Here is a 112,778-nt window from a genome sequence, read left to right as displayed (position 1 = left end):
CATGGCCAGCGCGCCCAGCATGGTGTTGCGGATCAGCGGACGGCGGCCGATGGCCGACTCGCTCGCGCCGTCGGCGAAGTCCTGCAGGACCTTGGCCTTGACCTCCGGCGGCGCCGCGATGGCGTGGCGCTCGTCGGCGACCTCCACGTCGGACATCAGGGTGCGGGCCCAGTGGACCGCGCCCGCGCCGATGCAGAAGAGGGCCGTGCCCAGGGTCAGACCGAGGGCGAAGTTCAGGCCGCTCACCCTCCCGATCGGGAAGATGTACACGAACTTGTCGACGGGGATCGTCACGTACGCGGCGATGAAGCCGATCGTGGCGAGCATCGACAGCGTGAACAGCATCGCCACCGTGCGCTCGGACCGCCTGGCGGCCCGCTCGTCGATGTCCTGGATGCGCGGCTTGTGGACCGGCAGGCCCGGGTCGGCGAACGGGTCGTCCGCGACTGCTACGCCACCGTGGTGCGCGTCGCCCTGCTCGCTCGGCAGGTGCTTCTCTTCGGGAATGTCTTGGCTACTCATGACTTCTTGGCCTTAGCGGTGTGGGCCGCGACCCAGACGGCGACAGCGATCAGCGCACCCAGAGCGAAGATCCAGCCGAACAGACCCTCGGAGACGGGGCCGAGGCCACCGAGCTTCAGGCCGCCAGGGCTGACCGACTTGTCGCCGTTCACGTTCTGGAGGTACGCGATGATGTCCTTCTTCTGCTTCTCCGGCATCGTGCTGTCGGGGAAGGAGGGCATGTTCTGCGGGCCGGTGAGCATGGCCTCGTAGATGTGCTTCGGCGAGACGTCCGCAAGGTTGGGGGCGTACTTGCCGTGCGTCAGGGCGCCGCCCTCGCCGGTGAAGTTGTGGCACTGCGCGCAGTTGTTGCGGAACAGTTCGCCACCCTTGGCGATGTCGGCACCCGCCGGGTCCACCTGCTTCTGGGTGGGCACGGCCGGGCCGGCTCCCAGCGAGGCGACGTACGCGGCGAGCTGGTCGATCTGGGCCTGCGTGTAGATCACGGGCTTGGCCGGGATCTGCGCGCCGGGCTGCTGGGCGGGCATGCGGCCCGTACCCACCTGGAAGTCGACGGCCGCGGAGCCGACGCCGACCAGGCTGGGGCCGTCAGAGGAACCCTGACCGCCGGTTCCGTGGCAGCTTGCGCAGCCGACGGCGTAGAGCTTCTTGCCCTCCTCGATGGCGAGGGACTGGGCGGTGTCATCGGCCTGCGCCTTGCCCGCGGGGGCGAAGGCGGCGTAAAGCCCCCCAGTGGCCGCCAGCGCGAGGAGTAGAACGACGACCGCCGCCAGCGGATGGCGTCGTCGTGCGGAGAGCTTTTTCACGGATTACCCCGGTGTCAGGATCTTCTGCGTCGGTGATTCTGGATGGATTGCCGGGCGTGCCCGGCGACGTGTTCGCTACTTGATCAGGTAGATCGTCGCGAAGAGGCCGATCCAGACGACATCGACGAAGTGCCAGTAGTAGGACACGACGATGGCCGACGTGGCCTGTTCGTGGGTGAACCTCTTGGCCGCGTACGTCCGGCCGAGGACCAGCAGGAAGGCGATGAGACCGCCCGTCACGTGCAGACCGTGGAAGCCGGTGGTCAGGTAGAACACCGACCCGTACGGTCCGGACTTGAGGGACATGCCCTCGTGCTTGACCAGCTCGGTGTACTCGAACACCTGGCCGCCAATGAAGATCGCACCCATGACGAACGTGATGATGAACCACGTCCGGAGCTTCTTCACGTCACCGCGCTCGGCGGCGAATACGCCGAGCTGGCAGGTGAGGGAGGAGAGCACCAGGATCGTGGTGTTCGTCGCCGAGAAGGGCAGATTCAAGGCCGAAGCCTGCTCTGTCCAGTACTCGGCGCCCGTCACGGATCGCAGGGTGAAGTACATCGCGAAGAGGGCCGCGAAGAACATCAGCTCGGAACTCAACCAGATGATGGTTCCGACGCTGACGAGGTTCGGCCGGTTGACCGTCGGGTGCGCGTGCCCGGTATCTACTGTCGTTGCTGTCGCCACGACCGACATTATGTCGGTCGCTTATCCCGCCCTCACCCCGGGGGGTGCCGTTCGGAGTGTCAGAGGCGTGTGCAAGGCCCGAACGGCCCATCAGATCTGCTGACCGGCGGCGGTCCGCGAGGCCGTGCGAACCGATGTTGACAAGCGGTCGGACGGAGTAGCATCCCGCGCAACATCAACGTGATTCACGGGCACACGTGGAGGAACGAAATGCGGGCGACTGCGCGAGTTCTGGTCTACAGCGACGACGCGGGCACCCGGGAGCAGGTGCGGCTGGCCTCCGGGCGCAGGCCGGCCGCGGACCTGCCGCCGGTGGAGTTCCTGGAGTGCGCGACGCTGCCGGCGGTCCTCAAGGCGCTGGACGAGGGCGGCGTGGACGCGTGCGTGCTGGACGGCGAGGCCGTTCCGGCGGGCGGCATGGGCGTGTGCCGGCAGATCAAGGACGAGATCTTCCGCTGTCCCCCGGTGCTGTTGCTGATGGGACGCCCGCAGGACGCCTGGCTGGCCACCTGGAGCCGGGCGGATGCGGCCGTCACCCTTCCGGTTGACCCGGTGGAGTTCCCGGAGGTCCTGGCGCGTCTCCTGCGCGCCCGGCTATCGCTGGACGCGTAGCCCGGCGCCGCTCAAGCGGAACCGGCCCGTCGGGAGCCTGGGGGCTCCCGCACGGGCCGGTTCGGGGCCGCTGGGCGGGCCTGCGGGGCCGGTTCAGACCTGCGGGCGCAGTCGGGCCTGGTCGACCGCGTTGCGGCCTTCCTGGGTGCCGCCCACCAGGGCGCTGCCTTCGCGCCAGTCCTTCCAGTCCATGTTCCAGTCGCCGTAGCCGTTGCCGAAGGTGTCCATCTCGTCGCCGATGCTGTTGATCACCTTGACGATGTCGCCCTCGCTGATGTTCTCGTAGAACCAGGCGGCGTTGCCGGTGCTCATGCCGGTGCAGCCGTGGCTGACGTTCTCGTAGCCCTGGGAGCCGACGGACCACGGCGCGGCGTGGACGTATTCACCACTCCAGGTGACGCGCGTCGCGTAGTAGACGGGCAGGTTGTAGTACTCGCTGCCGCCGATGCCGACGGTGTCGCCGCGCATCTGGACGTAGTACTGCTTGCCGAGGACCACCTTGATGCCGTTGCGGGTGGAGAAGCCGGGCTTTCCGGTGGTCACCGGAATGGTGTTGATCACTTCTCCGTTGCGCTTGAACGTGAGGTAGTGGGACGCGGCGTCGGTGGTGACCTCGACGCGGTCGCCGATCTCCAGTTTCAGCGGCTTGCTGGCGGTCCCGTAGAGGTCGTCGGTGACCTTGACGCCCTCCAGGTTGCTCCGGACGGAGACGGTGGAGTGGGCGGGCCAGTAGTCCTTGGGGCGGAAGTGCAGCTTCTTGTCGTCCACCCAGTGCCAGGCGCCCTCGACGCCCGACGGCACGTCCACGACCAGACCGCGCTCCACGAGGGCGCGGGCGGCCTTGTCCTTCACCGGCTCGCTCAGTTCGGCCGTGATGGGCTGTCCGACGCCGTATTTGCCCGCGTCCGGGCCGAATTCCACCTGGAGGACCTTCTTGGCCGGGGTGGTGTCGAACGTCAGCGTCCGCTGCCCGGGGGCGCCCCGCTCGTCCTCCGTGCTCACGGTGGCCGTGTAGCGGACGCCGGCGGCCATCGAGGCGGTGCTGTGCCAGCGGTCGCCCTTGGCGGAGAGCTCGCCCGCCAGGCGGCGGCCGTGGGTGTCCACCACGGTCACGTCGGTGATCCGCGAGCCGGAGCCCTTCGAGGTGACCTCCAGCGGCCGGCTGGGGTCGACGGGGCGGCCGCCGGAGGCCTGGTTGAAAGACACGTGGTCGCCCGCGTCGTACGGACGGGCGGACAGCGGGTTGTCGTCGGACCCCCCGCACGCGGTGGCGCCGGCCCCGAGGGACGCGACCAGCAGGGAGCAGCTGAGTACCGTCCAAAGACGCGGTGAGTGCTTCATGGAGCCAACGCTATGAAGGTATGACAATTACGGCGCGCGGGGTGACTGCAAACGAGGGGCCCGGACTCCTCCGTTGGAGGTGTCCGGGCCCCTGGTGCCGTGCTCCGGGTCCTGCGGGTGGTGCTCGCTACTGGTTCTGGTTCTCACCGCGGTAGTACTCGTACACCCAGCCCCACAGGCCGATCACGATGATCGGGGCCGAGAAGTACATGAGCCACCAGCCGAAGATGACGCCCATGAACGCGAGCGCGCCGCCGATGCCCAGCGAGAGCGGCTGCCAGCTGTGCGGGGAGAAGAACCCCAGCTCGCCCGCCTCGTCGGCGACGTCGGCCTCCAGGTTGTCCTGGGCCATCTCGTCCACGCGCTTGGCCGTGAAGGCCAGGTAGTAGCCGATCATGACGCTCAGGCCGAAGGCCAGGAAGAGCGCGGTGGTGCCGACGGTCTCCTTCGACCACACGCCGTACACGACGGCCATGATCAGGATGAAGAAGGAGAGCCAGAGGAACAGCTTGCCCTGGATCTTCACTTGCCGGCCTCCTTGTCGCCGGTGAGGGCCTTGGTGGCACCGGCGGTGTGGTCCTCGAGGTGGTCGAGGGCCGCGATCTCCGGGTGGTGCAGGTCGAACGCCGGGGATTCGGAGCGGATCCGCGGCAGGGTGAGGAAGTTGTGCCGCGGCGGCGGGCAGGAGGTCGCCCACTCGAGCGAACGGCCGTAACCCCACGGGTCGTCGACCTCGACCTTCTTGCCGTACTTGGCCGTCTTCCAGACGTTGTACATGAACGGCAGCATCGACAGGCCGAGCAGGAACGAGCTGATCGTGGAGATGGTGTTCAGCGTCGTGAAGCCGTCGGCGGCGAGGTAGTCCGCGTAACGGCGCGGCATGCCCTCGGCGCCGAGCCAGTGCTGGACCAGGAAGGTGCCGTGGAAGCCGATGAACAGCGTCCAGAAGGTGATCTTGCCGAGGCGCTCGTCCAGCATCTTGCCCGTGAACTTCGGCCACCAGAAGTGGAAGCCGGCGAACATCGCGAAGACCACGGTGCCGAAGACGACGTAGTGGAAGTGCGCGACGACGAAGTACGAGTCGGAGACGTGGAAGTCCATCGGGGGCGAGGCCAGGATGACGCCGGTCAGACCACCGAAGGTGAAGGTGACCAGGAAGCCGATCGTCCAGAGCATCGGGGTCTCGAAGGACAGCGAGCCCTTCCACATGGTGCCGATCCAGTTGAAGAACTTCACACCGGTCGGTACCGCGATCAGGAAGGTCATGAAGGAGAAGAACGGCAGCAGCACACCGCCGGTGACGTACATGTGGTGGGCCCACACGGTCACCGAGAGTCCGGCGATCGCGATCGTCGCGGCGATCAGGCCGATGTAGCCGAACATCGGCTTGCGGCTGAAGACCGGGATGATCTCGGAGACGATGCCGAAGAACGGTAGCGCGATGATGTACACCTCTGGATGGCCGAAGAACCAGAAGAGGTGTTGCCACAGTAGGGCGCCGCCGTTGGACGCGTCGAACACGTGCGCACCGAACTTCCGGTCGGCCTCCAGCGCGAAGAGCGCGGCGGCCAGCACCGGGAAGGCGAGCAGGACCAGGACACCGGTCAGCAGCACGTTCCAGGTGAAGATCGGCATGCGGAACATCGTCATGCCGGGAGCGCGCATGCAGATGATCGTGGTGATGAAGTTGACCGAGCCGAGGATCGTGCCGAAGCCGGAGAAGGCCAGACCCATGATCCACATGTCGGCGCCGATGCCCGGCGAGCGGACCGCGTCCGACAGCGGGGAGTAGGCGAACCAGCCGAAGTCGGCGGCGCCGTTCGGCGTGACGAAGCCGGCCACCGCGATGGTCGAGCCGAAGAGGTAGAGCCAGTACGCGAACATGTTCAGCCGCGGGAACGCCACGTCGGGCGCACCGATCTGCAGCGGCATGATCCAGTTGGCGAAGCCCGCGAACAGCGGGGTGGCGAACATCAGCAGCATGATCGTGCCATGCATGGTGAACGCCTGGTTGAACTGCTCGTTCGACATGATCTGCGAGCCCGGACGGGCCAGCTCGGCACGCATGAAGAGCGCCAGTACGCCGCCGATGAGGAAGAACACGAACGACGTGACCAGGTACATCGTGCCGATGGTCTTGTGGTCGGTCGTGGTCATCCACTTCACGACCACGTTGCCCGGCTGCTTGCGCCGTACCGGCAGCTCGTTCTCGTACGAGTCGGCTGCGGCGGCACCCTGAGGTTCGTTGAGGATGCTCACAGTTTGTTCGTCTCCGCATTCCGGGCCGGGTCGGTCTGCTTGATGCCGGCCGGGAGGAAGCCGGTCTGCCCCTTCTCGGCCAGTTCCTTGAGGTGCGCCTGGTATTCGGCGGGCGAGACGATCTTCACGTTGAAGAGCATCCGGGAGTGGTCGACGCCGCAGAGTTCGGCGCACTTGCCCTTGTAGGTGCCGAACTGGTCCGGGGTGACCTCGAAGACGTTGGTGTGACCGGGGATCACGTCCTGCTTGAACAGGAAGGGCACCACCCAGAAGGAGTGGATGACGTCGTTCGACGACAGGATGAAGCGGACCTTCTCGCCCTTGGGCAGGTAGAGGGTCGGCCCCGGGTTGCCGGTCTGCGGGTTCCGCTCGCCGGGGACGCCCTTGTCGTAGACGCCTTCGGCGCCCGCGGGGAAGTCCTTGGTGAAGCGGTCCGGAATGTTGGCGAGGTTCGTGGGAACCGTGCCCGCCTTCGGGGTGGCCCCGTCGCCGTCGACGTTCTCGACGTAGTTGAAGCCCCAGCTCCACTGGTAGCCGACCACGTTGATGGTGTGGGCCGGCTTGGCGGAGAGGGAGAGCAGCTTCGACTCGTCACGCGCGGTGAAGTAGAAGAGCACCGAGACGATGATGAGCGGAACGACCGTGTACAGCGCCTCGATGGGCATGTTGTACCGGGTCTGCGGGGGGACCTCCACCTTCGTCCGGCTGCGCCGGTGGAAGATGACGCTCCACAGGATCAGGCCCCAGACCAGGATGCCCGTGACGAGGGCGGCTGCCCACGACCCCTGCCACAGGGACAGGATGCGGGGCGCCTCCTCCGTGACCGGGGTGGGCATTCCGAGGCGGGGGAAGTCTTGCCAGTTGTACGAGCAACCAGTGGCGGTCGCCAGGACCGCGCCCGCAGTCAGCGCCTGCAGCAGCTTCCGCCGCATCGGGCGCCGCGGCGAGCGGTCGGAGCCGTAGGGACTCACGTAGCGCCTTCCCGAGAGTCTCGGCCCGCGCGGCCGGCCGCGGCCGTGTTCGGGTCGGTCGCCGGCCCTGACGCAGGCAGGGGTTTGGATGTTTATGCGGACCAAACCCTACTGGACGCTATTTGGGGTCGCGCGGGGAGGGTGCCCAACGCGCCGCTACTGACCCCGAAGGGGTGGATCCGCCGTCCGGGGGACGCTCCGTCCGGCCCTGAACGGCGGCCGGGACACCCCTTCTGACGGGCCCTGACCCCGGGTGCGGCGGGGAGCCGGTTAGCGTGCCCGTATGCCGTACTTCGACTCCGCTTCCGCCGCCCCGCTCCACCCCGTGGCCAGGCAGGCGCTGCAGGCCGCCCTGGACGAGGGCTGGGCCGACCCCGTCCGGCTGTACCGCGAGGGGCGGCGGGCCCGGCTGTTGCTGGACGCGGCGCGGGAGGCGGCCGCCGAGGCGGTGGGGTGCCGCCCGGACGAGCTCGTGTTCACTCCTTCGGGGACGCACGCGGTTCACACGGGCGTCGCGGGGGCGCTCGCCGGGCGCCGCCGGGTCGGCGGCCGGCTGGTCGTCTCGGCGGTGGAGCACAGCTCCGTCCTCCACGCGGCCGAGGCGCACGCGGCGTCCGGCGGCACGGTGACGGAGGTTCCGGTGGACCGGCTGGGGGCGGTGTCCCCCGCCGGGTACGCCTCCGCCGTGGACCCGGCCACCGCGCTGGCCTGCCTCCAGTCGGCCAATCACGAGGTGGGCACGGTCCAGCCGGTGGCGGAGGTGGCCGAGGTCTGTGGCGCGGCGGGGGTGCCGCTGCTGGTGGACGCGGCGCAATCGCTGGGCTGGGGCCCGGTCGAGGGGGCGTGGTCGCTGCTCACCGCGAGCGCACACAAGTGGGGCGGGCCGCCCGGGGTGGGGCTGCTGGCGGTCCGCAAGGGGGTCCGGTTCGCCCCGCAAGGCCCCCTGGACGAGCGGGAGTCGGGCCGCTCCCCCGGCTTCGGGAACCTCCCGGCCGTGGTGGCGGCGGCGGCCTCGCTGCGGGCCGTACGCGCCGAGGCGGATGCGGAGGCGGCCCGGCTGCGGGTGCTGGTGGACCGGATCCGGCGGCGGGTCGCGCGGCTGGTGCCGGACGTGGAGGTGGTGGGCGACGCCGAGCGGCGGCTGCCGCACCTGGTCACCTTCTCCTGCCTGTACGTCGACGGGGAGACCCTGCTGCACGAACTGGACCGGGCGGGCTACTCGGTGTCGTCGGGCTCGTCCTGCACCAGCTCCACCCTGACGGCGTCGCACGTCCTGAAGGCGATGGGCGTGCTGTCGGAGGGGAACGTTCGGGTGTCCCTGCCGCCGGGGACGACGGCCGAGGAGGTGAACGGGTTCCTGGAGGTGCTGCCGCGGGCGGTGTCGGCCATCCGGGCCCGGCTCGGGGTGCCGCAGGATCAGGAGGCGGCCCCGGTCGCGGAGTCGGTGGAGCTGGACGCGCTGGGTCTGCGGTGCCCGCAGCCGGTCATCGAGCTGGCCCGGGCGATCGGCACGGTGCCCGTGGGCGGGACGGTGACGGTGGTCTCCGACGACGAGGTGGCCCGGCTCGACATCCCGGCGTGGTGCGCGATGCGCGGCCATGCGTACGTGGGCGAGGCGGCCCGGCCGGTGGGCGCGGCGTACACGGTCCGCCGGCTGCGGTGACGGCGACGCCCCCGGCACCGGCCGGGGGCGTCGCCGTGCAGACCCGCTAGGGCGTGTTCCGAAGGGAGCGCCGGCCGCCCGGAGGGCGGGCCCCGCGGCGTCCGGTGCGTGCGATCGCAAGGCGGAGGGTCGCCCTCGTACCGGGCGTACGCGCGCTCGTCCCCCAGCTACCGCCGGGGGCACCTCGCAGCGGCAGCTGGGGGACGAGCGCGCGGGCCGGGCGTCGCGGGTCAGGTGGGAGGTTCGAAACCCGCCCTAGGCCAGGTGGGCCCGGACCTCGGCGGCGGCCGTCTCGCCGTAGGCCTTGGTGAAGCGGCCCATGAAGTGCGCACGGGCCAGGGTGTACTCCTGGGTGCCCAGCGTCTCGATCACCAGGGTGGCCAGCATGCAGCCGACCTGCGCCGCCCGTTCCAGCCCGACGCCCCAGCCCAGGCCGGTCAGGAAACCGGCGCGGAAGGCGTCGCCGACGCCGGTCGGGTCGATCTTCGCGTTCTCCTCCGGGCAGCCGACGACGATCGGCTCCTCGCCCTCGCGCTCGATGCGCACGCCGTTCGAGCCGAGCGTGGTGACGCGGGTGCCGACCTTGGAGAGGATCTCCGCGTCCGTCCAGCCGGACTTCGACTCGATGAGGCCCTTCTCGTACTCGTTCGAGAAGAGGTACGTCGCGCCCTCCATCAGGGTGCGGATGTTCTCGCCGTCCATCCGGGCGATCTGCTGCGAGAAGTCGGCCGCGAACGGGATGCCCCGGGTACGGCACTCCTCCGTGTGGCGGAGCATCGCCTCGGGGTCGTCGGCGCCGATCAGGACGAGGTCCAGGCCGCCCACCCGGTCGGCGACGGCCTTCAGCTCGATGAGCCGGGCCTCGCTCATCGCGCCCGTGTAGAAGGAGCCGATCTGGTTGTGGTCGGCGTCCGTGGTGCACACGAAGCGCGCGGTGTGCAGCACCTCGGAGATCCGGACGGACTCGGTGTCGACGCCGTGCCGGTCCAGCCAGGCGCGGTACTCGTCGAAGTCGGAGCCGGCGGCGCCGACCAGGATCGGGCGGCTGCCGAGCTGCCCCATGCCGAAGCAGATGTTCGGGCCGACACCGCCCCGCCGGACGTCGAGGTTGTCGACGAGGAAGGAGAGGGAGACCGTGTGCAGCTGGTCGGCGACCAGCTGGTCGGCGAAGCGGCCCGGGAAGGTCATCAGGTGATCGGTGGCGATGGAGCCGGTGACTGCGATACGCACGGCGTGGATGCTCCTGCGGGGGAGGGCGGGGGGACAGTCAAAACTACCCGGTCGACGGCTCGGGGCCGACCCGTCGAAACTACCCCGTAGTAGGTCTTTCTCCTCGCGTCACCCGCGCTTAACGTGCCCTCCATGACCTACACCGATGGTTTCGGGTACGCCGAGCACACCGCCGTGACGCGGCCGGGCTTCGCGCGGCTGCTGGGCGACTGCGCCCGGATGGCCCCGCACTGGGCGGTCCCGGCGGATCCGCGGCCCGCGCCGGTGGCGCCCTCCCAGATCCACGGCGTCCGCGTCCCGCCCGCTTCGGCGCGGCTGATCGCCGGCACGGCGGAGTACGGCCACTAGGGTCGGGATCCTGTCCGGAGGGAACCGGTTCGCGGTCCGCTCCGTCACACCCGCATCGAGACACGCGGGACAGGCGAAGGAGCGATGCGGTGACCACCGAACGACCCGACACATCACGCCCCACACGACGGCGGCCGGGCTGGGCCGTCGGCTCGGTCGCGGCGGCCGTCCTGCTGGCGGGCGGCGGTACCGCCTACTGGGCGTCCACGGCCTACGGCGACGGCTCGGGCGGCCCCCGTACGGGTGACAGCGCGGCCTCCGCGCCCCGCGTGGCGCCGACCCCGCCGGGCCCGGGCATCGCCCCCGGCGAGCCGGATCCCTCGGGCTCCGGGGTGACCTACCGGGCCGGCGTCAAGCTCCCCGACGCCCCGGCCACCGCCCCGGCCTACGCGGCCACCGGCGAGGTGACCTCCGAGGAGGTGGCCCGGCTCGCGACGGCCCTGGGCATTTCCGGCGCGCCCCGGCTCACCGGCGAGCAGTGGCTGGCCGGTGAGGCCGCCGACGGGTCCGGGCCCCGGCTCACGGTCACCCGGACGGCCCCCGGGACCTGGAACTTCACCCGCTTCCAGGCGGGCGGGGACGGCAACGGCGCGGGCAGCGGCTCGGGCTCGGGCAGCGACAACTGCAAGCGGGGCCAGGACACCTGCGGCCCGGCCACCCTCCCGCAGGGCGCGGGCGACACCGCCCAGCCCGTGTCCGAGCAGGCGGCCAAGTCCGCCGCCGCCCCGGTGCTCGCGGGCGCGGGGCAGGCCGACGCCAAGCTGGACGCCCGCCTCACCCAGGGCGCGGTCCGGGTGGTGACGGCCGACCCGGTGGTGGGCGGGGTACCGACGCAGGGCTGGTCCAGCAAGGTGAGCGTCGGCCCCGACGGCACGGTGGTGGCGGGCAGCGGCGAGCTGAAGGCACCGGTCCGCACCGCCGAGGAGCCGGTGATCGGGGCCGCCGAGGCACTGGCCCGGCTCAACGCCCGCAGCGGCGGGTCGGCCGGGTCCGGCCCCGGCCCCAGCGGCTGCGCGACCTCGGTCCCGCTGGCCCCGGACACCCCGACGGGTGCGACGGACACCCTGCCCTGCAACCCGGAGCCGCGCCCGATGAAGCCGCCGCGGACGGAGACCGTCCGGGGGGCCGTGCTGGGCCTGGCCGCGGGGACGGTCGACGGCGGCGGGCGGGGTCTGGTCCCGGCCTGGCTGTTCGAGGCGGCGGCCGATGGCGCGCCGGCGCACACGGTGGTCGAGCCGGCTTCGGCCCGCGAGACGGCCGCACCGAGCGCGGGGCCGCGTACCGTTCCCGGGTTCTCGTACAAGGAGGCCGACCGGACGCTGACCGTGAACTTCTGGGGCGGGGTGTGCAGCAGCTACGCCCTGGAGGCGCGGGAGGAGGGGACCGACGTCCTGGTGAAGATCACCGACACCCCGGACCAGCCGGGCCGGGCCTGCATCATGCTGGCGAAGGAGATGTCCCGGTCGGTGACGCTCCAGAAGCCGCTGGGCGAGCGCAAGGTGGTCGACGCGACGACGGGCAAGCCGCTCCCCCGCCAGTAGCGCTCACCGGAGTACGCCGAGGGCCCGGACAGCATGCGCTGTCCGGGCCCTCGGCGTAGGCCGCTGGTTTAGCTGAACGAGTCGCCGCAGGCGCAGGAGCCGGTGGCGTTCGGGTTGTCGATCGTGAAGCCCTGCTTCTCGATGGTGTCGACGAAGTCGATGGAGGCACCGTGCAGGTACGGGGAGCTCATGCGGTCGGTGACGACCTTGACCCCGTCGAAGTCCTTGACGACGTCACCGTCGAGGGAGCGCTCGTCGAAGAAGAGCTGGTAGCGCAGGCCCGAGCAGCCGCCGGGCTGGACGGCGACGCGCAGCGCGAGGTCGTCGCGGCCTTCCTGCTCCAGCAGGGTCCTGACCTTCTCGGCGGCGGCGTCGGACAGGAGGATGCCGTCGCTCACGGTGGTCTTTTCGTCCTGTACGGACATCTGCATTCACTCCCGAAGTGGGCGGCTCCCCGCCGGAGGCTGGGGAAACGTCGGACTCTTGCCGTCGGTGGCAACCAGCGCGACCGCGGATTCATTCCGGGTCCCGCACCTTGTTCCAGATATTCATGCTCGCACACCGGGGCGTGGGCGCGGACCTGACGGACGGGGACATGCGGAGCGGGCGAATTCGTCACATCGACACTATTGGCATCGTCAAACTGACGTGAAGCGGCTATGATAGATAGCGTCAAATAGACGAGAAGTCGCTCCGAACGTCTTCAGAAGTCCCTTGTCGCAGAACAGAAAGGGTGCGTGTCGTGACCACCGCCCAGCCTATGGACACCCAGCCACTGGACGTCCAGCCGACGCCGCTCGCCCTGCTGCTGCTCGGCCGCGAAGCCGACCCCAAGAGCGAGCGCGGGGTGGAGTGCCCCGGCGACCTGCCCTCGCCGTCGGACCCGGACCTGGTGGCGCGTGCCCGCGCGGCCAAGGAGAAGCTGGGGGACAAGGTCTTCATCCTCGGCCACCACTACCAGCGCGACGAGGTCATCGAGTTCGCGGACGTGACCGGTGACTCCTTCAAGCTGGCCCGGGACGCGGCCGCCAAGCCGGAGGCCGAGTACATCGTCTTCTGCGGCGTCCACTTCATGGCCGAGTCGGCCGACATCCTGACCACGGACGACCAGAAGGTCGTCCTGCCCGACCTCGCGGCGGGCTGCTCGATGGCCGACATGGCCACCGCCGAGCAGGTCGCGGAGTGCTGGGACGTGCTGACCGAGGCCGGGATAGCCGGCAGCACGGTGCCCGTCTCGTACATGAACTCCTCCGCCGACATCAAGGCCTTCACCGGCAAGCACGGCGGCACGATCTGCACCTCGTCCAATGCCAAGAAGGCGCTGGAGTGGGCCTTCGAGCAGGGCGAGAAGGTGCTGTTCCTGCCGGACCAGCACCTGGGCCGCAACACCGCCGTCCGCGACATGGGCATGTCCCTGGACGACTGCGTGCTCTACAACCCGCACAAGCCGAACGGCGGCCTGACCGCCGAGCAGCTGCGGGACGCCAAGATGATCCTGTGGCGCGGGCACTGCTCGGTGCACGGCCGGTTCTCGGTCGACTCCGTCAACGACGTCCGCGCCCGGATCCCCGGCGTGAACGTGCTCGTGCACCCCGAGTGCAAGCACGAGGTCGTGGCGGCCGCCGACTACGTCGGCTCGACGGAGTACATCATCAAGACGCTGGAGGCGGCCCCGGCCGGCTCCAAGTGGGCCATCGGCACCGAGCTGAACCTGGTCCAGCGCCTGGCGAACCGATTCGCCGCCGAGGACAAGGAAGTCGTCTTCCTCGACAAGACGGTCTGCTTCTGCTCGACCATGAACCGCATCGACCTCCCCCACCTGGTGTGGGCCCTGGAGTCCCTGGCCGAGGGCAACCTCGTCAACCGGATCCAGGTCGACAAGGAGACGGAGAGCTTCGCGAAGCTCGCCCTGGAGCGGATGCTGGCGCTGCCGTAGTCCCCGCTCCCCACCGCATGCCCGAAGGGGCGCCTCCCGGTGATCCGGGAGGCGCCCCTTCGGCGTACGGGGTCCTACGGTCACACCCGCGCCGGGGTCTCCCCCGCGCTCGGGGCCGGGACCACCGTCAGGCGGGCCCGCTTCTTGGCCTGCCGGCGCTCCTTGAAGAGCTCGACCATCGTGTAGAGGGTCGGCACCAGGAGCAGGGTCAGCAGCGTCGAGCTGATCAGGCCGCCGATGACCACCACCGCGAGCGGCTGGGAGATGAAGCCGCCTTCGCCGGTGACGCCGAGCGCCATCGGGAGCAGTGCGAAGATCGTCGCGAGTGCGGTCATCAGGATGGGCCGCAGGCGGTGCCGGCCGCCCTCGACGACGGCCTCGACGACGCCCAGGCCCTGGCTCCGGTACTGGTTGACCAGGTCGATCAGGACGATCGCGTTGGTGACCACGATGCCGATGAGCATCAGCATGCCGATCATCGCCGGGACGCCCATCGGCGTGCCGGTGGCGATCAGCAGGCCGAGCGCGCCGGTCGCCGCGAAGGGGACGGACACCAGCAGGATCAGCGGCTGGACCAGCGAACGGAAGGTCGCGACCAGCAGCATGAAGACGATCGCGACGGCCGCGAGCATCGCCAGGCCCAGGGAGCCGAAGGCGTCGCTCTGGTCCTGGGAGACGCCGCCGATGGAGGCGGTGGCGCCGGCGGGCAGGTCCAGCGCCTTGATGCTGCTCTGGAGCGCGCTGCTGACGGCGCCGGTGTTGTCGCCGGCCGGCCGGGCGGTGATGGTGGCGGCGCGGGCGCCGTCGATCCGGGTCATCGCGACTGGCCCGGGGACCGTCTTCACGTCGGCGATGTCGCCGAGCTCGGCCGTCGGGCCGACCGGCAGCGCCTGGAGTTCGGCCAGGGTGGTGGCCGGCCGCGCGGACTTGATGACGATGTCCCGCTCGGTGTCGTCCAGTACGGCCTTGCCGGCCGGGGTGCCACGGACGGCCTGGGCGACGAGCGCGCCGAGGGCGGCCTGGTCCAGGCCCGCTTCGGCGGTCTTGGGGGTGGCGGTGACCGAGATGCGGGGCACGGACTGGGAGAGGTCGCTCTGCACGTCGGTGACGTCCTTGAGCTTGGCCACCTCGGCCCGGACCTGCTCGGCGGCCTGGGCGAGCACGCCCGCGTCACCGGCCTTGACGACCACGCTCAGGTTGGAGCTGCCGAAGCCGCCGCCCGCGAGGATCCGGGTCTCGCCGACGCCGTCGAGCCTGGCCAGTTCGCCCTCGATGCGCCGCTTGACGGAGTCGGCGTCGCCGGCGTTCTTCAAGGTGACCTGGTAGGAGGCCTGGTTGGTGCCCGTACCGCCGCCGAAGGCCGCCATGAAGCCGGAGGAGCCGACGGTGACCTGGTAGTCCTTGACCCCGTCGACGGAGGCGAGGACCCGCTCGACCTTGTGGCTCGCCTCGTCGGCGGCGCCCAGCGAGGTGCCCGGGGCCAGCGTCTGCTTGACCGTCAGGGTGTTCTGCTCGCCCTGGTCGAAGAAGTTCGTCTTGAGCAGCGGCGTCATGGCGAAGGTGGCGACGAGGACCGCCGCCGCGATGGCGACACTGGTCAGCCGGCGGCGGGTGGCGAAGCCCAGGACGCGGACGTAGAGCCGCTGGAGGCGGCTGCGCGCCTCCTTCTCCTCCGCGTCGTGCCGGGCCTTGGCCGCGTCCTTGGCGGCCTCCTCCGCCACGCCCTTGGGGGCGCGCAGGAACCAGTACGACAGGACGGGTACGACGGTCAGCGAGACCAGCAGCGACGCCAGCAGGGCGGCCGTGACGGTCAGCGAGAAGGAGCTGAACAGCTGCCCGATCATGCCGCCGACGAGGCCGATGGGCAGGAAGACGGCGACGGTGGTGAGGGTGGAGGAGGTGACCGCCCCGGCCACTTCCCTGACCGCGGTGATGATCGCGGCCTCGCGCTCCTCCCCGTAGCCGAGGTGGCGCTTGATGTTCTCCAGGACCACGATCGAGTCGTCGACGACCCGCCCGATGGCGATGGTGAGCGCGCCGAGCGTCAGCATGTTCAGCGACAGGTCCCGGGTCCACAGGACGATCAGCGCGAGGACGACGGACAGCGGGATGGAGACCGCGGTGACCAGCGTCGAGCGCAGCGAGCCGAGGAAGACCAGGATCACCAGCACCGCGAAGACCAGGCCGAGGGCGCCCTCGGTGGTCAGGCCCGAGATGGACTTGGCGACGGCCGGCCCCTGGTCCATGATCACGGCCAGGCCGGCCCCGGAGCCGATGGTGGAGCGCAGCTCGGGCAGCTTGTCCTTGACCGCGTCGGAGATCGCGACGGCGCTGCCGTCCTTGTCCATGGTCAGGGTGACGGACAGGCTGGGCTTGCCGTTGGTACGGGTCAGGGAGGCGGCCTTGGCGGCCTCCTGCCGCACCGTGGCGACGTCGGCGAGGCGTACGGCCGGCTTGCCGGGCCCGGCGCTCAGCCGCAGCTCCTCCAGCTGGGCGAGGGAGGTGTAGCCGGCGCCGACCCGGACGGTGCGGTTCTTGCCCTCCTCGTCGAAGGAGCCGGCCGGGACGGTAGCGCCGCCCGCCTGGAGGCCCTTGGCGAGGGAGGCGCCGTCGAGACCGGCCGCCGCCAGCTTCGCGGGGTCGGGGGTGACGGTCACCTGGAGCTTCTGGACGCCGTCGACCGTGACCCGGCCGACGCCGGGGATGTCGGACAGGACGGGGACGACGGAGCTCTCCAGCTGGTCGGCGAGGGCCTGCTGGTCCTTGCCGGAGGTGGCGGCGAGGACCACGGTCGGCATGTCGTCGGTGGAGCCGGCCACCACCTGCGGGTCGACGTCGGCGGGCATCCGGACGCGGGCCCGGTTGACGGCCTGCTGGACGTCGGCGACGAGTTGCTTGGTGCCGCTGTCGCCGTAGTCGAACTGCGCCGTGATCAGGGCGTTGCCCTCGCTGGCGGTCGAGGTGATGCCGGTGATGCCGTCAACACCCTTGAGGGTGGCCTCGATCGGCTCGATGACCTGCTTCTCCACCACGTCGGGCGAGGCACCCTCGTACGGCGCGAGCACGGACACCATCGGCAGTTCGATGGAGGGCAGCAGCTGCTGCTTGAGCTGTGGGATGGCTATGGCGCCGAAGAAGAGCGCGACGATCGACACGAGGCCGATCAGCGCTCTCTGGGCCAGGCTGAAGCGGGACAGCCACGACATGGTTCGGGATCTCTCTGCAGGTTCAGACACGAGGGGCGCCTCAGCCTCGTCCATGCCGCGGTGCCGCGCGTCGCTCCCAGGTGCCGTCCTCGCGTCCCGCGTACCGCGCCCGCAGTACGCCGCCCTACTGCGCGGCCCGCGCCCCGCTCAGTCCGCGCGGGGCCGGACCAGGCCCGATTCGTAGGCGATGACGACCAGTTGGGCCCGGTCGCGGGCGCCCAGCTTGGCCATGGCCCGGTTGACGTGCGTCTTGACGGTGAGCGGGCTGACTTCCAGGCGGGCGGCGATGCCGTCGTTGGAGAGGCCCGCCGCGACGAGTACGAGCACCTCGCGCTCGCGGCCGGTCAGCGCGGCGAGCCGCTCGGCGTGCGCGGAGCCGGGGACGGGGGCGTCGGCCGGGGCGCCCTGGGCGAGGAAGGTGGCGATCAGCCCCTTGGTGGCGGCCGGGGAGAGCAGCGCCTCGCCGGCGGCGGCGACCCGGATGGCGGTGAGCAGCTCCTCGGGCTCGGCGCCCTTGCCGAGGAAGCCGGAGGCGCCCGCCCGCAGGGCCTGGACCACGTACTCGTCGACCTCGAAGGTGGTCAGCATGACGACGCGGACCGCGGCGAGTGCCGGGTCGGCGGTGATCATGCGGGTGCCGGCGAGGCCGTCGGTGCCCGGCATCCGGATGTCCATGAGGACGACGTCGGCCCGGTGTTCCCGGGCCAGGGCGTAGGCCTGGGCGCCGTCGGAGGCCTCGCCCACGACGTGCAGGTCGGGCTCGGAGTCGACCAGCACCTTGAACGCGCTGCGCAGCAGCGCCTGGTCGTCGGCGAGCAGCACCCTGATGGGCGTCGGCGTCTCTTCCACGCCCCGAGCGTACGGCGCCGGCCCCGCCGGCCCGCGCCCGGGCCGTCCGGCGGCGCCCGGGCCCGCGGTGTCAGCCGGCGGTCGCGTACCGCGGGCGCCCGGCGGGGCGGTAGACCTGGGCCTATCCCAGGGCGAGGGTCAGCAGCGTCACGGTGGCCGCGGTCTCGCAGAGGGCTCCGAAGACGTCCCCGGTGACCCCGTCGAAGCGGCGCACGCAGCGGCGCAGCAGGAGTTCGGCGGCGCCCAGGGCGAGGAGTACCGCGGCGGCGTGCCGGGCGGCCGCGGGCAGGCCCAGCGGGAGCGCCGCGGCCGCGACCGCCGCCGTGGCGAGGACGGCGACGGCGGCGGCCGAGCGGCGCGGGAGCACGCCCGCGACGGCCGCGCCGAGGCCCCCGGGCCGGGCGGCGGGGACTCCGTCGCGCGCGGCCAGGGTCATCGCGAGCCGGGCGGCGACGGCGGCGGTCACGGCGGCGAGGGCCCCCCGGCCCCAGCCGTCCGCGTAGGCGTCGGCCAGGGCGGCCACCTGGATCAGCAGTACGAAGAGCAGGGAGATCACGCCGAAGGGGCCGATGTCGGACTGCTTCATGATCCGCAGCGCGTCCTCGGCCGGCTTCGCGCTGCCCAGCCCGTCGGCGGTGTCGGCCAGCCCGTCGAGGTGCAGCCCCCGGGTCAGCGCGGCCGGGACGGCGACGGTGACGGCCGCGGCCAGCAGCGGGCCGCCGCCGAGGAGCAGCAGGAGCGCTCCTGCCGCCGCCGCGAGCGCGCCCACGACGAGGCCGGCGACCGGGGCACACGCCATCCCGGTGCGGGCGGCCGGCCGGTCCCAGCGGGTGATGCGGGCGGGCAGCACGGTGAGCGTGCCGAACGCGAAGCGGAGCCCGTCGGTGAACGGGGCACGCTCCGCGGGCGGGGCGGTCGGCGGATCTTCGTACGAATCTGTCATCGGCGCGAACGCTACCCGCTCACGGAGGCCGGTAAATTGCCCAATACCTGCTAAACCGGGAGGTGCCAGCGGAAGGAGCCGGCGGGTATGGGTCACTGGTGGTATCGGAACATTATCGAACCGGGCAAGCTGCCGCTGCTGCTCGCCCTGCTGTCGTTCGTGCTGTCGTTCCTGGTCACCCGTGTGATCACCCGGCTGATCCGGGCCGGCAAGGGCCCGTTCCGCAACGTTTCCCCGGGCGGCCTGCACATCCACCACGTGGTGCCCGGGGTGGTCCTGGTGATCATCGGCGGGTTCGGCTCGATCGCCAGCGGCCGGGGCGGTTTCGGTGCGCTGGCCTCGGCCGTGCTCTTCGGACTGGGCGCGGGCCTGGTCCTGGACGAGTTCGCGCTGATCCTGCACCTCGACGACGTCTACTGGAGCGAGCAGGGCCGCAAGAGCGTCGAGATCGTGGTCCTGACGGCCGCGCTGGTGGCGCTGGTACTGGGCGGGTTCCTGCCCTTCGGGGTCAACGACCTCAGCCCCGGGGAGCGGCAGAGCCGGGGCCTGGTCGTCCTGAACATGGCCGGGAACTTCTTCCTGGCGCTGGTCGCCCTCTGGAAGGGCAAGCCGCGCACCGCGCTGTTCGGGACGGTCGTGCCCTTCGTGGCGCTGATCGGCGCGATCCGGCTGGCCCGGCCCGGTTCTCCGTATGCGAAGCGGTTCTACGCGAACCGCCCGCGGGCCCGCGCCAGGGCCGGGCTGCGGGCCTTCCACCACGACCGGCGCTGGGCCGCGCCGCGCCGCAAGTTCGAGGAGTTCATCGGCGGCACCCCGGACCCGCAGCGGATCTCCATGCGCAAGGGTCCGCCGCACTGAGCGGCGGACCCTGCCGGTTGCGCGAGGGTCAGCGCAAGGGTCAGCTGGGGATCAGGCCGTCGTCGCTGAGCATCTCCCGGACCTCGTCCAGCGTCGCGTCCGGGGCGGGCAGGATGAGTTCCGACGGCTCCAGCGCATCGTCCGGCAGCGGCTCGCCGAGCCGCCGGACGGCATCGAGCAGGGCGCCGAGCGTGCTGCGGAACCCCTGCTCGTCCCCGGACTCCATCTCCGCGAGGAGTTCGTCGTCCAGCGCGTTGAGCTCGGCGAAGTGGCTGTCGGCCAGCTTCACCTGGCCTTCCCCCATGATGCGGACAATCATGACGGGCCCCGTCCTACTGCTTGTCGAACCGGTGCTGGGTCTGCGACGGCCGGCCGGTTCCCGGCGCGCCGCCCTCGATGGCCTGCTGCTGGGCGGACGGGCCGCCCGCCAGCTCGGCCTTCATCCGCTGGAGTTCCAGTTCCACGTCGGTGCCGCCGGAGAGACGGTCGAGCTCGGCCTGGATGTCGTCCTTGGAGCCGAGACCGCTCTGGTCGTCCAGCGCGCCGGAGGCCAGCAGCTCGTCGATCGCGCCCGCCCTCGCCTGGAGCTGGGCGGTCTTGTCCTCGGCGCGCTGGATGGCGAGGCCGACGTCGCTCATCTCCTCAGAGATGCCGGAGAAGGACTCGGCGATCCGGGTCTGCGCCTGGGCCGCGGTGTAGGTGGCCTTGATGGTCTCCTTCTTCGTCCGGAAGGCGTCCACCTTGGCCTGCAGGCGCTGGGCGGCCAGCGTCAGCTTCTCCTCCTCGCCCTGGAGGGTCTGGTGCTGCACTTCCAGGTCGCTGACCTGCTGCTGGAGGGAGGCGCGCCGGGACAGGGCCTCGCGGGCCAGGTCCTCGCGGCCGAGGGCGAGCGCCTTGCGGCCCTGGTCCTCCAGCTTGGCGGACTGGCCCTGGAGCTGGTTCAGCTGCAGTTCCAGCCGCTTGCGGGAGGTCGCCACGTCGGCGACTCCCCGACGCACCTTCTGCAGCAGTTCCAGCTGCTTCTGGTACGAGTAGTCGAGGGTTTCGCGCGGGTCCTCAGCCCGGTCAAGGGCCTTGTTCGCCTTCGCGCGGAAGATCATCCCCATACGCTTCATGACACCGCTCATGGGCTTCGCGCGCCCCCTTCTAGACGGACTTCGCTCCAGGTCACAGCCATGGCGGTGCCCGGTCACCCGAGACGGCCGCCAGCAGGACCCACAGTACGGGCCCTGCCTCTATTACCGCACTGTTCCGACGCGGATGCGCTCCTCCTCCAGGACGACTGTCTCCCCCGCCGTATCGGGCGCAAGGAGTAGGTGGTCCCAGGAGAAGCGGGAGGCGCACCCGCGGTAAGAAACCCTGCACACAGAAGACGCCCGCCGTTGCCGGATCGTTCCCCGCCGAGGTGGGGCGGCGGCGCACGAGCACGTAGGCTTGGGTTTTGTGTTTGGTAGCCGTTCCTCCAAGGAAGAAAAGGACGCCGCCACCGAAAAGGTGAGCGCCGGCCTTTCGCAGCCCCGTAACCCCCAGGCCCCGAAGGGCCGCCCGACGCCGAAGCGTGCTGTGGCCCAGTCGCAGCGCAAGGCAGTGGTGGCCTCGACCGGCAACCGCAAGGAGGATGCCAAGCGCGCCCGTGAGCGCCGCCGGGTAGAGCTGGCCAAGCAGCGCGAGGCGCTCGCCAACGGCGACGAACGCTACCTGCCCGCCCGTGACAAGGGCCCGGTCCGCAAGTTCGTCCGCGACTACGTGGACTCCCGCTACTCGGTCGCCGAGATGTTCCTGCCGCTCGCGGTGATCATCCTGGTGCTGAGCATGGTCCGGATCCCCTCGATCCAGAACATCGCGCTGCTGCTGTGGCTCGGCGTGATCGTCCTGATCATCCTCGACTCCATCGGCCTGTTCATCCGCCTGCGCAAGGCCGTGAACACGCGCTTCCCGAACGAGCCGAAGCGCGGCGCCGTCGCCTACGGCCTGATGCGCACCCTCCAGATGCGCCGCCTGCGCCTTCCGAAGCCGCAGGTCAAGCGCGGGGAACGGCCCTGAGCCGAGCGACGCCCCGCTCCGGGGCGTCAGGGGAGGGGAAGCAGGGATTCGCCGGGGGCGCCCGGCTGTGGCTGGAGGGACTGGGCGGGCTGCGCAACGCCGTCCGCCAGGAACTCGTGGGCCGTCAGGTCGACGAGCAGATCGTGCACCGCTTCCCGGTCGGGCAGCGGCTGCGCGTGCTCGACGTGGGCATGGGGCAGGGCACCCAGGCGCTGCGCCTGGCCCGGGCCGGGCACATGGTCACCGGCCTGGAGCAGGACCCCGACATGCTGGCGGTCGCGCACGCCGCGCTGGCCGCCGAGCCGCCCGGGATCCAGGACCGGGTCCGGCTGCTGGAGGGCGACGGCCGCGAGACCGGAGCTCATTTCGGTCCCGGCAGCTTCGATGTGGTGCTGTGCCACGGCGTGCTGATGTACGTGCCCGAACCGGACGCGATGGTCGCCGGGCTGGCCCGCATGCTGGCCCCCGGCGGACTGCTGTCCCTGCTGGTGCGCAACGGCGACGCCCTCGCCATGCGGCCCGGGCTGGAGGGGGACTGGTCGGCCGCGCTGGCCGCCTTCGACACCGTCGACTACACGAACCGGCTCGGCCTGGAGGTACGGGCCGACCGGCTGGCCGATCTGACCGCGACCCTGTCCGGGATCGGCGCCCCGCTCCACACCTGGTACGGCGTCCGCGTCTTCACGGACGGCACCGAGGCCGGCGAGAGCCTGCCGCAGGACGCGGAACTGGAGCGGCTGCTGGCCGCCGAGGAACGGGCCGGACGCACCGACCCCTACCGCGGGGTGGCGGCGCTGCTGCACCTGTGCGGTGTACGGGGCTGACCCCGTACACCGCCGCCGCGTCAGGCGCTCACGCGTCCAGCGCCTCGCGCAGGCTCATCGTGTACAGCTCCGTGCCGCCGTCGTCGGCCAGCTTGACCCGCTCGACGCCGCCCTCCAGCAGGTCCTTCCAGTACTCCCCGATCCAGGACTCCGCGTCCCCCTGCGTGGTGAACTCCTCAGGCTCCACCGACGGGTTGGTCTCGCCGCCGTCGGCCGCCTCGAACCGCCACGTCCACGCCATGTCCGCCTCCGTTGCTCGTCCGCCGCTCGCGCGCGTACTCCCCTTGAGTCTGCCCGCAGAGTAGCCGGGCGCGCAGCAGTCCCGGCGACGCGGGAGGATCATCCCGTGGAACTCACTCTCCTCGGTACCGGTACCCCCGAAGGACTGCCCCGCCCCGGCTGTCCCTGCGCCGCCTGCGCCCTGGCCGTCGGCCCGGCGGCCCGCGCCGCGACCGCCGTCCTGGTGGACGGCGCGCTGCTGCTGGACCTGACCCCGGGGGCGGTGCTGGCCGGCGCCCGTGCGGGGCATTCGCTGTCGGGGGTGCGGCAGGTGCTGCTCACCCACCCGCACGACGGCCCGGCGGTGGAGCTGCCGCCCGGGCTGCCCGCCGCCGGCCGGGTGCCGGACGGCCGGGAGCTGGCCGTGATCAGCGGCCACCGGGTGCGGGCCGTGCCGATGGACGCCCCGGGCACGGGGTACGAGGTCACCGCGCCGGACGGCGGCCGGCTGCTGTACCTGCCGCCGGGCGGGGCCCCGGCGGGCCTGGCCCACGCCACGAGCGGGCAGCTCCCGTACGACGTGGTCCTCGCGGACGTGCTCGGCCGTCCGGAGGCGCTGGCGCGGCTGCGGGCGAGCGGGGCGGTCGGCCCGGCCACCGATGTGATCGCCGTGCACCTGGACCACGACGCCCCGCCGGGCCGGGAGCTGGAGCGCCGGTGCGCGGCCGTCGGGGCGCGGACGGTGGCGGACGGCACCACGGTGGTGGCCGGGGAGTACCGCGCGCTGCCGCAGGTGCCGCGGCGGACGCTGGTGCTGGGCGGGGCCCGCTCGGGGAAGTCGTACGAGGCCGAGCGGCGGCTGGCGCCGTTCCCCGAGGTGGTCTACGTCGCCACGGGCGGCTCCCGGGACGGGGACGCGGAGTGGGCGCAGCGCGTGGGCCTGCACCGGGAGCGGCGTCCGGCGAGCTGGCGGACGGTGGAGACGTGCGAGCTGGCGCCGCTGCTGGCGGACGGGGACGGGCCGCCGCTACTGGTTGACTGTCTGGCGCTGTGGCTGACGGACGCGATGGACCGGGCGGGCGCGTGGGACGACTCGGTGTGGGCGGCGGGCGGCCTGACCGAGCTGCGCAAGCGGACCGGCGCGCTGGTGGAGGCCGTGCGCACGACGGGGCGGACGGTGGTGTTCGTCAGCAACGAGGTGGGTGCGGGCGTGGTTCCCGCGACCGCCTCGGGGCGGCGCTTCCGCGACGAGCTGGGCCGGCTGAACAACGCGGTGGCGGCCGAGTGCGAGCACGTACTGCTGGTCGTGGCCGGCCAGGCGCTGATCTTGAAGCCCTGACCCCGGCGGGGCCCGCGGGAGGCCGGCGACGGCTTGCCGGACCGGGCCTGAGGGAGGGCCTCACCGCCTGTACGCTCTGGCAGATGACCACGCTGAATCTCGACGAGTTCTCCGATCTGATCGAACGCCCCGACGGGGGCGTCCGTCGTGATGCCGAGGATCGCCGCGAACGGCTGGCCGTGCCGCCCGGCGCGCTGGGCCGGCTCGACGAGCTCGGCGAGTGGCTGGCCGCCGCCCAGGGGCGGGTACCGGTCCGGGCGATCGAGCGGCCGCGCGTCGTGCTGTTCGCCGCCGACCACGGGATCGCCGCCGCCGGCGTCTCCGGCCGGGCCGCGGGCTCCGCCCACGAACTGGTGCGCGCGGTGCTCGACGGGACCAGCCCGGTCGCCGTCCTGGCCGGCCGGTTCGGCGCCGGTGTCCGCGTCGTCGACGCGGGACTGGACTGCGACCCCGGGCTGCTTCCGGCGGACGTCACCCGCCACCGGGTCCGGCGCGGCAGCGGCCGCATCGACGTGGAGGACGCCCTGACGCCCGAGGAGGCCGAGGCCGCGCTCCGGCTCGGGATGCGCGTCGCCGACGAGGAGGCCGACGCGGGCACCGACCTCGTCGTGCTCGGCGACCTCAGCGTGGGCGGCACCACGGTGGCCGCGACGCTGATCGCGGCCCTGTGCGGCACGGACGCCTCCGTGGTGACGGGCCGCGGCGGGGCCCCCATCGACGACCTGGCCTGGATGCGCAAGTGCGCGGCGATCCGCGACGCGCTGCGCCGGGCCCGGCCCGTGCTGGGCGACCAGGTGGCCCTGCTGGCCAAGGTCGGCGGTGCGGACGTCGCCGCCGTCACCGGGTTCCTGCTCCAGTGCGCGGTACGCCGTACGCCGGTCATCCTCGACGGCATCGTGTCGGCGGCCTGCGGCCTGGTGGCCCAGCGGGCCGCGTTCCGGGCGCCGGACTGGTGGCTGGCCGGCCAGGCCAGCGGGGAGCCGGGCCAGGCCAAAGCCCTGGACCGGATGGCGCTCAACCCCGTGCTCGACCACGGCGTCACAGTGGGGGAAGGAACCGGGGCCCTGCTGGCCCTCCCCCTCGTCCAAGCGGCCGCCGCACTCGCGGCGGACCTGCCCGAGCGGGCGGCGGAGGAACCGAAGGACTGAGTCGACGGGCGCCACGGGCCTGAGCAGTCCGGGGTGCTCGAACCGCCCGTGGACGGTGACGCCCCATAACATCGCATTCCATGGGAGAGGTCCGCTTGACCAGCGTAGAAACCACGACGGCAGCCAACGGCAGGAAAGAACCCGGCGGTGAGGGCGCCGACAAGGCGGCCGGCCGCAGGGGGACCGGACGATCGCGGCGCGGGGCCGCGTTCGCGGTCTGGTACCTGCGTGCCGTCACCTTCGTGAACTTCCTCAGCGCGGTGTGGCTTTCGCTCGGGCAGGACCTGCGCCGGCACAACACCGCCGACTTCTACACCCCGTACCTGCTCACGGCCGGCTTCGCGTCCGGGCTGTTCTCGCTGATCCTCGCGGTCACCATGGGCCGCCGCAAGCGGGCCGCCTGGATCCTGAACCTGGTGATCAGCGGGATGCTGCTGTTCGCCTTCGCCACCGCCGCCTTCGCCCCCTGCACGGGCGGGGAGTTCAACTTCTGCTACCCCGAGTTCCGCGACCACGCCCAGAACTGGGTGTCGCTGATCCTGACCGCCGCGTTCGTCGGCGCCCTGGTGCTGGGCCGGCACGAGTTCTACGCCAAGGGCGACCGGTCCAACCCCAAGCTCGCCACCGCCGTCGGCGCCGTCGGCCTGCTGCTGACCTCGCTCGTCGCCGCCCTGCTGGTCGGCGCCACCAACACCGACCCCGACCGGGCCCAGGCGACGTTCCTGGCCCGCTGGCGGTACGGCGTGATGCGGCTGGTCACCCTGGAGCCCAACGACCGGGCCTATGACGGGATCGCCACCCCCAGCTGGGTGGACGTCTCGATCAACGTCATGTCGATGATGCTGCTGCTCGCCGTGCTGTTCGCGGCGTTCCGCGCGCGCCGCGCCGTCGACCCGCTGACCCCCGAGGACGAGGAGCGGCTGCGGGCGCTGCTCGCCAAGCAGGGCGACCGCGACTCGCTGGGCTACTTCGCGCTGCGCCGGGAGAAGTCCGTCATCTGGTCCCCCACCGGCAAGGCCGCCGTCACGTACCGCGTCGTCGGCGGTGTCTCGCTGGCCTCCGGCGACCCGATCGGCGACCCGGAGGCCTGGCCGGGCGCCATCGAGCCCTGGCTGGCCGAGGCCCGCGAGCACGGCTGGATCCCGGCCGTGATGGGCGCCAGCGAGGAGGCCGGGCAGATCTACGCGCGGCACGGCCTGGACGCGCTGGAACTCGGTGACGAGGCCATCGTCGAGACGGACGAGTTCACCCTGGAGGGCCGCGCCATGCGGACCGTCCGGCAGGCCTTCAACCGCGTCAAGCGCGCCGGGTACACCGTCCGCATCCGGCGGCACGCCGACGTCCCGGCGGACGAGATGGACAACCTCCTCAAGCGGGCCGACGACTGGCGCGACGGTGCCACCGAGCGCGGCTTCTCGATGGCGCTGGGCCGGCTGGGCGATCCGGACGACGGCCAGTGCGTGATGCTGGAGTGCTTCGACGGGCAGGGCGAGCTGCGCGCCGTGCTGTCCTTCGTGCCGTGGGGTCCCAAGGGCCTGTCGCTCGACCTGATGCGCCGGGACCGGGACTCCGAGAACGGTCTGATGGAGTTCATGGTCATCGAACTGCTGAAGCGCTCGAAGGAGATCGGCGTCACACAGGTCTCACTGAACTTCGCGATGTTCCGTTCCGTCTTCGAACGGGGGTCTAAGCTCGGCGCGGGTCCGGTGCTGCGCATGTGGCGCTCGCTGCTGAGCTTCTTCTCCCGTTGGTGGCAGATCGAGTCCCTCTACCGGGCCAACGCCAAATACCGGCCGATCTGGGAACCGCGGTTCATGCTCTTCGAGAAGAGTTCCGACCTGCTGCGGATCGGTATCGCGGCGGGCCGGGCCGAGGGCTTCCTGGAGGCACCCGGCCTGCCGAAGTGGCTGCACCGCAGACATCTGGAGACGCGTCGTTGACAGCGTGGTCGAACCCCTCACCGCGGCGGTTCGCCCGCCGCGAGTGGGGGCCCCTGTTCTGGACGATCCGGGACGCGCTCGTCCACGAGAAGTGGCGTGCGATCCCGATGACCCTCGGCGCGGTCGCCCTGACCTCGCTGTTCCAGATCGTCCAGAACACCCACTGGGGTTTCCAGCCGGTGCAGGACCTCGGCTCCGTCAAGGCCGCCGACCCGCTCTGGCTGGCGCTCCTGCGGACCCCGCTCTCGCTGTTCGTACCGGCACTCGACCTGCCGGTGTGGGGGGCGCTCGGCCAGATCCTGCTGGTCTTCGGCATCTCCGAGATCTGCATCGGCTGGTGGCGCACCCTGGTGATCGGCTACGTGGCCACGCTCGCCGGGACCACGTACGCCCGGATCGGGCTCTCGCTGGGCCCTGACCACCCCTTCGGCCTGCCGGTGTCCGACCGCGTCGTCAACGACACCGGGCCGTCGGCGGCGGTGGTGGGGCTCGCCATCTTCGTGTGCTGGCGCTACCGGGCGTACCTGACGGGGGCCCTGGTGATCGCCGTCATGATCGGCGAGGTGCTGATCAAGGACAACCTGGCGGGCAAGGAGCACCTGGCCGCCATCGCCGCCGTCATGGCGGTGTGCGTGGTCCGCGCGAAGTGGGGGCCGGAGCGCTCCCGGATACCGCTGGGCCGCCGGCCGCCGCCCACGCCCCCTTCGCCCACACCTCCTCCGCCCACGCCCACGCCCCCTCCGCCGCCCGCGCGCAGCGACTGACCGGGACCGCGGGAGGAGGCCGTACCGTAGCTTCCCGTGACGACAGACCCCACCCGGCAGGAGCCCTTCTGCGCGGTCCGGCAATGGCTGCGGCTCCATCCGCTGGCCACCGACGGCGTACTCGCGCTCGGGGCGCTCGTCGCCATGGTGGTCGGCTCCTTCGCCACTCCGCACGGGCCGCACGGGCCGGCCTTCGGCACCCGCGCCCCCGAGCCCTTCTCGCTGCTGCTGATGCTGCTGGGCGCCGCGGCCCTGGTGTTCCGGCGCCGCCGGCCGCGCGCGGTGCTCGCCGTGACCATCGCCCTGTCGCTGCTGGAGCTGGCGACCGGGGAACCCCGGACGCCCGTCGTGATGAGCGCGGTGATCGCGCTGTACACCCTGGCGGCCCGCACCGACCGGCCCACCACCTGGAAGGTCGGCCTGCTCACCATGGCGGGGCTGACGGGCGTGGCCATGCTGGCCGGGCCGCTGCCCTGGTACTCGCAGGAGAACATCGGCGTCTTCGCCTGGACCGGCATGGCGGCGGCCGCCGGGGACGCGGTGCGCAGCCGCCGGGCGTTCATCGACGCCATCCGGGAGCGGGCCGAGCGCGCCGAACGCACCCGGGAGGAGGAGGCCCGGCGCCGGGTCGCCGAGGAGCGGCTGCGCATCGCGCGGGACCTGCACGACGTGGTGGCGCACCACATCGCCCTGGTCAACGTGCAGGCGGGGGTGGCGGCGCACGTGATGGACAAGCGTCCCGACCAGGCCAAGGAGGCGCTGGCCCACGTACGGGACGCCAGCCGGTCCGCGCTGAACGAGCTGCGCGCCACGGTCGGGCTGCTGCGCCAGTCCGGTGATCCGGAGGCGCCGACGGAGCCCGCGCCGGGGCTGGGGGTGCTGGCGGAGCTGACGGAGACCTTCCGCAACGCCGGGCTGCCGGTGAAGGTGATGGTCGAGCTGGGCCGGGAGGCGGATCCGCTCCCGGCGGCCGTGGACCTGGCCGCGTACCGGGTGATCCAGGAGGCCCTGACCAACGTCCGCAAGCACGCCGGCCCGGGGGCTACGGCCGAGGTCAGCGTGGTCCGGGTGGGGGCGTCGGTGGAGGTGACGGTGCTGGACGACGGGGGCACCTCGGCGGACTCCGCTCCCCGCCCGGCCGACCCGGGCGGCGGCCACGGCCTGCTGGGGATGCGCGAGCGGGCCGGGGCGCTGGGCGGATCCTGCTTTGCCGGGCCGCGCTACGGCGGCGGCTACCGGGTCCACGCGGTCCTGCCGGCGTAGTCCCGGCCGCCCGCGGGCGGCCGGGACTCTTCAGGGTGTGCGGTAGCGGGCTTCGACGCCCGCGATGACCAGCGACAGGCCCTCCTCGAAGCCCTCGTCGTAGTGCTGGAAGAGGTCGGCGCCCGCGGCCGCGGCGAGCGGGAACGCCGACATCCGGGCCGCGCGTTCGGTGACGTCGTAGCCCTCCCGGCGTTCGCCCGGGACGGGCTCGACGCCCTGTTCCTCGGTGACGAAACCGAGGGTGAAGCAGGAGGCGGTCGAGAAGGCGCGGACCGCTTGGGGCGGCGTGAAGCCGGCGTCGACCAGCGCGCGCAGGTTCGCCTCCAGCTCGGGAGCGTGTTCGGTGCCGGTGAAGCGCGAGCCGCTGAAGACCTTGGCGCCGTCGCGGTAGCCGAGCAACGTCGCGCGCAGCGCACGGTTGACGGCCCGGAGCCGCTGCTGCCAGGTGGCCTCCGGGGCGAGCCGCACCCCCGCGACCGTCCGGCGGTACATCTCGGTAGCCATCTCGTCCAGCAGTTCCTGTTTGCCCTTGAAGTGCCAGTAGAGGGCGGGTGCCTGGACGTTCAGTTCCTTGGCGATGGCCCGCAGCGTCAGTCCGTCCAGGCCCACTTCGTTCAGCAGGCGCAGCGCCGTCTCCACGACCTGCTTCTTGTCCAGTTTCGGGGGTCTCCGGGTCGTCACGCTTGACAGCTTAACACCGTTAAGGCCACTCTTGAGAGGGAACTTAACGACGTTAAGGAGAAGTGGCATGAGCAGCATGGGCACCGGCACGAGCGGTGGCACGAACCCGGACGTCCTGATCGTCGGCGCGGGCCCCACCGGCCTCGCGCTCGCCGTCGACCTGGCCCGGCGCGGGGTCGACGCCCTCGTCGTGGAGCGCGCCGACGGCCTCTTCCCCGGCTCCCGCGGCAAGGGCATCCAGCCGCGCACCCGGGAGGTCTTCGACGACCTCGGCGTCGGCGACGCCGTCGACGCGGCCGGCGGCCCCTACCCCGTCGGGATGATCTGGCGGGAGGGCCGGCGCCGGAGCGAGCTCCCGATGTTCGACGCGGGCACCCCCCGCGCGGACTCGCCCTACCACGAGCCCTGGATGGTGCCGCAGTGGCGCACCCAGGAGATCCTCTTCACCAGGCTCACGGAACTCGGCGGCACGGTCGCCTTCGGCCGGGAACTGGCCGGTTTCGACCAGGACGCCGACGGAGTGGACGCCGTCTTCGCCTCCGGGGAGCCCGTCCGCGCCCGCTACGTCGTGGCCGCCGACGGCGGCCGGTCCACCGTGCGCCGCGCGCTCGGCATCCCGATGACCGGCGAGAGCGTCGACCCGAACCCGGTCCTCGTGGCCGACGTCCGCGTCAGGGGACTCGACCGCGACAACTGGCACATCTTCCCGGCCGCCGACGACACCGGGGTCCTCGCGCTCTGTCCGCTCGCCGGCACGGAGGACTTCCAGCTCACCGCCCAGTTCCCGGCGGGCACGGACATCGACCTCACCCCCGACGCCATCCGTACCGTCGTGGCCGCCCGCTCCCACCTCGCCCCCGAGGACGTGACGGACGTGCGCTGGGCCTCCGACTTCCGACCCCGCGCGGCGCTCGCCGACCGGTTCCGCGAGGGTCGCGTCTTCCTCGCCGGGGACGCCGCGCACGTCCACTCCCCCGCGGGCGGCCAGGGGCTCAACACCAGCGTCCAGGACGCGTACAACCTCGGGTGGAAGCTCGCGGCGGTGCTGGCCGGGCGGGCCCCCGAAGCCCTGCTCGACACCTACGAGGAGGAACGGCTGCCCGTGGCGGCCGACATGCTCGGCCTGTCCACCCGGATCCACCGGGGCGAGGCCCGGCGCGGGGCGGCCACCCGGATGCTGGGCCTGGGCTACCGGGACTCCTCCCTCTCCGTGGACACCCGCACCGGCCTGCCCGAGGCCGCCCTGCGGGCCGGCGACCGGGCACCGGACGGGGTGCCCGGGGGCGTACGCCTCTTCGACGCGTTCCGCGGACCGCACTGGACGCTGCTGGCCGTCGGCACGCAAGGGCAGGCGGACCTCCCGGACCTGCCCGGCGTCCGCACCGTGTGCGTCCCGTCCTACGCGCCCTACGGGGACGGGGTGTTCCTCGTCCGGCCCGACGGGTACGTGGGCTGGGCGGGTGCGACCGCAGAAGGCATCGCGGCGTACGCGGCCACGGTCGGCGCGGGGGCCGCTACGGCTCGCCCCTGGGCGGGCACCAGCGGCGCCAGGCGTCCAGGTCGGTCTTCTTCTGGAGCGAGCTGAGCTTCTCCCGCTGCGAGGTGGGGCACCACTCGCGCAGCCGGCCCTCGTACTCGACGTGGAAGACGGCCTTCCCGGCCGCGACGAACGGCCGGTACCGCTCGCACTCGTCGAACTCCGCGCACTGTTCGTTGACGGCGAACTCGAAGTCCCCGACCAGCTGCGGGATCTGGTCGAGGTCGTTCTTCAGCCCGACCGAGAGCCCCCGGTCGTGCGCGAGCTTCGCGATCAGCCGGTTGTAGGCCAGCTGGTCGTCGGCGGTGAGCGGGAAGCCGGACGAGTTGGCGTACCCGTCCATGTTGTCGGGCTCGATCGCGTCGAAGCCCTTCTCCTTGCACATGTCGAACCGCTTGGCCATCAGCGGCGCCAGCTCGGCCGAGCGCCGGATGTCCAGCCAGCGCTCGCCCTCCCAGCCGTTGCCGTCGCCCAGCAGCTCCTTCGGGAAGTCGGCGGCGTCGGGACGGAAGTCCTCCCAGGCGCCGGTGGAGAGGTAGCAGATGGTCTTGCGGCCCGCCTTCTTCAAGGCGGCCACCTGCTCCTTGGTGGTGTTGAAGCCGTCGACGTCGTACACCGCCGCCTTCACCGAGGTGTCCAGCGTGCCGGTCAGCTGCCACTGCCAGCTCACCCCCGGCGCGGGCTGCCAGCGCTGCCCCGGCGGCGGGTCGGGTGACAGGTCGTCGGGTTCCGGCAGCTCGGGCGCGGACGTACAGGAGGCGAGGAGCAGGAGCGGGCCGACGAGCAGCCAGGGCAGTGCGCGGCGCCTCATGCGGTGGCCTCCAGGTCGTACGGGAGGGTCCCCCACGGGTGCGGGCCGGAGCCGGGGACCGCGCAGTGCACGGCGGCCCCCCGCTCCAGGGCGAGTTCGGCGGCCGGTGCGCCCGGCGGGACGGCGTACACGAGGTGGCAGAACCGCTGGGCGGGGTGCTCGGCGGTCCACGCCGGCGGGGCGCCCGCGTCCCGGTAGGCGTCCCAGGGGCCCTCGAAGGTGACGAGCAGGTCGGCGAGCGCGGCGTATCCGGGGTGCGGGTGGGCGCCGTGGTTGAGGACGAGGGTGCGGGCGCCCGCGGCCCGGGCGGCGACGGTGAGCCGCCCGTAGTGCGGGAGCAGTTCCGGCTCGGCGGACGCCTGGTCGAGGAAGGCCCCGTCGGTGGCGTACCAGTCGCGGTGGCGCAGCAGGTCCTGGACGACGGCCGCGTGCGGGCGCCGCCCGTAGTCGGTGTCGGCGTACCCCAGGACGGGGACCCCGGCGGCCCGCAGCCGCCCGGCGACCGCGGCGAACCGTTCGTCGGGGGCCTCGCCCGGCCCGCTGTCGGGGTTGAGCACCACCGAATGCAGCCGCCCGGCCGAGGCGATCAGCAGCTCCCACGCCTCGGGCCGGTCGGCGGGGTGCTCGTAGAGGGGCACCAGCAGCATGAGGTCCTTCTTCTTGTGCGTCGACTCGTACGGTGTCACGTGCGCGGGGTCCGGCCGGGCCGGGCGCGCTCAGCGGTGCGCCGTGGCCCGGCCCAGCAGCAGGCAGACCAGCGCGGCCAGGGCGGCCGCCGCGGTGCCGGCCACCACCAGCTGGACCAGCCGCGGCTGCCCGAGCCCGGTCAGCACGGCCAGGCTCTGCACGACCGCCGCCGAGGCGCAGACCACCGCGGCGGGCCGGACCGCCCCGAAGGACTGGAGCAGCAGCCCGGTCCACATCACGGCGCCGAGCAGCAGCAGCGTCGCCGCCCGGGCCCCGGTCAGGCTGGGCGCGCCGGGCCACAGCAGGGTCCCGGCGATGCCCAGCGCCAGCAGCACCGCCAGGTACCGGGCGAGGCAGCGGGCCAGGGTGGCCAGCATCCGGCGCCGGAACGCGCGGGGCGAGCGGGCCGCCCGCAGCCCGGCGAGGCTGCCGCTGCGGAACCGGTGCAGCAGCCATTCGGCGGGGCCCATGCTGAGGGTGAGGGCCACCGCCGAGGGCGCGGCGACCGCCTCGGCCGGGCCTCCGGCGAGCACCTCCCCCAGGGCGGCGTACAGCACGAGCAGCCCGGTGCCCAGGCCGAAGACGCCGTACGGCACGGAGTCCGCGAGCCGGGGCCCGCGCGGCGCGTACTCCTCCTCGGCGCCGCGCAGCATCCGCCACCGCACGGGGCCGCCGCCCGGGCGGGCCCGGGTCCGGCCGCGGGCCCGGCGGGCGAGGGCCCGTACCGTCTCGGCCAGCGGCAGTTCCCGTACCGCCAGGGCACAGGCGGCCAGCAGGGACACCGCCAGCAGGGCGACCCGCGCCGGGACGGGCAGGTCGGTGAACAGCGCGAGCACCGCCCCCGCGGCCATCGGACCGAGCGCGGCGAGCAGCATCCGCTCCCGGCCGAGGACCAGCAGGACGGTGGCGGCGCCGACGTACAGCGCCTGCCCGGCGGCGAACACGTAGGAGAACGGCGGCCCGCCGGGCACCGCCAGGGCGGCGGCGGTGCCCAGCAGCGCCCCGGCCGGCGCCCCGGCGAGCAGGGTCCGCCCGGCGGCGGCCCGGTCGCCGAGGCCGAGCCAGGAGTAGGCCCGGTGGGACAGGGTCTGGTCCCACACCCAGCCGATCAGGGCGCCGGCCAGCAGGGTGAGCGTCCCGGCGGGCAGGCCGAGCCGGTCCGGCGGGCCTTCCAGCAGGGGGGCGCCCAGCAGGTAGGCGAGGCCGGGCAGGGCGAAGATCACCCCGCGCAGCAGGCAGGCGGTGAGGGAGACCTGCCAGGGGTCGGGGATGCTCGCGGGCTCCGGGAAGGAGCGGGGCACCCGGGCGTAGAGCTCCTCCGCGAGCGCGAAGGAGTCGTGGCGGCCGTAGGTGAGGCGGATGTACTCGTCGTTCATCCCGTCGGATTCGAGGATGGCGGCGATCTCGTCGGGATGGACGGCGGCGGCGATGAGCGCGTCGAACCGGTCGGCGAGCTCGTCCATCGGGTCGGCGGCCGGCGGGGCCGTCCGCCGGGGCCGGGGGACGGCGGGCAGGGTGTTGCCGCCGGGCACCTTGAGCCACAGGGATCCGCTCACCGGCTCCCTCCCCCGAGCTCGCCCCCGGCTACCGCCGGGGGTACGCCCGTCCCCGGGGGCCCCCATGCGGCGAGCTCCCGGTACCAGGGGTCGGCGAGCCGCTGGGTCCAGTCGTCGCCCGGGTGGACCGGCAGGACGGGCTGGCCGGCGAGTTCCCGGTAGATGTGGCGGAACCCGTCCACGGACTGGTGGAGGGTGAACTTCTCGACGACCCGCTTGCGGGACAGCCGGCCGAGTTCGGCGCGGCGTTCGTCGTCGCGGAGCAGCGCGAGGGTGGCGCGGGCCATGGTCTCCGGCTCGCGGGGCGGGACGACGAGCCCGGTGTCGCCGACGGCCTCGCGCACCCCGCCGACGTCGGTGGAGACGGTGGTGCGGCCGCAGGACATGGCCTCGATGATGCTGAAGGGGAAACCCTCGCTGATCGAGGAGAGCATCACGATCGAGCCGGCCGCGTAGGCCCGGGCGACCTCCGCGATGCGGCCCTCGAAGGTGATCCCGTCGGACACCCCGATCTCGGCGGCGAGTTTCTCCAGGCGGAGCTTGTAGTCCTCGCAGCCGGCCGGGACGGGGCCGAAGAGGCGCAGTCGCAGGGCGGGTACCTCCTGGCGCATGTACGCGTAGGCGCGGATGAGGGTTTCGAGGTCCTTGATGGGGTCGACGCGGCCGCACCAGCTGAGGGTGGGCACCTCGGGTTCGGGGCCGGCCTCGGGGAAGGCGTACGGGTCGACGCCGTTGTAGACGGTACGGATCCGGTCGGAGGCGGCGCCGCCGCGCTCCTCCCAACGGCGGTTGTACTGGTTGCAGGGGGTGATCAGGTCGGCTTGCCGGTAGCCCTCGCTGTTCAGCTCGCGGTAGAAGCCGAGCATGAGGGCCTTCACGGGCCAGCGCTGTTCGGCGGTGCGGTAGCCGAGGTAGCGCTCGCGGAGGTAGATGCCGTGCTCCGTGAGCAGGAAGGGCACCTGGTCGAGGTGTTTCGCGGCGAGGGCCGGCAGGGTGGCGAGGCCGCTGCTGACGGCGTGCGAGACGCTGTCGCGCGGGATGCGCACGCCGAGCGGGCGCAGGGCGTGTTCCAGCAGGTCGGTGGCGGTGAGGGCGTCGTGGATGGTGGGCGCGGCCGCGGCGGTTGGCATGCCCGGGCGGGTCCAGAGGTCCATCAGCAGCCGCAGGACGGACTCCGAGCGCAGGGCCGGGGCGAGGCGGCCGGAGCGGGCCAGCACGGCCAGTTCCCGCAGGGCTTGGGAGAATCCGCCGCGGGTGGGATCGAGCAGCGACAGCAAGAACGTTTCGTAGGTGTCGGTGAAGCGGCGCCGGGCCTTGCCGCGCAGGGCCGAACGGAGCGAGCGGGGCGGCGGCGGGCCCCAGAGCGGCACGGCGGTGTGCCGGTAGACGTTGCGGGGCAGTTGCCAGGTGACCGGCTCGCGTCCGGAGCCGGTCAGGGCTATGACGTTGAAGTCGACCTCCGGCATTCCCCGGACCAGTTGGTCGCACCAGGTGCTGACGCCCCCGTGGACGTGTGGGTAGGTGCCTTCGGTGAGCATGGTGACATGGCGCCCATGGCTCATGCGGTGTGTCCCCCCAGGACGGAAAAGGGGCCGGCGCCCGTGGTTCGCGGAGCGCCGGCTCAAGGTGGTGCTGCGTACGCGTGCGGATGCGACGGTTCCGGCCCGGCGGAGGGCCGGCGGGCGGTCAGGCCAGCTTGAGCGTGACCGCCGACTGGAGCGGCTCGGGAGCCGTCCAGGCGGAGCGGGTGCCCGCGTACGCGGTGCCGAAGTCCGCGGTGCCGAGCAGGAGCTGCTTCTTGGTGCCGACGGGAGCCGTGACGGGCGCGACCACGCCCGAGGGCGCCTTGACGGTGACGTCCTTGCCGATGCGGTAGGCGGTGACCTTGTTGGCGACGAGCGCCGCGTCCCAGGCGGCGCGGCGGCTGAGTTCGACGCCGGTGTCCTTCATGCTCTGGTTGACGATCGGGGCGCTGGGCGCGTAGAGCGTGCGGTAGGTGTCGAGGACCTGGTTGAGGACCGGGTAGAGGGTGCGGTCCTCGGCGAGGTTGGACTGGTGGACGTAGTGCGGACGCGGGTCGTTGGCCAGCACGTGCCGCAGCGCGGTGCGGGCCTCGGTCGGGACGACGTAGTCCAGGTAGCCGGTGGCGGCGTCGAGCGGGGCCGGCAGGCAGGTGGAGGTCGCCGGGTTGTCCTCGCAGGCGCCACTGCCGCCCTGGGCGCGGCTGGTGTAGATCCAGTTGTACTCGTCGGCCATCTCCGCGTTGGTGCCCGTGTTGTAGTACACGTTCATCGGGTACCGGGGGACGGTCAGGGCGGCGCCGACGGCGCGCTGGCCGGACTCGCGGGAGCTGTCGCTGCCGGCCCACTTGACCCCGTTGTCGGCGAGGGCGCCCGCCAGGTTCGGGTTGTCGTCGGCCTGCTGCGGCAGGGTCTTGAGGCCGGAGTGCTCGCCGGTGACCAGCTCGGAGCGGTCGGTGGTGATGCCCTTGGAGGCGGCCCAGTTGTTGTTGTCGCGGATCTGGGCGGAGATGTCGGCGCGGCTCACCCAGTTGATGGCGCCCGTGGCGTTCTTGGTGCAACTCCACGGCACGGTGCTGACGTCCTGGACGCAGCCGAGGAAGAGGTGGGTGTAGGTGTGGTTCAGCCACCGGTACTGGGCGCGGTCGGCGATCAGCTGGGCGGTCAGCGCGTCGGTGCCGCCGTGCTCCGTCTTCCACTCCTCCCCGGCGCCCGCGTTGAAGAGCAGGTCCAGCTTGAAGCCCTTGGACTGCTGCCACTGCGCCGCGTACTGGGCGTCGGCGGCGGTCATCCGGATGTCGCTCTCCGTGCCGCCGGCGCAGGCGTAGTCGCCGGGCGTGCAGTTGAGGGCCTGGTCCCAGCGGGCGTCCGGGGCGAAGACGTCGTCGACGTGGACCGCGAAGTAGTTGCGCTCCTGGCCGAGGTGGACCCCCTGGGTCAGCCAGTCGACGATGCCCCGGGCGAGCAGCCGGAACTGCTGCTGGTACTGGTTGTAACCGAAGGTGACGACCAGTTCGCTGCGTCCGTCGTGGGCGTACTCGCCGACCAGCGAGGCCCGGTCCGAGCCGACGGGGGCGTCGAGGTAGCTGGTGTAGCCGGTGCGGGGCTTGGCGATGAACCCGTAGCTCTCCGGAATCAGCGGCGAGTTGTCCTCGAAGGTGACCTGGCCCCCGAGGTAGCCGAAGGGACCCGCCTTGCCGGCGGCGGTTACGGCGGCCTGCGTGCCGTCGAGGGTGCCGCTGTAGCCGCCGTTGTCGGTGTATTCCAGGCCGACTTCGGGGTGCGCCCAGGTGTAGGCGTCGACCTGGCGGATGCCGTAGGCCGTCTCGTACGCGCTGAGCGCGGCCGATTCGGCGGAGCCGGCGCCGAAGGGGTTCTCGTTGGGCAGGACGACGCCCTGGAACTTGGCCCGCGGCCGGCCGTCGACGGTGTCGCTCAGGAACGCCGCGTTGATCACCGGGCGGCTGCCGCTGCCCAGGTCGACGCGGGTGAAGGGGACCCCGGTGTCCCGGAGTTCGGCGGTGATCGCGGCGACCGAGCTGCCGCCGTCGTCGACGACCAGCACCCTGAGGTCGACGCGCGGTACGACGGTGGCCGCCTGGGCGGTCGCCGCGGGCACCGCCACGGACATCAGGGCGGTCGCGGCCATCGCCGCGGCGGCCCTGTTCATCCGGTTCTTGTTCTTGCTGACCATTCCGGCCTTACTGACCATTTCGGCCTTCCCCCCGCAGGCTCCCTCGGTACCGGCCATGGCGGACGGCCGACCGGGGAGGCTCTGTGGAAATCATGCAAAGGGACCCCACGCCCCCTTGCGAGAGTGGCTCGATCCTCTCGGACCTCGTCAGGTCTAAGGGGCAAACCTGGAACAGAGACCACAGATGGGTGAACCTGTCAGTGGTTCCGTCGAACAACTTGCCAAACCTTCGAGTGACGTACGGACGACCGCGTACGCGTAGGCTCGTTTCCGGGTGCCGCCGCGCCCGAATACGATCGCTGCGGAGCGGCCGGCGACCCTGACGCGACCGCAGCGCACACATCCACAAACGGAAGCGAGACTTCACCACCGTGACTGCTCTGACTCTCAGCACTGCCGGCGCGGCGACGCTCCGCGCCGACGCCCTCGTGGTCGGCGTGGCGAAGGGCCCGAAGGGGCCCGTCGTCGCCGCGGGCGCCGAGGCCGTGGACAAGGCGTTCGACGGAAAGCTGGCCGCCGTACTCGACGCCATGGGCGCCTCGGGCGCCGAAGGCGAGGTCACCAAGCTCCCCGCGCCCGCCGGTCTCAAGGTCCCGGTCGTGCTGGCCGTCGGGCTCGGCTCCGTACCGGAGCAGGACGAGTCGTACGACGAAGAGGCCCTGCGCCGCGCCGCCGGCGCCGCCGCCCGCGCCCTGCACGGCACGAAGAAGGCCGCGTTCGCCCTTCCGCTGGACGACGCCTCCGCCGTCACCGCCGTCGCCGAGGGCGCGCTGCTCGGTGCGTACGCCTTCACCGCCTACCAGGGCGGCGCGAACAAGGTCGCCAGGAGCGGCGACAAGAACGGCGGCCCGAAGCAGCCGCTGGCCGAGGTCGCCCTGCTCGGCGCCAAGCCGCGCGACAAGGAGCACAAGGCCGCCGCCGAGCGCGCCGTCGTCGTCGCGACCGAGGTCAACGTCGCGCGCGACCTGGTCAACACCCCGCCGAACGACCTCACCCCCGAGGCCTTCGCCGCCGTCGCCACCGCGACCGCGAAGGAGAACGGCATCAAGGTCCAGGTGCTGGACGAGAAGGCGCTGGTCAAGGGCGGCTTCGGCGGCATCATGGGCGTCGGCAAGGGCTCCGAGAACCCGCCGCGCCTGGTGAAGCTGTCCTACACCCACCCCAAGGCGGAGAAGACCCTCGCCTTCGTCGGCAAGGGCATCACCTACGACTCGGGCGGCATCTCCCTCAAGCCGGCCGGCCACAACGAGACGATGAAGTGCGACATGGCCGGCGCGGCCGCCGTGTTCGCCTCGGTCGTCGCGGCCGCCAAGCTGGGCCTCCAGGTCAACGTCACCGGCTGGCTCGCGCTCGCCGAGAACATGCCGTCCGGCTCCGCCACCAAGCCCGGTGACGTGCTGCGCATGTACAGCGGCAAGACCGTCGAGGTCCTCAACACGGACGCCGAGGGCCGTCTGGTCCTGGGCGACGCGCTGACCCGCGCCTCCGAGGAGAACCCGGACGCGATCGTCGACGTGGCGACCCTGACCGGCGCGATGGTGCTGGCGCTGGGCGACCGCACCTTCGGGATCATGGCGAACGACGACGCCTTCCGCACCTCGATCCACGAGATCGCGGAGGAGGTCGGCGAGGCCTCCTGGCCGATGCCGCTCCCCGAGGACCTGCGCAAGACCATGGACTCCCCCACCGCCGACATCGCCAACATGGGCGTCCGGATGGGCGGCGGCCTGATCGCCGGCCTCTTCCTCCAGGAGTTCGTCGGCGAGGGCATCACCTGGGCCCACCTCGACATCGCGGGCCCGGCCTTCCACGAGAGCGCCCCGTACGGCTACACCCCCAAGGGCGGCACCGGCTCCGCCGTGCGCACCCTGGTGCGGCTGGCCGAGCGGACCGCCACGGGCGACCTCGGCTGACGCCTCGGCTCCTCGTGATCACGCGCCCCGGGACCCGGACGAGGTCCCGGGGCGCGTTCGCTGTGGACGTAATCTCGACGATCAGCAGTTTTCTACGCACTGGTAACCCGCATTCCGGCAGAACGGCCGTCCCCAGCCGGGGCCCGGCGTCCCGTGTTCCCCCGACAAATGCGAAGATGGGTTCTCGGCAGGACAGGGCCCCCACCACAGGGCCGAAGAAACAAGCGGCCGAATACCAGCCGCCGCCCGGTCACAGAGGACCGGTGCCCGGCGCACATGCATGGAGGACGTGACGTGGCGAACGACGCCAGCACCGTTTTCGACCTAGTGATCCTCGGCGGTGGCAGTGGCGGTTACGCCGCGGCGCTGCGCGCCTCCCAGCTGGGTCTCGACGTTGCGCTGATCGAGAAGAACAAGCTCGGTGGCACCTGCCTGCACAACGGCTGCATCCCCACGAAGGCTCTGCTGCACGCCGGTGAGATCGCGGACCAGGCGCGCGAAGCCGCTCAGTTCGGTGTCAAGGCCTCTTTCGAGGGCATCGACATCGCGGGTGTGCACAAGTACAAGGACGAGGTCATCTCGGGCCTGTACAAGGGTCTGCAGGGCCTGGTCGCCTCCCGCAAGGTGACCTACATCGAGGGTGAGGGCCGGCTCTCCTCCCCGACGTCCGTCGACGTGAACGGGCAGCGCGTCCAGGGCCGCCACGTCCTGCTGGCGACCGGCTCCGTACCGAAGTCGCTGCCGGGCCTGAACATCGACGGCAACCGCATCATCTCCTCGGACCACGCGCTGGTCCTGGACCGCGTGCCCGAGTCCGCGATCATCCTGGGCGGCGGCGTGATCGGCGTCGAGTTCGCCTCGGCGTGGAAGTCCTTCGGTTCCGACGTCACCGTGGTCGAGGGCCTCAAGCACCTCGTCCCGGTCGAGGACGAGAACAGCTCCAAGCTCCTGGAGCGCGCGTTCCGCAAGCGCGGCATCAAGTTCAACCTGGGCACCTTCTTCGACAAGGCCGAGTACACCGAGAACGGCGTGCGCGTCACCCTCGCCGACGGCAAGACCTTCGAGGCCGAGGTGCTGCTGGTCGCCATCGGCCGCGGCCCGGTCTCGCAGGGCCTGGGCTACGAGGAGCAGGGCGTCGCGATGGACCGCGGCTACGTCCTGGTCGACGAGTACATGCAGACCAACGTGCCGACCATCTCCGCCGTCGGTGACCTCGTCCCGACCCTCCAGCTCGCGCACGTCGGCTTCGCCGAGGGCATCCTGGTCGCGGAGCGGCTGGCCGGTCTCAAGACCGTCCCGATCGACTACGACGGTGTGCCGCGCGTCACGTACTGCCACCCCGAGGTCGCCTCCGTCGGCATCACCGAGGCCAAGGCCAAGGAGATCTACGGTGCGGACAAGGTCGTCGCCCTCAAGTACAACCTGGCGGGCAACGGCAAGAGCAAGATCCTGAAGACCGCGGGCGAGATCAAGCTCGTCCAGGTCAAGGACGGTGCCGTGGTCGGCGTCCACATGGTCGGTGACCGGATGGGCGAGCAGGTCGGCGAGGCCCAGCTGATCTACAACTGGGAGGCCCTGCCTGCCGAGGTCGCGCAGCTCATCCACGCGCACCCGACCCAGAACGAGGCGCTCGGCGAGGCCCACCTGGCCCTGGCCGGCAAGCCGCTGCACTCCCACGACTAATCGTCACCGGGCGCGACGACCACTTCCGCACTTTCGTAAGGAGCAACAGAAACCATGTCGGTTTCCGTAACCCTTCCGGCGCTCGGCGAGAGCGTCACTGAGGGCACTGTCACCCGCTGGCTGAAGGCCGAGGGCGAGCGCGTCGAGGCCGACGAGCCGCTGCTCGAGGTCTCGACCGACAAGGTCGACACCGAGATCCCGTCGCCGGTCGCCGGCATCCTGGCCTCCATCAAGGTCGCCGAGGACGAGACCGTCGAGGTCGGCGCCGAGCTGGCCGTCATCGACGACGGCTCGGGCGCACCGGCCGAGGCCGCCGCTCCGGCCGCCGAGACCGCCGCCGCCCCCGCGCCGGAGGCCCCGCAGGCCGCCCCGTCGACCGAGGTCGAGACCCCCGCTCCCGCGCCGACCGCCGAGGCGGCCGCCGGTGCCGGTTCCGCCGAGGGCACCGATGTCGTGCTGCCCGCGCTGGGCGAGTCCGTCACCGAGGGCACCGTCACCCGTTGGCTCAAGCAGGTCGGCGAGTCGGTCGAGGCCGACGAGCCGCTGCTGGAGGTCTCCACCGACAAGGTCGACACCGAGATCCCCGCGCCGGTCGCCGGCACCCTGCTGGAGATCCTGGTCGGCGAGGACGAGACCGCCGAGGTCGGCGCGCGGCTGGCCGTCATCGGCGTCGCCGGTGCCGCCCCGGCCGCCGCTCCGGCCCCGGCCGCTGCCCCCGCCGCCCCGGCTCCGGCCCCGGCCGCTGCCCCCGCCGCCCCGGCTCCGGCCCCGGCCGCTGCCCCCGCCGCCCCGGCTCCGGCCCCGGCCGCTGCCCCGGCTCCGGCCCCGGCTGCCGCTCCGGTCGCCGCCCCGGCTCCGGTGACCCCGGCTCCGGCCGCTGCCGCTCCGGCTCCGGTCGCTCCGGCTCCGGTCGCTCCGGCGGCCCCCGCCGCCCCGGCCCAGGCCGGGGACGAGGGCGCGTACGTGACCCCGCTGGTGCGCAAGCTCGCCTCGGAGTCCGGCGTCAACCTGTCCACGGTCTCGGGCACCGGTGTCGGTGGCCGTATCCGCAAGCAGGACGTCCTGGCCGCCGCCGAGGCCGCCAAGGCCGCCGCCGCTCCGGCGCCGGTCGCCGCCGCTGCCGCCCCGGCCGCCGCCCAGGCCCCGACCGCCGTGTCGGAGCTGCGCGGTCAGACGGTCAAGATGACCCGCATGCGCAAGGTCATCGGCGACAACATGATGAAGGCCCTGCACACGCAGGCGCAGCTCAGCTCCGTGGTCGAGGTGGACGTCACCAAGATCATGAAGCTGCGCGAGAAGGCCAAGGCCTCCTTCCTGGCCCGCGAGGGCGTCAAGCTCTCGCCGATGCCGTTCTTCGTCAAGGCCGCCGCCCAGGCGCTGAAGGCCCACGCGGTCGTCAACGCCCGGATCAACGACGACGAGGGCACCATCACCTACTTCGACTCGGAGAACATCGGCATCGCCGTGGACTCCGAGAAGGGCCTGATGACCCCGGTCATCAAGGGTGCCGGTGACCTCAACCTGGCGGGCATCTCCAAGGCGACCGCCGACCTGGCCGCCAAGGTCCGCGGCAACAAGATCACGCCGGACGAGCTGTCGGGCGCGACCTTCACCATCAGCAACACCGGCTCGCGCGGTGCGCTGTTCGACACGGTGATCGTGCCGCCGAACCAGGTCGCCATCCTGGGCATCGGTGCCACCGTCAAGCGCCCGATGGTCATCGAGACCCCGGAGGGCACGGTCATCGGCGTCCGCGACATGACGTACCTGACCCTGTCCTACGACCACCGCCTGGTGGACGGCGCGGACGCGGCCCGGTACCTCTCGGCCGTCAAGGCCATCCTGGAGGCCGGCGAGTTCGAGGTCGAGCTCGGCCTGTAGGGAACCAGCCGCGGCGGTAGCCGCACAGCTGTCGCGCACGGCGCCCCCGCCCGGAACCTTCCGGGCGGGGGCGCCGTCGTCGGTCCCGGCCCCTCCCCGGTCTTGTAACGAGCCTCACCCCGGGTCCCCGACCAGGAACGCATCGCGTCGGCCGACACCGCCGTATTGTCTACGCAACAGCCCCGCGCGCCCCCAGGAGATGAAGCGCCGATGATCACCCCACCCGTCGTGCACTCGCTGCGCGAGCAGATCCGCGAGCACATCGTGGAGGGGATCGTCAGCGGCCGTTGGAAGCCGGGCGAGCGGATCGTCGAGCGGCGGATCGCGGTCGAGCTGGAGGTCAGCCAGACGCCGGTCCGCGAGGCCCTGCGCGAGCTGGAGACGCTGCGGCTGATCGAGTCGGCGCCCAACAAGGGGGTCCGGGTACGGAACCTCTCCGCCGCCGACCTGGAGGAGATCTACCCGGTCCGGGCCGGTCTGGAGCAGATCGCGGCCGAGCTGGCGGCGCCGCGGCTGGCGGCGGACTGCACGGCCCTGGAGCCGCACGTGGCGGCCCTGTGGGAGGCCGACCGGACCGAGGACGGTACCGCGCAGGTGCGGCACACGGTGGGCTTCCACCGCGAGTTGGTGCGGGCCGCCGGGAACAGCGTGCTGCTGCACACGTGGGAGAGCCTGGGCATCGAGGTGTTCACCGCCCTGTCCATCCGCTGGCTCGGGACGGTGCAGAAGTCGTACGCGGAGGAGCACGCGGCCCTGGTCGAGGCCTTCCGCAACCAGGATCCGGACATCGGCGTGCTGGTCAAGCGGCATGTCCTGGGGTGCGCCCCCCGCGCCTGACCGGGCGGCTTGTCCTGATTTGCCCGGCACCGGGTGCCCGTTTTCATGGCACCCGGTGCCGACTTTCGCCGGATCGACATTTCTTCGCCACTTTCGTTTGATCGATCATCGATCAGCGATTTACAGTCATCGCGGACCCCTACCCGGGTCCGCCGGCCCTGTCCTGCCCGTCAGGGTTCTTCTTCACCACCTCTCCTTTGTCCGGAAGGCGGCGCACACCGATGTCCGACCCCGTAGGAAAGCTTCCGAGCGAGCTCGACCAGCTCCCGGACCGCGACACCGAGGAGACCGCCGAATGGGCGGCCTCCCTCGACGCCGTCGCCAAGGCCGCCGGTACGCGCCGCGCCGAATACCTGCTCCGTCGCACCCTCCAGCACGCCGAGGCCGCCGGCCTCGCCCTGCCGAAGCTGCTGGAGACGGACTACGTCAACACCATCCCCACCTCCGCCGAGCCCGAGTTCCCGGGTGACATGGAGCTGGAAGCCAAGATCACCGCCTGGAACCGCTGGAACGCGGCCGCCATGGTGACCCGCGGCTCCAAGTACGGCGTCGGCGGCCACATCGCCACCTTCGCCTCGGCGGCCTGGCTCTACGAGACCGGCTTCCAGCACTTCTTCCGCGGGAAGGAGGCCGACGGATCGGGCGACCAGCTCTACATCCAGGGCCACGCCTCCCCCGGCATCTACGCCCGCGCCTTCCTCGACGGACGCGTCTCGGAGCAGCAGCTCGACAACTTCCGCCAGGAGTCCGGCGGCAACGGCCTGCCGTCCTACCCGCACCCGCGGCGCCTGCCCTGGCTGTGGGAGTTCCCGACGGTCTCCATGGGCCTGGGCCCGCTCTCCGCGATCTACCAGGCGCGCTTCAACCGCTACCTGCAGAACCGGAACATCAAGGACACCGCCAACTCGCACGTCTGGGCCTTCCTGGGCGACGGCGAGATGGACGAGCCGGAGTCGACCGCCGCCCTGGCCCTGGCCTCCCGCGAGCGCCTCGACAACCTGACCTTCGTCATCAACTGCAACCTGCAGCGCCTCGACGGTCCGGTCCGCGCCAACTTCCGCGTGGTCCAGGAGCTGGAGGCCCAGTTCCGCGGCGCCGGCTGGAACGTCATCAAGTCGCTGTGGGGCTCCGCCTGGGACGAGCTGTTCCAGCTCGACACCACCGGCGCCCTGGTACGCCGGCTGCGCGAGGTACCCGACGCGCAGTTCCAGACGTACGCGACCCGCGACGTGGCCTACATCCGCGAGCACTTCTTCGGCGCCAACGCCGAGCTCGTCCAGCTCGCCGCGGTCCTCACCGACGCGAAGATCGCCGAGTGCTTCCACAGCTCCCGCGGCGGCCACGAGCCCCGCAAGGTGTACGCCGCGTACAAGGCCGCCCTGGAGCACAAGGGCGCGCCGACCGTCATCCTCGCGCAGACGGTCAAGGGCTACACGCTGGGCGCCGGGTTCGAGTCGAAGAACGCGAACCACCAGATGAAGAAGCTGACGATCGACGAGTTCAAGGACATGCGCGACCTCCTCGGCCTCCCGATCCCCGACAGTGCCTTCGCCGACGGCCAGGTCCCGTACGGACACCCGGGCGCGGACAGCCCCGAGGTCCGCTACCTGAACGAGCGCCGCGCGGCCCTCGGCGGCCCGGCCCCCGCCCGCAAGGTCCACCACGTGGCCCTGCCGGCTCCGGCCGAGCGGTCCTTCGCCCCGCTGCTCAAGGGCTCCGGCAAGCAGGAGATGGCCACCACCATGGCCTTCGTCCGGCTCGTCAAGGACCTGATGCGGGACAAGGAGACCGGCAAGCGCTGGGTGCCGATCGTCCCCGACGAGGCCCGTACCTTCGGCATGGAGTCCCTGTTCCCGTCGGCCGGCATCTACTCGCCGCTGGGACAGACGTACGAGCCGGTCGACCGCGACCAGCTGATGTACTACAAGGAAGCCAAGGACGGCCAGATCCTCAACGAGGGGATCACCGAGGCCGGCGCCATGGCCGACTTCATCGCCGCCTGCACGTCGTACGCGACGCACGGCGAGCCCATGATCCCCTTCTACATCTTCTACTCGATGTTCGGCTGGCAGCGCACCGCCGACCAGATGTGGCAGCTCGCCGACCAGCTCGGCAAGGGCTTCATCGTCGGCGCCACCGCGGGCCGCACCACGCTGACCGGTGAGGGCCTCCAGCACGCGGACGGCCACTCGCACCTGATCGCGTCCACGAACCCGGCGTCGCTCAACTACGACCCGGCCTTCGCGTACGAGATCGCGGTGATCGTCAAGGACGGTCTGCGCCGGATGTACGGCGAGCAGCCGGAAGACGTCTTCTACTACCTGACGGTCTACAACGAGCCGAAGGTGCAGCCGGCGATGCCCGAGGGCGTCGAGGAGGGCATCCTCAAGGGCCTGTACCGCTTCAACGAGGCCTCCTCGCTGGAGTCCGCCCCGGCCGCCGACGCCCCGAAGATCCAGCTGATGGCTTCCGGTACGGCGATCCACTGGATCCTGGACGCGCAGAAGCTGCTGGCCGACGACTGGAACGTGGCCGCCGACGTCTGGTCCGCCACCTCCTGGGGCGAGCTGCGCCGCGACGCGCTGGAGTGCGACGAGGCGCTGCTGCGCGGCGAGCTGCGCACCCCGTACGTCACGCGCGCGCTGGAGGGCGTCACCAGCCCGGTGCTGGCCGTCTCCGACTGGATGCGCCAGGTCCCGGACCAGATCAGCCAGTGGGTGGAGCAGGACTACACCTCGCTGGGTACGGACGGCTTCGGCCTGTCCGACACCCGCGAGGGCGCGCGCCGCCACTTCGGCGTCGACGCGCAGTCGATCGTGGTGGCCGCGCTGGCCCAGCTCGCCCGCCGCGGCGAGGTCCCGGCGTCCGCCATCAAGGAAGCCCGGGAGCGCTACGGCCTGTAGGGCCCGCACGCAGCCGGTGAGGCGGTCCGCCCCGTGGGGGCGGGCCGCCTCGCCCCTTTTTGCGGCCACCCGGGGGGCGTTCACCGGTCTTTGGCCGTATGAGCGGTGGCGGCACGGGGGTGGACCCGTGATGCTGGAGCCGTGATGGACGAGACGGAGTTCTGGGAGATCGTCGACAGTACCCGCGAGGCCGCCGAGGGCGACCCCGAGGAGCACGCCGAGCTGCTCGTGGAGCGGCTGGCCCAGCTCGACCCGGACTCCGTGCTCGATTTCGCGCGGCATTTCGAGTCCCGGTACAACCGGGCGTACACGTGGGACCTGTGGGGTGCGGCGTGGGTGCTGCTCGACGGGGCGAGCGATGACGCGTTCGACTACTTCCGCTGCTGGCTGATCGGCCAGGGGCGGGAGGTCTTCGAGGGCGCGGTGCACGATCCGGACGCACTGGCGGAGCTGCTGGCCGACTTCGACGAGGAGATCGACGGGGACGGCGAGGAGCTGGGGTTCGCGGCCGACGAGGCGTACGAGCAGCTGACCGGCTCGGTGGCGCCGGACCTGGGCGTGGCACTCCAGCCGGCCGAGCCGGAGGGCGCACCGCTGGACTTCGAGGACGAAGCCGTGCTCGCGGAGCGCTTCCCCCGGCTGTGGGACCGGTTCAGGAGCTGAGGCGGGGACTCAGCAGTGCGTGCCGCCGTCGATGCGGATCTCCGTACCGGTGATGAACGCGCCGTCCTCGGAGCCCAGCATCGCGACGACGCCGGCCACCGTCTGCGGGCCGGCGAAGCCCTGGCCGAGGACCGGGGCGAGCTTGGTGAACAGGCTCCAGTCGGTGTCCTCGGGCAGGCCGGGGCCGTTGCCGGTGGTCATGCCGCTCTCGATGGAGCCGGGGGCGACGGCGACGAAGCGCAGGCCCTGCTTGCTGTACTCGGCGGCGAGGGCGTGGGTCATCGACTGGATGCCGCCCTTGCTGGCCGCGTAGGCGGACATGTAGGGGTGCGCGAAGGACGCCGAGGTCGAGCTGAAGTTGACGACGACCGGCTGCTCGCCCACCAGCAGGGCCGGGAGGGATTCGCGGATCATCAGGAAGGTGCCGGTCAGGTTGACCGAGATGACCTTGTTCCAGAAGTCGAGGGTGGTCTGGTGCGTGTGCGCGGAGCGCAGGATGCCCGCGGCGTTGACCAGGACGTCCAGCCCGCCGAGGGCGGCGACGGCGGCGGTGACGCCCGCCTTGACCGACTGCTCGTCGGATATGTCGAGCACGGCGGTGGTCAGGCGGTCCGCGTGCCCGTCGGCGGCGGCCTGCTCGGCGGCGGCCTTCAGGCCGGCTTCGTTGACGTCCACGGTGTGGACGCGGCCGCCCTCGGCGAGGATGCGGTGGACGGTGGCCCGGCCGATGCCGGAGCCGCCGCCGGTGATGAGGACGCGACGTCCTTCGTAACGGTTCATGGGAGGAGCGTACCGAGGAGATGGCACGTTTTGCCATAGTGGCGCAGATTGCAATGCTCTGGTTCCGTGGGCGGTAGGCTGCACCTCGTGAGATCCCCACGTCCGTACGCTCCCCACGCCGGGCCCGGAGCCCAGTCGCTGACCGAGCGCCGCAAGGCGGCCACCCAGCTCGACATCGCCCGCGCGGCGTGCGAGCTCTTCGCCGAGCACGGCCCCGACGGCACCACCGCCGAGGACATCGCCCACCGGGCCGGTGTGGCGCTGCGCACCTTCTACCGCTACTTCCGCAACAAGCAGGAGGCCGTGGCCCCGCTGCTGGCGGGCGGCGGCGACGCCTGGCGCGCGCTCCTCGCCGAGGAGGACCCCGGCACCCCGCTCGCAGAGGCCCTGGACCGCGCCGTGACCCGCTCGCTCAGCGACCTGCGGTCCATCGAGGAGGGCCTGGAGGTCACCCGCGGCCTGCTCCGCGCGGCGGCGACCGACGAGGCCTTGCGCGGGGTCTGGTACCGGGTCAACCAGGACTCCGAGGAGCGGCTGGTCCCGGTCATCGCCCGGCTGGCCGGCCCGGAGGCCGACCCCGTGGAGATCCGCCTGCTGGCCGCGGCGGCGACGGACTCGATCCGGATCGCCCTGGAACTCTGGGCGGCGACCGACGCCCCGACCTCGGGCCCCGGCTCCCCGGCCGAACTCGCCCTGCGCTGCCTCCACACCCTGACGGGCGCCACCCCCCTCCTCCCCTGACCCCGGCCGCGGGGTCCGCCGTCACGGGAACGGGCCGTCACAGGAACCGGGCGGCCTTCTCCCGCAGGTGGGCGGCGAAGAAGCCCGCCGCGTCGGGCCGCATCCGCGCGAGGGCGACCATGGCGGTGACGGCCACGTCCGCTACCTCCGCCTCCACGTCCTCCCAGGTGTGCGACGTGCCCTTGCGCGGGTTGCTGCCCTTGGCTCCGATGACGGCCTGCGCGGCCTCGCCGAACTCCTCGCCGATCTTGAGGATCTGAAGCGTCACGCTCTCCTCGTGCGCCACCCCCCGCTCCCGGTCGTGCTCGTCGAAACGGGCCGCCAGCGCGGCAACGGTCTTCCAGGAATCGTCCATGCCCCGAACCTAGGGGGTGGCGCCCGGAAACGGCGGAGCCCCGCACCTCTCCGGGGAGGGGTGCGGGGCTCCGTCAGCGCGGCTTAGAGGTCGAAGTACATCTCGAACTCGTGCGGGTGCGGACGCAGGGCGATCGGGGCGATCTCGTGCGTGCGCTTGTAGTCGATCCAGGTCTCGATCAGGTCGGGGGTGAAGACACCGCCGGCCAGGAGGTACTCGTGGTCCTCTTCGAGGGCCTTGAGGACCGCGTCCAGGCTGGTCGGGACCTGCGGGACGCTCGCGTGCTCGTCCGGGGAGAGCTCGTAGAGGTCCTTGTCGATCGGCTCCATCGGCTCGATCTTGTTCTTGACGCCGTCGAGGCCGGCCAGCAGCAGGGCCGAGAACGCCAGGTACGGGTTCGAGGACGGGTCCGGGGCGCGGAACTCGACGCGCTTGGCCTTCGGGTTCGAGCCGGTGATCGGGATGCGCATGGCCGCGGAGCGGTTGCGCTGCGAGTACACCATGTTGACCGGGGCCTCGAAGCCGGGCACCAGGCGGTGGTAGGAGTTCACCGTCGGGTTGGTGAACGCCAGCAGCGACGGGGCGTGCTTGAGGATGCCGCCGATGTAGTAGCGGGCGGTGTCCGACAGGCCCGCGTAGCCGGCCTCGTCGTAGAACAGCGGCTCGCCGCCGTTCCAGAGGGACTGGTGGACGTGCATGCCCGAACCGTTGTCGCCGAAGATCGGCTTCGGCATGAAGGTCGCGGTCTTGCCGTTGCGCCAGGCGACGTTCTTCACGATGTACTTGAAGAGCATCAGGTCGTCGGCCGCGGCCAGCAGCGTGTTGAACTTGTAGTTGATCTCGGCCTGGCCGCCGGTGCCGACCTCGTGGTGCTGGCGCTCGACCTGGAGGCCCTGGGCGTCGAGCTCCAGGGAGATCTCGGCGCGCAGGTCCGCGAAGTGGTCGACCGGGGCGACCGGGAAGTAGCCGCCCTTGTAGCGGACCTTGTAGCCGCGGTTGTTCTCCTCGGAGCCGGTGTTCCAGGCGCCGGCCTCGGAGTCGATGTGGTAGAAGGACTCGTTCGCGGTGGTCGCGAAGCGGACGCTGTCGAAGACGTAGAACTCGGCCTCGGGCCCGAAGTACGCGGTGTCGGCGATGCCGGTGGAGGCGAGGTACGCCTCGGCCTTCTTCGCGATGTTGCGCGGGTCGCGGCTGTAGGCCTCGCCCGTGATCGGGTCGTGGATGAAGAAGTTGATGTTCAGCGTCTTGTCACGGCGGAACGGGTCCAGGCGCGCGGTGCTGATGTCGGCGCGCAGAGCCATGTCGGACTCGTGGATGGCCTGGAAGCCGCGGATCGAGGAGCCGTCGAAGGCCAGCTCGTCAGCCGGGTCGAACGCCCGCGCCGGGATGGTGAAGTGCTGCATCACACCAGGCAGGTCGCAGAAGCGGACGTCGACGAACTTGACGTCGTTCTCCTCGATGTACTGCTTCACTTCGTCGGCGTTCTGGAACATCCAACTCCTCCTACTCCCGGCCCCGGGGCAGGGACGGGCTGTATAGCTCGTGGTGCGTCAGTGCGGTGCCGCACGCTGACCCGACCATAAGCAGACGGGATTTCTCAAGCATGACCCATTTGTTTCGCACAAGTTAACCAGGGCCCCGTCCAGGTCGCATGGAGCGCCACCGGTACCGTGGTCGAGTGGACAACAGGCAAGCAATCGGATCCTGGCTCTCCGGCCCCCGCGCGGCCGCCGAGGAGATGGGCGTCGACTTCGGTTACCGCGGCCAGCGCCTCGGCCTGCCCCGGTCAGGCCCCGGCTCCGTGGCGCGCTTCGGGCGCCGGCTCGGCGCCGTCGCCATCGACTGGGTCGGCTGCCAGCTGATCGCCTACGGGCTGATCACGCACGGCGACCTGAGTGCCACGGGCAACTGGACGCTGACCGTCTTCGTGGCCCTGTCGGTCCTGACGGTCGCGACCGTGGGGTTTACCCCCGGCAAGCGGATCCTCGGCCTCCGGGTGATCGCGGAGGACGGCGGCCGCCTCGGCGTCCTGCGGGTACTGCTGCGCACGGTCCTGCTGGCCCTCGTCATTCCGGCCCTGGTCTGGGACCGCGACGGCCGCGGCCTGCACGACCGCCTGGCGCGCGCCGTCCAGGTGCGCATGTGAGCGGATCGCATACGACGTGGGGCGCCCCCCGAACCGGCCGGTTCGGGGGGCGCCCCACGTCGTATGCGGGAAGGGACGCGCTCAGCGCGTCTTGCCGCCGCGCGGCATCCGCATGCCCTTGGGCATGGGGCCCTTCGGCACCGGCATGTTGCTCAACAGGTCGCCCATGGCCCGGAGCTTGTCGTTGACCTGGGTGATCTGCGGGCCGTCCATGACGCGCGGCAGCTTGAGCAGCGTCGTACGGATCTTCTTGAGCGGCACCTCGCCCTCGCCGGTGCCCACGATGAAGTCGTGGACCGGGACGTCGGGCATGATCCGGGCCAGCTTCTTCTTCTCGGCCGCGAGCAGGGCCTTGACCCGGTTCGGGTTGCCCTCCGCGACCAGCACCACGCCCGCCTTGCCGACGGCCCGGTGGACGATGTCCTGGTTGCGGTTCATCGCGACGGCCGGGGTGGTGGTCCAGCCGCGCCCCACGTTGTCCAGTACGGCCGCGGCCGCGCCCGGCTGGCCCTCCATCTGCCCGAAGGCAGCCCGCTCGGCCCGTCGCCCGAAGACGATCGCCATCGCGAGGAACGCCACCAGGAAGCCCAGGATGCCCAGGTAGACCGGGTGGCCGATCAGGAAGCCGATCGCGAGAACGACACCGAACGCGGCGATGCCCACGCCCGCGACGATCAGACCGACCTTCGGGTCGGCCTTGCGCGTCATCTTGTACGTCAGGGCGATCTGCTTCAGTCGCCCGGGGTTCGCAGCAGTCTCTGCGTTTGACTTCCTCGCCATAAGGCGAAGTTTACGTGGCCTGCGGGGTCCGGGTCGCCGCGGCCTCGAGTACGTGCTCGGTTTCGACCCGGTCCTTGGCCCGGCGGCGGTCTTCGAGGACCGCGGTCCACGCGTTGCGGCGGGCGCCGCTCATGAGCAGCGACTCGATGCCGCGGAAGGCGTCGGAGAAGGTCGGGATGGCGATGGCGCGTACGGGCGCGGCCTGCATGATGTCGATCCCTTTCACGGTGCTCACAGTGCTCACGGGACGGTACTCACGGGTGGAGACGGCGTGCGTAGGTGTGTGCGGTGCGTGGACCAATCGTCACTGAACGGTGTTACCAGGGCATGACCGGCCGGTCAAATGTGATCGACACGTTGTACAAGGCGACGCGGCCCGCCGGGCTCTGTACAAGAGCCTAGGGGCCGCGCCATAGCGGTATTACCCGTTGGTAGCCTTTTGTGCGGGACTTCACACGGTCGGCCGTCAGGCGTTCGCGCGCCTACGCTCCGGCTCGGCTGCGCTTCTCCGTTCCCGTGGTCGAGCTCCGCCTCGCCACCGCTGCGGCCGCGTCCCCGCCCTCGTACCTCGGGCGGACCCGCAACCTACGCTCCGGCTCGGCTGCGCTTCTCCATCGCCTGCTGGTAGAGGCGACCCGCCCGGTACGACGACCTGACCAGCGGGCCGGACATCACGCCGGAGTAGCCGATCTCCTCGGCCTCCTTCGCCAGCTCCACGAACTCCGCCGGCTTCACCCAGCGCTCGACGGGGTGGTGGCGCGGCGAGGGCCGCAGGTACTGGGTGATGGTGATCAGCTCGCAGCCCGCCTCGTGCAGGTCGCGCAGGGCCTGGCTGACCTCCTCGCGCTCCTCGCCCATGCCCAGGATCAGGTTCGACTTGGTGACCAGGCCGTACGCGCGCGCCTTGGTGATCACGTCGAGCGAGCGCTCGTAGCGGAAGCCCGGACGGATCCGCTTGAAGATGCGCGGCACCGTCTCGACGTTGTGCGCGAAGACCTCGGGGCGGGAGGCGAAGACCTCCTCCAGCAGCTCCGGCACCGCGTTGAAGTCCGGGGCCAGCAGCTCGACCTTGGTGTGACCGGACTCGCGGCCGGCGGTCTGCTGGTGGATCTGGCGCACGGTCTCCGCGTACAGCCAGGCACCGCCGTCGGGCAGGTCGTCGCGGGCGACGCCGGTGATGGTGGCGTAGTTCAGGTCCATCGTGACGACGGACTCGCCGACGCGGCGCGGCTCGTCGCGGTCGAGCGCCTCGGGCTTGCCGGTGTCGATCTGGCAGAAGTCACAGCGCCGGGTGCACTGGTCGCCGCCGATGAGGAAGGTGGCCTCGCGGTCCTCCCAGCATTCGTAGATGTTGGGACAGCCGGCTTCCTGGCAGACCGTGTGCAGTCCTTCGCCCTTCACCAGGGCCTGCATCTTGGTGTACTCGGGACCCATCTTCGCCCGGGTCTTGATCCACTCGGGCTTGCGCTCGATGGGGGTCTGGCTGTTACGGACCTCCAGGCGCAGCATCTTGCGTCCGTCGGGTGCGACTGCGGACACGACCGGCTCCCTGTGACTTCGATTCTTCGGCGTCCACCAGGGTACGCCCGTAATTTCATACGCTCTTACGTCGGGCAACCCGCAGGCCGCCGGACCCATTCCCGGGCGTCAGCCGACCGACGGCTCTATCTCCCGGGGTCGCAGCTCGGCCTGCTCCAGTACGTCCTTGAGGTGGCGCTCCACCACCGGGACCACCTCGGCGACGGTGATCTCGCGGCCCAGCTCGTAGGAGAGCGAGGTCACACCCGCGTCCCGGATGCCGCAGGGCACGATCCGGTCGAACCAGGTGTTGTCCGGGTTCACGTTGAAGGAGAAGCCGTGCATCGTGACGCCCTTGGCGACCCGGATGCCGATGGCGGCGAGCTTGCGGTCCTCGCGGCGCTGGCCGGCGTTGGACGGGGCGTACTCGGGACCGTTCAGCCGGGGGTCGAACTCGTCGTCGTGCAGCCGCGGGTCGAGGTCCAGGCTGAGCCCGCCGAGCGCCGGACGCTCGGCCACCGGGTCGCCGAGCACCCAGACGCCGGAGCGCCCCTCCACCCGGGTGGTCCGCACGCCGAAGTCGGCGGCGGTGCGGATCAGCGCGTCCTCCAGGCGGCGGACGTGGGCGACGACGTCGACCGGCCGGGGCAGCTTCATGATCGGGTAGCCGACCAGCTGGCCCGGGCCGTGCCAGGTGATCTTCCCGCCGCGGTCCACGTCGACCACGGGCGTGCCGTCCAGCGGCCGCTCGCTGTCGTCGGTGCGCCGGCCGGCGGTGTAGACCGGCTGGTGCTCCAGCAGCAGGCAGGTGTCCTCGGTCTCGTCCGCGAAGCGGGCGGCGTGGACGCGGCGCTGCTCTTCCCAGGCCTCGGTGTACTCGACGTAATCCGGCCCGAAGCCCAGATGGACAAACCGAAGGTCAGTCACCGCAGCGCCTCCTCGTTGAACCTGCTGTGTGCACGTATCGCACCAGCAAGGGTACGGCGGTCCCGGCGCGGCCCCTCAGGGCCCCGGCGCCGGACCCGGCAGCCGCTTCGGCCGCCGCCTCCCCCGGGCCGGCCGGTCCGGGTCCTCGTCGGCGCGCGGCAGCCGCCGGTGGCCCTCGGAGTGGTCGTTGACCCACCCGCACACCCCGCACGCGTAGCGCCCGTCGAGCCCCGCGATGTACGTGCCGCAGCGGCGGCACTCCGCCTCGGTCAGCTCGGGCGCGGGCAGCGGGGCGGCGGACTCTGCGTAGTCGTCCGGGAACTGCGCCTCGGCGGGACGGCGGGTCATGGGGCGCAGCCTATGCGGGTGGAGGGGGTGGATCCGTAAAGGGTCATACCGGTTCTGCACACGATCGGATGAATGTGGGACAGAGCGGGCGGTACGGGCGGAGTTCGCCGCTACATTCACGCCGTTCACAGGGCCGGTGACTCCGGTCCGTCACGTCAGGAAACCGTGGAGCCGATGACGGAACGACCTGCCCAGCGTGTCCCCAACCGGCAGCTCGCGGCGCTGATCGCCGAAGCCGGGTTCTCCAACGCCGGGCTCGCCCGCCGCGTCGACCAGCTAGGCCTGGAGCACGGTCTCGATCTGCGGTACGACAAGACCTCCGTGACCCGCTGGCTGCGCGGGCAGCAGCCGCGCGGCACGACCCCCGCGCTGATCGCCGAGGTCTTCACCCGGCGCCTGGGCAGACGGCTCTCGGCCCAGGACCTCGGCCTGGACGCGTGCGCGCCCGTCTACGCGGGCCTGGAGTTCGCGGCCACGCCCGAGGAGGCCGTGGACATCGCGAGCGGGCTGTGGCGCAAGGACTCCGGTTCCCACGCCGAGCTGCGCAAGATCGCCTTCACCCCGGCCGGGCTGGTCGTCCCGAGCCGGGACTGGCTGATCGGCCGGGCCGACGAGCGGGTCGGGCGGGGGGTGGACGGCGCCGCCGCCCGCGTCCCGCTCCAGGGCCGCACCACCGTGCCCCGCCAGCGGCAGATCGACCGCGGCCCGGGTCAGCGGGTGACGGGCGGGGACATCGCGGCCCTGCGGTCGGTGAGCGAGCTGTTCCGGACCCTGGACCACGCCTACGGCGGCGGGCACGCCCGCCAGGCCCTGGTGCGCTACCTGGAGCACGAGGCGGAGCCCATGCTCCGCGGGACCTACGGGGAGAGCACCGGGCGGCGGCTGTTCTCCGCCGCCGCCGACCTGACCCGGCTCGCGGGCTGGACCTCGTACGACATCGCCGCCCACGGGCTGGCCCAGCGTTACTTCGTACAGGCGCTGCGGCTCGCGCAGGCCGCCGGGGACCGGCCGTACGGGTCGTACGTGCTGGTCACCATGAGCCGGCAGGCGGTCTACCTCGGCCACGGCCGCGAGGCGGTGCAGCTGGCCCGGGTCGCCCAGCAGGGCGTGGGGTCGGGCCCGCCGCCGGTGGTGCAGGCGCTGCTGCACTCGGCCGAGGCGCGCGGGCACGCGGTGCTCGGCGAGGTACGGGCCGCCACGGCCTCCCTGGTGCGGGCCGAGCGGGCGCTGGGCGCGGCCCGCCCGGGCGACGACGTACCGCACTGGGCCCGGGACTTCGACGAGGCGCAGCTCGCGGACGAGTTCGGGCACTGCCACCGGGACCTCCAGCAGTTCCGGGCGTCGGCGCAGCACGCCGAGCGCTCCCTCCAGCTGCGGTCCCCGGCGTACGCGCGCTCGCGGCTGTTCTGCCGGGTGGTGCTGGCCACCGCCCGGCTGGGGCTGGGCGAGCTGGACCAGGCGTGCGCGCTCGGCGCCGAGGCGGCGCAGCAGGCGGTGGAGATGCGCTCGGTGCGCGCGGTGGAGTACGTACGGGACTTCGAGCGCCGGCTGGAGCCGTACCGGGACGCCCCGGCGGTACGGACCTACCGGGACCGGGTCGCGGCGCTGGCGTGAGCCGCGGCCCGGCCCTGGGGACTCAGGCCGCCACCGGGAGCGGGCGCTCGGCGGCGGCCGGTACCGGGATGCCGAAGTCGCGCAGGACGGCGGCCGCGGCGCGGCGGGCGGAGTGCAGGGCTCCCTGGACGGTGTTGGAGTCGCGGTGGTCGCCGCACACGTACAGCCCGGCCAGGACCCGCACCGGGCGCCGCAGGTCGTACGGCGGCGGCATGGCGGGCACCGCCTCCGGGGTGTGGTGGACGGCGAGCAGCTCCCAGTCCCGGGTCGGGGTGTCGTAGAGCCGGGCCAGCCGGGAGGCGACCGTCCGGACGGGCGGCGGCGGTCCGTGCACGGTGGTGGTGACCAGGCTGCGCCCGGCCGGGGCCCGCGTCGGGTCGACCGCGCTCATCACGGTGGTGTGGGCGACGGGCCACTTCGGGTCGGCGTCCAGGAGCAGCGAGCCGTCCCAGGGCAGGACGGCGGGCGTCGCGTGGTGCAGGACGGTGACCTCGTGGAAGTCGGGCACGCGCAGCCCGGGCAGCAGGTCGGCGGCGGCCCGGGCCCCGGTGGCGAGGACCGCGGAGCGGCAGCCGAAGTCGCCGTGCCGTTCGGTGGTGACCAGGTTGGTCGCCACCGACCGCACCCGGACCCCGGTGCGTACGGTGCCGGGCGGCAGGGCGGCGGCGAGCAGGGCGGGCAGGGTCGCCGCGCCGCCCTCGGGGACGGCCAGCCGGCCCCGGGCGAAGCCCCGCAGGGCGAGGTCGGCGACCCGGCTGGAGGTGCTGAGGTCCGGGTCGCGCAGCAGGGTGGCCAGGAGCGGGCGCAGTACGCCGCTGACCGTGCGCGGGGGCAGGCCGCGGGCGGTGAGGGCCGCGAGGGCGGTGCGTTCGGGCCGGGCGAGCAGCCGGTCCTCGGGCTGGGCGGCGAGCCGGCCGAGGGCCGCGCTGAGCCGGGCCTGGTCGAGGGAGCCGCTGGCCAGGGCGCGGGCGGGGGTGAGGGCCCCGGCGCGCTGCTGCCTGCCGTCGGCGCCGTGGACCAGTACGCCGGGCGCGAAGGTGCGCAGGGTGAGGGCCTCCAGGCCCGGGGTGCGGGCGGGCTCGGTGTACGAGGTGTTCAGGAGCTGGCCGACCCGGTCGAGCCGGAAGCCGTCGGCCGACTCGGTGGCCATCCGGCCGCCTGGGTCGTCGGCGGACTCCAGCACGGTGACGGTGACCCCCTGGGCGATCAGGTGGTGTGCGGCCGCGAGTCCTGAGACTCCGGCTCCTACGATGACGACGTCCGCATGGTGTGCGCTGCTGAGCACGTGCCCCTCCCCGAGGTCGGCGCGGCTGTGTGGGGTCCTCCTTCCCCGCTCCGGCTACGGCAGAACCCAAGTCCTGTGGGGTATTGCGCACAACTCCGGTCGCATGACGGTCGCATGTGGGTCACAAGCGGTCGCACATGGGCTGGCTGACGCTCCCCCGGGCCGCCGGGGTCGGGCGGACGCCGGGCTTCTCGGGACTCAACCGGCCAGCGCGGCGCGGATCGACGCGTCGATGCCGGGGTGGCGGAAGACGAAGCCGGACTCCAGCAGCCGGGTGGGCCGCACCCGCTGGCTGCCCAGTACGTCCCCGGCGAACTCCCCGAGCACCACTCGCATGACCGGGGCCGGCACGGCGAACACCGCCGGACGGCGCAGGACGCGGCCCATGGCGGCCGTGACCTCACGGTTGGTCAGCGGCTCGGGAGCGGTGAGGTTGACCGGACCGGTCAGCTCCGGCGTGTCCACGAGGTGGCGCAGGGCGGCGATCTCGTCGTGCATCGAGATGTACGACCAGTACTGGCGGCCGTCGCCGAGCCGGCCGCCTAGCCCGGCCCGGAAGATGGGGAAGAGCTTGCCCCAGGCTCCGCCTTCGGCGGAGACCACCAGGCCGGTACGGGCGAACACGGTCCGGATCCCGGCGGCCCGGGCGGGCGCGGCGGCCGCCTCCCACTCCACGCAGACGGAGGGCAGGAACCCCTCCCCCGCCGGGGCGTCCTCGTCGACGGTGCGGTCGGCGGTGTCGCCGTAGTAGCCGATGGCGCTGCCGCAGACGAGGACGGCCGGGGGCCGCTCCAGCTCCGCGACGGCCCGGGCGATCGCGGCGGTCCCGAGCACCCGGCTGTCCCGGATCTCCCGCTTGTAGGCAGCCGTCCACCGGCGGTCCCCGACCCCGGCGCCGGCCAGGTGCACGACGGCCCCGCAGCCGGCCAGCCCGGCCGGGTCCACGTACCCGCGGGCGGGATCCCACCGTGCCTCCCCGTCCCCCGCGGGGGCGCGGCGCACCAGGCGCACGACCTCGTGCCCGTCCGCGTGCAGGGCCCTTACGAGGGCGCTGCCGATGAGACCGCTGGATCCGGTGACGGCGATTCGCATGGGCCCAGTGTGCGGGCCGGGAGCCGTCCGGGCGGTCTTCTGCGGCCCGCGTCGTCAGCCGGTGCTGCCCAGCAGCGTGCCCACCGCGTACGTGACGGCCATGGCCAGCGCCCCGCCGCCGACGTTGCGCAGCACCGCCCGGCCCGCCGGGGCGCCGCCCAGCCGGGCGCTGACCACCCCGCACAGGGTCAGCGCCGCGAGTACGGCCACCACGGTGACCGGCACCCTCGCCGTGGGGCCGGGCAGCACGATCGCGAGCAGCGGCAGCACCGCCCCCACCGTGAAGGCGATCAGGCTGGCCCACGCCGCGTGCCAGGGGTTCGCCAGCTCGTCCGGGTTGATGCCGAGCTCCACCCGGGCGTGCGCCCGCAGCGCGTCCCGTTCCGTCAGCTGTTCGGCCGCCTCCCGGGCCAGTTCCAGGCTCAGCCCCCGCTCCGTGAGCAGCCCGGTCAGTTCTTCCAGTTCCGCCTCCGGGTCGTCCACGAGTTCCCGCCGCTCCACGTCCAGGGCGGCCCGCTCGGAGTCACGCTGGGAACTGACCGATACGTACTCACCCGCCGCCATCGACAGCGACCCGGCCAGCAGACCGGCCACTCCCGCCGTCAGGATCGTCCCCCTCGCGGTCGTCGCCCCGGCCACACCGACCACCAGGCCCGCGGTGGAGATGATCCCGTCGTTGGCGCCCAGCACCCCCGCCCGCAGCCAGTTCAACCGGGTGCTGATCGCCCCGCTGCGGGTGTCCGCCGTATCCGTCACGGCACCACTGTCCGACGTCGGCGCGTTCGGCACCACCCGGCGTGCGGTGCCCGCCCGGCGGAGCCAGGGTGGAGGGGTGATGCACGGACGCGAGGAGCCCGGCTGGCTCCGGGGCGCGCCGCCGCCGCGCTGGGCCCGGGCCGCGCCCCTGGTGGCCCTGGTCGTGCTGACTTGCGTGCAGTGGCTCACCCCCGGCATCACGGAGCTCGGCTACTTCCTGGCCGCGATCCCGGCCGTGGCGGCCTTCTCGTACGGGGCCGTGGGGACGGCGGCTTACGCCGTGGTGGTGCTGGTGCTGCTCGGCTTCCACCGGCTGGGCGTCGGGCAGGCCCGCGGGACCGACCTGGCCACCGTGGCCACCGTCGGCCTGCTCAGCGTGATCATCGCCTGGGTCCGGCGCCGCCGCGACGCCCAGCTGGTCAGCGTCCGTACGGTCGCCGAGGCGGCGCAGCTGGCGCTGCTGCCCCCGGTACCGGAGCGGGTGGGCCGGGTGCGCTGCGACGGCCTCTACCGGGCGGCCCAGCGCGGCACGCTGGTCGGCGGCGACCTGTTCGACGTACGGGCCGGCCCCTACGGGGTGCGGGCGGTGGTGGGCGACGTACGCGGTCACGGTCTGGCGGCGGTCGGGACGGTGGCCGCGCTGCTGGGCGCCTTCCGCGAGGCGGCGCTGGACGACCCCGGGCTGGAGGCGGTCGCGGCCCGGCTGGACCGGCGGCTGCTGGAGGACGCGGCGGACGGGTCCGAGGAGCACCCGGAGCTGTTCGCCACGGCGGTGCTGCTGGAGTTCCCGCCGGACCGGGACGTGGTGCGGATCGCCTCGTGCGGGCACCCGCCGGTGCTGCTGCTCCGGGGCTTCGGGGCCCGCGAACTGGTCGTGGAGCCGGGGCCCCCGCTGGGTCTCGGGCTGGCCGGCCCGGCGCCCGCACCGCTCACGGAGGTTCCGCTGCTGCCGGGCGACCGGCTCCTCGTGCACACGGACGGGGTCACCGAGGCCCGGGACGCCGCGGGGCGCTTCTACCCCTTGCGGCAGCGGGTCCCGATGCTGGTGAAGGACCCGGAGGGACTGCCGCGCGCGGTGTGGCGGGACCTGCTGGCCTTCACCGACGGCGGGCCGAACGACGACGTGGCGGTGCTGGTGCTGTCGGCGGCGGAGGCCGGTGCGGCGCCGGAGTAGGTGCCGGCCGGCGCCGCGGGGACGGCCCCCGCCGCCCGGGTGTCAGCCGCCGTCGCGGATGAAGGACCGCACCATCCGGCAGGTGGTGTTGGACGGGCGGTGGATGCCGACCCGGACCGCCATGGTCCGGATCTTGCGGTTGGTGGCGCGCTTGGCGTCGTACGTCCCCGTGTCGAGCAGGGATATCGCCAGCCGCATCGCCTTGAGGCGGCGGTTGTGGCTCTCGTACCACTCGCGCGGCAGCCCGGCCGGCAGTGGCTTCTTCTTGGGCATCGAAATGATCGCGGCAGCGGCCATATACAGCCTCCCAAACGGTAGTTGGCTTCCTGTCGTGCTCCCTCGATTTTACGGCGGGCCACTGACAATCGCCCCTGGCCAGACGGCTGCCGGCCGGGCTCCTCGCCACGCTCCTGGCTAGGCTTCGTGCATGGAGATCTGGATCAATCCCGCCTGTTCGAAGTGCCGTAGCGCGCTGACCCTGCTGGACGCCGAGGGCGCCGAGTACACGGTGCGCCGCTACCTGGAAGACGTACCGTCCGAGGCCGAGATCCGCGAGGTGCTGGGCCGCCTCGGTCTGGAGCCCTGGGACATCACCCGGACCTCGGACCCGCTGGCGAAGGAGACCGGCGTGCGGGAACTGCCGCGCGAGGAGACCGAAGAGGCGCGCTCGCGCTGGATCGCCCACCTGGCGGCGCACCCGAAGCTGATCCAGCGGCCCATCATCACCGCCGAGGACGGCACGGCCGTGGTGGCCCGTTCGGAGGAAGCGGTCCGCGAGGCCCTCTCGCGCCGGTAGCCGGCCGGGCCGCCCCTGCCCGGAAGCGCTTAACCGGCACCCACCCCCGACCCCCTACCCTGGACCGGGAAAAGGAGTACATACCGGCGCAATACGCAATAAGGGACCAATGTGACCGCATCGCCGCAGGAATCCGCTCTGTCACTCCCCCCGCCCCGCCGCCACGGCGGCTGGACCTTCAGCGGGGTGTACGGGACCGTGCTGGCCAGCGGGCTGCTGGCCGCGCTGGAGCGGACGGGCGAGCATTACTCACCCTTCTACGACGCCACCTGGATCCTGGTCACCGCCGCGACGGCCGCGCTCGCGCACGGCTACGCCCACCACATGAGCACCCATCAGCCCGGCTCCCCCGGCCACCGGTGGACGGGGCTCGGGCTCGCCATGTGGCAGGAGTGGCCCATGGTGGCGGCCACCCTGCCCAGCGTCCTGCTGCTGGTGCTCGCGGGGGTCACTGGGTGGCCCGAGTACAAGGTGACCGGGGTCGCGCTCATCCTGAACACCGCGCTGCTGTTCGGCTGGGGCATCTTCTCGGCCGTACGGGTCGGCTACCGGCCGCGCAGCGCGCTGCTCATCGGCCTGGCGGACGCCGCGATCGGGGTGGTGGTCATCGTGGCCAACGCCCTCATCAAATAGCGCCGGCCGCCGACCGCCGACCGCACCCGCCACCGGCCGCGCCCGCCGGGCAGCCCGTTACGCCTGCGCCGCCAGGCGCTCCGCCTCCGCCAGGATCTCCGTCAGCCTCGCCCCGAACTCCGCTCCGCGCGGATCCGGCCGCCCCGTCCGCGCCGCGGTGAGCAGCGCGTCCAGCGCCCGGCCGTACGCACCGGGCACGTCGGTCCAGTCGGGCATGCCGAAGACGCCCTCGGCGCCGCGCAGCTCCAGCCCGACCCCCGCCGCGGCGCGCGGCGCGCCCAGGCTGAGCACGGCGGTGCTGACCGCCCCCGAGGTGTGGCGCAGGGCCAGTTGGACGACGTCGGACGGCCCCCGGGTGGCGGAGACGGCGGTGACGTCGCCCAGCACCGGGATCAGTACGGACAGCGCGTGCGGCCCGACGTCCCACAGGCCGCCCTTGGTCCTGCGCCAGGGCGACTCGGCGTACGGGCTCGGCTCGCCGTCGGGCGGGAAGACCGCGCCGAGCCAGTGGGCGGAGGCGGTGAACCACCCGCTCCGGCCGGCCTGCTCCTCGACCCAGGCGGCGGCCGGCTCCGCGAAGCGGAGGGTGAGGAAGACGACGGAGGCGACGCCGTGCCGGGCGGCGGCCTCCGTGACCGCGCGGGCGTCCGCGACGGTCGTGGCGACGGGCTTGTCGAGCAGCAGGTGGCACCCGGCGGCGGCCGCGCGCACGGCGAGCGGCGCCTGTACGTCCGGCGGCAGCGCGAAGGCCACGGCGTCACAGTCCGCGAACAGCGCGTCGGGGTCTTCGTACACCTTCACGCCGTGGGCCCGCGCCAGCTCGGCCGCCGCTCCGGGGCGCCGGCCCCACACCCCGGCGAAGTCGGAGCCCGCGTGCGCGGCGAGGGCCGGGGCATGGGTGCGCTGCGCCCAGGGGCCGGTGCCGAGCAGGCCCACCCGGAGGCGGGGGCCGCCCCCGGCGGGCCGGGCGGGATCGGCGGACGCGTTCAAATCGTACGAAATGCTCACCTGCCCAGTCTGCCGCACCCGCACGGGTGTTCCGCCCCGACCCGCACGGCCACTCCCACCTGCGGGGTAAACCTCGGTAACAAGGGGTTCACACCCGGGCAACGGAAGAGAAATCGCGGAGGGGCACGCTGCGAACAGCAGGGCGGGGTCAGAAGCCGCGGCGGTCGCGGAGCCTGCGCCGGAGCGACGTACCGAAGGATGGGGCCCGTGAGCTACAAGGCTGAGTACATCTGGATCGACGGCACCGAGCCGACGGCGAAGCTGCGCTCCAAGACGAAGATCATCGCCGACGGGGACGCGCTGCCGGTCTGGGGCTTCGACGGTTCGAGCACCAACCAGGCCGAGGGCCACGCCTCCGACCGCGTCCTGCAGCCCGTCTTCTCCTGCCCGGACCCGATCCGGGGCGGGACGAGCGTCCTCGTGCTCTGCGAGGTCCTGAACATCGACATGACCCCGCACGAGTCGAACACCCGCGCGCTGCTGCGTCCGGTCGCCGAGAAGTTCGCGGGCCAGGAACCGGTCTTCGGCATCGAGCAGGAGTACACCTTCTTCGACGGGACCCGCCCGCTCGGCTTCCCGGTGAACGGATTCCCGGCCGCGCAGGGCGGCTACTACTGCGGCGTCGGCTCGGACGAGATCTTCGGGCGCGAGATCGTCGAGAAGCACCTGGACCACTGCCTGGCGGCGGGGCTGAGCATCTCCGGCATCAACGCGGAGGTCATGCCGGGCCAGTGGGAGTTCCAGGTCGGCCCGGTCGGTCCGCTGGAGGTCTCCGACCAGTTGTGGATCGCCCGCTGGCTGCTGTACCGCACGGCCGAGGAGTTCAACGTCTCCGCGACGCTGAACCCGAAGCCGGTGAAGGGCGACTGGAACGGCGCGGGCGCGCACACCAACTTCTCCACGAGGGCGATGCGCGAGGACTACCGCGCGATCATCTCCGCGTGCGAGGCCCTGGGCGAGGGGTCGAAGCCCATGGACCACGTGAAGAACTACGGCGCCGGCATCGACGAGCGCCTGACGGGTCTGCACGAGACCGCCCCGTGGAACGAGTTCAGCTACGGGGTATCCGACCGCGGCGCTTCGGTCCGCATCCCCTGGCAGGTGGAGAAGGACGGCAAGGGGTACATCGAGGACCGGCGCCCGAACGCGAACGTCGACCCGTACGTGGTGACCCGCCTGATCACCGACACCTGCTGCACCGGACTGGAGAAGGACGGCCTCGGCTGACCGCTCCCGGCCGCCCGGCGGGCGTCCGCCGACCGCTTCCGGTCCGGCGGGCGCCGCCGTCGGGCGGCTGGGACGGATCCGACCAGCATGCGATACGGAGAGCGGAACCGAGGCCGGTCGGCCGGGACTGCCGACCGCCGCTTTGCCCGGTTTTGCGGAGGTCTGGTCAGACCGAGGTGACGGAATATGAGATACCGCTCCACGAAGTGAGACGCGCTCTGCCCCGCGCCCCGTACATCTGCTTGAATGACGCCCATGGCCAGCCACTCGCACACCTCGTCAGGTCGCAGCGACCTGGAGCCGTTCTGGCCGTCCCGTCAGGACCACGATTTCGACCGGGTGTGTTGCCGCGCGGAGAACGCGCCGGCCCTCTAAAGCTTCCGGGAACCACCACACCGGACCTCCCCGAAGCCTTCGGTCTGCGCGGTACGACAACGACGACGTAGGTACGTCTCCTGCCGACCACTCCGCGTGAAAGAGCTGACCACTCATGGCGAACACCCGCTCCATCACTTCTGCCGCTTCCGCTGCGACCTCCGCCCCCCTGACCTATCCGCCCGGTCCGCGCCACCGGCTGCGCGCCGTGGACCGCGACGAGGTGGCCCGCGTGGTGGACCTCCTCCCGCCCGGCGCCACCTGGCTGCCCGCGCCCCAGCACACGCTGCCGGCGCTGCCCGGACACCCCCCGATGGTCGGCTACCTGGTCCTCGTACCGGCCGACCAGCAGCCGCCGATCGCCTTCGCCCCGCAGTCCGTTCCCGCCCCGGCGAAGACCGGCCCCGCCGCCCCGGAGACCACCGGCGACGCCCTCGTACGGATCGACCCGGCGCGGCGCACCGCCGAAGTCGACGGCCGGGTGCTGGACCTGACGTACCTGGAGTTCGAGCTGCTGGCCCACTTGGTGGCGCACCCGCACCGGGTGCACAGCCGGGACCAGCTGGTGACCACGGTCTGGGGCTACGGCCACGTCGGTGACGGCCGGACCGTGGACGTCCACATCGCCCGCCTGCGCCGCAAGCTGGGCGCGGCCCACCGCGACGCGATCCAGACCGTACGCCGGGTGGGCTACAAGTACGCCCCCTGAACGGGCCGGCCCGTGCGCGCGAGGAGGCGCGCACGGGCCCGCCCGGCTAGGCGGCGCGGCGGCGGCGGCGGGCGACGAAGCCGAGCAGGACGTCGACCGCTAGGAACGCCAGCAGGCTGATGCCCAGCATCGGCACGAACCAGCCGACCACCGCCGTCACCGCGGCGAGCGGCAGCAGCAGCGTCACGGGCAGCTTGCGCCATGCCCCGCGAGGCTGCGCGCGGCCGGCCGAGAGCCTGCGCTCCTTGGTGGGCCGGCGCAGCCACCACATCCGGTAGCCCCAGAAGATGAGGAACATCAGCGCGACGGCCAGCGCCGCCAGCGCCAGCTGGTTGACGATCCCGAACGTCAGACCCATGTGCAGGTCGATGCCGAAGCGGGTCAGCTGGGCGAGCAAGGGGTAGTCGGCGAAGCGCAGTTCGTCGATGACCTTGCCGTCGGCCGGGTCGACGGCGACGGAGTCCAGGTGCACCGGCACCTGCTTGTCCGCCTCCTTGATGACGTAGCCCTTGCCGTCGGCGGGGAGGGTCACGCGCAGCGACTCGGTGACGCCGGCGGCCCGGGCGGCGGCCACGGCGCGGTCGATGCCGACGTCCGCGGTGGGCGGCGGCGGGGGCATCTCCATGCCTTCGGTCATGACATGGCCCGCGTGTTCGTCGCCGCCGTCGGTGCCGGCGCTCCCGGACAGCTGGGCCGAGACCGACGGGGTGGCCCCGCCGAGCCCGTCCTGGAGCTGACCGATGTGCTCACCGGCGTACTTCGACCAGGTCAGGCCGGTGGCGGAGAGGGCGACGAGTCCGGCGGCGGCCCACAGGCCGACCGCCCCGTGCCAGGACAGGGTCCGGCGGCGGCCGGTCGCGGCGCGGTCGGGCAGGACGAGGCGGGCCTTGCCGGCGCGGCGGCGGCCGATCCACAGGGCGAGCCCGCCGAGGGCGACCACCCACAGCCAGCTGGCGGCGAGTTCGCTGTAGTTGCGGCCGAACGCGCCGAGCCGGAGGTCGGCGTGCAGCCCGCTCAGCCAGGCGCGCAGCGGCAGTGCGTCGCCGACGGTGGTGAGCCGGCCTCGTACGTCGGCCGTGTAGGGGTCGACGAAGACGGTCAGGTTCTCGTCGTCCGCGAGGCCCGGGCTCTGCATGATCACCCGGGTGGTGGCCTCGGCGTCGGGCGCGGGCCAGACGGCGACGACCTTGCCCCGGGGCGCGGCGGCCTTGGCCGCCTCGACCTGGCCGGCGAGCGGCTGCGGGTGGTCACCGACGCGGGCGACGGTCAGCTCGTCGGCGTAGAGGATCTTCTCGGCCTGCCAGGAGCCCGCGTACAGCAGCCCGGTCGCGGCGGCGACGAACAGCAGCGGGGCTATCAGCAGCCCGGCGTAGAAGTGCATCCGCAGGAGCAGCGGCCGCAGCGCGGCCCAGGCTCCCGGGGTGCGCGGGGCCGAACCGGCGGCGGACGGGCCGGAAGCCGTGTCGGAAGGTGCTTCGGCCGTCCCCGTGGGGTCGGCCTTGAGCTCGTCAAGAGACATGGGTGTCCTGAAAGTTGGCGAAGACATGGGTGATCGGCCCCGGGCCTCGCCACACGCGTCTTTCAGGCGGGGGCGGGCCGGTCCGGGGCCGTGGCTCGGGTGTCTCGCCGGTCCGGGGGCCCGCGCCGGACCAGGGCATGGGCGGGTACGGCGCCGCGCAGCCGGCGCGGCGGTTCGTACGGGGCGCAGTACGCGGGCGGCGCCGGCGGCGGGGCCACCCGGGTCCGCAAGAGTACGAGCGCGCGGGCGAGCGGGCGGGCCGCCACCAGCGCGGCGGCCCCGGCGGCCGCGGCGAGCCGGAAGACGGCCGCCTCGCCCCAGGCCAGCCAGGCCGCGCAGAACACCCCGGCGAGTACGTGCGCGGCGATCATGCCGAGGCCGCCGTGCCCGTGACCGGCCATCCCCGCCATGCCGGGCATCTCCGTCATGCCGGTGGTGTCGGCACCCATGGCGCCCATGTCCATGCCCGGCATGTGGCGGTGTGCGGGCATCGGGGCGGCGGCGGGGCCCGGCGGCCGGGCCGTCTGGGTCGCGGTGAAGGCGAGGTGCAGCGCGCCCTGCGCGGCGAGCAGCGCCGCGGTGATCGCGAGGGGGCCCCGGCGGCGCCCGGCGGCGAGCCAGGCGAGGGAACCGATCACCCCGAAACAGAACAGAAGTCCCGCAGCGGGAACATCCGCTCCGGACATGTACGAATGCCCCACCGCACCCAAAGCGACACACACCGCCGCGAACATCGCGGCCCGCAGGGCACGCACCGGCGCGCGGGAAACAGACATGTCGACTCATGCTCCCATGGACCCCGGCGCCCCCGGCGCGGAGGCCGTGTCCGACCATGGGGGCGTGAACCTGCTGCCGTGGTCGCCGTCGACGTGGTCGCCCTCTGCCGAGCCGCCGCCCCCGTGGCGGCGCTCCCCGTGGCCGCGCTCCCCGTGGCCGGTGCCGCTCGCGGTCGTCTACACCGGCGGGGTCCAGCTCGGCGCCCACGCGCTGGAGCGGCTGGACCCCCGGGCGCGGGACCGGCTGTTGCGCCGCTGCTCGACGAACGTCGACAACCTGGCCGCGGGCCGCTGGGAGACCCTGCTCAGCAGTGCCTGCACGGTCGAGGAACCCATGCCGCTGCCCTACGCGCTGCTGCTGGCCGCGGTGCTCGGGTACGCGGAGTACGCGTACGGGGCCTGGTGGACGGCCTGCGCGTTCCTCTTCGGGCACGCGGCGGCGACGCTGCTCGTCTACGGGGTGCTGCGGCGCACGGCGGACCGGGAGGCCCGCCGGGCCCTGGACGTCGGCACCAGCTACGGGTTCAACACCGTGCTCGGCGCCCTCACCTCGGCGCTGCCGCACGGGCGCGTAAGGTGCGCCGTCCGGGTGGGGCTGCTGGCGGTCGCCGCCCGGCCGGTGCTCGGGCGCGGTCGCACCTTCACCGACGCCGGGCACCTGGTCGCGCTCGGCATCGGCATCGGCCTCTCGTTGGCCGTCGATTGTCTTTCCGGGGTGAATCATCAGAAAATCGGTCTCAATAGACCCGCATGACACGAGTAATCGACCCCGCCCCGCGTCTGGAGCCGCCCGATGACCGCCACCCCCTCCACCACCGTCGCGAACCTCCGCGACCTCGGCGGTACTCCGCTCGCGGACGGCCGCACGGTCCGGCCGGGGCTGGTCCTGCGCTCCGGCGCGCTCGACCGGCTCGACCTGGACGCCGATCCGGCGGTGTCCGCGCTGGGGATCCGTACGGTCATCGACTTCCGCTCCGACGCCGAGCGCGCCGACCACCCGGACCGGCTGCCCGCCGGTGCGCGGCTGCTGATCAGTGACGTACTGGCGGACAAGATGAACGCGGGGATAGCCAAGATGCCGCCCGCGGCGCAGCTCAAGGACCTGATGGCGGACCCGGTCGTGGCGGAGGAGCACCTGGGCGGCGGCAAGGCGCAGGCCGTCTTCGGGGAGGTCTACCGGTCCTTCGTGAACTCGGCCTCCGCGCAGAGCGCCTACCGGCTGCTGCTCACCGAGGCCGCCGATCCGCAGGCGGCCCCGCTGCTGTTCCACTGCACCGCCGGCAAGGACCGTACCGGGTGGGGCGCGACCGTCATCCTGTCGCTGCTCGGCGCGGACGACGGCACCCTGATGGACGAGTACATGTCGGTGAACCCGGCGGTCAAGCAGGCGTTCGCGCCCATGATCGAGGGCTTCACGGCGGCCGGCGGCGACCCGGAGATCGCGCTGGCGCTGATCGGGGTGTTCCCCGCGTACCTGGAGACGGCGCTGGAGGAGGTCGCCGCCCGCTACGGCTCCATGGAGAAGTACGTACGGGAAGGGCTCGGCGTTCCGGACGAGGCCGTCGAGGCGCTGCGGACCCGGCTGATCGCCTGAGGTTGCGGGGGGTCCGGCCCGGGCCCGGTGGCGGCCGCCCGTCACCCCCTCGCCGTGCGGAATCGCCCGAACGGGTGCGCTGATGGCGGGTGACCATCCGACGATTCGCTCGTTCTGCTGAACGTGACTGCGCCGGATACCGCCACCCGCCCCCTGCCTCCCCTGACGCCCGGCCTGGAACAGGCCGAGGCCGCCATCGTCGAGCACTACCCGCGGCTGGTGCGGCTCGCTTACCTGGTGCTGCCGCCCTCCCTCGGGCGCAACCGGCGGGTGCTCACCGCCCACTCGCTGACCCAGCGGGCGCTCCCGCGCGGCCGCCGGGGCGGCGACTCCGCCGTGCGCGGCGGGGTCCCGGCGCAGCGGGGCGGGCTGGAGGGCCCCGAGTCGGGGTACCCGTACGTGCGGCTGCGCGTGCTGCGCGCCGCCCTGGAGGCGGGCGTCCCGTTCACCTTCCGGGCGCTCCCGTTGCGCGGGCAACTGCCCCGGCTGCTCCCCCAGGTGTGGGGGCTGCGGCTGTTCCCGCGCTCCGGCGGGGCCGAGGAGCTGGCGCTGGACCAGTGGCTGACCACCCTGAGCGGTCCCGGGCGCGCGGCGTGCGTGCTGCGCGCGCTGGAGGGGCTGGCGGAGCCCGATGTCCTGAGGGTGCTCGCCGACGCCGGGGTGGCGAACCCGACGGGGGCGGTCGCGGAGTCCGGGGACCCGGCGCACGACGCCCTCTTCGCCTCCCCCGAGTTCGACCCGTGCGTGCTCCAGGCCCGGCCCACCGACCTGTTGCGGCGGCGCCGGTTCACCCGGGCCGGGATCGCCGCCGCGGCCGCCCTCGCGGTGTGCGGGGCGCTGCTCGCGCTGCCGGGCGGCGGCTGGGGCTCGGACGGGCCCGCCGCCCCGCTGTACGCGAAGAACGCCGTCGCGGAGCAGGCACTGGACCCCGGGCAGCTGGTGCGGGTGCCGCCCACGCTCTGGCGCACCTCCTCCCGTACCGACTTCTCCGCCTGGCCCGCCCGCGGCGACCGGGTCGACGACGCCGCGCTGCTGCGCCGGGCGCTGACCGTGTGGGCCCGCCCCGGGCGGACGGTGGTCGTCTCGGCCACCCCCGGCACGCCGTCGGGGCCGCCGATGGGCCCGCCGCAGCTGCTGTTCGCGGGGGCCGTGGACCAGGCGGTGGTGGTCCTGCTGTACGACGGGCTGCGCGTGGTCCGGTACGCGGAGCCGCGCAGCGGAACCGCCGGAGCCGCCCTCGACTTCGCCCGCACGGACGGGGCGTCGGCGGACACCGCGACCGCCCTGGTGCTCAGCCGGGTCGACGGCAACGTCCGCTACCTGACCGCCCCCTGGGTGCTCGGCGCCGCGCTGCGGGACCTGCTCAAGCCGGGCGAGTCGCCCTCGGCACTCAAGCTGACCCCGGACGGAATGACGCCGCCGGTGCCCGGCCCCGCCCCCACCGGCAGCTGTACGAGCTGGAACGCGCTGGCCCTGACCGGCGACGGCGCCACCCGGCTCGTGACGGACCTGGGCGAACTGACCCCGGTCCGGCTGACCTCGGGCGCGCCGGGCGCGGAGCGCGACGTGACGGAGGCCGCCGAGCTGGGCGAGTGGTCCCGGACGGCCTGCCTGCTGCCCTCGGTCCGCTCGCACGGGGTCCGTACCGTCAACGCCTGGACGTACGCGAAGCAGCCGCTGCCCGAGGGGGACGGGACGGCGACCTGGCTGTGCAGCCGGGCGGAGACCTGGCAGGGCAGCGCGGACCGGGTCCAGGCCCAGTTCCTGGCCCCGGGCGCGCCGCTCGCGGCCCAGGCGGCCAAGGCGGAGGGCTCGGCGGCGTGCGGCCCCCGGGAGCCCCGGGTGCTGGCGGGCGTGCTGTGGAAGTCGAAGGCGGGCCAGTGGTACGTACTGGCTGCGGGCAGCGCCCAGTTCGCCTCCCTGTCGGCGTCGGGCGGCGGCGTGAACGGGAGCGCGAACGGGAACCGCCTCGCCGTGAAGGCGCCGCAGGGCGCGCAGGTCGACCTCTCGGGCAGGCTGACGGACGGTACGAAGGCGGAAGCCCTGCGCTGACCGGAGTTCCGTACCGACCCGGGCCGGGCGCGAACCGGAGTTCCGTACCGGCCCGGGCCGGGCGCGAACCGGAGCCCGGAAAATCCCGGCGCACAGGGGTTCTGCTCGGCCCTACCCCTCAGTACATTGACGCCATGTCTAATACGCCGCACGCGCCCGCCCCCGTGGCGTCGGAACACCCGGGCCTGTACGAGCACACGGGCCTCCAGCCGCGGAACGTGTCCTTCTCGTGGGAGGACACCCCGCTGCACTGGCTCCCCGGCGACCCGTTCGCCGGACACACCATCAACGTCCTGCACCTGCTGCTGCCCGCCGGGGAGCGCTGGTTCGTGCACGTCTACAAGCAGGTGCTCCCGTACATCACGGACGAGCGGCTGCGGGCGGACGTCGTCGGCTTCATCGGCCAGGAGGCCATGCACGCCGCCGCGCACGACGACGTGCTGCCGCACCTGAAACGGCTCGGCCTGGACCCGACCCCGTACACGGCGCAGGTCGACTGGTTCTTCGAGAAGCTGCTCGGCGACCGGACCCTGCCCCCGGGCCGGGCCCGCAAGTGGTGGCTGATGGAACGCGTCGCGATCATCGCGGCGGTCGAGCACTACACGGCGTTCCTCGGCAACTGGGTCCTCAACGCCGACGAACTCGACCGCCGGGGCGCCGATCCGATGATGCTGGACCTGCTGCGCTGGCACGGGGCGGAGGAGGTCGAGCACCGGGCGGTGGCCTTCGACCTCTTCATGCACCTCGACGGCGGCTACCGGCGCCGGGTACGGACCTGGGCGACGGCCTTCGCCGCCCTGGCGTTCCTCTGGCAGCGCGGCGTCCGCTTCTTCATGGAGAACGACCCCGGACTCCCGGTCGCCAAGGCCTCGTTGGGCGAGCTGTTCCGGGCCGGGCAGCAGGGCGTGCTGCCCTCGACGGGCTCGATGCTCAAGTCCATCCCGACCTACCTCTCCCGGACCTACCACCCCTCGCAGGAGGGCTCGACGGCCCAGGCCGCCGCCTACCTCGCCACCTCGCCGGGCGCGAACGGCGGGGTGCCGGCATGAGGCGCGCCCTGACGCTCACGGCGGCGGCGGGCGCCGCGCTCCTGACCCGGCGCGCGCTGCGCCGGCGCATCCGGCGCTCCCCCCTGTGGCCGCTGCCGGCCCTGGAGACCCCGGTCTCCGGCCACTCCCCGCGCCGGCTGCTGCGGGCCTCGGTCGTCGCGCGCAGCGAGCCCGCGCGGGGCGTCGTCCGGCTGACCCTGGAATCGCCGGAGCTGCCCGCCTGGAGCCCGGGGGCGCACGTGGACGTCGTACTGCCGTCGGGGCTGGTGCGCCAGTACAGCCTGTGCGGCGACCCCGCGGACGCGGGCCGCTACACGATCGCGGTCCGGCTGATCGAGGACGGCCGCGGCGGCTCCCGCGAGGCGCACGCCCTGCTGGTGCCGGGCGCCGAGCTGCGGCTGCGGGCGCCCCGCAACCGGTTCCCCCTGGTGGCCGCCCCGGCGTACGTGTTCGTGGCGGGCGGGATCGGGATCACCCCGATCCCGCCGATGCTGCGGGCGGCCACGGCGGCCGGGGCCGACTGGACGCTGCTGTACGGCGGCCGCAGCCGCGCCTCGATGCCGTTCCTCGCGGAACTAGCCGCGTACGGGGACCGGGTCACGATCGTGCCGCAGGACGAGGCGGGCCTGCCGGACCTGAGCGCGCTCGCCGCGCCCCCCGGCGCCCTCGTCTACTGCTGCGGCCCGGAGCCGCTGATGGCCGCGGTCCTGGCCGCCGCCCCGGACCCCTCGGCGGTGCACCTGGAGCGCTTCAGCGCGGCCGCGCCCGCGGGAGAATCGAAGGCCTTCACGATCGAACTCCGCCGCTCCGGGGGCACGATCGAGGTGGCGGCGGACGAGAGCGCCCTGACTGCGGTGCGCCGCGCCCTGCCCGCCACCCCGTACTCCTGCCAGCAGGGCTTCTGCGGGACCTGCCGGCACCGGGTGCTGGCCGGGGAGGTGGAGCACCGCGATGAGCTCCTCACCGACGCCGAACGCGCGGACTCGATGCTCCTGTGCGTCTCCCGCGCCGTCTCGGACCGGCTGGTCCTGGACCTGTAGCGGCGCGAACACCCCGCCGAGGCCCGCGCCGGAGTGGAAGTAGGGTGTCCGCATGACAACCGGGGTGCGGCGCAGGATGGGTGTCGAGGAGCGGCGGCAACAGCTGATCGGGGTGGCCCTGGAGCTGTTCAGCCACCGGTCGCCCGACGACGTGTCGATCGACGAGATCGCGGCGGCCGCGGGCATATCGCGGCCGCTCGTCTACCACTACTTTCCCGGCAAGCTGAGCCTGTACGAGGCGGCGCTGCGGCGGGCCGCCGACGAACTGGCGCTGCGCTTCGTCGAACCGCAGGAGGGGCCGCTCGGGGCCCGGCTGCTGCGGGTGATGGGCCGGTTCTTCGCGTTCGTCGACGAACACGGGCCCGGCTTCTCGGCGTTGATGCGGGGCGGTCCGGCGGCCGGCAGCAGCCGGGCCAACGCGATGATCGACGAGGTCCGGCAGGCGGCGTACGAGGAGATCCTCAAGCACCTGGGCGTCTCGCCCGACGCTCCGCCCGCGCGGCTGGAGCTGGTCGTGCGGTCGTGGGTGTCCCTCGCCGAGTCCACCGCGCTGATCTGGCTGGACGGGCGGCGCATCCCGCGCTCCGAGCTGGAGCTCCAACTCGTGCACGACTTCGCCGCGCTGGCCGCCGTGAGCGCCGCCTACGACGAGGAGATGGCGCAGATCCTGGTCCGCATCCTCTCCGCGGAGCCGGCCGACGGGCCGTTCGGAGTGCTCGTGGGGCGGCTGGCGGCGCTGGTACCGGGCACCCGGTGATCATGACGTGGCGCGGGCCCCGCGTGATAATGCCCGCGTGATCATTGACGACGGGATGTTGTTCCGGCAGGCCGTGGAGAAGGACGCCGGCACGCTGGTGAAGCTGTACGACCAGGCCGCCCGGTGGATGCGCAAGCACGGGATCGACCAGTGGAAGCCCGGCGAGAAGGACCTGGCGCACTTCCGCGCGCGGATGCGCGACGGCGAGGTGTGGCTGGCCGAGGACGCGGACGGCCGGGTCGTCGGCGCGTACGAACTGTGGTGGTCGGACGAAGAGGCCTGGGGCGTGCAGCCGCCCGTCGCCGGGTACGTGCACCGGCTGATGGTGGAGCGCGAGGCCGCGCCCCCGGGCGCCGGCCGGCGGATACTCGAACACGCCGAGTGGCGGATCGCCCGGACCGGCCGGGAGCGCTCCCGGCTGGACTGCCTGTCGACCAACCCCCGGCTGCTGGGCTACTACCGGAGCGCGGGCTACCGGGTCGTCGGCGAGTGCCCGTCCAAACAGGCCGCGGACGGCCGGGTGTACGGCGTGATCCTGCTGGAGCGACGCCTCGACGCCTGAGCCGCACCCGGGCGCCGCGCGGGCACAGCCCTCGCCCCCGCCACAAGCCCGCCCCGTGCGCCACGCCGCGTCCCCTCTCGGCCGTGCCGCCGCCAACCGGTTGCCGCCCGGCGCGGGCCGCCGGTACAGATGGGCGCGACCAGTCGGTACCAGGAGGGGAAAGCCATGAAGAATTCCGTGAAGGCAGCGAGCGCCGTCTTAGCCGTGGCGCTGGCGGGCGCGCTGGGGGCCACGGGCGTGGCGCAGGCCCAGGGCAAGCCGTCGGCGCCGGCTCCGGCGGGCACCGCGGTGAGCGCGGGCGGTCCGGCCCTGCGGGCGCCGGCCGAGGTGGTCCGCGAGGTGGAGGCGGCGGCCGCCCGGCAGCGGACGCTGGCCCCGAACGCCCGGCGGGTGTGTTACGCCGCCCATGTGCAGGACGTGGGCTGGCAGTCCACGGTGTGCGACGGCGCGGTGGCCGGGACGACGGGGCAGGGTCGCCGCATGGAGGCCGCGGTGATCGCGACCAGCGGCACGGGCGGGGTCTGTGCCAACGCGCACCTCGCCGACATCGGCTGGCAGGGCTGGGCGTGCGCCGGTGACGGCGCGGCCGTGACCGTCGGCACCACCGGCCAGGCACGCCGGATGGAGGCGCTCGGCGTCCAGGTCGGCTCCGGGCCGGTGGCGGCGCAGGCCCATGTCGCCGACTACGGCTGGCTGAACGCGGTGAGCGGCAACCCGGTGTACGTGGGGACCACCGGCCAGGCGCGGCAGCTGGAAGCCGTCCGCATCTGGGTCTGATGCGGTCCGCGCTGACCCGGTGAACGCCGCCGCGGCGGTGCCGGACCATGGCCGGCGCCGCCGCGGAAGTGGGTGGACCGCCCGTCAGGGACGGGCCCGCTCGAAGACCGCCACCGTGCGGGCCGGGGCGCGGAATTCGCCCGTCGCGGTGTCGTACGCCGCCTGCTTGACCGTGTTGTCGGCGCCCGCCGCCTGGACCGGGTGGAGGGCGTAGGGCGTGCCCGCGAGGGCCGGCAGGCGCTGGGACTGCGCGGTGGGGGTGGCGTTGAAGACCACCACCAGGTCGCCCGCGGTCATCGTGATCACCCCGGGCGTCTCGGCCGTCCCCGACAGCGGGAACGCCACGCCCGCCTGGACCGCCTCGGCCGTGGTGAGGGCGAAGGCGGGTTCCGTCGTACGGATGCGCAGCAGGTCGCGGTAGGCGGCCGAGGCGCCGTCGATCTCCGCGCAGCCGGGCGCCGGGGTGGTCAGCAGGGGTTTCGCGTAAGGCCACTTGGCGCGGTTGTCGGCGGCGGGCGGCAGACCCCGGCCGAAGCCGTTGCCGTCGTGGCAGTCCCAGTGGATCGCGTTGAACCAGTCGCCGCTGTCGAAGGAGTTGCGGTCCAGGGACTTCGAGCGGAGCAGGTCGGTCCCCGCCTGGGACAGCGCCGGGCCCTGCGAGAGGGTGGTGACGGCCAGGGCCAGGACCTGCATCCGAGCCCGGTCCGCGGCCGGTGTCCCGGGCGGCAGTTTGTACGTCAGGGCGTCGGCCAGTGTTTCGTTGTCGTGGGCGTCCGCGTACGCGAGGGCGTCGCCGGGGGCGGCCGCGTACCCGGCCGGGGCGCCGTTGTAGGCGAGCTCGGAGCCCTTGATCCGGCGGCCTGCGGTGTCGGTGAAGGCGTACGAGGCGAGGTTGCCGGTCAGCCCCACCTTGATCAGGTCCTGGTCGTGCAGCAGCCGGGCCCGCTGCTGCTCCGGGCTGCCGTTCGCAGCGGCCGCGTTGGGGTCGGTGAACAGGCCGGAGGCGAAGCCCTGTACCCGCGGGTCCTCGTCGAAGGGGCCGCCGCCGCGGACCGCGTCGCGCGCGCGGTCGGAGAAGGTGGCGATCCCGGTCCCGGCCATGTTCTGCTGCGTGGCCTGGACGAAGCGGGCGTCGTCGGCGACCTCGCCGAAGTTCCAGCCCTCCCCGTAGAGGACGATCCGCTTGCCGTCCACGCCGTCCTTCTCGACGGTCAGGGCGTCGAGGGCGGCGCGCACGGCCAGGATGTTGGCCTTCGGGTGGTCGCCCATCAGGTCGAAGCGGAAGCCGTCGACCTTGTACTGCTTGGCCCAGGTGACGACCGAGTCCACGACGAGCCGGCCCATCATCGCGTTCTCGGGGGCCGTGTTGGCGCAGCAGCTGGAGGTGGCGACGCTGCCGTCGGCGAGCAGCCGCTGGTAGTAGCCCGGGACGATGCGGTCCAGCACGGACTGGTCCGACTGCCCGGCCGCCGCGGTGTGGTTGTAGACCACGTCCATGACGGTGCGCAGCCCGGCGCCGTTCAGCGACTGCACCATGCGGCGGAACTCGACGGTGCGGGCGGTGCCCTCGGGCTCACTGGCGTACGAGCCCTCGGGCACGGTGTAGTGCAGCGGGTCGTAGCCCCAGTTGTAGCCGTCCTTCGCGGCCGCGGCCGCCACGCACGCCTGCTGCTGCTCCGAGTCGGGGGCGTAGACCTTGAGGTCGCAGGCCGGTTCGGTGCGGTCGGACGGCTTCTCCGGGATGGTGGCGATGTCGAAGGCCGGCAGGAGGTGCACGTACGAGGTGCCCGCGGCGGCCAGCTCGCGCAGGTGCCGCATGCCGGCCGAGGCGGTGTCGGTGAAGGCGAGGTACTGGCCGGGGTGGGCGGAGGTGCGGTCCGCGACGGAGAAGTCCCGGATGTGGAGTTCCTGGATCTGCGCGGAGGTGAAGGGTACGGGCGCGGGCTTGCGCAGCTCGCGCCAGCCGGGCGGGGCCAGCTTCGGGTCGGCGAGGTCCGCCACCAGGCTGTGGGTGGAGTCGGTGGTCAGGGCGGTGGAGTACGGGTCGGTGACCAGGTTGCGCACCACCCGGCGGACGGTCGGGGCCCAGACGGTGACGGCGTACCGGTAGCGCTTGCCCGTCCAGTTCCGCTCGCCGCGCACCGACCAGACGCCGGTGGTGTCGTCGCGGCGCATGGCGACGTCGCGGCCGTCGAGTTCGAGGGAGACCTGCTGGGCGGTGGGCGCCCACACCGACAGGGTGGGACGGCCGTCCTTGAAGACGGGGCCGAGCGGGGTGGTGGTGGCGTACAGGTCGTCCAGGACTCCGGCGAGCTGTACTCCGGTCGCGGCCAGTACGGCGCCGTTCGCGGCCCGGGCGCTCGCGACGAGCTGGCCGCGCAGGGCGGCGCGGACGCGGTCCCGGTCGCGGGGGTCGACGGTGTAGGCGGCGTACGAGGCCAGGTGCGGGAACTTCTGCTGCTGGCCGGCGGTGAGCCGGGAGCGGTTCAGCCGCAGCCATTGCGCGCCGCCCTCGTGCAGGACGCCGTTGTCGGTGGTGACGGCGCCCTCGCGGGAGGCGAGGAGCTGTACCGAGGCGGCCGCTTCGGGGGCGTTCCAGGCGACGGTGTCGCGGTCGATCCAGACGGCGGCGGCCTGGGTGAGGTCCAGGGCGGCGGCCGAGCCGGCGGGCTGCGGCAGGAGGTACTTCTCGCGGCCGCCCAGCATCCACACCTCGTGGCCACTGGCCTTCAGGTCCAGGGACTGGTCGGTGGGGAGGTCCTTCTCGTCGCCCTTGTGCAGGATGTAGCTCAGGCTGGTGGCGCCGGCGGCGAGGGGGACCTCGTAGACCGCGCCGTAGGAGTCGGTGCGGACGGGCGGGAGCGGCTTGCTCCAGTCGGTCGGGGTGGCGGCGCCGGTCCAGACGTGCAGGCCCCAGCCGTCGTAGGCGCCGTCGGGGCGCTGGTAGTGCAGTACGGCCTTGGCGGGGTCCTGCGGCGGGTAGCCGGGTCGGTCGGTGCGGGCGGCCGCCTGGCCCTGCTCCAGCCAGACTTCGCCGGACTTGGTCACGTCGAGGGTGCGGTCGGCGCTGACGTCCTTGGCGCCGTCCTTGTCGATGACGAGGTAGCCGAGGGAGGACGCGCCGGGCTTGAGGCGGACGTAGGCGAAGGCGCCGTACGCGTCGCGGCCGGTGAAGCCGTGCCCGGCGGGCCAGGGAGTGGCTTCGCCGTCCGCGAGGTCGCCCCAGGCGTACAGCCGCCAGTCGGTGTAGTCGCCGTCGGGGCGGTGGTAGTGGACGACGGCGTACTCGCGCTGCGTTGCGGTCGGGACCTCGACGGGCGGGGCCTGGCCGGCGGTGGAGGCGGCGAGGGCGCCGGCGGTGTGCCCGGCGGAGTCGACGACGACGGCCTTGTAGCGCAGCGGCGTACCGGCCGCTGCGGTGACGTTCTGGGTGACCTTGTACGGGGCGTGGTCGGCGGAGCCGAGGACCTGCCAGGGGCCGGTGCCGCTCTGGGCGGCGAAGACGACCCGGCCCTGGCCGGCGCCGGCACCGGTGACGTCGGCGGTGAGCTCGACGGTGCCGGTGGCCGTCGCCGGGGCGTTGAGGGTGAGGGCGGGGCGGGTGGTGGGGGCGGGGAGCGGGGTCGCGCCCTGGAGGACGACGGAGCCGAGGGCGGGGACGGTGACGGTGAGCTTCCCGGCGGCGTCGGCGCGCGGGGTGGCGGCGCCGCCGTAGAGGGTGCGGTACGGCGCGCCGGCGGGGGCGTCGAGGGTGACCGTGCGGGGCTGGTCGCCGTTGTTGGCGGCCACCAGGTACTCGGTGCGGGCGCGGGTGTCCGTACGGGCGAAGGCGTAGACGGAGCCGTCGGAGAAACGTTCGCTCTGGGCGCCGTCGCGCAGGGCGGGGTGGTCCTTCGTCAGCTTCGAGAGAGCACTGATCTCCTTGTAGAGGGGGTGCTCCGGATCGTAAGCATCGCTCGCGTGGGTGCGGTCGGTGCCGAGCTGGTCGTCGTCCAGATAGTCGGCGATCCGGGTGGCGAACAGCGGCTGACGGGCGTCCTTGTCGCCGCCGGAGCCGATGAAACCCTGCTCGTCGCCCGAGTAGACCACCGGGTTGCCGCGGGAGAGGAACATCAGCTCGTTGGCGAGCCGGTAGCGCGCGAGCAGCTCCTGCTCCCCGGCCCCCGGCCGGTCCTGTTTCAGGAAGGCGCCGAAGCGGCCCATGTCGTGGTTGCCGAGGAAGGTCACCTGCTCGTAGGCGTTGGCCTTGTCGGTGGTGTAGCGGTAGTCGTCAGCGAACACGGAGGCCAGCCGCCCGGCCCCCGCGCCCTGCGAGGCGTACGCCCGGATCGCGTCCTGGAGCGGGAAGTCGAGGGTGGCGTCGAGCCGGCCGCGGGTCACGTACGGGGAGGTGACGGCGGTGTCGGCGGAGTACACCTCCCCGAACATGAAGAAGTTCTTCCGGCCGTGCCGGGCTGCGTACGCGTCGAGCGCGGTCGCCCACTGGGTCCAGAACCCGGTGTCCACGTGCTTGACGGTGTCGATGCGGAACCCGTCGACGGCGAAGTCCGCGACCCACTTCTCGTAGATCTTCTCCATGCCGCTGACGACCTCGGGGCGCTCGGTCCACAGGTCGTCCAGGCCGGAGAAGTCGCCCTGCTCGGCCGACTCGCCCGCGAAGGTCGAGTCGCCGCGGTTGTGGTACATCGCCGGATCGTTGAGCCAGGCGGGGGACTTCAGGTTCTTCTTCGCCTCGGGGACGAAGGGGGTACGGGGGAAGGAACCGGGGCCGGTCGCCGGGAACTTCCGCTTCCCGTCGGCGTAGTCCGCGTCGTCGAAGGGCACCCCGTCCTTCGTCAGGTAGGGGAAGGCGCCCTTCGACAGGTACCCGTAGGACCCCTCCCGGTAGTCCACCACGTCGGCGGTGTGGTTGGTGATGACGTCGAAGAAGACCTTCATCCCCTTCTTGTGCGCCTTGTCGATCAGGCGCTCCAGGTCGGCGTTGGTCCCGAAGTGCGGGTCCACCTGCGTGAAGTCGGTGATCCAGTAGCCGTGGTAGCCCGCCGAGGCGTCCTTCCCCGTGCCCTGCACCGGCTGGTTCTTGAAGATCGGCGCCATCCAGATGGCGGTGGTGCCGAGCCCCTTGATGTAGTCGAGCCGGTCCGTCAGCCCCTTGAGGTCACCGCCCTGGTAGAAGCCCTTGTCCGTCGGGTCCAGACCGGTCTCCAGCCGGCTGCCGGTCAGCCCGCCCCGGTCGTTGCGCGGGTCGCCGTTCGCGAACCGGTCGGGGAGGACGAAGTAGAACTGCTCCCGGGTCAGGTCGTGGCGGGCGGGCTCGGCCGCGAGCTTCGCGTCCGAGGGCGGGGGCGGGGGCGCCTTGGCGGCGGCCGCAGCCGGAAGGGCGGGCAGGAACGTCACGGCCAGGGCGGCCGCGAGCACTCCTGCGACGACGGGGCGTATCACTGCGGATCTCCTCGGAGGGGACGGCGGAAGGTCAGCCGCGCCAGGCGTCGGTCAGCGTGACCTTGCCGTCGGCGGGCACGGTGGCGGTGCGGTTGGCACCGCTCTCCCAGGTCACGTTCCCGGCCGCGTCCTTGCGGAGGTACTTGTACGCGAAGGCGGTCCCGGCCGGGAGCGGGACGTCGAGCTTCCAGACGGGGTAGGCCGCCGGGTCGAGCTTGGGGGCGCCGCCGGCGTTCCAGCTGCCGAGGGCCGCCTGATCGCCGGTGACGAAGATGCTCTCGCCGGGGACGGTGGTGGCGGTGACGACGAACGAGGCCCCGGCGGCGGCCGGGGCGGAAGTCCCGGAGCAGGTCCGGGCGCCGGCGTGCAGGGCGAGCGCGGTGCCGGGCGCGAGTGTGGCGGTGAACTGGCCCGAGGAGCCGACGGTGACGGTCCGCCCGCTCTGCACGTCGCAGTAGGCGCCGGCCGGGAGGGAGGTCTGGAAGGTCCGGGTCAGGGACGCCGCCTCGTGGTTGAGGGCCACGTACGCCTTCGCCCCGCGCCCGAAGGCGATCTGGTCGCCCCCGTTGTCCCACCAGTCGGTGACGGCCTGGCCGCGCGCCGCGTTGCGGAAGGCGACCATGGATGAGATCTCCCGCCAGGCGTGCTGGCACTTCCAGCCGTCGGCGTAACAGGCTTTCACCGTACCGCCGTTCGGCGGACCGGCGTCCTTGTCGGTCCACTCGTAACCGGAGTGGACGTCGGGCGAGCCGTAGGGCCAGGCCAGCATGAACACGTTGGCGAGGGTGTAGTCGGAGCCGTACTTGTAGTTGAGGGTGTCGCCGCCGCGCTCGGTGTCGTGGTTGTCGACGAAGACGCTCGCCTGCCCGGCGGGCAGGTAGCCCCACGCCTCGCCGAAGTTCTTGAGGTACGCCAGGTTCTCGTTCTCGAACACCCGCTTGAGGTCGCGTGCGTAGCGGAACTCCTGGACGTCGCCGTTGCCGAGGTACTCGGTGGGCGAGACCGCCTCGCCGGCGCCGTAGATCGCCTCCTGCTTCCAGTACGCGTGCGGGTCCGTCAGCCGGGACTTGATGCTGGCGAGGTCGGCGGCGGGCATGTGCTTGGCGGCGTCGATGCGGAACCCGTCGACCCCGAGGGAGAGCAGGTCGTTGAGGTACCCGGCGATCCGCCCGCGCACGTACTCCTCGCCGGTGTCCAGGTCCGCGAGCTGCACGAGTTCGCAGTTCTGGACGTTGGCCCGGTCCCGGTAGTCGGATATCGCCACCCGGCAGTCGTCCATGTCGGAGCCGGAGTACAGGCCGGGGTAGCCGTACTTCGTGTACGAAGTGCCGCCGGTTCCGACCCCGTCGGCGGCGGCCATGTGGTTGATGACGGAGTCGGCGACAACCTTCACCCCGGCGGCGTGACAGGCGTCCACCATGGCCTTGAAGGCGGCCCGGTCGCCGAGCCGCCCGGCGATCTTGTAGCTGACGGGCTGGTACGAGGTCCACCACTGCGGCCCCTGGATGTGCTCCTGCGGCGGCGACACCTGTACGTACCCGTACCCGGCGGGGCCCAGGCTCTCCCGGCAGGCCTTGGCGACGGAGTCGAAGCGCCACTCGAACAGCACGGCGGTGACGTCCTTGTCCCCGGGCGCGGCGGCCTCGGCGGGTGCCGCCTGTGCGGTGACGCAGGCGGCTGCGAGGACGGCGGCGGCGAGCAGGGCTCTGGGGGCGCGCGGGAGCGGGGTCATGGGGGGTTCCTCCTGGCGGAAGAGGCGCAGAACAGGCGGGGGACGGGCGTTGAACAGGCGGGGATGGCAGCGACCGTAGGTCCCGGACGGAGCAGCTGCAAGGCCTTGCGCAAGAGATTGCAGAAATGTTTCCCACCGGTGTCACCCCGGAGACGCGCCTCCCACGTGCCTCGCGCCGCCCCGAGGCCCGGCACCGGCCCCGGCCCGCCGCAGGGCCCGCGCGCCGGGCCGCACGGTCCCGGATATCCGGGGAAATCCGCCCTCGCATTTTCCGCATACCTGTCGCGGCAAGCACAGAATTGCGGAGCGGACCCGATGAGCATTTCCCCCCTTCGGGCGCACCCGGACGTTTTTCCACCACTCGCTCGGCGATACCGTGCTACTGTGATTTCAGTTGCAGTTGTGGTTCCCAAACTTTCAGCCCAACCCGCCGGACGAAAAATCCGGCGGACGGCTTCTGTGTGCCGGAAATTTCCGGGCGGGCGATCATCGCGGCGACTTGAGATCCGCACAGTGCGGACTCTGGGCTGTGCCCCAAAGGAGATTCAACATGGCTAATGGCACCGTGAAGTGGTTCAACGCCGAAAAGGGTTTCGGTTTCATCGAGCAGGAGGGCGGCGGTCCTGACGTGTTCGCCCACTACTCGAACATCGCCTCCCAGGGCTTCCGCGAGCTCCAGGAAGGCCAGAAGGTGACCTTCGACATCGCGCAGGGCCAGAAGGGCCCGACCGCCGAGAACATCGTCACCGCCTGACGCTGACGCATCACCACGCAGCTGGGGCCCGCACCTTGGGGTGCGGGCCCCAGCTCGTTGCGTTACCCCCGGCTCCGCCCGCCTCCCACGGCCCGCGCGAGCACGCACCGGGTGCACCGCTCTCCCCGGATTTTCCGCCCGAATGGCGGCCGCCCGCGCGGCGTCCATTACGGCGCACACACCACGGCATTCAGGCCGGCATTCAATGCCCCCGCCGCCGTTCGCATTCAAATCGGCTCGTTCCTGTGAATTCGCGCGACTATTCCGCCGCTGAATTTCCTCGACGCGTGCCGTCCCGTATCGAGGAAGGTTCAGCATGAACCGCACACGCACGAACGACCGCTCTTCCCGCGCCCCCCGCACGACCGGCGGCTTCGCCGGCCGTGGCAGCCGTTTCGGCTCCCCCGCTCCCAGCCGCTCGGGCGGCGCGGGCCGCCCGGGCGGTTACGGCCGCCGCCCGGCCGCCCTCCAGGGTGAGTTCGCCCTGCCCGTCACCCACACCCCGGCGCTCCCGGCCGTCGAGGCCTTCGCCGATCTCGACATGCCCGAGCAGCTGCTGGCCGCCCTGGGCGCCGAGGGCGTCTCCGTACCGTTCCCGATCCAGGGCGCGACGCTCCCCAACACCCTCGCCGGGCGCGACGTGTTGGGCCGCGGCCGCACCGGTTCGGGCAAGACCCTGGCCTTCGGCCTCGCCATGCTGGCCCGCACGGCGGGACAGCGTGCGGAACCCCGCCAGCCGCTCGCGCTGGTCCTCGTACCCACCCGCGAACTGGCGCAGCAGGTCACCGACGCGCTCACGCCCTACGCCCGCTCGCTGAAACTGCGGCTGGCCACGGTCGTCGGCGGAATGTCGATCGGCAAGCAGGCCAGCGCGCTGCGCGGCGGCGCCGAAGTCGTCGTAGCCACCCCCGGGCGCCTCAAGGACCTCATCGACCGCGGCGACTGCCGGCTGAACCAGGTCGCCGTCACCGTGCTCGACGAGGCCGACCAGATGGCCGACATGGGCTTCATGCCCCAGGTCACGGCCCTCCTCGACCAAGTGCGCCCGGAGGGCCAGCGGATGCTGTTCTCCGCGACCCTGGACCGCAACGTCGACCTCCTGGTCCGCCGCTACCTGACCGACCCCGTCGTGCACTCCGTGGACCCCTCGGCCGGCGCGGTCACGACGATGGAGCACCACGTGCTCCACGTACACGGCACCGACAAGCAGGCCACCACGACCGAGATCGCCGCCCGCGACGGGCGCGTGATCATGTTCCTGGACACCAAGCACGCGGTGGACCGCCTCACGCAGGACCTGCTGAACAGCGGCGTGCGCGCCGCGGCGCTGCACGGCGGCAAGTCCCAGCCGCAACGCACCCGCACCCTCGCCCAGTTCAAGACCGGGCACGTCACCGTGCTGGTGGCGACGAACGTCGCGGCCCGCGGCATCCACGTCGACAACCTCGACCTCGTCGTCAACGTCGACCCGCCGACCGACCCGAAGGACTACCTCCACCGCGGCGGCCGCACCGCCCGCGCCGGAGAGTCCGGCAGCGTCGTCACCCTGGTCACCCCGAACCAGCGCCGCGACATGGCGCGCCTGATGGCCGCCGCCGGGATCACCCCGCAGACCACCCAGGTCCGCTCGGGCGAGGCGGAGCTGAACCGCATCACCGGCGCCCAGGCCCCCTCCGGCGTCCCGGTCACCATCACGGCGCCCCCGGCCGCCCGTACCTCCCGCGGCGGCGCGGCCCGCCGCGGCCGCCGCCGGCCCTTCGGCGCGGCAGCGTAGAACCGCTCACAGCCCTCCCGACAGTTCCCTCCCACCCCTCTGTGAGGTCTCATGCGCTGCGTCATCGCCCGTTTCCCCTTCGAGCTCACCAAGAGCGGCGTGCTGGAGGCGATGAAGGGCGTCAAGCCCGAACCGGTCACCGGTGAGTCCGTGATCATCGGGCGCCGCCAGTACCCCGTGAAGCAGGTGGGCGAGGTCGTCACCCGCCAGGACCGCCGCGACTTCAGCTCCGGCGAGGTCACCCGGGCCATGACGGCCCTCGGCTTCACCTGCCGCACCCTCGCCCCCCTCCGCCCGGCGGTGTCCCTCACCCCCCTCCAAGCCGCCTCGGCCCTCCTCGGCTCCCCCACCCCGGCCTGACCCCTCCGCCCTCGCCGGGACCGACGTCCCGGCGAGGGCGGAGCGTCGCGCCTGGGCGGCCCGCCGCCCCCGCTGCCGCGATCGAAGACATGGATCGGCGGCTTCACCGAAGGCGGCCGCCGCCAGTCGATGCGCCGGCGCACGCTACGGGGAGGTGCTCCCGCGGGGCTGGATGCGCCGGGCGGTATCGCGGGGCTTGTCGGAGGCAACCGGCGGATATGGCGGGACCCATGGGGCAGCCCCCTACTCCCCCGGCCCTTGGCCCGTCGAGCCGCGGACCACCAGCTCCGGCTGGAACACGTACTCCGTGCGCTGGACCGGGGTGCCCGCCACCGCCTCCAGGAGGGCTCCGACCGCCGCCGTCGCCATCGCGCGGACCGGCTGGCGGACCGTCGTCAGCGGCGGGTCCGTGAAGGCGATCAGCGGGGAGTCGTCGAAGCCGACCACCGACACGTCCTCCGGCACCCGCAACCCCCGCTCGCGCACCGCCCGGATCACCCCCAGTGCCATCGGGTCGCTCCCGCACACGATCCCGGTGCACCCCCGCTCCAGCAGGGCCCCGCCCGCCGCGTGGCCCCCCTCGACCGTGAACAGCGTGCGCTGGATCAGCCCCTGCGACTCCGCCCCCGGGACCGCCGCCACGAACCCCTGCTCCTTGCGCGCCGACGGCACGTACCGCGTCGGCCCGATGGCCAGCCCGATCCGGCGGTGTCCCAGGTCCTCCAGGTGGCGCACGGCCATGTCCGCCGCCGCCCGGTCGTCCGGGGAGATGAACGGGGCGTTCACCGCCTCGTTGAACCCGTTGATCAGTACGAACGGCACCCCCCGCGCCGCGAGCCGCTGGTAGCGCGCCGGATCGGCGGACGCGTCCGCGTGCAGGCCGGACAGGAAGACGATCCCGGTGACCCCCCGCTCCTCCAGCTGCTCCACCAGCTCGTCCTCGGTGGCCCCGCCCGGCGTCTGCGTGCACAGCACCGGCGTGTACCCGTGCCCCGCCAGCGCCTGCTCGATGACCTGCGCGAACGCCGGGAAGATGGGGTTGGTGAGCTCCGGGATCAGCAGCCCCACCAAACCGTTGCTGCGCCGTTTGAGCCGCACCGGCCGCTCGTAGCCCAGCAGGTCCATCGCGGCCAGCACCCGGTGCCGGGTGCCGGCCGCCACGCCCGCCTTGCCGTTGAGCACCCGGCTGACGGTCGCCTCGCTGACCCGGGCCTGCGCGGCGATGTCCGTCAGCCGCAGCGGGGAATTCACCCCAGCCACCACACCGCGCTGTCGGCGGGCAGGACGCCCGGGCCGGCCTGCTCCGCGCTGGCCAGCAGCACCCGGCCCGGCGCCGGCATCCGTACGGCCTCGCCCGTCGTGTTGACCGTGCAGACGAAGGCGCCCCGCCGGAAGGCCAGTACGCCGGCCGGCGCCTCCAGCCACTCCACGGCGTCGCCCGCCCCGAGCTCGGCCCGCTCGCGGCGGATCCGCAGCGCCGCCCGGTACAGCTCCAGCGTGGAGGAGGGGTCGCCGGTCTGCGCCTCGACGCTCAGCCCCGCCCACTCGGCCGGCTGCGGCAGCCAGCTGCCACCCTCCCCGAAGCCGTACGGGGCCTCGGTCCCGGACCACGGGATCGGCACGCGGCAGCCGTCGCGGAGCCCGTCCTGGCCGTTCTCCTTGAAGAAGGACGGGTCCTGGCGCACCGCGTCCGGCAGGTCCACCACCTCCGGCAGGCCGAGTTCCTCGCCCTGGTACACGTACGCCGACCCCGGCAGCGCCAGCATCAGCAGCGCGGCGGCCCGGGCCCGGGCCAGGCTGCCGAACCGGGTGCGGTGCCGTACGACGTCGTGGTTGGACAGCACCCACGTCGTCGGCGCCCCCACCGGCCGCATCGCGTCGAGCGAGTCGTCGATGGCGGCGCGCAGCGCGTCCGCGTCCCAGCCGGTGCTCAGGTAGTGGAAGTTGAAGGCCTGGTGCAGCTCGTCGGGGCGCAGGTAGAGCGCGGTGCGGTCGGCGCTGGGGGTCCAGGCCTCGGCGACGCCGATGCGGTCGCCCGCGTACTCGTCGAGCACCTTGCGCCAGGAGCGGTAGATCTCGTGCACGCCGTCCTGGTCGAAGAACGGCAGCACCTGGTTGCCGAGCAGCTTGAGCTGTTCGTCGCGGCCGAGGTCGGGCAGGCCGGGGGCCTTGACCAGGCCGTGCGCGACGTCGATGCGGAAGCCGTCGGTGCCGAGGTCGAGCCAGAAGCGCAGGATGGAGCGGAACTCGTCCTGTACGGCGGGGTGTTCCCAGTTGAAGTCGGGCTGCTCGGGCGCGAACAGGTGCAGGTACCACTGTCCGTCGGCCACCCGGGTCCAGGCCGGGCCGCCGAAGATCGACTCCCAGTCGTTCGGCGGCAGGGAGCCGTCCGCACCCCGGCCGGCGCGGAAGTGGAAGCGTTCGCGCAGCGGGCTGCCGGGCCCCTCGCGCAGCGCCTGCTTGAACCATTCGTGCTGGTCGGAGCAGTGGTTGGGGACGAGGTCGACGATGATGCGCAGGCCGAGTGCGTGGGCTTCGCGAATGACCGCGTCGGCGTCGTGCAGGGTGCCGAACATGGGGTCGATGGCCCGGTAGTCGGCGACGTCGTAGCCGGCGTCGGCCTGCGGGGAGGCGTAGAAGGGGCTGAGCCAGACGGCGTCGACGCCCAGTTCCTTGAGGTAGGGCAGCCGGCTGCGGACGCCTTCGAGGTCCCCCATGCCGTCCCCGTTGGAGTCGGCGAAGCTGCGCGGATAGACCTGGTAGATCACCGCTTCTCTCCACCAGCCGGGCCGCGTGGCGGTCGTGGCGGGGAGTGCGTCGGCGAGGTGCTGGGTCATGGTGTCCTTGGAGAGGTCGGGCCGGAACGGGGATGCGGGCAGGGTGGTCAGCCCTTGGTCGCGCCCGCTGTCATCCCGGCGACGAGGTGACGCTGGGCGAAGAGGAAGAAGAACGCCGCGGGGATGGCGATGAGGACGGAAGCGGCGCTCATCGCACCCCAGTTGGAGGTGTACTGGGTGACGAAGGTCTGCAGTCCCCCGGCGAGGGTGAGGTGCTCGTCGCCGACCATGAAGGCGGAGGCGTAGGCGACTTCGCCCCAGGCGGTGATGAAGGCGTAGAAGCCGGTGACCGCGAGGCCGGGCTTGGCGAGGGGCAGGACGAGGCGCCAGAAGGTGCCGAAGGGGTTGAGGCCGTCGACGCGCCCGGACTCGTCGATCTCGACCGGGATGGTGTCGAAGAAGCCCTTCATCATCCACGCGCAGAACGGCACGGCGATGGTGAGGTAGGTGATGATCAGCCCGAGGGGCTGGTTGAGCAGTCCGAGCTGTCCCATGAGGTTGTACAGCGGGACGATGAGGATGGCCATCGGGAACATCTGCGTGATGAGCAGGGTCCACATCAGCGGCTTCATGCCGGGGAACTTGAACCGGCTGACCGCGTACCCGGTGGTGGCGGCGATGAACACGCCGAGGACCGTGGTGATGCCGGCGACGAGGACGGAGTTGCCGAACCAGGTGAAGAAGGAGGTCGACTCCACCAGGTAGCGGTAGTTGTCGAGGGTGGGTTCCTTCACGAAGTCCGTGGAGATGGCGTACTTCGCGGGCTTGATGGAGGTCAGCAGGACCCACAGCACCGGGAAGACGGCGATCACGGAGGCGACGATCAGGGTGAGGTGCAGTCCGGCGGAGGCGAGCGGGGAGCGCTCGCCCCGCTTGCGTGCCGGACCGGGGCGCTCGGCCGGCTTGCGCACGGGACCGGAGCGCTCGCCGCGCTCGCGTACGGGAACGTTGGCCGTCGTCACGGTCACCACACCTCTCCCTGCTTGCGCAGCGAGCGCCGGTAGACCAGCGCGAAGATCATGAGCAGGGCGAGGATCAGCACGCCCCAGGTGGCGGAGCCCGCGAAGTCGCGCGGGCTGGCCACGAAGGCCTCGCGGAAGGCCTGGGTCACGAGGATCTCGGTGGAGTCGCCGGGGCCGCCCCGGGTCAGCAGGAAGATCACCGGGAACATGTTGAAGGTCCAGATGGTGGAGAGCAGGATCACGGTCATGCTCACCGCGCGCAGACCGGGCAGCGTGATGTGCCGGAACCGCTGCCAGGGAGTGGCCCCGTCCATCTCGGCGGCCTCGTACAGCTCGCCGGGGATGGACTGCAGGCCGCCGAGCAGGGCGACCATCATGAAGGGGATGCCGAGCCAGACGTTGACGGCGATGACGGAGACCTTGGCCCAGGTCGGGTCGTCGAGCCAGGGGATCGCGGAGATCCCGCCGCCGTCGAGCAGCTTGTTGAGGATGCCGCTGTCGCGGTTGAAGAGGAACCGCCAGGCGAAGACGGACACGAAACCGGGGACGGCCCAGGGCAGGATGAGCGCCATGCGGTAGGCGGCCCGGCCGCGGAACTGGCGGTTGAGCATGGTGGCGAGGGCCAGTCCGAGCGCGAAGGTGATCGACACGCACAGGACGGTCCAGGTGACGGTCCACACCAGCCGTTGCAGGAACACCGGGTCGGCGAGGACGTCCGCGTAGTTGTCGAGGCCGACGAACTTGTACGTCGCCTCGATGTGGTTGGCGCCGATGGTGCGGGCGACGTTGCGTTCGTTGGCGTCGGTCAGCGACAGGTAGACGCCCCGGACGAGCGGCCAGCCGATGATCACTCCGAGCACGAGCACCACCGGGGCCACCATGGCCCAGGCGTACCAGTGGGTGGCGAGGGCGCGCCTCGCTCCCCCGCGGTTGTCAGTCCTGCGGCTCCGGCCGCGGCCGTCGAGGGCGTCCGCGCCCTCGCCGTCCGCGGCCGTCGCCACCGACTGGCTGGTGTGAGCAGCCATCTTCTCGTCTACTTCCAACCCTTTAGGATCTTGCGGAACTCGGCGCCGGCCGCCTTCGCCGCGTCCTCGGGGGTCGCCGCGCCGGTGATGGCCTTGGTGTACTCGACCTTGAGGGGCTCGAAGAGCGAGCCGTTCTCCGGGATCCAGGCGCGCTCGACGGCCTTGTCCACGGCCGGCTTGAAGAACTGGACCATCTCGCTGGACTTGACGTCCGGCTGTTCGTAGGCGGCCGTCCGGGTCGGCAGCAGGCTCAGCTCCTTGGCGGACTGGACCTGCACCTCCTGCGAGGTCATGTACTCGACGAAGGCGTGCGAGGCGGCGCGGTTCTTGGAGCCGGCGTAGACGGCGAGGTCGTGGCCGCCCTGCGGGGAGCCGGCCTTGACGGAGCCGGCCGGGACGGGCGCGACGCCGAGGTTGGCCTTGTCCTTGAACTGGTCGCCGGCGTAGGTGTCGGCGACGGCCCACGGACCGTTGATCATCATGGCTGCTTCGCCCGACTTGAAGGCGGTCTGCATGTTGGTCCAGCCGTCGGTGGCGTTGGTGATCGCCGCGCCGGAGGTGACCAGGTCACGGGCCGTCTTGAAGGCCTTGACGCCCGCCGGGTTGTCGACGGTGACCGTCTTGGTCTTCGCGTCGACCAGGTCGCCGCCCTCGCCGTAGATCAGCGGGAGGAACCAGTAGGAGTCGTCGCCGCGCAGGTACAGGCCGGCCTTGCCGGTCTTCGCCTTGATGGCGGCGGCGGCCGTCTTGACCTCCTCCAGCGTCTTGGGGGGCTGGACACCGGCGTCGGCGAGCATCTTCTTGTTGTAGAAGAGGCCGAGGGTGTCGATGACCTGGGGAACGGCGTAGGTCTTGCCCTCGTACTTGCCGCTGGCCGCGGCCTGCGGCAGGAACTCGGCGTCGACCTTCTTCGCGGTGTCGGCGGGCACCTCGTCGAGGTAGCCGAGCGAGGCGAAGTCGGCGACCCAGCCGACGTCGGCGCGGATCACGTCGGGGGCTTCGGAACCACTGCTGAAGGCGTTCTTGACCTTGTTCTGGGCGTCGCCGTACGGCACGTTGACGTACTTGACGGTCACCTTCGGGTGCTTCGCGGTGAACGCCTCGGCGATCTTCTGGAAGCTGGCCTTCTCCGCGTCGTTGGAGGTGTCCCACCACGTCACGGTCCCGGAGAGCTCGCCGCCGGACTGGGTGTCGCCGCCGCTGTCCTTGGTGTCACCGCCGCAAGCCGTCGCCGCGAGTGCCAGGGTCGCGACCAGCGCGGTGGCCGCTATGCCACGCCGCATATGAACTCCTTCGATGATCCCGGCCGCTTCCTCGCGGTCCCGAGTTGCCAGGAACGTAACAAGACTGAAAGCCGACCGAAAGACCTTGCGGCAATTTTCTGCAAGCGCTGGTGATCGTTACATCCGTGTGTCCGTACGGTTGCCGCGGCTTGCTGTTAGTTCGACCCACCTTCGAGTCGTCAGGCCCGCAACCAGGGGCCGGGTGCTCGCGTTGACCCCGATATGACCCATGAGCTGACCGCGTCCCCGCTTGCAAGCGCTTCCAGCGACGGGACCGCGAACGGCGGCTGGTGGCGCGATGCCGTCATCTACCAGGTGTACGTACGATCCTTCGCCGACAGCGACGGGGACGGCGTGGGCGACCTGCGCGGCGTCCGCGAGCGGCTCCCGCACCTGGCCCGGCTCGGGGTCGACGCCGTCTGGCTGACCCCCTTCTACGTCTCCCCGCAGGCCGACGGCGGCTACGACGTCGCCGACTACCGCGCCGTCGACCCGCTCTTCGGCGACCTCTCCGACGCCGACGACCTCGTACGGGCCGCCCACGACCTCGGGCTGCGGGTCATCGTGGACGTGGTGCCGAACCACACCTCGGACCGGCACCCCTGGTTCCGCGAGGCCCTCGGCGATCCCGCGGCGCGGGCCCGCTACCACTTCCGGCCGGGGCGCGGCCCGGGCGGGGCGCTGCCGCCCAACGACTGGGAGTCCGTCTTCGGCGGCCCGGCCTGGACCCGGGTCGCGGACGGGCAGTGGTACCTGCACCTGTTCGCGCCCGAGCAGCCCGACCTCAACTGGGACCATCCCGAGGTCGCCGAGGAGTTCGCGTCGGTCCTGCGGTTCTGGCTCGACCTCGGCGTGGACGGCTTCCGGGTCGACGTGGCGCACGGGATGGTCAAGGCCGTCGGGCTGCCGGACATCGGGCACGGCGCGCAGGCGACGCTGATCGGCACCCAGCCGTTGCCGTTCTTCGACCAGGACGGCGTGCACGAGATCCACCGCTCGTGGCGGCGGCTGCTCGATTCCTACGAGGGCGCGCGGATCGGGGTCGCCGAGGCGTGGGCGCCGACCTCGGAGCGGCTCGCGCTGTACGTGCGGCCCGACGAGCTGCACCAGGCCTTCAACTTCCGGTTCCTGAACTGCCCGTGGGACGCTGCGGCGATGCGGACCGTCATCGACGAGTCCCTGGCCGCCACCGCCTCGGTGGGGGCGCCGACGACATGGGTGCTGTCCAACCACGACGTCGTACGGCACCGCACCCGGTTCGGCAGCCTGGCCCGGGCCCGGGCCGCCGCGCTGCTGATGCTGGCGCTGCCGGGGTCGGCGTACGTGTACCAGGGCGAGGAACTCGGCCTGCCGGAGGTGGTGGACCTGCCCGACGCCGTGCGCCAGGACCCGGCGTTCCACCGCTCCGCCGGGCAGGAGGGGCTGCGCGACGGCTGCCGGATCCCGCTGCCCTGGTCCGGCCAGGAGCCCCCGTACGGCTTCGGCGGCGGTGGGACCTGGCTGCCGCAGCCGGCCGACTGGGCCGGGCTGACCGTCGCCGCCCAGACGGGCGACCCGCACTCCACGCTGGAGCTGTACCGCGCGGCCCTGGAGCTGCGCCGCGCGCTGCCGGGGCTCGGCTCCCCGGACGCGGGCGGGCTGACCTGGCTGTCCGCCCCCGAAGGGGTACTGCTGTTCACCCGGCCCGGCTTCGCCTGCACCCTCAACAGCCGGCCCGGCGCGCTCGAACTGCCCGCGCCCGGGCGGCCCGTACTGTCGAGTGCGCCGGTGGAGACGGACGGGCGCACGGTGCTGCTGCCGCCGGAGTCGTGCACGTGGTGGGCATTGTGACGTGCGACCGGTACAGTCCAATCCCGTGACCGCACGGCTAGCCGACATCGCAGCCCAGGCGGGGGTCAGCGAAGCCACAGTCAGCCGCGTGCTCAACGGCAAGCCCGGTGTGGCCGCGGGCACCCGCGAGTCCGTGCTGGCCGCGCTCGACGTGCTCGGCTACGAGCGGCCCGTACGGCTGCGCCAGCGCAGCGCGGGCCTGGTCGGGCTGATAACGCCCGAGTTGGACAACCCCATCTTCCCGGCGCTCGCCCAGGTGATCGGCCAGGCGCTGACGCGGCAGGGGTACACCCCGGTGCTGGCGACGCAGACGCCCGGCGGGTCCACCGAGGACGAGCTGACGGAGATGCTGGTCGACCGCGGGGTCTCCGGGATCATCTTCGTCTCGGGGCTGCACGCGGACACCACCGCGGACATGGGCCGCTACGACCAACTGCGCGGCCAGGGCGTCCCCTTCGTGCTGATCAACGGTTTCTCCGACAAGGTGCGGGCCCCGTTCGTGTCCCCCGACGACCGGGCCGCGATGCAGCTCGCCGTGACGCACCTGAGCGCCCTCGGGCACACCCGGATCGGCCTGGCGGTCGGACCGAAGCGGTTCGTGCCCGTACTGCGCAAGATCGAGGGGTTCCGGCTCGGCATGAAGGAGCGGCTCGGTCTGGGCGAGGCCGAGACGGAGGAGCTGATCCAGCACTCCCTGTATTCACTGGAGGGCGGGCAGGCCGCCGCCGCCGCGCTGATCTCCCGCGGCTGCACGGCGATCGTCTGCGCGAGCGACATGATGGCGCTCGGCGCGATCCGGGCGGCGCGGCAGCAGGGACTGCGGGTGCCGCAGGACGTGTCGGTGGTCGGGTTCGACGACTCCCCGCTCATAGCGTTCACCGATCCGCCGTTGACCACCATCCGGCAGCCGGTGCAGGCCATGGGGCAGGCGGCGGTCCGCACGCTGCTGGAGGAGATCGGCGGTACGCCGGCCCCGCACAGCGAATTCGTGTTCCTGCCGGAGCTGGTGGTGCGCGGATCGACCGCTTCCGGGCCCGGGCAGCGGCGGCCCTCGTAGGGGTCCCGCTACTCCCCAGGGCTGAGCGGCTGCGCCCAAGACCGTCCCGAGGGATGATCGTGGGCAGGAAGCCATCTGGCAGACTCTTTCCCCATGGGTGAATCGAGCGTGAAGACACTGGAAACCCGGACGGACGTCTCGTCACCCCCCGTGACCGAGCAGGAGACCCGCCCGGGCTACCAGGGCACTCTCCTCGCCCGTCTGCGGGTGCCGCGCCGCCCGAGGATCTGGTTCGAGGTCCTGCTCATCGCGATCAGCTACTGGACCTACTCGCTGATCCGCAACGCGGTGCCGGAGCAGAAGACGGCGGCGCTGGCGAACGCCGACTGGATCTGGCGCACCGAGCACACGCTGGGCATCGCCGTGGAGCACACCGTCAACCACGCCGTCAACTCGGTGACGTGGCTGATCGTGGGCATGAACTACTACTACGCCACGCTGCACTTCATCGTGACGATCGGCGTGCTGGTCTGGATCTACCGCTTCCATCCCGGGCGTTACGCGGCCACCCGGTTCGTGCTGTTCGCGACGACGGGCGTGGCCCTGCTCGGGTACTACTTCTACCCGCTGGCGCCGCCCCGGCTGATGAACGGGCAGCACTTCGTCGACACGGTGCTCGTGCACCACACCTGGGGTTCGATGGCCTCGGGGAACCTCAAGCACATGTCGAACCAGTACGCTGCGATGCCGTCCATGCACATAGGGTGGTCGCTGTGGTGCGGGCTGACGATCTTCGCGGTCGCGTCCGCGCCCTGGGCCCGCGTCCTGGGCCTGCTGTATCCGGCGGCGACCCTGGTGGTCATCGTCGCCACCGCGAACCACTTCTGGCTGGACGCCGCGGGCGGCATGCTCTGCCTGGCCTTCGGGTACACGGTCTCGGGCCTCTGGTACGGCTCCCTCCCCCACCGCCTGCCCCGCCGCCCCCGGGCCGCGGACCCGCACCCGGTGACGGCCGCGCTGCTCAACCGGGTCCGGCGTTAGCCTTCCTGTTCCCGGTACGTGATCCGGCCGCCCGACATCGTGAGCCGGACCGGGGCCGCTGCCAGCTCGTCGGGCGGGCACCGCACCGGGTCGAGGGCGAAGGCCGTCAGGTCCGCCCGGTACCCGGCGGCGATCCTGCCCGCCACCCGCTGCTCCCCGGCCGCCAGTGCGGCGTGCGAGGTCATGCCCTCCAGGGCCATCAGCCCCGTCAGGCCGGGTCCGGCCGCGGCCGCGCCGAGCGGGCTCCGGGCGGTCGCCAGGACCTGGCGGGCGTCGTGGTGGGCGATGGGCCAGTCCGAGCCGAGCGCGAGGACGGCGCCGGCGTCGCGCAGGTCCCGGCAGCGCCAGGCCCGGCGGGCCCGGTCGTCGCCGAGCCGCCTGGACCACTCGTCGGTGTGGTCGGCGCGGGTGTACCCGGTGTGCGGCGGCTGCATCGAGGCGATCACCCCGAGCTCTGCGAACCGCTCCAGCTGGTCGTCGGGAACGGTCTCGATGTGCTCGATCCGGTGCCGCGCCCGGGCCTGTGGGCCCAGGGTGGCCACGGTGTCGAGGACGTGCCGGACCGCCGCGTCACCGATGGCGTGGGTCGCGGTGCGCACCCCGGCCGCGTCCAGGATCCGTACGGCGCGGGAGTAGGCCCGGGGGTCCGGCCAGAAGGCGTCCGTGCCCCGGCCGTGGCAGTCGGCGTGCTCCAGCCACGCGGTGCCGCCCTCGACGGTGCCGTCCATGAAGAACTTGACGCCTCCGACCCGCCAGTGGCGGCCGGAGCTGCGCTGGAGCGCGATCAGTGCGGCCAGGTCGGCCGCGGTGGCGCCGGGCATGCACCAGGGGGCCAGGCTCAGCCTGAGCGGCAGGTCCGTCGTCTCCTCCACCGCGGCCAGCAGGCCGGGGACGTCGTCCCCGAGGTCCATGACGTGGGCGCCGGTGAGGCCGGTGGCCGCCATGTCGGCGAGCAGGGCCAGCAGGCGGGCCCGGCGCTCGGCGGTGGAGGGCTTGGGTACCAGGGCGGCCACCAGCTCCATCGCCGCGTGCTCCACGAGGTGGCCGGTGGGCCGGCCGGCCCTGTCGCAGACGATCTCGGAGCGCTGGGCGAACGGGCGCGGCCCGGTGATTCCGGCGGCGTGCAGGGCCGCGCCGCTGGCGAGGGCGGAGTGGCCGTCGTAGAGGCGCAGGAAGGCGGGGGCGCCGGCCAGGGCGTCCTCGATCAGCTCCCGGTCGACGGGCTGCCCGGCGAAGGCGTTGTGGTCGAGGCCGTGACCGGTGACCCAGCCGCCGGGGCCCCGGTCGGCGGCGCGCAGGGCGGCGCGCAGCCCGGCGGGGTCCCGGACGGCGGAGAGGTCGGTTCCGGTGGCCATCTCGATGCCCCAGACGGGGTGGCTGTGGGCATCGGTGAGGCCGGGGGTGAGGGTGGCGCCGCCGAGGTCGACGAGTTCGGTGCCGGGGCCGCGCCAGTCACATACGTCGGCCTGCTCGCCCACCGCGAGGATCTGGCCGGCCCGGACGGCTACCGCGCGGGCTTCGGGGCGGGCGGGGTCGAGGGTGCGGACGCGGACTCCGGTGAGGACGGTGTCGGCAGCGGGCACGGGGCTTCTCCTTGGTGGGGTACTCGGGCTCCGGACGCGGTGGCGCAGGCTTGGGCCGGCTCCACGGCTTCGGCCGGCTCCCCGGCTTGGGCCGGCTCCCCGGCTTGGGCCGGCTCCGTGACCTCCGGCGGTTCTTGGGCGAACCGGGCGTACACCTCGGGGCGTCGGGCCTCCAGCCGGCGGGCGAGGCCGAGGCCGCCGAGGAAGACGGCGGGGACGAGGGCGACGAGGACGGTGTCGACGGTGGTGGAGGCCATGGTGAACAGGCCCACCTTGGAGACGACCAGGACGAGCGCGACGGCCAGCAGCACGGCCGCGGCGACCGGTGCGACGACGGTCCGCCAGCGGCCCTCGGCGTGGGTGACGCGGCGGAAGTAGCCGGGTACGGCCAGCGCGGCGAGCAGCATCAGCGCCATCAGGCCGATCATGCCGGGGGTGTTCACCCAGAGCAGCAGCTGCTGGTAGGGGTCCGCGCCGGCCAGGGCGAACCCGAGGACGATGACGGTCCCGAGGACGGTCTGGGCGGCTCCGGCCCGGTACGGGGAGCCGTGGCGGGGGTGGATCCGCCCGAGGGCGGCGGGCAGGACGCCTTCCTCGGCGAGGGCGAGTCCGTAGCGGTTGATGGCGTTGTGGAAGGCGAGCAGGGACGCGAAGACGCTGGTGACGATGAACAGGTGCATCAGGTCGGCCGCCCAGGGGCCGACGTAGGTGGTGATGGCGGTGAAGAACAGACCGCCGGGGTCCGCGCCGGCGGCGGCGATGACCTCCTCGGCGCCGAACGCCTGGATCACGGTCCAGACGACGAAGGCGTAGAAGAGGCCGAGGAAGGCGACGGCGATGTAGGTGGCGCGCGGGATGGTCCGGTCGGGGTCGCGGGCCTCGCGGCGGTAGATGACGGTCGACTCGAAGCCGGTGAAGGCGGCGAAGGCGAAGGCGAGGACGGCGGCGGTGCCGGGGACGAGGACCGCTCCGGGGGCGAAGGAGCCGGCCGAGAGCCCGTGGGCGCCGCCCTTGAGGAGGACACCGGCGGCCAGCAGGACGAGTATCCCGGTCTCGGCGACGAGGAGGACGCCGAGCACCTTGGCGCCGAAGTCGATGGAGCGGAAGCCGCCGTACCAGACGAGGCCGAGGCCGAGGAGGGAGACGGGCAGCCAGGGGACGTCCAGGCCCCACAGGGCGTGTGCGGTGTCGGCGGTGGTGCTGCCGAGCAGGCCGTAGACGCCGATCTCCATGCCGTTGTAGCCGACCAGGGCGAGGAGGGCGGCGCCGATGCCGACGCGCTTGCCGAGGCCGCGGGTGATGTACGCGTAGAAGGCGCCGGCGCTGCGGACGTGGCGGCTCATGGTGGTGAAGCCGACGGCGAAGACGGCGAGGGTGAGACCGGCGAGGAGGTACCCGGCGGGGGCGCCGATGCCGCCGAGGAGGATCGCGACGGGGGCGACGCCGGCCATGACGGTGAGCGGCGCGGCGGCGGAGACGACGAAGAAGGAGATGTCGGCGGTGCCGAGCGTGCCCCGGCGGAGGGCGGGTCCGGCTGCTGGTGGCGCTGGCGTTTCGGGCATGCGGGGGCACCCTTCTGCGAACGGCAGGCGGCGGGAGCCGAAAACCTAAAGGTTTTCGGTTCGCGGCAATGTAGCCTCCGGTTTTGGCGTACGGGAAGAGCTCACGGCGGGAGAAACCGATGGCACGGCCGCGCACCCCCCTGCTCGACCGGGACCGGATAGCCGCTGCCGCCCTGCAACTGGTCGCGGAACAGGGCGAGTTCAGCGTTCCGCAGGTTGCCCGGGCGCTCGGGGTGCAGACCGGGTCGCTGTATCACCACGTGGACGGCCGGGCCGGGGTGGTGGAGTTGGTACGCGAGCTGGTGTGCGAGCGGATCACCGACGACGCCCTGGCCCTGGAGCCCTGGGACCGGGCCCTGGCGGAGTGGGCCCGCTCCTACCGGTCGGCCTTCGCCGCCTACCCCCGGGCCATCCCGCTGCTGATGACCACTCCCGTACGGGCCCCGAGGGTGCTCGCGCACTACGAGCGCGCGGTCGGGCTGCTGCTGGCGGCGGGGTTCCGCACGGAGTTGGTGATGCCGCTGCTGACCGGCCTGGAGAACCTGGTCCTGGGCTCGGCGCTGGACCTGGCCGCGCCGGAGGCCATGTGGGAGCCGTCGGCGCGGACCCCGCTGCTGGCCCGCGCCCTGTCCGCGGTGGGGCCGGCCCGCGCGGACGCCGCCTTCGACCTGGCCCTGACGGGCTACCTCGGCCACGCCCGCGGCCTGTTGCAGGGCTGACGCCCCGCGGGACCGCGGGCTACCCGCCGTAGAACAGCTCGTCCACCACCGCCCGCGCCCGGCGCGTGGTGCGGCGGTAGTCGTCGAGCAGCTCGCCGACCGTGCCCTCCGCGTAGCCGAGGTAGCGGCCTACGGCGGCGAGTTCGCGGGCCTCCGAGGGGAAGGTGTCCCCCGCGCGGCCGCGCACCAGCATGACGGCGTTGCGGACCCGGGTGGCCAGTACCCAGGCCTCGTCCAGGATCTGCGCCTCGTCGGCCGGGATGAGGCCCGCCGCGTGCGCCGCGGCCAGGGCCTCGCGGGTCCGGGTCGTGCGCAGACCCGGCTCGTACCAGGCGTGGCGCAGCTGCATCAGCTGGACGGTCCACTCGACGTCGCTGAGCCCGCCGCGGCCGAGTTTCGTGTGCAGGGTGGGGTCGGCGCCGCGCGGCATCCGTTCCGTCTCCATGCGGGCCTTGAGCCGGCGGATCTCCCGGACCGCGTTCTCGCCGAGGCCCTCCGCCGGGTAGCGCAGCGGATCGATCAGGTCGATGAACCGGGCGCCGAGTTCGGGGTCGCCCGCGACCGGTTCGGCGCGCAGCAGGGCCTGGCTCTCCCAGGTCAGGGACCAGCGGCGGTAGTACGCGGCGTAGGAGGACAGGGTGCGCACCAGCGGGCCGGAACGCCCCTCGGGCCGCAGGTCGGCGTCGATGAGCAGCGGCGGGTCGGCGGTGGGCAGCTGGAGCAGCCGGCGCATCTCGGCGATCACGGCCTGCGCGGCCTTGGCGGCCTCCTGTTCGTCCACGCCCTCGCGGGGTTCGTGGACGAACAGCACGTCGGCGTCGGAGCCGTAGCCGAGCTCGTGGCCGCCGAACCGGCCGACGCCGATGACCGCGAACCGGGTCGGCAGGGTGTCGCCCCAGTGGGCCTGCACGGCGGCGCGCAGGGCTCCGCCGACGGTCGCGGCGGTGAGGTCGGAGACGGCCCGGCCGACCCGGTCGACCAGCGCGCCGGGGTCGGTTTCGGCCGGGCTGTCCTCCGTACCGTAGGAGGCGATGATGTCGGCGGCGGCGGTACGGAACAGCTCCCGGCGGCGGACCCCGCGGGCCGCGGCGACGGCGGTCTCGGGGTCTTCGGCCCGGCCGACCGCGGCCAGTACCTCCTGTCCGAGGGCCTCGTGCGTACGGGGCTGGAGGCCTTCGGGGTCGCCGAGCAGCGCGACCGCCTCGGGGGCGCGCATCAGCAGGTCGGGGGCCAGCCGCCCGGCGGACAGCACCCGGGCGAGGTTCTCGGCGGCGGCGCCCTCGTCGCGCAGCAGCCGCAGGTACCAGGGGGTGCGGCCGAGGGCGTCGGAGACCTTGCGGAAGTTGAGGAGTCCGGCGTCGGGGTCGGCGGAGTCCGCGAACCAGCCGAGCATCACCGGCAGCAGGGTGCGCTGGATGGCGGCCTTGCGGCTGACGCCGGAGGCCAGGGCTTCGAGGTGGCGCAGGGCACCGGCCGGGTCGGCGTAGCCGAGGGCTTCGAGGCGCTGGCCCGCGGCGCGCGGGGAGAGCCGGGTCTCGCCGGGGGTGAGCTGGGCGACGGCGTCGAGCAGCGGCCGGTAGAACAGCTTCTCGTGCAGGCGGCGGACGACGGAAGCGTGCCGGCGCCAGGCCTTGTTGAGTTCGGCGACGGGTTCGGTGCGCAGGCCCATGGACCGGCCGAGGCGCCGCAGGTCGTTCTCGTCCTCGGGGACGAGGTGGGTGCGGCGCAGCCGGTAGAGCTGGATGCGGTGCTCCATGGTGCGCAGGAAGCGGTACGCGTCGTGCAGCTGGGCGGCGTCGGCGCGGCCCACGTAGCCGCCGGCCGCAAGGGCGTGCAGGGCGTCGAGGGTGGTGCCGGAGTGCAGGGTGGCGTCGCTGCGGCCGTGCACGAGCTGGAGCAGCTGGACGGCGAACTCGACGTCGCGCAGGCCGCCGGGGCCGAGTTTGAGTTCGCGGTCGACCTGGGCCGCGGGGATGTTGTCGACGACGCGGCGGCGCATCTTCTGGACGTCGGCGACGAAGTTCTCGCGTTCGGCGGCCTGCCACACGAGCGGAGTTATGGCCTCGATGTACTCGGCGCCGAGTTCGGGGTCGCCGGCGACGGCGCGCGCCTTGAGCAGGGCCTGGAACTCCCAGGTCTTGGCCCAGCGCTGGTAATAGGCGAGGTGGGAGGCGAGGGTGCGCACCAGCGGGCCGTTGCGGCCTTCGGGGCGCAGGTTGGCGTCGACGGGCCAGATGGTCCCCTCGACGGTGGTCTCGGAGCAGATCCGCATGAGGTGGGAGGCGAGGCGGGTGGCGGCCTGGATGGCCCGGCCCTCGTCGGTGCCCTTGGCCGCGTCGCCGACGAAGATGACGTCGACGTCGGAGACGTAGTTGAGTTCGTTGCCGCCGCACTTGCCCATGGCGATGACGGCGAGGCGGCAGCGGGCCGCGTCCTCGGGGGCGGCGGCGCTCGCGATGCGCAGGGCCGCGCGCAGGGTGGCGGTGGCGAGGTCGGCGAGTTCCGCTGCGGTCTCGGCGAGGTCGATGGTGCCGCAGACGTCGCGGGCGGCGATGGAGAGCAGGCAGCGGCGGTAGGCGATGCGCAGGCTGACGGGGTCGTGGGCGTCGGCGAGGCCCCGTTCGAAGTCGGCGAGACCGGGGTGCAGGTCGGCGGCCTCGTAGGTGACGAGGGCGTGCCAGTCGCGGGGGTGGCGGGCGAGGTGGTCGGCGAGGGCCTCCGAGGCGCCGAGTACGCCGAGCAGCCGGTCGCGCAGCGGTTTGGCGCTGAGCAGGGTGTCGAGGAGTACGGGCAGTTCCTCGGGCTGCTGCGCCTCGGCGAGCCGTACCAGGCCGAGGAGGGCGAGGTCGGGGTCGGCGGTGGCGCCGAGCGCGTCGAGCAGCACGGGGTCGGTCCGTACGGAGGCCAGCACGGGGCCCTCCAGCAGCCGGGCGGCGGCGGACGGGTCGGTGAACCCGCTCCGCAGCAGCCGGATGAAGGTGCTGCTCCTGCGTCCCGGGACTGTCATCCCGCCGCCTCCCGCGTGCGTCGCTGCCGGGGGTGCGCCCGGCCGGCCTGGGCCGAGCCTAGCCGGAGCGGGCGGGCGGCTTACCGGGGCGCGGGGGGCCGGTGGGTGGCGGGCGAATGCGGCGCGGATTCCGGGGCGGTCCCGCCGGCGGGGGCGGGCGGACCCCGCGGGCGACGCGGGCCGGACGGGCCGACGTGAACAACCTCACAGGCCCCGGGGAGGAGGCGCGCCGGGCGGGGCGCGCCGACGCGGGGTACGAGGGCCGCCGTTGCCGCGTTTGCGCCGGTCACCGTGGTGGGCGGCGCTTCGGCAGGTGCCTGGAAAACCACCCAAAACACCCAATACGCCCATTTACCACTCAATCCCTCATAACAGGACGTAACTTGGCCCACGGTACGGGACAAGCACGTCCGCATGGCGGGCAATTGCCGCGGTCGGACCCGCGCAAGGCACAATCACATCCGGTCGTTTTTCGGAAAGCACGAGTCATCGGCGACATCGATGAACCAAGTCGCCCGGATTGACCTCTCTTTGAGTGACCGCTCTTTGAGTGACCGCTTAGCGGTTCTTCCCGCCCGGAACGACCCCAAGGCGTGACCATGCCCATGACCCGCCGCCGCCTCCTGCTGGCCGCCGCCCTGCTGCCCGTCCTGACGGTCGGCACCACCGGCGTACTCGCCATCGCCTCCGGCGAGCAGACGTCGGCCGAGGCCAGCCAGGAGAAGCACCCCGCGCCCGTGATACCCGCGAGCACCACGGCGGGATCGGTGGTCCAGATCGTGGCGCACCCGGACGACGACCTCTTCTTCATGAACCCGGACCTCAGCCGGACCCTGGCCGCGGGCATCCCGGTCACCACCGTCTACCTCACCTCCGGCGAGGCCGACGGCCGCAACGAGGCGGCGGGCGGCGCCGCCAGGGACCCGCAGCAGCCCGCCGACCGCGCGCACTACGCGGAGGCCCGGCAGAACGGCATCCGCTCCGCCTACGCGCAGATGGCGACCGGGGACCGCACGAGCGCGTGGCAGCGCACGGTCATACCCACCGTCGGCGGCGGCCATGCCGAAGTCGACATCCTCCTCGCCCACCCGCAGATCAACCTGGTCTGGCTCCAGCTGCGCGAGGCCCGCAGCACGACGGCGCAGACCCCCGAGAGCCTGCGCGGCCTGTGGAACGGCGAGATACCCGCCCTGGAGGCCCAGCTGACCTCGGGCACTCCGGTCAAGGAGCCGTTCACGTACACCAAGGACCAGGTGGTCCAGGTCATAGCCGGGGTCCTGACGAAGTACCGTCCGACGACGATACGGATGCAGGACCCGACCCCCGGCCTGGACAAGCTGACCGGCAAGTACGCCGACCACCAGGACCACATGTACGGCGCCCGTTTCGTGCAGGCCGGGTACGCCGCGTACGCCCGCCAGATCAGCGACCGCCCGCACTTCACGGTCCAGAACTACCTCGGCTACCACACCGGCAGCCTGCCGCACGCGCTGGACCCGCAGACGGCCGAGACGAAGATCGGCTATCTGAAGACCTACGCCTGGATGGACCACGAGAACTACTGCGGCAGCGTCGCCGGCTGCGGCGACCGGAAGGTGGCCGGCAGCCCCACCGGCCGCAACTGGGCCCAGTCGCTGCGCTACGCCCGCGCCGACAACACCTCCTGGATGACCGAGGGCGTCCTCGGCCGGCTCTACGCCTTCGCGGTACTGGACGGCCGGCTCGCCGTCTGGACCCGGGAAACCGGCGGCACCTGGACCGGCCCGGCCCTGCTCCCCGGCGAGGGCATCGACCCGGGCGTCTTCGCCACCCGCCTCCCCGACGGCCGGGTCACCGTCGTCGCGACCCGCACCGCCCTCGGCGCGCAGGGCAGGGACTACCGCCGCGACGTCGTCACCCTCACCCAGACCGCGGCCGGGGGCCCGTTCGGCGCCTGGCAGTCGCTCGGCACGCCCGAGGCGGCGGACGAGCCCGGCACCTCGGCGATCAGCGCCCCCGCGGCGGTGGTCGGCGCGGACGGCCGGCTGACGGTGTACCTGCGCGACTCCCACCGCACCCTGCGCGCCGTCGTCCAGCAGCCCTCGGGCGGCTTCGGCGACTGGCAGCACCTGGGCGGCGCGGACCTGCAGAGCGACCCGGTCGTGGCGGTGGACGCGGCCGGCCGCCGCCACCTCTACGCGACCACCAGCACCTCCGTACTCGCCTGGACCCAGGCCGCCCCGGACGCCGCCCTCCAGGGGCCCTTCCAGACGAACCTGCCCGCCACCACGGTCCCGCTCACCGCCGCCCCCGAGGGCGCGGGCGTCCGGCTCTACTTCCGCCGCCCCGACTCGGGCGTGGTCCGCAGCGCCCTGGTCGTGGCCGGCCCGGGCAAGCCGGAGGTGTCCAGCATCAGCGAGGCCGGCGGCCGGGCCGGCTACGGCGCGGTCGGCGTCGCGGGCCGCCTGGTGACGGGCCGCGCCGACACCGGAACCATCAGCACCACCTCGGTCGGCGGCCCGCCCGCCTGGACGGAGTCCGGCATGCTCTACACCGGCGCCCCGTCCGCCGCCCTCGACCGCACCGGCGCCACGACGACGGCGGTCCTCGGCCTCGACGGCGCGCTCCACACCACGACGACCCCGCCCACCGGCGCCCCGCGCCCCACCTGGCACCCGGCGGTCTTCCCCCACGCCTGACCGCCCGCCCCGGACCGGAGCGGGCGGCGTCGAGCTTCGCGTACCGCACGGATGTCACGGCATTCCGGGACATCCGACCCTATGGTGGCGCGGTGAACGGTTACCGGGGAGCGCGGGACGAGGAGGGGAGCGCGGCCCGGGTGCTCGCGCTGTCGGACGGCGTCTTCGCCATCGCGATGACGCTGCTGGCGCTGGACATCACGCTGCCCGCCGGACTGGACCCGGCCGGCTTCGCGCACGCGCTGGGGGAGGTGGTGCCCCACCTGTGGGCGTACGCCCTCAGCTTCGTGGTCATCGCGGCGTTCTGGCGGGGCCACCACGCGGTCTTCCAGTACGTGCGGGAGGTGGACGGAACGGTCATCAAGCTTGGACTGCTGAACCTGGGGCTCATCGCCCTGATGCCCTTCCCCACCACCTTGCTGGCCGAGTACGGGGACCAGCCGCAGTCGGTGGCCGTCTACTCCGGCGCCGTCGCGGCCATCGGAGCCGCGCAGCTCGCGCTGACGGTCGTGCTGTGGAAGCGCCCGTGGCTGAGCAGTACGGCGCTGCCCGATCCGGTGGCGCGCAACGACGTGCTCGACCTGGCGTCCATGGTGCTGGTCTTCGCTGCCGCCGTGCCGCTCGCCTTCGTCTCCCCGACGGGCGCCCAGCTGTGGTGGGCGGTACTGGTCCCGGTGAAGGTGGTGCTGGGCCGGCGGGGCAAGCGCCTGCGCGCGGCGGCCCCGTGACGCCGCGTCCGGGGTGGTCGGGGCATCCGGTCACGGTGTGCAGCGCCGTTCGGGGGAACGGCGGGTGTCGTGGGCCAGGAGGTCGAGGGTGCGGCTCCTACGTTCGGCTGCCATGACGTACGAACCGGGTCGCACCGCCGGCCCCACCCGCCGCACCACGCTTGCCGGGCTCGTCGGCGGGGCCGGCGCCGTGCTGGCCGCCGGATGCACGCCGTCGGGCACCCGGCCCGCGAACGCGCCCGCACCCGGTCCCTCGGAGTCGGCCTCCGCCGCGGCGGGCGGACCCACCCCGGGGGTGATGACCCTCTTCAAGGATCCGGCCTTCAACTTCAACGCGCTCCTGGCACTCGGCGGGGCCGGTTTCGGCGCCGCCGAGGTGGGCGAGGTACTCACCGCCGTGAACACGATCAACAAGGCCGGCCTCTCTTCCCGGACGTACACCGAGACCTTCAAGAAACTCGGCGGTCAACTCGTGGCGCCGCCGCCGGGCGCCAAGCCCGACCGGCAGACCACGCGCTTCCGGGCCCTGCGGGCCGCGCAGTACTACGGCCAGGCGCTGTTCTTCGTCCTCGGCTCCGGCGATCCGGGCAGCGAGCAACAGCTGTACGAGTCCGGGCGCGGTGCCTGGGACACGTTCTGCGGGCTGTGCGACCCGGCTCCGGTGGCGGCGAAGGTCGCGTACGGAAAGACGCCGCTGCCGGTGTGGTTCTTCCGGCCGGACACCTCGGGCGAGCGGCGCCCCACCGTGATCCTCACGAACGGCAGCGACGGGCAGGACGTCGACATGTGGACCTACGGCGTCTCGGCCGCTCTGGCCCGTGGCTGGAACGCCCTGGTCTACGACGGGCCGGGCCAGGGGCAGCTGCTCTTCGTCGACCAGGTGGTCTTCACACCGCGCTGGGAGACCGTCGTGACGCCGCTCGTCGACTGGCTCGTGGCCCGCCCGGACGTGGACCCGGGCAGGATCGCCCTGACCGGGCTGAGCATGGGCGGGAACCTGGCGCCCCGGGCCGCGGCCTTCGAGAACAGGATCGCCGCCGTGGTGGCGATGCCCGGCTGCCTGTCGCCGTGGCTCGGTTTTCCGGCCGAGCTCCGGCAGATCGTGACGCCGGACAAGGAGGCGACCAACACCATCTGGAACAAGGAGGTCGTCCCCGCACTGCCGCCGGACGCGGCCGCGACGATCAAGAAGCGCGTCGAGCCCTTCTCCGTGCCGGCGATGCTGGACGCCCGCAAGGGCACGATGTTCACGGACTTCTGGACCCCCGCGAAGCTCATCGAGTCGCTGGACATCACGAACGTCGTCGGCCGCATCAAGGTGCCCGCGCTGGTCCTCGACTACGACGACGAACAGTTCTACCCCGGCCAGCCGCGGCAGATGTTCGACAGGCTGACGGGTCCCAAGGACTACGTGAAGCTCACCGCCGCCACCGGCGCACAGCTGCACTGCTCCCCGATGGCCCCGCAGCAGCACTGCGACGTGGTCTTCGACTGGCTGCAGGAGAAGCTGCCCGGCAGCTGACCCGGGGCGGCAACGGGCCGGTGGCCGGTGACCACCGGCCACCGGCCCGGGATGTCACAGCACCGGCATCATCTTGCGGAGTTCGAAGGCGGTGACCTCGGAGCGGTACTCCTCCCACTCCTGCTTCTTGTTGCGCAGGAAGAAGTCGAACACGTGCTCGCCGAGGGTTTCGGCGACCAGTTCGCTGCGCTCCATCAGGGAGATGGCCTCGCCCAGGTTCTGGGGCAGGGGTTCGATGCCCATCGCGCGGCGTTCGGCGTCGGAGAGGGCCCAGACGTCGTCGTCCGCGCCGGCCGGGAGTTCGTAGCCCTCCTCGATGCCCTTGAGGCCCGCCGCGAGGAGGACGGCGTACGTCAGGTACGGGTTGGCGCCGGAGTCGATCGAGCGGACCTCGATGCGGGAGGAGCCGGTCTTGCCCGGCTTGTACATCGGGACCCGGATCAGGGCCGAGCGGTTGTTGTGGCCCCAGCAGATGTACGACGGGGCCTCGCCGCCCGAGCCGGCGGTGCGGGACGAGCCGCCCCAGATGCGCTTGTACGAGTTGACCCACTGGTTGGTGACGGCGGCGGTCTCCGCGGCGTGCCTGAGCAGGCCCGCGATGAAGGAGCGGCCGACCTTCGAGAGCTGGTACTCGGCGCCCGACTCGTAGAACGCGTTGCGGTCGCCCTCGAAGAGGGAGAGGTGGGTGTGCATGCCCGAGCCCGGGTACTCCGAGAACGGCTTCGGCATGAAGGTGGCCTGGACGCCCTGCTCCAGCGCGACCTGCTTCATGACCAGGCGGAAGGTCATGATGTTGTCCGCCGTGGACAGCGCGTCGGCGTAGCGCAGGTCGATCTCCTGCTGGCCGGGGGCGCCCTCGTGGTGGCTGAACTCGACCGAGATGCCCATGGATTCGAGCATGGTGATCGCCTGGCGGCGGAAGTCCATGCCGACGTTCTGCGGGGTGTGGTCGAAGTAGCCGGAATTGTCCGCGGGCACGGGGCGGGTGCCGTCCAGCGGCTTGTCCTTGAGCAGGAAGAACTCGATCTCCGGGTGGGTGTAGAAGGTGAAGCCCAGGTCGGAGGTCTTGTTGAGGATGCGCTTGAGGACGTAGCGGGGGTCCGCGTACGACGGGGAGCCGTCCGGCATCAGGATGTCGCAGAACATCCGGGCGGTCCCGGGGGCCTCGGCGCGCCACGGCAGTATCTGGAAGGTGCCCGGGTCGGGTTTGGCGATCATGTCGGACTCGTAGACCCGCGCGAAGCCCTCGATCGCGGAGCCGTCGAAGCCGATGCCCTCGTCGAAGGCCTGCTCCAGTTCCGCGGGCGCGACCGCGACGGACTTCAGGAAGCCCAGTACGTCGGTGAACCACAGGCGCACGAAGCGGATGTCGCGCTCCTCGAGCGTCCGGAGGACGAATTCCTGCTGCTTGTCCATGCTTTCATCCTCGCAGTTCAGACGGCGTGTGCACCACCGCCCCCCGGAGGGGGAGCACAGTCGGGCCGGCCCAGTATCGCCACCCGTGGTTTCCGCCACATTACGCACCCCTGAATGCTCGCGGCACCCCCGCACTGACCCTGGACCGGTCATGAGCATTACCATCTGCGGCCATGGGGGGCTGGAAGCACGCGGAGCTCGGGGGCCACACGGGTCCCCCGCCCCGGCGTGCCGCCCGGTCGGCCGCGCTGACGGTGCTGGCGGCCGCGCTCGCCCTCGGGGTGCTGCTGTGGGGTGCCGCGTTCCCCTGCGCCGGGAGCCTGGGGTCCCACGGGCCCCGGACGGCCGTCACATGGGCGTACGACCCGGCGCACAACCTGGCGCACAACCTGGCCTACGGACCGGGGCGCGGACCGGCGCACGCCGACTGCGTGGCCCCGTACGAGCTGCCCGGCTGCGCGCCCCGGTCCGAGACGCCCCCTGCCGTACTGCCCGTCCCGCCCGCGGCGCTCGCCGCGCTGGGGTCCGTGGTGACGGCGCTCGCGCGCCCCGCGTACGACGGTCCGGTCCGAGCGCCGGGGGAGCGGGCGCGCGCCCCCGACCTGCACGCCCTCCAGGTACTGCGGACCTGACGCCGCCGGGCGCCGCCCCCCGGTGTGCGCCCCTGTAGCGGAACCGCCTTCCACCCCCCTCACCAGAAGGAAACAGGGCACATGGCCAGCAAGTCCGGCAAGACCACCCCCGACAGCACCGCCCGGCAGGCCCGCATAGCCGAGATGCGCCGCGCCGAGAAAGCACGCGACCGGCGTAACAAGATCATCGCGATCACCGCGTCGACCGCGGTGGTCGCCGCCCTCATCGGCTTCGGCTCCTGGATGCTGATCAGCCAGAAGCAGAAGGAGAAGGACGCCGCCGCGGCCCGCAAGGCGCCCGTGAACGGCGAGCAGAGCTGGGACGTCAAGACGCTGGGCCGCAACCACGTCGAGACGCCCGTCAGCTACCCGATGAACCCGCCGGTCGGCGGCGACCACAGCCCCCGCTGGATGAACTGCAACGGCGACGTCTACTCGAACCCGCTGCCCGAGGTGAACGCGGTGCACTCGCTGGAGCACGGCGCGGTCTGGGTGACGTACAACGAGAAGGCCGCCAAGGCCGACGTGGACACCCTGGCGGAAAAGGTCCGCAAGACCCCGTACACGCTGATGAGCCCGGACAAGACGCAGGCCGGGGTGATCATGCTCAGCGCCTGGGGCAAGCAGCTGACGGTGAGCAACGCGGCCGACCCCCGGGTGGCGCAGTTCTTCACCAAGTACGTGCAGGGCCCGCAGACCCCCGAGCCGGGCGCGGCCTGCACCAACGGGCTGGCCGGAAAGTGACCCAGCCACCGGGGTGGCGCGGCGTGTCCCGGACGTACTGGGGCGCGGGCGCGGCGGTCGTCGTCGCCGCGCTGTTCGCGGTCGGGGCCACGGTCGCCGCCGCGAACGGCGGCGACGGGGAGGGCGGACCGGCCTCCGCCTCCCGGGCGCCGGCGCTCTACTCGGCGGACGCGGGCTTCGCGCGGGACATGGCGGTGCACCACCAGCAGGCGGTGGAGATGTCCTTCGTCGTGCGGGACCGCACCCAGGACGAAGCGGTCCGCAGCCTCGCTTACGACATCGCCAACACCCAGGCCAACCAGCGGGGCATGCTGCTGGGCTGGCTCGACCTGTGGGGGCTGCCGAAGGTGGTGGCGGACGAACCGCCGATGTCCTGGATGGGCAGCGGTGGCGACGGGTCCGGCATGTCGGGCCATGACATGGCCGGCTCCGACATGAGCGGTCACGCCATGGCCGGTCACGACATGGGCGGCGCCACCACCAAGCCCGGTGCGCTGATGCCCGGCATGGCCACCAAGGAGGAGATGGAGCGGCTGGGCTCGGTCGAGGGCCGGGAGGCGGAGGTGCTCTACCTCCAGCTGATGACCGACCACCACAAGGGCGGCGTCGCCATGGCCCAGGGCTGCGCGAGCCAGTGCGCGACCCCGGCGGAGCGGAAGCTGGCCGAGGGGATGGTGGCGGCGCAGCGCTCGGAGCTGGCCTTGATGGCCGACATGCTGAAGCAGCGCGGGGCCGCGCCGCGCGAGTGAGGGGTGACGCCCGTACGGTGGTGGGAGGCGCCCTCGGCCGATGCCCTGTGGGGCGGGCCCGGTCCCGCCTCCCACCTGGCCTTTCGTCGGGCCCCTCACCCGTTCGGGCGCAGCCCTTTCGGGTGGGGTCGCGTAGTCCGTCCGGCCGGACGACGATGGGGACGCCGCGGCGGGTGCGTCCGCGCCCGCCCGTACGGCGCGCTCAGGAGGTACACGCGATGACGACCGCCGCAGACATCATGCACCCCGGGGCCCAGTGGATCCCGGCCACCGAAACCCTGGACCGGGCCGCGCAGCTGATGGCCCGGCTCAACGTGGGCGCCCTGCCCGTCAGCGACGAGAACGAACGCCTCTGCGGCATCATCACGGACCGCGACATCGTGGTGTCGTGCGTGGCCAAGGGGCACGACCCGTCCATTGTCACCTGCGGTGACCTCTGCCAGGGGACGCCGCGGTGGATCGACGCCCGAGCGGACATCTCCGAGGTGCTGGACGAGATGGAGAGCCATCAGATCAAGCGGCTCCCGGTGATCCAGGACAAGAGGCTGGTCGGCATGATCAGCGAGGCGGACCTGGCCCAGAACCTCTCGGAGGAGCAGATCGCCGGCTTCGTCGAGAAGGTCTACGCCCGGCGCTGACCGGCGGGACCGGCGGGACCGGTCCACGGCGCTCGCAGGACCGCCCGTGCCACCTGGTGCGGGCGGTCCAGCATGACCAGGTGCCCGGCCGGCTCCGCGACCTCGAAGCGGGCCCCGAGCCGGTCCGCGAGTGCGGCCTGCCGGGCCCGCCAGCGCAGGGCCCCGCGCCCGCCCGCCGGGTCGTACGCCGCCAGG

98 protein-coding genes (2 of these 98 only partly in view) are annotated in these 112,778 nt (G+C 72.6%); 50 read left to right on the top strand and 48 right to left on the bottom strand.

Annotated features, from left to right (window positions below; all coding sequences use genetic code 11):
* The 3 genes from qcrA to ctaE form a co-directional block, all read right to left on the bottom strand.
* Positions 1 to 522, bottom strand: partial view of a cytochrome bc1 complex Rieske iron-sulfur subunit gene (gene qcrA / locus ACZ4M3_RS14815; RefSeq protein ID WP_467732526.1) — the 5' portion only. 537 nt of this gene lie to the left of the window's left edge; 522 of the gene's 1,059 nt are visible here — the first part of the coding sequence; it begins with the start codon at positions 520 to 522; its stop codon lies off the left edge, out of view.
* Complete coding sequence (gene qcrC / locus ACZ4M3_RS14810; protein WP_453354219.1) at positions 519 to 1,328, bottom strand: cytochrome bc1 complex diheme cytochrome c subunit; 810 nt, start codon at positions 1,326 to 1,328, stop codon at positions 519 to 521. The genes qcrA and qcrC overlap by 4 nt, the downstream gene beginning before the upstream one ends.
* 75 nt (positions 1,329 to 1,403) lie before the next feature.
* Complete coding sequence (gene ctaE / locus ACZ4M3_RS14805) at positions 1,404 to 2,024, bottom strand: aa3-type cytochrome oxidase subunit III (protein ID WP_190182179.1); 621 nt, start codon at positions 2,022 to 2,024, stop codon at positions 1,404 to 1,406.
* 201 nt (positions 2,025 to 2,225) lie between these two features.
* On the opposite strand from ctaE, the gene ACZ4M3_RS14800 reads away from it, so the two are divergent.
* On the top strand, positions 2,226 to 2,627 hold the full coding sequence (locus ACZ4M3_RS14800) for a hypothetical protein (protein ID WP_467732524.1): 402 nt from the start codon (positions 2,226 to 2,228) through the stop codon (positions 2,625 to 2,627).
* Between the two features lie 93 nt (positions 2,628 to 2,720).
* Here the strand turns inward: ACZ4M3_RS14800 and ACZ4M3_RS14795 are convergent, their stop codons facing one another.
* The 4 genes from ACZ4M3_RS14795 to ctaC all read right to left on the bottom strand — a co-directional run bounded on the left by ACZ4M3_RS14795 (position 2,721) and on the right by ctaC (position 7,198).
* Positions 2,721 to 3,968: a L,D-transpeptidase gene (locus tag ACZ4M3_RS14795; protein WP_467732522.1), complete on the bottom strand. Its 1,248-nt coding sequence runs from the start codon at positions 3,966 to 3,968 to the stop codon at positions 2,721 to 2,723.
* 127 nt (positions 3,969 to 4,095) lie between these two features.
* Positions 4,096 to 4,494, bottom strand: coding sequence for a cytochrome c oxidase subunit 4 (locus ACZ4M3_RS14790; RefSeq protein ID WP_467732520.1), 399 nt, complete (start codon positions 4,492 to 4,494; stop codon positions 4,096 to 4,098).
* Positions 4,491 to 6,227 carry an aa3-type cytochrome oxidase subunit I gene (gene ctaD / locus ACZ4M3_RS14785; protein ID WP_136215172.1) on the bottom strand — a complete coding sequence of 579 codons (1,737 nt, stop codon included), beginning with the start codon at positions 6,225 to 6,227 and terminating at the stop codon, positions 4,491 to 4,493. Before ctaD ends, ACZ4M3_RS14790 begins: the two co-directional genes overlap by 4 nt.
* Positions 6,224 to 7,198 (bottom strand): aa3-type cytochrome oxidase subunit II, encoded by a 975-nt coding sequence (gene ctaC, locus ACZ4M3_RS14780; RefSeq protein ID WP_467732518.1) that lies wholly within the window; start codon positions 7,196 to 7,198, stop codon positions 6,224 to 6,226. The genes ctaD and ctaC overlap by 4 nt, the downstream gene beginning before the upstream one ends.
* 283 nt (positions 7,199 to 7,481) lie before the next feature.
* Here ctaC and ACZ4M3_RS14775 point away from each other — a divergent pair, with 283 nt between their 5' ends.
* Positions 7,482 to 8,861, top strand: coding sequence for an aminotransferase class V-fold PLP-dependent enzyme (locus ACZ4M3_RS14775; RefSeq protein WP_467732516.1), 1,380 nt, complete (start codon positions 7,482 to 7,484; stop codon positions 8,859 to 8,861).
* 255 nt (positions 8,862 to 9,116) lie between these two features.
* On the opposite strand, the gene ACZ4M3_RS14770 is transcribed toward ACZ4M3_RS14775, so the two are convergent.
* Positions 9,117 to 10,091, bottom strand: a complete 975-nt coding sequence (locus tag ACZ4M3_RS14770; RefSeq protein ID WP_467732514.1) for a carbohydrate kinase family protein — start codon at positions 10,089 to 10,091, stop codon at positions 9,117 to 9,119.
* 132 nt (positions 10,092 to 10,223) lie between these two features.
* Here ACZ4M3_RS14770 and ACZ4M3_RS14765 point away from each other — a divergent pair, with 132 nt between their 5' ends.
* Entirely contained in the window at positions 10,224 to 10,439 is a 216-nt protein-coding gene (locus tag ACZ4M3_RS14765; protein ID WP_467732512.1) for a hypothetical protein, read from the top strand.
* A gap of 89 nt (positions 10,440 to 10,528) precedes the next feature.
* Positions 10,529 to 11,980, top strand: a complete 1,452-nt coding sequence (locus ACZ4M3_RS14760) for a hypothetical protein (RefSeq protein ID WP_467732510.1) — start codon at positions 10,529 to 10,531, stop codon at positions 11,978 to 11,980.
* Between the two features lie 68 nt (positions 11,981 to 12,048).
* On the opposite strand, the gene erpA is transcribed toward ACZ4M3_RS14760, so the two are convergent.
* Positions 12,049 to 12,405, bottom strand: a complete 357-nt coding sequence (erpA, locus tag ACZ4M3_RS14755) for an iron-sulfur cluster insertion protein ErpA (RefSeq protein WP_136217385.1) — start codon at positions 12,403 to 12,405, stop codon at positions 12,049 to 12,051.
* 308 nt (positions 12,406 to 12,713) lie between these two features.
* On the opposite strand from erpA, the gene nadA reads away from it, so the two are divergent.
* Complete coding sequence (gene nadA, locus ACZ4M3_RS14750) at positions 12,714 to 13,916, top strand: quinolinate synthase NadA (protein WP_467732508.1); 1,203 nt, start codon at positions 12,714 to 12,716, stop codon at positions 13,914 to 13,916.
* A gap of 80 nt (positions 13,917 to 13,996) precedes the next feature.
* Here the strand turns inward: nadA and ACZ4M3_RS14745 are convergent, their stop codons facing one another.
* The 3 genes from ACZ4M3_RS14745 to ACZ4M3_RS14735 form a co-directional block, all read right to left on the bottom strand.
* Positions 13,997 to 17,122: an efflux RND transporter permease subunit gene (locus ACZ4M3_RS14745; protein ID WP_467732506.1), complete on the bottom strand. Its 3,126-nt coding sequence runs from the start codon at positions 17,120 to 17,122 to the stop codon at positions 13,997 to 13,999.
* A gap of 147 nt (positions 17,123 to 17,269) precedes the next feature.
* On the bottom strand, positions 17,270 to 17,971 hold the full coding sequence (locus tag ACZ4M3_RS14740; RefSeq protein ID WP_467732504.1) for a response regulator: 702 nt from the start codon (positions 17,969 to 17,971) through the stop codon (positions 17,270 to 17,272).
* A 121-nt stretch (positions 17,972 to 18,092) separates the two neighbouring features.
* Complete coding sequence (locus tag ACZ4M3_RS14735; protein WP_467732502.1) at positions 18,093 to 18,914, bottom strand: adenosylcobinamide-GDP ribazoletransferase; 822 nt, start codon at positions 18,912 to 18,914, stop codon at positions 18,093 to 18,095.
* 87 nt (positions 18,915 to 19,001) lie between these two features.
* On the opposite strand from ACZ4M3_RS14735, the gene ACZ4M3_RS14730 reads away from it, so the two are divergent.
* Positions 19,002 to 19,772 (top strand): hypothetical protein, encoded by a 771-nt coding sequence (locus ACZ4M3_RS14730; protein WP_467732500.1) that lies wholly within the window; start codon positions 19,002 to 19,004, stop codon positions 19,770 to 19,772.
* 40 nt (positions 19,773 to 19,812) lie between these two features.
* Here ACZ4M3_RS14730 and pspAA read toward each other — a convergent pair whose 3' ends face one another.
* On the bottom strand, positions 19,813 to 20,091 hold the full coding sequence (gene pspAA, locus ACZ4M3_RS14725; protein WP_467732498.1) for a PspA-associated protein PspAA: 279 nt from the start codon (positions 20,089 to 20,091) through the stop codon (positions 19,813 to 19,815).
* A gap of 13 nt (positions 20,092 to 20,104) precedes the next feature.
* Complete coding sequence (locus ACZ4M3_RS14720) at positions 20,105 to 20,899, bottom strand: PspA/IM30 family protein (RefSeq protein ID WP_467732497.1); 795 nt, start codon at positions 20,897 to 20,899, stop codon at positions 20,105 to 20,107.
* A 316-nt stretch (positions 20,900 to 21,215) separates the two neighbouring features.
* Between ACZ4M3_RS14720 and ACZ4M3_RS14715 the strand changes: the two genes are divergently transcribed.
* Both ACZ4M3_RS14715 and ACZ4M3_RS14710 read left to right on the top strand, forming a co-directional pair.
* Positions 21,216 to 21,815, top strand: a complete 600-nt coding sequence (locus tag ACZ4M3_RS14715) for a DUF3043 domain-containing protein (RefSeq protein WP_467732495.1) — start codon at positions 21,216 to 21,218, stop codon at positions 21,813 to 21,815.
* Positions 21,816 to 21,895: 80 nt separating this feature from the next.
* Complete coding sequence (locus tag ACZ4M3_RS14710; protein WP_467733096.1) at positions 21,896 to 22,639, top strand: class I SAM-dependent methyltransferase; 744 nt, start codon at positions 21,896 to 21,898, stop codon at positions 22,637 to 22,639.
* Positions 22,640 to 22,667: 28 nt separating this feature from the next.
* On the opposite strand, the gene ACZ4M3_RS14705 is transcribed toward ACZ4M3_RS14710, so the two are convergent.
* Positions 22,668 to 22,880: a hypothetical protein gene (locus ACZ4M3_RS14705; RefSeq protein WP_467732493.1), complete on the bottom strand. Its 213-nt coding sequence runs from the start codon at positions 22,878 to 22,880 to the stop codon at positions 22,668 to 22,670.
* A gap of 105 nt (positions 22,881 to 22,985) precedes the next feature.
* Between ACZ4M3_RS14705 and ACZ4M3_RS14700 the strand changes: the two genes are divergently transcribed.
* From ACZ4M3_RS14700 to ACZ4M3_RS14680, 5 genes are all read left to right on the top strand, one after another.
* Entirely contained in the window at positions 22,986 to 24,197 is a 1,212-nt protein-coding gene (locus ACZ4M3_RS14700; RefSeq protein WP_467732491.1) for a bifunctional adenosylcobinamide kinase/adenosylcobinamide-phosphate guanylyltransferase, read from the top strand.
* Between the two features lie 92 nt (positions 24,198 to 24,289).
* Positions 24,290 to 25,345, top strand: coding sequence for a nicotinate-nucleotide--dimethylbenzimidazole phosphoribosyltransferase (gene cobT, locus ACZ4M3_RS14695; protein ID WP_467733094.1), 1,056 nt, complete (start codon positions 24,290 to 24,292; stop codon positions 25,343 to 25,345).
* A gap of 80 nt (positions 25,346 to 25,425) precedes the next feature.
* Positions 25,426 to 27,285 (top strand): phosphatidylglycerol lysyltransferase domain-containing protein, encoded by a 1,860-nt coding sequence (locus ACZ4M3_RS14690; RefSeq protein WP_467732489.1) that lies wholly within the window; start codon positions 25,426 to 25,428, stop codon positions 27,283 to 27,285.
* Positions 27,282 to 28,049 carry a hypothetical protein gene (locus tag ACZ4M3_RS14685; protein WP_467732487.1) on the top strand — a complete coding sequence of 256 codons (768 nt, stop codon included), beginning with the start codon at positions 27,282 to 27,284 and terminating at the stop codon, positions 28,047 to 28,049. The genes ACZ4M3_RS14690 and ACZ4M3_RS14685 overlap by 4 nt, the downstream gene beginning before the upstream one ends.
* A gap of 36 nt (positions 28,050 to 28,085) precedes the next feature.
* Positions 28,086 to 29,312, top strand: coding sequence for a sensor histidine kinase (locus ACZ4M3_RS14680; protein ID WP_467732485.1), 1,227 nt, complete (start codon positions 28,086 to 28,088; stop codon positions 29,310 to 29,312).
* A 30-nt stretch (positions 29,313 to 29,342) separates the two neighbouring features.
* On the opposite strand, the gene ACZ4M3_RS14675 is transcribed toward ACZ4M3_RS14680, so the two are convergent.
* A complete protein-coding gene (locus tag ACZ4M3_RS14675; RefSeq protein WP_467732483.1) occupies positions 29,343 to 29,993 on the bottom strand; it encodes a TetR/AcrR family transcriptional regulator C-terminal domain-containing protein in 651 nt (216 codons plus the stop codon).
* Positions 29,994 to 30,060: 67 nt separating this feature from the next.
* Here ACZ4M3_RS14675 and ACZ4M3_RS14670 point away from each other — a divergent pair, with 67 nt between their 5' ends.
* On the top strand, positions 30,061 to 31,578 hold the full coding sequence (locus tag ACZ4M3_RS14670) for an FAD-dependent oxidoreductase (protein WP_467732481.1): 1,518 nt from the start codon (positions 30,061 to 30,063) through the stop codon (positions 31,576 to 31,578).
* Here the strand turns inward: ACZ4M3_RS14670 and ACZ4M3_RS14665 are convergent.
* The 5 genes from ACZ4M3_RS14665 to ACZ4M3_RS14645 form a co-directional block, all read right to left on the bottom strand.
* Complete coding sequence (locus ACZ4M3_RS14665; protein ID WP_467732479.1) at positions 31,508 to 32,341, bottom strand: endo alpha-1,4 polygalactosaminidase; 834 nt, start codon at positions 32,339 to 32,341, stop codon at positions 31,508 to 31,510. The genes ACZ4M3_RS14670 and ACZ4M3_RS14665 overlap by 71 nt on opposite strands.
* Positions 32,338 to 32,988, bottom strand: a complete 651-nt coding sequence (locus ACZ4M3_RS14660; protein WP_467733092.1) for a spherulation-specific family 4 protein — start codon at positions 32,986 to 32,988, stop codon at positions 32,338 to 32,340. Before ACZ4M3_RS14660 ends, ACZ4M3_RS14665 begins: the two co-directional genes overlap by 4 nt.
* Before the next feature lie 69 nt (positions 32,989 to 33,057).
* Positions 33,058 to 34,584 carry a hypothetical protein gene (locus ACZ4M3_RS14655; RefSeq protein WP_467732477.1) on the bottom strand — a complete coding sequence of 509 codons (1,527 nt, stop codon included), beginning with the start codon at positions 34,582 to 34,584 and terminating at the stop codon, positions 33,058 to 33,060.
* Positions 34,581 to 36,146, bottom strand: coding sequence for a GT4 family glycosyltransferase PelF (pelF, locus tag ACZ4M3_RS14650; protein WP_467732475.1), 1,566 nt, complete (start codon positions 36,144 to 36,146; stop codon positions 34,581 to 34,583). Before pelF ends, ACZ4M3_RS14655 begins: the two co-directional genes overlap by 4 nt.
* A gap of 124 nt (positions 36,147 to 36,270) precedes the next feature.
* The gene (locus ACZ4M3_RS14645; RefSeq protein WP_467732473.1) at positions 36,271 to 38,316 is read right to left on the bottom strand and encodes a hypothetical protein; all 2,046 of its coding nucleotides are present in this window, start codon (positions 38,314 to 38,316) and stop codon (positions 36,271 to 36,273) included.
* Positions 38,317 to 38,669: 353 nt separating this feature from the next.
* Between ACZ4M3_RS14645 and ACZ4M3_RS14640 the strand changes: the two genes are divergently transcribed.
* The 6 genes from ACZ4M3_RS14640 to ACZ4M3_RS14615 all read left to right on the top strand — a co-directional run bounded on the left by ACZ4M3_RS14640 (position 38,670) and on the right by ACZ4M3_RS14615 (position 48,178).
* On the top strand, positions 38,670 to 40,211 hold the full coding sequence (locus ACZ4M3_RS14640) for a leucyl aminopeptidase (protein ID WP_467732471.1): 1,542 nt from the start codon (positions 38,670 to 38,672) through the stop codon (positions 40,209 to 40,211).
* A gap of 294 nt (positions 40,212 to 40,505) precedes the next feature.
* The gene (gene lpdA, locus ACZ4M3_RS14635) at positions 40,506 to 41,894 is read left to right on the top strand and encodes a dihydrolipoyl dehydrogenase (protein ID WP_467732469.1); all 1,389 of its coding nucleotides are present in this window, start codon (positions 40,506 to 40,508) and stop codon (positions 41,892 to 41,894) included.
* A 54-nt stretch (positions 41,895 to 41,948) separates the two neighbouring features.
* Positions 41,949 to 43,775 carry a 2-oxoglutarate dehydrogenase, E2 component, dihydrolipoamide succinyltransferase gene (gene sucB, locus ACZ4M3_RS14630; protein ID WP_467732467.1) on the top strand — a complete coding sequence of 609 codons (1,827 nt, stop codon included), beginning with the start codon at positions 41,949 to 41,951 and terminating at the stop codon, positions 43,773 to 43,775.
* A 213-nt stretch (positions 43,776 to 43,988) separates the two neighbouring features.
* The gene (locus ACZ4M3_RS14625) at positions 43,989 to 44,612 is read left to right on the top strand and encodes a GntR family transcriptional regulator (protein ID WP_136215598.1); all 624 of its coding nucleotides are present in this window, start codon (positions 43,989 to 43,991) and stop codon (positions 44,610 to 44,612) included.
* A gap of 221 nt (positions 44,613 to 44,833) precedes the next feature.
* Positions 44,834 to 47,515, top strand: a complete 2,682-nt coding sequence (gene aceE / locus ACZ4M3_RS14620) for a pyruvate dehydrogenase (acetyl-transferring), homodimeric type (RefSeq protein ID WP_467732465.1) — start codon at positions 44,834 to 44,836, stop codon at positions 47,513 to 47,515.
* Positions 47,516 to 47,659: 144 nt separating this feature from the next.
* Complete coding sequence (locus ACZ4M3_RS14615) at positions 47,660 to 48,178, top strand: DUF4240 domain-containing protein (protein WP_467732463.1); 519 nt, start codon at positions 47,660 to 47,662, stop codon at positions 48,176 to 48,178.
* Between the two features lie 9 nt (positions 48,179 to 48,187).
* Here ACZ4M3_RS14615 and ACZ4M3_RS14610 read toward each other — a convergent pair whose 3' ends face one another.
* Entirely contained in the window at positions 48,188 to 48,958 is a 771-nt protein-coding gene (locus ACZ4M3_RS14610; RefSeq protein ID WP_467732461.1) for an SDR family NAD(P)-dependent oxidoreductase, read from the bottom strand.
* 87 nt (positions 48,959 to 49,045) lie between these two features.
* Between ACZ4M3_RS14610 and ACZ4M3_RS14605 the strand changes: the two genes are divergently transcribed.
* Positions 49,046 to 49,699 carry a TetR/AcrR family transcriptional regulator gene (locus ACZ4M3_RS14605; protein ID WP_467732459.1) on the top strand — a complete coding sequence of 218 codons (654 nt, stop codon included), beginning with the start codon at positions 49,046 to 49,048 and terminating at the stop codon, positions 49,697 to 49,699.
* Between the two features lie 37 nt (positions 49,700 to 49,736).
* Here the strand turns inward: ACZ4M3_RS14605 and ACZ4M3_RS14600 are convergent, their stop codons facing one another.
* Both ACZ4M3_RS14600 and glnA (ACZ4M3_RS14595) read right to left on the bottom strand, forming a co-directional pair.
* The gene (locus tag ACZ4M3_RS14600) at positions 49,737 to 50,054 is read right to left on the bottom strand and encodes a MazG-like family protein (RefSeq protein WP_467732457.1); all 318 of its coding nucleotides are present in this window, start codon (positions 50,052 to 50,054) and stop codon (positions 49,737 to 49,739) included.
* Positions 50,055 to 50,137: 83 nt separating this feature from the next.
* Complete coding sequence (glnA, locus tag ACZ4M3_RS14595) at positions 50,138 to 51,547, bottom strand: type I glutamate--ammonia ligase (protein WP_467732455.1); 1,410 nt, start codon at positions 51,545 to 51,547, stop codon at positions 50,138 to 50,140.
* Between the two features lie 185 nt (positions 51,548 to 51,732).
* Between glnA (ACZ4M3_RS14595) and ACZ4M3_RS14590 the strand changes: the two genes are divergently transcribed.
* Positions 51,733 to 52,200, top strand: coding sequence for an RDD family protein (locus ACZ4M3_RS14590; RefSeq protein WP_467732453.1), 468 nt, complete (start codon positions 51,733 to 51,735; stop codon positions 52,198 to 52,200).
* Positions 52,201 to 52,281: 81 nt separating this feature from the next.
* On the opposite strand, the gene ACZ4M3_RS14585 is transcribed toward ACZ4M3_RS14590, so the two are convergent.
* The 5 genes from ACZ4M3_RS14585 to ACZ4M3_RS14565 all read right to left on the bottom strand — a co-directional run bounded on the left by ACZ4M3_RS14585 (position 52,282) and on the right by ACZ4M3_RS14565 (position 55,773).
* Positions 52,282 to 52,980 (bottom strand): DUF4191 domain-containing protein, encoded by a 699-nt coding sequence (locus tag ACZ4M3_RS14585; RefSeq protein WP_467732451.1) that lies wholly within the window; start codon positions 52,978 to 52,980, stop codon positions 52,282 to 52,284.
* A 10-nt stretch (positions 52,981 to 52,990) separates the two neighbouring features.
* Positions 52,991 to 53,188 (bottom strand): SCO2195 family GlnR-regulated protein, encoded by a 198-nt coding sequence (locus ACZ4M3_RS14580; RefSeq protein WP_136215599.1) that lies wholly within the window; start codon positions 53,186 to 53,188, stop codon positions 52,991 to 52,993.
* Positions 53,189 to 53,565: 377 nt separating this feature from the next.
* Positions 53,566 to 54,519: a lipoyl synthase gene (lipA, locus tag ACZ4M3_RS14575; protein WP_453355128.1), complete on the bottom strand. Its 954-nt coding sequence runs from the start codon at positions 54,517 to 54,519 to the stop codon at positions 53,566 to 53,568.
* A 108-nt stretch (positions 54,520 to 54,627) separates the two neighbouring features.
* Entirely contained in the window at positions 54,628 to 55,425 is a 798-nt protein-coding gene (gene lipB, locus ACZ4M3_RS14570; protein WP_467732449.1) for a lipoyl(octanoyl) transferase LipB, read from the bottom strand.
* A 75-nt stretch (positions 55,426 to 55,500) separates the two neighbouring features.
* Positions 55,501 to 55,773, bottom strand: a complete 273-nt coding sequence (locus ACZ4M3_RS14565) for a hypothetical protein (protein ID WP_467732447.1) — start codon at positions 55,771 to 55,773, stop codon at positions 55,501 to 55,503.
* 174 nt (positions 55,774 to 55,947) lie between these two features.
* On the opposite strand from ACZ4M3_RS14565, the gene ACZ4M3_RS14560 reads away from it, so the two are divergent.
* Positions 55,948 to 57,387 (top strand): regulator, encoded by a 1,440-nt coding sequence (locus ACZ4M3_RS14560; protein WP_467732445.1) that lies wholly within the window; start codon positions 55,948 to 55,950, stop codon positions 57,385 to 57,387.
* A gap of 22 nt (positions 57,388 to 57,409) precedes the next feature.
* Here ACZ4M3_RS14560 and ACZ4M3_RS14555 read toward each other — a convergent pair whose 3' ends face one another.
* From ACZ4M3_RS14555 to ACZ4M3_RS14545, 3 genes are all read right to left on the bottom strand, one after another.
* Positions 57,410 to 58,672, bottom strand: coding sequence for an FAD-dependent oxidoreductase (locus ACZ4M3_RS14555; RefSeq protein WP_467732443.1), 1,263 nt, complete (start codon positions 58,670 to 58,672; stop codon positions 57,410 to 57,412).
* A gap of 198 nt (positions 58,673 to 58,870) precedes the next feature.
* Entirely contained in the window at positions 58,871 to 59,764 is an 894-nt protein-coding gene (locus ACZ4M3_RS14550; protein WP_467732441.1) for a TIGR01777 family oxidoreductase, read from the bottom strand.
* Positions 59,765 to 59,818: 54 nt separating this feature from the next.
* Positions 59,819 to 60,520: a VIT1/CCC1 transporter family protein gene (locus ACZ4M3_RS14545; RefSeq protein WP_467732439.1), complete on the bottom strand. Its 702-nt coding sequence runs from the start codon at positions 60,518 to 60,520 to the stop codon at positions 59,819 to 59,821.
* A gap of 79 nt (positions 60,521 to 60,599) precedes the next feature.
* On the opposite strand from ACZ4M3_RS14545, the gene ACZ4M3_RS14540 reads away from it, so the two are divergent.
* Positions 60,600 to 61,694: a PP2C family protein-serine/threonine phosphatase gene (locus ACZ4M3_RS14540; RefSeq protein WP_467732437.1), complete on the top strand. Its 1,095-nt coding sequence runs from the start codon at positions 60,600 to 60,602 to the stop codon at positions 61,692 to 61,694.
* Between the two features lie 42 nt (positions 61,695 to 61,736).
* Here the strand turns inward: ACZ4M3_RS14540 and ACZ4M3_RS14535 are convergent, their stop codons facing one another.
* Positions 61,737 to 61,991: a hypothetical protein gene (locus ACZ4M3_RS14535; protein WP_136215518.1), complete on the bottom strand. Its 255-nt coding sequence runs from the start codon at positions 61,989 to 61,991 to the stop codon at positions 61,737 to 61,739.
* Positions 61,992 to 62,121: 130 nt separating this feature from the next.
* Here ACZ4M3_RS14535 and ACZ4M3_RS14530 point away from each other — a divergent pair, with 130 nt between their 5' ends.
* Positions 62,122 to 62,490, top strand: coding sequence for an ArsC/Spx/MgsR family protein (locus ACZ4M3_RS14530; RefSeq protein ID WP_453355444.1), 369 nt, complete (start codon positions 62,122 to 62,124; stop codon positions 62,488 to 62,490).
* Positions 62,491 to 62,601: 111 nt separating this feature from the next.
* Complete coding sequence (locus ACZ4M3_RS14525) at positions 62,602 to 63,123, top strand: hypothetical protein (RefSeq protein WP_467732434.1); 522 nt, start codon at positions 62,602 to 62,604, stop codon at positions 63,121 to 63,123.
* Between the two features lie 57 nt (positions 63,124 to 63,180).
* On the opposite strand, the gene ACZ4M3_RS14520 is transcribed toward ACZ4M3_RS14525, so the two are convergent.
* Positions 63,181 to 64,113: a Gfo/Idh/MocA family protein gene (locus tag ACZ4M3_RS14520; protein WP_467733089.1), complete on the bottom strand. Its 933-nt coding sequence runs from the start codon at positions 64,111 to 64,113 to the stop codon at positions 63,181 to 63,183.
* A 225-nt stretch (positions 64,114 to 64,338) separates the two neighbouring features.
* Here ACZ4M3_RS14520 and glnII point away from each other — a divergent pair, with 225 nt between their 5' ends.
* Both glnII and ACZ4M3_RS14510 read left to right on the top strand, forming a co-directional pair.
* Positions 64,339 to 65,358: a glutamine synthetase gene (gene glnII / locus ACZ4M3_RS14515; RefSeq protein WP_467732432.1), complete on the top strand. Its 1,020-nt coding sequence runs from the start codon at positions 64,339 to 64,341 to the stop codon at positions 65,356 to 65,358.
* Between the two features lie 490 nt (positions 65,359 to 65,848).
* Positions 65,849 to 66,442, top strand: a complete 594-nt coding sequence (locus ACZ4M3_RS14510; RefSeq protein ID WP_467732430.1) for a winged helix-turn-helix domain-containing protein — start codon at positions 65,849 to 65,851, stop codon at positions 66,440 to 66,442.
* Positions 66,443 to 66,488: 46 nt separating this feature from the next.
* Here the strand turns inward: ACZ4M3_RS14510 and ACZ4M3_RS14505 are convergent, their stop codons facing one another.
* Complete coding sequence (locus tag ACZ4M3_RS14505; protein WP_467732428.1) at positions 66,489 to 67,961, bottom strand: PepSY-associated TM helix domain-containing protein; 1,473 nt, start codon at positions 67,959 to 67,961, stop codon at positions 66,489 to 66,491.
* Between the two features lie 62 nt (positions 67,962 to 68,023).
* Entirely contained in the window at positions 68,024 to 68,737 is a 714-nt protein-coding gene (locus ACZ4M3_RS14500) for a hypothetical protein (protein ID WP_467732426.1), read from the bottom strand.
* Here ACZ4M3_RS14500 and ACZ4M3_RS14495 point away from each other — a divergent pair.
* From ACZ4M3_RS14495 to ACZ4M3_RS14460, 8 genes are all read left to right on the top strand, one after another.
* Positions 68,736 to 69,491: a rhomboid-like protein gene (locus tag ACZ4M3_RS14495; RefSeq protein ID WP_467732424.1), complete on the top strand. Its 756-nt coding sequence runs from the start codon at positions 68,736 to 68,738 to the stop codon at positions 69,489 to 69,491. The genes ACZ4M3_RS14500 and ACZ4M3_RS14495 overlap by 2 nt on opposite strands.
* Positions 69,492 to 69,530: 39 nt before the next feature.
* Entirely contained in the window at positions 69,531 to 70,331 is an 801-nt protein-coding gene (locus ACZ4M3_RS14490; protein WP_467732422.1) for a tyrosine-protein phosphatase, read from the top strand.
* Positions 70,332 to 70,454: 123 nt separating this feature from the next.
* Entirely contained in the window at positions 70,455 to 72,383 is a 1,929-nt protein-coding gene (locus tag ACZ4M3_RS14485) for a hypothetical protein (RefSeq protein ID WP_467732420.1), read from the top strand.
* Between the two features lie 134 nt (positions 72,384 to 72,517).
* A complete protein-coding gene (locus ACZ4M3_RS14480; RefSeq protein ID WP_467732418.1) occupies positions 72,518 to 73,432 on the top strand; it encodes a metal-dependent hydrolase in 915 nt (304 codons plus the stop codon).
* Positions 73,429 to 74,472 carry a PDR/VanB family oxidoreductase gene (locus ACZ4M3_RS14475; RefSeq protein WP_467732416.1) on the top strand — a complete coding sequence of 348 codons (1,044 nt, stop codon included), beginning with the start codon at positions 73,429 to 73,431 and terminating at the stop codon, positions 74,470 to 74,472. Before ACZ4M3_RS14480 ends, ACZ4M3_RS14475 begins: the two co-directional genes overlap by 4 nt.
* Before the next feature lie 52 nt (positions 74,473 to 74,524).
* Positions 74,525 to 75,229: a TetR/AcrR family transcriptional regulator gene (locus tag ACZ4M3_RS14470; RefSeq protein ID WP_467732414.1), complete on the top strand. Its 705-nt coding sequence runs from the start codon at positions 74,525 to 74,527 to the stop codon at positions 75,227 to 75,229.
* A gap of 37 nt (positions 75,230 to 75,266) precedes the next feature.
* A complete protein-coding gene (locus tag ACZ4M3_RS14465; RefSeq protein ID WP_467732412.1) occupies positions 75,267 to 75,791 on the top strand; it encodes a GNAT family N-acetyltransferase in 525 nt (174 codons plus the stop codon).
* Between the two features lie 165 nt (positions 75,792 to 75,956).
* Positions 75,957 to 76,568, top strand: coding sequence for a hypothetical protein (locus ACZ4M3_RS14460; RefSeq protein WP_467732410.1), 612 nt, complete (start codon positions 75,957 to 75,959; stop codon positions 76,566 to 76,568).
* A gap of 84 nt (positions 76,569 to 76,652) precedes the next feature.
* Here the strand turns inward: ACZ4M3_RS14460 and pulA are convergent, their stop codons facing one another.
* A complete protein-coding gene (pulA, locus tag ACZ4M3_RS14455) occupies positions 76,653 to 82,010 on the bottom strand; it encodes a pullulanase-type alpha-1,6-glucosidase (RefSeq protein WP_467732408.1) in 5,358 nt (1,785 codons plus the stop codon).
* A 31-nt stretch (positions 82,011 to 82,041) separates the two neighbouring features.
* Positions 82,042 to 83,742, bottom strand: a complete 1,701-nt coding sequence (locus ACZ4M3_RS14450; protein ID WP_467732406.1) for a carbohydrate-binding module family 20 domain-containing protein — start codon at positions 83,740 to 83,742, stop codon at positions 82,042 to 82,044.
* Positions 83,743 to 84,292: 550 nt separating this feature from the next.
* Between ACZ4M3_RS14450 and ACZ4M3_RS14445 the strand changes: the two genes are divergently transcribed.
* The 3 genes from ACZ4M3_RS14445 to ACZ4M3_RS14435 all read left to right on the top strand — a co-directional run bounded on the left by ACZ4M3_RS14445 (position 84,293) and on the right by ACZ4M3_RS14435 (position 86,630).
* Complete coding sequence (locus tag ACZ4M3_RS14445) at positions 84,293 to 84,496, top strand: cold-shock protein (protein ID WP_453354687.1); 204 nt, start codon at positions 84,293 to 84,295, stop codon at positions 84,494 to 84,496.
* 316 nt (positions 84,497 to 84,812) lie between these two features.
* Positions 84,813 to 86,270: a DEAD/DEAH box helicase gene (locus tag ACZ4M3_RS14440; RefSeq protein WP_467732404.1), complete on the top strand. Its 1,458-nt coding sequence runs from the start codon at positions 84,813 to 84,815 to the stop codon at positions 86,268 to 86,270.
* 51 nt (positions 86,271 to 86,321) lie between these two features.
* Positions 86,322 to 86,630, top strand: coding sequence for an SCO5918 family protein (locus ACZ4M3_RS14435; RefSeq protein WP_467732402.1), 309 nt, complete (start codon positions 86,322 to 86,324; stop codon positions 86,628 to 86,630).
* A 243-nt stretch (positions 86,631 to 86,873) separates the two neighbouring features.
* Here the strand turns inward: ACZ4M3_RS14435 and ACZ4M3_RS14430 are convergent, their stop codons facing one another.
* The 5 genes from ACZ4M3_RS14430 to ACZ4M3_RS14410 are packed head-to-tail and all read right to left on the bottom strand — an operon-like array spanning position 86,874 to position 92,737.
* Positions 86,874 to 87,890 carry a LacI family DNA-binding transcriptional regulator gene (locus tag ACZ4M3_RS14430; protein ID WP_467732400.1) on the bottom strand — a complete coding sequence of 339 codons (1,017 nt, stop codon included), beginning with the start codon at positions 87,888 to 87,890 and terminating at the stop codon, positions 86,874 to 86,876.
* A complete protein-coding gene (locus ACZ4M3_RS14425) occupies positions 87,878 to 89,467 on the bottom strand; it encodes a glycoside hydrolase family 13 protein (RefSeq protein WP_467732398.1) in 1,590 nt (529 codons plus the stop codon). Before ACZ4M3_RS14425 ends, ACZ4M3_RS14430 begins: the two co-directional genes overlap by 13 nt.
* A gap of 47 nt (positions 89,468 to 89,514) precedes the next feature.
* Entirely contained in the window at positions 89,515 to 90,378 is an 864-nt protein-coding gene (locus ACZ4M3_RS14420) for a sugar ABC transporter permease (RefSeq protein ID WP_467733087.1), read from the bottom strand.
* A gap of 53 nt (positions 90,379 to 90,431) precedes the next feature.
* Positions 90,432 to 91,454: a carbohydrate ABC transporter permease gene (locus tag ACZ4M3_RS14415; RefSeq protein ID WP_467732396.1), complete on the bottom strand. Its 1,023-nt coding sequence runs from the start codon at positions 91,452 to 91,454 to the stop codon at positions 90,432 to 90,434.
* An 8-nt stretch (positions 91,455 to 91,462) separates the two neighbouring features.
* Positions 91,463 to 92,737, bottom strand: coding sequence for an extracellular solute-binding protein (locus ACZ4M3_RS14410; protein ID WP_467732394.1), 1,275 nt, complete (start codon positions 92,735 to 92,737; stop codon positions 91,463 to 91,465).
* Between the two features lie 222 nt (positions 92,738 to 92,959).
* Between ACZ4M3_RS14410 and ACZ4M3_RS14405 the strand changes: the two genes are divergently transcribed.
* The 3 genes from ACZ4M3_RS14405 (at position 92,960) to ACZ4M3_RS14395 (ending at position 96,605) form a co-directional block, all read left to right on the top strand.
* Complete coding sequence (locus ACZ4M3_RS14405) at positions 92,960 to 94,567, top strand: glycoside hydrolase family 13 protein (protein ID WP_467732392.1); 1,608 nt, start codon at positions 92,960 to 92,962, stop codon at positions 94,565 to 94,567.
* A gap of 25 nt (positions 94,568 to 94,592) precedes the next feature.
* Positions 94,593 to 95,624 carry a LacI family DNA-binding transcriptional regulator gene (locus ACZ4M3_RS14400; protein WP_467732390.1) on the top strand — a complete coding sequence of 344 codons (1,032 nt, stop codon included), beginning with the start codon at positions 94,593 to 94,595 and terminating at the stop codon, positions 95,622 to 95,624.
* Between the two features lie 93 nt (positions 95,625 to 95,717).
* Positions 95,718 to 96,605, top strand: a complete 888-nt coding sequence (locus ACZ4M3_RS14395; protein ID WP_467732388.1) for a phosphatase PAP2 family protein — start codon at positions 95,718 to 95,720, stop codon at positions 96,603 to 96,605.
* Here ACZ4M3_RS14395 and ACZ4M3_RS14390 read toward each other — a convergent pair.
* Positions 96,602 to 98,188 carry an amidohydrolase gene (locus tag ACZ4M3_RS14390; RefSeq protein WP_467732386.1) on the bottom strand — a complete coding sequence of 529 codons (1,587 nt, stop codon included), beginning with the start codon at positions 98,186 to 98,188 and terminating at the stop codon, positions 96,602 to 96,604. The two genes, ACZ4M3_RS14395 and ACZ4M3_RS14390, sit on opposite strands and share 4 nt — an antisense overlap.
* A complete protein-coding gene (locus tag ACZ4M3_RS14385) occupies positions 98,110 to 99,750 on the bottom strand; it encodes an APC family permease (RefSeq protein ID WP_467732384.1) in 1,641 nt (546 codons plus the stop codon). The genes ACZ4M3_RS14390 and ACZ4M3_RS14385 overlap by 79 nt, the downstream gene beginning before the upstream one ends.
* A 119-nt stretch (positions 99,751 to 99,869) precedes the next feature.
* Between ACZ4M3_RS14385 and ACZ4M3_RS14380 the strand changes: the two genes are divergently transcribed.
* Positions 99,870 to 100,469, top strand: a complete 600-nt coding sequence (locus ACZ4M3_RS14380) for a TetR/AcrR family transcriptional regulator (protein ID WP_467732382.1) — start codon at positions 99,870 to 99,872, stop codon at positions 100,467 to 100,469.
* Positions 100,470 to 100,488: 19 nt separating this feature from the next.
* On the opposite strand, the gene ACZ4M3_RS14375 is transcribed toward ACZ4M3_RS14380, so the two are convergent.
* Entirely contained in the window at positions 100,489 to 103,476 is a 2,988-nt protein-coding gene (locus ACZ4M3_RS14375) for a bifunctional [glutamine synthetase] adenylyltransferase/[glutamine synthetase]-adenylyl-L-tyrosine phosphorylase (RefSeq protein ID WP_467732380.1), read from the bottom strand.
* Between the two features lie 599 nt (positions 103,477 to 104,075).
* On the opposite strand from ACZ4M3_RS14375, the gene ACZ4M3_RS14370 reads away from it, so the two are divergent.
* From ACZ4M3_RS14370 to ACZ4M3_RS14360, 3 genes are all read left to right on the top strand, one after another.
* Entirely contained in the window at positions 104,076 to 106,154 is a 2,079-nt protein-coding gene (locus tag ACZ4M3_RS14370) for a PIG-L family deacetylase (protein WP_467732378.1), read from the top strand.
* Between the two features lie 92 nt (positions 106,155 to 106,246).
* A complete protein-coding gene (locus ACZ4M3_RS14365; RefSeq protein WP_467732376.1) occupies positions 106,247 to 106,882 on the top strand; it encodes a TMEM175 family protein in 636 nt (211 codons plus the stop codon).
* Positions 106,883 to 106,994: 112 nt separating this feature from the next.
* Positions 106,995 to 108,404, top strand: coding sequence for an alpha/beta hydrolase family protein (locus tag ACZ4M3_RS14360; protein WP_467732374.1), 1,410 nt, complete (start codon positions 106,995 to 106,997; stop codon positions 108,402 to 108,404).
* A 54-nt stretch (positions 108,405 to 108,458) separates the two neighbouring features.
* Here ACZ4M3_RS14360 and glnA (ACZ4M3_RS14355) read toward each other — a convergent pair whose 3' ends face one another.
* Positions 108,459 to 109,820 (bottom strand): type I glutamate--ammonia ligase, encoded by a 1,362-nt coding sequence (gene glnA / locus ACZ4M3_RS14355; protein ID WP_190182251.1) that lies wholly within the window; start codon positions 109,818 to 109,820, stop codon positions 108,459 to 108,461.
* A 173-nt stretch (positions 109,821 to 109,993) separates the two neighbouring features.
* Here glnA (ACZ4M3_RS14355) and ACZ4M3_RS14350 point away from each other — a divergent pair, with 173 nt between their 5' ends.
* The 4 genes from ACZ4M3_RS14350 (at position 109,994) to ACZ4M3_RS14335 (ending at position 112,583) form a co-directional block, all read left to right on the top strand.
* Positions 109,994 to 110,452, top strand: coding sequence for a hypothetical protein (locus tag ACZ4M3_RS14350; protein ID WP_467732372.1), 459 nt, complete (start codon positions 109,994 to 109,996; stop codon positions 110,450 to 110,452).
* Positions 110,453 to 110,533: 81 nt separating this feature from the next.
* The gene (locus ACZ4M3_RS14345; protein WP_467732370.1) at positions 110,534 to 111,196 is read left to right on the top strand and encodes a DUF3105 domain-containing protein; all 663 of its coding nucleotides are present in this window, start codon (positions 110,534 to 110,536) and stop codon (positions 111,194 to 111,196) included.
* Between the two features lie 23 nt (positions 111,197 to 111,219).
* The gene (locus tag ACZ4M3_RS14340; RefSeq protein ID WP_467732368.1) at positions 111,220 to 111,945 is read left to right on the top strand and encodes a DUF305 domain-containing protein; all 726 of its coding nucleotides are present in this window, start codon (positions 111,220 to 111,222) and stop codon (positions 111,943 to 111,945) included.
* Positions 111,946 to 112,163: 218 nt separating this feature from the next.
* The gene (locus ACZ4M3_RS14335; RefSeq protein ID WP_467732366.1) at positions 112,164 to 112,583 is read left to right on the top strand and encodes a CBS domain-containing protein; all 420 of its coding nucleotides are present in this window, start codon (positions 112,164 to 112,166) and stop codon (positions 112,581 to 112,583) included.
* Here ACZ4M3_RS14335 and ACZ4M3_RS14330 read toward each other — a convergent pair.
* Positions 112,568 to 112,778, bottom strand: the 3' portion of a protein-coding gene (locus ACZ4M3_RS14330; RefSeq protein WP_467732364.1) for an alpha/beta fold hydrolase. Its footprint extends 695 nt past the window's final position; 211 of the gene's 906 nt are visible here — the last part of the coding sequence; its start codon lies off the right edge, out of view; it ends in the stop codon at positions 112,568 to 112,570. The two genes, ACZ4M3_RS14335 and ACZ4M3_RS14330, sit on opposite strands and share 16 nt — an antisense overlap.

The organism is Streptomyces sp. NPDC026522 (genome assembly GCF_055567555.1).
Note: the sequence above shows the minus strand (reverse complement) of the source record. Positions and strands in the feature narration are given on the sequence as shown.

What these genes read in the sequence shown, in the direction of transcription:
- ctaE (WP_190182179.1), bottom strand. Translation starts at nt 2,024, where the DNA reads ATGTCGGTCGTGGCGACAGCAACGACAGTAGATACCGGGCACGCGCAC.
- ACZ4M3_RS14800 (WP_467732524.1), top strand. Translation starts at nt 2,226, where the DNA reads ATGCGGGCGACTGCGCGAGTTCTGGTCTACAGCGACGACGCGGGCACC.
- ACZ4M3_RS14795 (WP_467732522.1), bottom strand. Translation starts at nt 3,968, where the DNA reads ATGAAGCACTCACCGCGTCTTTGGACGGTACTCAGCTGCTCCCTGCTG.
- ACZ4M3_RS14775 (WP_467732516.1), top strand. Translation starts at nt 7,482, where the DNA reads ATGCCGTACTTCGACTCCGCTTCCGCCGCCCCGCTCCACCCCGTGGCC.
- ACZ4M3_RS14765 (WP_467732512.1), top strand. Translation starts at nt 10,224, where the DNA reads ATGACCTACACCGATGGTTTCGGGTACGCCGAGCACACCGCCGTGACG.
- erpA (WP_136217385.1), bottom strand. Translation starts at nt 12,405, where the DNA reads ATGTCCGTACAGGACGAAAAGACCACCGTGAGCGACGGCATCCTCCTG.
- ACZ4M3_RS14745 (WP_467732506.1), bottom strand. Translation starts at nt 17,122, where the DNA reads ATGTCGTGGCTGTCCCGCTTCAGCCTGGCCCAGAGAGCGCTGATCGGC.
- ACZ4M3_RS14735 (WP_467732502.1), bottom strand. Translation starts at nt 18,914, where the DNA reads ATGACAGATTCGTACGAAGATCCGCCGACCGCCCCGCCCGCGGAGCGT.
- ACZ4M3_RS14730 (WP_467732500.1), top strand. Translation starts at nt 19,002, where the DNA reads ATGGGTCACTGGTGGTATCGGAACATTATCGAACCGGGCAAGCTGCCG.
- pspAA (WP_467732498.1), bottom strand. Translation starts at nt 20,091, where the DNA reads ATGATTGTCCGCATCATGGGGGAAGGCCAGGTGAAGCTGGCCGACAGC.
- ACZ4M3_RS14720 (WP_467732497.1), bottom strand. Translation starts at nt 20,899, where the DNA reads ATGAGCGGTGTCATGAAGCGTATGGGGATGATCTTCCGCGCGAAGGCG.
- ACZ4M3_RS14705 (WP_467732493.1), bottom strand. Translation starts at nt 22,880, where the DNA reads ATGGCGTGGACGTGGCGGTTCGAGGCGGCCGACGGCGGCGAGACCAAC.
- ACZ4M3_RS14690 (WP_467732489.1), top strand. Translation starts at nt 25,426, where the DNA reads ATGGGAGAGGTCCGCTTGACCAGCGTAGAAACCACGACGGCAGCCAAC.
- ACZ4M3_RS14670 (WP_467732481.1), top strand. Translation starts at nt 30,061, where the DNA reads ATGAGCAGCATGGGCACCGGCACGAGCGGTGGCACGAACCCGGACGTC.
- ACZ4M3_RS14665 (WP_467732479.1), bottom strand. Translation starts at nt 32,341, where the DNA reads ATGAGGCGCCGCGCACTGCCCTGGCTGCTCGTCGGCCCGCTCCTGCTC.
- ACZ4M3_RS14660 (WP_467733092.1), bottom strand. Translation starts at nt 32,988, where the DNA reads ATGCTGCTGGTGCCCCTCTACGAGCACCCCGCCGACCGGCCCGAGGCG.
- pelF (WP_467732475.1), bottom strand. Translation starts at nt 36,146, where the DNA reads ATGAGCCATGGGCGCCATGTCACCATGCTCACCGAAGGCACCTACCCA.
- ACZ4M3_RS14645 (WP_467732473.1), bottom strand. Translation starts at nt 38,316, where the DNA reads ATGGTCAGTAAGGCCGGAATGGTCAGCAAGAACAAGAACCGGATGAAC.
- sucB (WP_467732467.1), top strand. Translation starts at nt 41,949, where the DNA reads ATGTCGGTTTCCGTAACCCTTCCGGCGCTCGGCGAGAGCGTCACTGAG.
- aceE (WP_467732465.1), top strand. Translation starts at nt 44,834, where the DNA reads ATGTCCGACCCCGTAGGAAAGCTTCCGAGCGAGCTCGACCAGCTCCCG.
- ACZ4M3_RS14615 (WP_467732463.1), top strand. Translation starts at nt 47,660, where the DNA reads ATGGACGAGACGGAGTTCTGGGAGATCGTCGACAGTACCCGCGAGGCC.
- ACZ4M3_RS14610 (WP_467732461.1), bottom strand. Translation starts at nt 48,958, where the DNA reads ATGAACCGTTACGAAGGACGTCGCGTCCTCATCACCGGCGGCGGCTCC.
- ACZ4M3_RS14600 (WP_467732457.1), bottom strand. Translation starts at nt 50,054, where the DNA reads ATGGACGATTCCTGGAAGACCGTTGCCGCGCTGGCGGCCCGTTTCGAC.
- glnA (WP_467732455.1), bottom strand. Translation starts at nt 51,547, where the DNA reads ATGTTCCAGAACGCCGACGAAGTGAAGCAGTACATCGAGGAGAACGAC.
- ACZ4M3_RS14585 (WP_467732451.1), bottom strand. Translation starts at nt 52,980, where the DNA reads ATGGCGAGGAAGTCAAACGCAGAGACTGCTGCGAACCCCGGGCGACTG.
- ACZ4M3_RS14580 (WP_136215599.1), bottom strand. Translation starts at nt 53,188, where the DNA reads ATGCAGGCCGCGCCCGTACGCGCCATCGCCATCCCGACCTTCTCCGAC.
- ACZ4M3_RS14565 (WP_467732447.1), bottom strand. Translation starts at nt 55,773, where the DNA reads ATGACCCGCCGTCCCGCCGAGGCGCAGTTCCCGGACGACTACGCAGAG.
- ACZ4M3_RS14560 (WP_467732445.1), top strand. Translation starts at nt 55,948, where the DNA reads ATGACGGAACGACCTGCCCAGCGTGTCCCCAACCGGCAGCTCGCGGCG.
- ACZ4M3_RS14550 (WP_467732441.1), bottom strand. Translation starts at nt 59,764, where the DNA reads ATGCGAATCGCCGTCACCGGATCCAGCGGTCTCATCGGCAGCGCCCTC.
- ACZ4M3_RS14540 (WP_467732437.1), top strand. Translation starts at nt 60,600, where the DNA reads ATGCACGGACGCGAGGAGCCCGGCTGGCTCCGGGGCGCGCCGCCGCCG.
- ACZ4M3_RS14535 (WP_136215518.1), bottom strand. Translation starts at nt 61,991, where the DNA reads ATGGCCGCTGCCGCGATCATTTCGATGCCCAAGAAGAAGCCACTGCCG.
- ACZ4M3_RS14530 (WP_453355444.1), top strand. Translation starts at nt 62,122, where the DNA reads ATGGAGATCTGGATCAATCCCGCCTGTTCGAAGTGCCGTAGCGCGCTG.
- ACZ4M3_RS14510 (WP_467732430.1), top strand. Translation starts at nt 65,849, where the DNA reads ATGGCGAACACCCGCTCCATCACTTCTGCCGCTTCCGCTGCGACCTCC.
- ACZ4M3_RS14505 (WP_467732428.1), bottom strand. Translation starts at nt 67,961, where the DNA reads ATGTCTCTTGACGAGCTCAAGGCCGACCCCACGGGGACGGCCGAAGCA.
- ACZ4M3_RS14495 (WP_467732424.1), top strand. Translation starts at nt 68,736, where the DNA reads ATGTCGACTCATGCTCCCATGGACCCCGGCGCCCCCGGCGCGGAGGCC.
- ACZ4M3_RS14500 (WP_467732426.1), bottom strand. Translation starts at nt 68,737, where the DNA reads ATGTCTGTTTCCCGCGCGCCGGTGCGTGCCCTGCGGGCCGCGATGTTC.
- ACZ4M3_RS14490 (WP_467732422.1), top strand. Translation starts at nt 69,531, where the DNA reads ATGACCGCCACCCCCTCCACCACCGTCGCGAACCTCCGCGACCTCGGC.
- ACZ4M3_RS14480 (WP_467732418.1), top strand. Translation starts at nt 72,518, where the DNA reads ATGTCTAATACGCCGCACGCGCCCGCCCCCGTGGCGTCGGAACACCCG.
- ACZ4M3_RS14475 (WP_467732416.1), top strand. Translation starts at nt 73,429, where the DNA reads ATGAGGCGCGCCCTGACGCTCACGGCGGCGGCGGGCGCCGCGCTCCTG.
- ACZ4M3_RS14470 (WP_467732414.1), top strand. Translation starts at nt 74,525, where the DNA reads ATGACAACCGGGGTGCGGCGCAGGATGGGTGTCGAGGAGCGGCGGCAA.
- ACZ4M3_RS14460 (WP_467732410.1), top strand. Translation starts at nt 75,957, where the DNA reads ATGAAGAATTCCGTGAAGGCAGCGAGCGCCGTCTTAGCCGTGGCGCTG.
- ACZ4M3_RS14450 (WP_467732406.1), bottom strand. Translation starts at nt 83,742, where the DNA reads ATGACCCCGCTCCCGCGCGCCCCCAGAGCCCTGCTCGCCGCCGCCGTC.
- ACZ4M3_RS14445 (WP_453354687.1), top strand. Translation starts at nt 84,293, where the DNA reads ATGGCTAATGGCACCGTGAAGTGGTTCAACGCCGAAAAGGGTTTCGGT.
- ACZ4M3_RS14440 (WP_467732404.1), top strand. Translation starts at nt 84,813, where the DNA reads ATGAACCGCACACGCACGAACGACCGCTCTTCCCGCGCCCCCCGCACG.
- ACZ4M3_RS14435 (WP_467732402.1), top strand. Translation starts at nt 86,322, where the DNA reads ATGCGCTGCGTCATCGCCCGTTTCCCCTTCGAGCTCACCAAGAGCGGC.
- ACZ4M3_RS14425 (WP_467732398.1), bottom strand. Translation starts at nt 89,467, where the DNA reads ATGACCCAGCACCTCGCCGACGCACTCCCCGCCACGACCGCCACGCGG.
- ACZ4M3_RS14415 (WP_467732396.1), bottom strand. Translation starts at nt 91,454, where the DNA reads ATGGCTGCTCACACCAGCCAGTCGGTGGCGACGGCCGCGGACGGCGAG.
- ACZ4M3_RS14410 (WP_467732394.1), bottom strand. Translation starts at nt 92,737, where the DNA reads ATGCGGCGTGGCATAGCGGCCACCGCGCTGGTCGCGACCCTGGCACTC.
- ACZ4M3_RS14405 (WP_467732392.1), top strand. Translation starts at nt 92,960, where the DNA reads ATGACCCATGAGCTGACCGCGTCCCCGCTTGCAAGCGCTTCCAGCGAC.
- ACZ4M3_RS14395 (WP_467732388.1), top strand. Translation starts at nt 95,718, where the DNA reads ATGGGTGAATCGAGCGTGAAGACACTGGAAACCCGGACGGACGTCTCG.
- ACZ4M3_RS14385 (WP_467732384.1), bottom strand. Translation starts at nt 99,750, where the DNA reads ATGCCCGAAACGCCAGCGCCACCAGCAGCCGGACCCGCCCTCCGCCGG.
- ACZ4M3_RS14380 (WP_467732382.1), top strand. Translation starts at nt 99,870, where the DNA reads ATGGCACGGCCGCGCACCCCCCTGCTCGACCGGGACCGGATAGCCGCT.
- ACZ4M3_RS14375 (WP_467732380.1), bottom strand. Translation starts at nt 103,476, where the DNA reads ATGACAGTCCCGGGACGCAGGAGCAGCACCTTCATCCGGCTGCTGCGG.
- ACZ4M3_RS14370 (WP_467732378.1), top strand. Translation starts at nt 104,076, where the DNA reads ATGCCCATGACCCGCCGCCGCCTCCTGCTGGCCGCCGCCCTGCTGCCC.
- ACZ4M3_RS14360 (WP_467732374.1), top strand. Translation starts at nt 106,995, where the DNA reads ATGACGTACGAACCGGGTCGCACCGCCGGCCCCACCCGCCGCACCACG.
- glnA (WP_190182251.1), bottom strand. Translation starts at nt 109,820, where the DNA reads ATGGACAAGCAGCAGGAATTCGTCCTCCGGACGCTCGAGGAGCGCGAC.
- ACZ4M3_RS14350 (WP_467732372.1), top strand. Translation starts at nt 109,994, where the DNA reads ATGGGGGGCTGGAAGCACGCGGAGCTCGGGGGCCACACGGGTCCCCCG.
- ACZ4M3_RS14345 (WP_467732370.1), top strand. Translation starts at nt 110,534, where the DNA reads ATGGCCAGCAAGTCCGGCAAGACCACCCCCGACAGCACCGCCCGGCAG.
- ACZ4M3_RS14335 (WP_467732366.1), top strand. Translation starts at nt 112,164, where the DNA reads ATGACGACCGCCGCAGACATCATGCACCCCGGGGCCCAGTGGATCCCG.